The organism is Microbacterium sp. A84 (assembly GCF_051842815.1).
GTDB lineage: Bacteria > Actinomycetota > Actinomycetes > Actinomycetales > Microbacteriaceae > Microbacterium.
In genome coordinates this window covers 563,836-674,357 of sequence record NZ_JBPXMS010000001.1, presented here as the reverse complement: position 1 = coordinate 674,357, position 110,522 = coordinate 563,836, and the positions used below count along the sequence as shown (strand labels likewise).

The 110,522-nt window shown below is 63.7% G+C and carries 112 protein-coding genes and 2 tRNA genes (2 of these 114 only partly in view); 80 read left to right on the top strand and 34 right to left on the bottom strand.

Features of this window, described 5'->3' with window-relative positions; all coding sequences use genetic code 11:
- Together ACSU04_RS03430 and ACSU04_RS03425 are read right to left on the bottom strand one after the other, a co-directional pair.
- Positions 1–448 carry the 5' portion of a flavodoxin family protein gene (locus ACSU04_RS03430; RefSeq protein ID WP_439288441.1) on the bottom strand. The gene continues 167 nt to the left of window position 1, outside the view, so 448 of the gene's 615 nt are visible here — the first part of the coding sequence; it begins with the start codon at positions 446–448; its stop codon lies off the left edge, out of view.
- 15 nt (positions 449–463) lie between these two features.
- Positions 464–628, bottom strand: coding sequence for a hypothetical protein (locus ACSU04_RS03425; protein ID WP_439288440.1), 165 nt, complete (start codon positions 626–628; stop codon positions 464–466).
- A gap of 203 nt (positions 629–831) precedes the next feature.
- On the opposite strand from ACSU04_RS03425, the gene ACSU04_RS03420 reads away from it, so the two are divergent.
- Entirely contained in the window at positions 832–1,101 is a 270-nt protein-coding gene (locus ACSU04_RS03420) for a DUF7218 family protein (RefSeq protein WP_439288439.1), read from the top strand.
- Between the two features lie 13 nt (positions 1,102–1,114).
- Positions 1,115–2,113, top strand: coding sequence for a DNA topoisomerase IB (locus ACSU04_RS03415; protein ID WP_439288438.1), 999 nt, complete (start codon positions 1,115–1,117; stop codon positions 2,111–2,113).
- A gap of 80 nt (positions 2,114–2,193) precedes the next feature.
- On the opposite strand, the gene ACSU04_RS03410 is transcribed toward ACSU04_RS03415, so the two are convergent.
- On the bottom strand, positions 2,194–3,099 hold the full coding sequence (locus ACSU04_RS03410; protein ID WP_439288437.1) for a CorA family divalent cation transporter: 906 nt from the start codon (positions 3,097–3,099) through the stop codon (positions 2,194–2,196).
- 202 nt (positions 3,100–3,301) lie between these two features.
- A complete protein-coding gene (locus ACSU04_RS03405) occupies positions 3,302–3,550 on the bottom strand; it encodes a hypothetical protein (RefSeq protein WP_439288436.1) in 249 nt (82 codons plus the stop codon).
- A 1,069-nt stretch (positions 3,551–4,619) separates the two neighbouring features.
- Here ACSU04_RS03405 and ACSU04_RS03400 point away from each other — a divergent pair.
- Positions 4,620–4,937, top strand: a complete 318-nt coding sequence (locus ACSU04_RS03400) for a DUF7882 family protein (RefSeq protein ID WP_439288435.1) — start codon at positions 4,620–4,622, stop codon at positions 4,935–4,937.
- Positions 4,938–5,118: 181 nt separating this feature from the next.
- A complete protein-coding gene (locus ACSU04_RS03395) occupies positions 5,119–5,289 on the top strand; it encodes a hypothetical protein (RefSeq protein WP_439278418.1) in 171 nt (56 codons plus the stop codon).
- A gap of 135 nt (positions 5,290–5,424) precedes the next feature.
- Here ACSU04_RS03395 and ACSU04_RS03390 read toward each other — a convergent pair whose 3' ends face one another.
- On the bottom strand, positions 5,425–5,772 hold the full coding sequence (locus ACSU04_RS03390; protein ID WP_439278417.1) for a DUF7882 family protein: 348 nt from the start codon (positions 5,770–5,772) through the stop codon (positions 5,425–5,427).
- A gap of 206 nt (positions 5,773–5,978) precedes the next feature.
- On the opposite strand from ACSU04_RS03390, the gene ACSU04_RS03385 reads away from it, so the two are divergent.
- The 4 genes from ACSU04_RS03385 (at position 5,979) to ACSU04_RS03370 (ending at position 9,435) form a co-directional block, all read left to right on the top strand.
- Complete coding sequence (locus tag ACSU04_RS03385; protein ID WP_439288434.1) at positions 5,979–6,953, top strand: SDR family oxidoreductase; 975 nt, start codon at positions 5,979–5,981, stop codon at positions 6,951–6,953.
- Between the two features lie 180 nt (positions 6,954–7,133).
- Positions 7,134–7,808, top strand: coding sequence for a hypothetical protein (locus ACSU04_RS03380; protein WP_439288433.1), 675 nt, complete (start codon positions 7,134–7,136; stop codon positions 7,806–7,808).
- 63 nt (positions 7,809–7,871) lie between these two features.
- Positions 7,872–8,792, top strand: coding sequence for a lysostaphin resistance A-like protein (locus ACSU04_RS03375; RefSeq protein WP_439288432.1), 921 nt, complete (start codon positions 7,872–7,874; stop codon positions 8,790–8,792).
- A 31-nt stretch (positions 8,793–8,823) separates the two neighbouring features.
- Positions 8,824–9,435, top strand: coding sequence for a TetR/AcrR family transcriptional regulator (locus ACSU04_RS03370; RefSeq protein WP_439288431.1), 612 nt, complete (start codon positions 8,824–8,826; stop codon positions 9,433–9,435).
- On the opposite strand, the gene ACSU04_RS03365 is transcribed toward ACSU04_RS03370, so the two are convergent.
- Entirely contained in the window at positions 9,432–9,917 is a 486-nt protein-coding gene (locus ACSU04_RS03365) for a YbaK/EbsC family protein (RefSeq protein ID WP_439288430.1), read from the bottom strand. The genes ACSU04_RS03370 and ACSU04_RS03365 overlap by 4 nt on opposite strands.
- 129 nt (positions 9,918–10,046) lie before the next feature.
- Here ACSU04_RS03365 and ACSU04_RS03360 point away from each other — a divergent pair, with 129 nt between their 5' ends.
- The 9 genes from ACSU04_RS03360 to ACSU04_RS03320 are packed head-to-tail and all read left to right on the top strand — an operon-like array spanning position 10,047 to position 18,651.
- The gene (locus ACSU04_RS03360) at positions 10,047–11,249 is read left to right on the top strand and encodes a substrate-binding domain-containing protein (protein WP_439288429.1); all 1,203 of its coding nucleotides are present in this window, start codon (positions 10,047–10,049) and stop codon (positions 11,247–11,249) included.
- Positions 11,250–11,268: 19 nt separating this feature from the next.
- Complete coding sequence (locus tag ACSU04_RS03355; RefSeq protein WP_439288428.1) at positions 11,269–12,060, top strand: ABC transporter ATP-binding protein; 792 nt, start codon at positions 11,269–11,271, stop codon at positions 12,058–12,060.
- Positions 12,057–12,767: an ABC transporter ATP-binding protein gene (locus ACSU04_RS03350; protein WP_439278409.1), complete on the top strand. Its 711-nt coding sequence runs from the start codon at positions 12,057–12,059 to the stop codon at positions 12,765–12,767. Before ACSU04_RS03355 ends, ACSU04_RS03350 begins: the two co-directional genes overlap by 4 nt.
- Positions 12,764–13,639: a branched-chain amino acid ABC transporter permease gene (locus ACSU04_RS03345; RefSeq protein WP_439278408.1), complete on the top strand. Its 876-nt coding sequence runs from the start codon at positions 12,764–12,766 to the stop codon at positions 13,637–13,639. Before ACSU04_RS03350 ends, ACSU04_RS03345 begins: the two co-directional genes overlap by 4 nt.
- Positions 13,636–14,748: a branched-chain amino acid ABC transporter permease gene (locus ACSU04_RS03340; RefSeq protein ID WP_439278407.1), complete on the top strand. Its 1,113-nt coding sequence runs from the start codon at positions 13,636–13,638 to the stop codon at positions 14,746–14,748. The genes ACSU04_RS03345 and ACSU04_RS03340 overlap by 4 nt, the downstream gene beginning before the upstream one ends.
- Positions 14,745–16,310 (top strand): class I adenylate-forming enzyme family protein, encoded by a 1,566-nt coding sequence (locus ACSU04_RS03335; RefSeq protein WP_439288427.1) that lies wholly within the window; start codon positions 14,745–14,747, stop codon positions 16,308–16,310. The genes ACSU04_RS03340 and ACSU04_RS03335 overlap by 4 nt, the downstream gene beginning before the upstream one ends.
- The gene (locus ACSU04_RS03330) at positions 16,294–17,001 is read left to right on the top strand and encodes a TetR/AcrR family transcriptional regulator (RefSeq protein WP_439288426.1); all 708 of its coding nucleotides are present in this window, start codon (positions 16,294–16,296) and stop codon (positions 16,999–17,001) included. The genes ACSU04_RS03335 and ACSU04_RS03330 overlap by 17 nt, the downstream gene beginning before the upstream one ends.
- Positions 16,994–17,746: a 3-hydroxybutyrate dehydrogenase gene (locus ACSU04_RS03325; protein WP_439278404.1), complete on the top strand. Its 753-nt coding sequence runs from the start codon at positions 16,994–16,996 to the stop codon at positions 17,744–17,746. Before ACSU04_RS03330 ends, ACSU04_RS03325 begins: the two co-directional genes overlap by 8 nt.
- Positions 17,743–18,651 carry an alpha/beta fold hydrolase gene (locus ACSU04_RS03320; protein ID WP_439278403.1) on the top strand — a complete coding sequence of 303 codons (909 nt, stop codon included), beginning with the start codon at positions 17,743–17,745 and terminating at the stop codon, positions 18,649–18,651. The genes ACSU04_RS03325 and ACSU04_RS03320 overlap by 4 nt, the downstream gene beginning before the upstream one ends.
- 11 nt (positions 18,652–18,662) lie before the next feature.
- Here the strand turns inward: ACSU04_RS03320 and ACSU04_RS03315 are convergent, their stop codons facing one another.
- Positions 18,663–19,451, bottom strand: coding sequence for an IclR family transcriptional regulator (locus tag ACSU04_RS03315; RefSeq protein ID WP_439278402.1), 789 nt, complete (start codon positions 19,449–19,451; stop codon positions 18,663–18,665).
- A gap of 105 nt (positions 19,452–19,556) precedes the next feature.
- On the opposite strand from ACSU04_RS03315, the gene ACSU04_RS03310 reads away from it, so the two are divergent.
- The 3 genes from ACSU04_RS03310 to ACSU04_RS03300 are packed head-to-tail and all read left to right on the top strand — an operon-like array spanning position 19,557 to position 22,175.
- Positions 19,557–20,345, top strand: a complete 789-nt coding sequence (locus ACSU04_RS03310) for a CoA transferase subunit A (RefSeq protein ID WP_439278401.1) — start codon at positions 19,557–19,559, stop codon at positions 20,343–20,345.
- Position 20,346: 1 nt separating this feature from the next.
- Positions 20,347–21,000, top strand: a complete 654-nt coding sequence (locus ACSU04_RS03305) for a 3-oxoacid CoA-transferase subunit B (protein WP_439278400.1) — start codon at positions 20,347–20,349, stop codon at positions 20,998–21,000.
- Entirely contained in the window at positions 20,997–22,175 is a 1,179-nt protein-coding gene (locus ACSU04_RS03300; RefSeq protein ID WP_439278399.1) for an acetyl-CoA C-acetyltransferase, read from the top strand. The genes ACSU04_RS03305 and ACSU04_RS03300 overlap by 4 nt, the downstream gene beginning before the upstream one ends.
- A 26-nt stretch (positions 22,176–22,201) precedes the next feature.
- Here the strand turns inward: ACSU04_RS03300 and ACSU04_RS03295 are convergent, their stop codons facing one another.
- Complete coding sequence (locus ACSU04_RS03295) at positions 22,202–22,483, bottom strand: hypothetical protein (RefSeq protein WP_439278398.1); 282 nt, start codon at positions 22,481–22,483, stop codon at positions 22,202–22,204.
- Between the two features lie 143 nt (positions 22,484–22,626).
- Between ACSU04_RS03295 and ACSU04_RS03290 the strand changes: the two genes are divergently transcribed.
- The 7 genes from ACSU04_RS03290 to ilvC all read left to right on the top strand — a co-directional run bounded on the left by ACSU04_RS03290 (position 22,627) and on the right by ilvC (position 31,325).
- Complete coding sequence (locus ACSU04_RS03290; RefSeq protein ID WP_439288425.1) at positions 22,627–23,880, top strand: MFS transporter; 1,254 nt, start codon at positions 22,627–22,629, stop codon at positions 23,878–23,880.
- A 35-nt stretch (positions 23,881–23,915) separates the two neighbouring features.
- Entirely contained in the window at positions 23,916–25,328 is a 1,413-nt protein-coding gene (locus tag ACSU04_RS03285) for an alpha,alpha-trehalose-phosphate synthase (UDP-forming) (RefSeq protein ID WP_439288424.1), read from the top strand.
- A gap of 36 nt (positions 25,329–25,364) precedes the next feature.
- Positions 25,365–26,162 (top strand): trehalose-phosphatase, encoded by a 798-nt coding sequence (gene otsB, locus ACSU04_RS03280; protein WP_439288423.1) that lies wholly within the window; start codon positions 25,365–25,367, stop codon positions 26,160–26,162.
- 9 nt (positions 26,163–26,171) lie between these two features.
- Entirely contained in the window at positions 26,172–27,890 is a 1,719-nt protein-coding gene (gene ilvD / locus ACSU04_RS03275) for a dihydroxy-acid dehydratase (RefSeq protein WP_439288422.1), read from the top strand.
- Between the two features lie 111 nt (positions 27,891–28,001).
- Complete coding sequence (locus ACSU04_RS03270) at positions 28,002–29,741, top strand: acetolactate synthase large subunit (RefSeq protein ID WP_439278393.1); 1,740 nt, start codon at positions 28,002–28,004, stop codon at positions 29,739–29,741.
- A 3-nt stretch (positions 29,742–29,744) separates the two neighbouring features.
- Entirely contained in the window at positions 29,745–30,254 is a 510-nt protein-coding gene (gene ilvN / locus ACSU04_RS03265; RefSeq protein WP_439278392.1) for an acetolactate synthase small subunit, read from the top strand.
- Between the two features lie 42 nt (positions 30,255–30,296).
- A complete protein-coding gene (ilvC, locus tag ACSU04_RS03260; protein ID WP_439278391.1) occupies positions 30,297–31,325 on the top strand; it encodes a ketol-acid reductoisomerase in 1,029 nt (342 codons plus the stop codon).
- Positions 31,326–31,375: 50 nt separating this feature from the next.
- Here ilvC and ACSU04_RS03255 read toward each other — a convergent pair whose 3' ends face one another.
- On the bottom strand, positions 31,376–34,225 hold the full coding sequence (locus ACSU04_RS03255; protein ID WP_439288421.1) for an FAD-binding and (Fe-S)-binding domain-containing protein: 2,850 nt from the start codon (positions 34,223–34,225) through the stop codon (positions 31,376–31,378).
- A 67-nt stretch (positions 34,226–34,292) separates the two neighbouring features.
- Here ACSU04_RS03255 and ACSU04_RS03250 point away from each other — a divergent pair, with 67 nt between their 5' ends.
- Positions 34,293–34,949: a GntR family transcriptional regulator gene (locus ACSU04_RS03250; RefSeq protein WP_439288420.1), complete on the top strand. Its 657-nt coding sequence runs from the start codon at positions 34,293–34,295 to the stop codon at positions 34,947–34,949.
- 2 nt (positions 34,950–34,951) lie between these two features.
- Here ACSU04_RS03250 and ACSU04_RS03245 read toward each other — a convergent pair whose 3' ends face one another.
- Positions 34,952–35,902 (bottom strand): hypothetical protein, encoded by a 951-nt coding sequence (locus ACSU04_RS03245; protein ID WP_439278388.1) that lies wholly within the window; start codon positions 35,900–35,902, stop codon positions 34,952–34,954.
- 71 nt (positions 35,903–35,973) lie between these two features.
- Here ACSU04_RS03245 and ACSU04_RS03240 point away from each other — a divergent pair, with 71 nt between their 5' ends.
- The 3 genes from ACSU04_RS03240 to serA all read left to right on the top strand — a co-directional run bounded on the left by ACSU04_RS03240 (position 35,974) and on the right by serA (position 38,528).
- The gene (locus ACSU04_RS03240) at positions 35,974–36,468 is read left to right on the top strand and encodes a hypothetical protein (protein ID WP_439288419.1); all 495 of its coding nucleotides are present in this window, start codon (positions 35,974–35,976) and stop codon (positions 36,466–36,468) included.
- On the top strand, positions 36,465–36,800 hold the full coding sequence (locus ACSU04_RS03235) for a hypothetical protein (protein ID WP_439278386.1): 336 nt from the start codon (positions 36,465–36,467) through the stop codon (positions 36,798–36,800). The genes ACSU04_RS03240 and ACSU04_RS03235 overlap by 4 nt, the downstream gene beginning before the upstream one ends.
- A gap of 123 nt (positions 36,801–36,923) precedes the next feature.
- Positions 36,924–38,528, top strand: a complete 1,605-nt coding sequence (serA, locus tag ACSU04_RS03230) for a phosphoglycerate dehydrogenase (protein WP_439288418.1) — start codon at positions 36,924–36,926, stop codon at positions 38,526–38,528.
- 39 nt (positions 38,529–38,567) lie between these two features.
- Here the strand turns inward: serA and ACSU04_RS03225 are convergent, their stop codons facing one another.
- A complete protein-coding gene (locus ACSU04_RS03225) occupies positions 38,568–39,116 on the bottom strand; it encodes a TetR/AcrR family transcriptional regulator (protein ID WP_439278384.1) in 549 nt (182 codons plus the stop codon).
- A gap of 64 nt (positions 39,117–39,180) precedes the next feature.
- Between ACSU04_RS03225 and ACSU04_RS03220 the strand changes: the two genes are divergently transcribed.
- The 10 genes from ACSU04_RS03220 (at position 39,181) to ACSU04_RS03175 (ending at position 48,858) form a co-directional block, all read left to right on the top strand.
- The gene (locus ACSU04_RS03220; RefSeq protein ID WP_439288417.1) at positions 39,181–40,716 is read left to right on the top strand and encodes an MFS transporter; all 1,536 of its coding nucleotides are present in this window, start codon (positions 39,181–39,183) and stop codon (positions 40,714–40,716) included.
- A gap of 66 nt (positions 40,717–40,782) precedes the next feature.
- On the top strand, positions 40,783–41,832 hold the full coding sequence (locus ACSU04_RS03215) for a 3-isopropylmalate dehydrogenase (protein ID WP_439288416.1): 1,050 nt from the start codon (positions 40,783–40,785) through the stop codon (positions 41,830–41,832).
- Positions 41,833–41,877: 45 nt separating this feature from the next.
- Positions 41,878–42,972 (top strand): branched-chain amino acid aminotransferase, encoded by a 1,095-nt coding sequence (locus ACSU04_RS03210; protein ID WP_439288415.1) that lies wholly within the window; start codon positions 41,878–41,880, stop codon positions 42,970–42,972.
- A gap of 223 nt (positions 42,973–43,195) precedes the next feature.
- On the top strand, positions 43,196–43,558 hold the full coding sequence (locus tag ACSU04_RS03205; protein WP_439288414.1) for a hypothetical protein: 363 nt from the start codon (positions 43,196–43,198) through the stop codon (positions 43,556–43,558).
- 43 nt (positions 43,559–43,601) lie between these two features.
- On the top strand, positions 43,602–44,177 hold the full coding sequence (locus ACSU04_RS03200; RefSeq protein ID WP_439288413.1) for a hypothetical protein: 576 nt from the start codon (positions 43,602–43,604) through the stop codon (positions 44,175–44,177).
- Between the two features lie 165 nt (positions 44,178–44,342).
- The gene (locus tag ACSU04_RS03195) at positions 44,343–45,119 is read left to right on the top strand and encodes a fumarylacetoacetate hydrolase family protein (protein ID WP_439278379.1); all 777 of its coding nucleotides are present in this window, start codon (positions 44,343–44,345) and stop codon (positions 45,117–45,119) included.
- The gene (locus ACSU04_RS03190) at positions 45,116–46,372 is read left to right on the top strand and encodes an MFS transporter (RefSeq protein ID WP_439288412.1); all 1,257 of its coding nucleotides are present in this window, start codon (positions 45,116–45,118) and stop codon (positions 46,370–46,372) included. Before ACSU04_RS03195 ends, ACSU04_RS03190 begins: the two co-directional genes overlap by 4 nt.
- Complete coding sequence (locus ACSU04_RS03185) at positions 46,369–47,139, top strand: class I SAM-dependent methyltransferase (RefSeq protein WP_439288411.1); 771 nt, start codon at positions 46,369–46,371, stop codon at positions 47,137–47,139. Before ACSU04_RS03190 ends, ACSU04_RS03185 begins: the two co-directional genes overlap by 4 nt.
- A gap of 43 nt (positions 47,140–47,182) precedes the next feature.
- Positions 47,183–48,688 carry a glutamate--tRNA ligase gene (gene gltX / locus ACSU04_RS03180; protein WP_439288410.1) on the top strand — a complete coding sequence of 502 codons (1,506 nt, stop codon included), beginning with the start codon at positions 47,183–47,185 and terminating at the stop codon, positions 48,686–48,688.
- Positions 48,689–48,783: 95 nt separating this feature from the next.
- Positions 48,784–48,858: transfer RNA gene (locus ACSU04_RS03175), tRNA-Gln, on the top strand.
- 41 nt (positions 48,859–48,899) lie between these two features.
- Here ACSU04_RS03175 and ACSU04_RS03170 read toward each other — a convergent pair.
- Together ACSU04_RS03170 and ACSU04_RS03165 are read right to left on the bottom strand one after the other, a co-directional pair.
- Positions 48,900–49,289 carry an ABC transporter permease subunit gene (locus ACSU04_RS03170; RefSeq protein WP_439288409.1) on the bottom strand — a complete coding sequence of 130 codons (390 nt, stop codon included), beginning with the start codon at positions 49,287–49,289 and terminating at the stop codon, positions 48,900–48,902.
- Between the two features lie 93 nt (positions 49,290–49,382).
- The gene (locus ACSU04_RS03165; protein WP_036279545.1) at positions 49,383–49,586 is read right to left on the bottom strand and encodes a cold-shock protein; all 204 of its coding nucleotides are present in this window, start codon (positions 49,584–49,586) and stop codon (positions 49,383–49,385) included.
- Between the two features lie 294 nt (positions 49,587–49,880).
- On the opposite strand from ACSU04_RS03165, the gene pepN reads away from it, so the two are divergent.
- Positions 49,881–52,376, top strand: a complete 2,496-nt coding sequence (gene pepN, locus ACSU04_RS03160; protein ID WP_439288408.1) for an aminopeptidase N — start codon at positions 49,881–49,883, stop codon at positions 52,374–52,376.
- On the opposite strand, the gene ACSU04_RS03155 is transcribed toward pepN, so the two are convergent.
- Together ACSU04_RS03155 and ACSU04_RS03150 are read right to left on the bottom strand one after the other, a co-directional pair.
- On the bottom strand, positions 52,358–52,897 hold the full coding sequence (locus ACSU04_RS03155; RefSeq protein WP_439288407.1) for a GNAT family N-acetyltransferase: 540 nt from the start codon (positions 52,895–52,897) through the stop codon (positions 52,358–52,360). The two genes, pepN and ACSU04_RS03155, sit on opposite strands and share 19 nt — an antisense overlap.
- Complete coding sequence (locus tag ACSU04_RS03150) at positions 52,894–53,532, bottom strand: MBL fold metallo-hydrolase (RefSeq protein WP_439288406.1); 639 nt, start codon at positions 53,530–53,532, stop codon at positions 52,894–52,896. The genes ACSU04_RS03155 and ACSU04_RS03150 overlap by 4 nt, the downstream gene beginning before the upstream one ends.
- A gap of 153 nt (positions 53,533–53,685) precedes the next feature.
- Between ACSU04_RS03150 and ACSU04_RS03145 the strand changes: the two genes are divergently transcribed.
- Both ACSU04_RS03145 and arfB read left to right on the top strand, forming a co-directional pair.
- Positions 53,686–53,758 (top strand) — tRNA-Glu (locus tag ACSU04_RS03145).
- Positions 53,759–53,852: 94 nt separating this feature from the next.
- Positions 53,853–54,275 carry an alternative ribosome rescue aminoacyl-tRNA hydrolase ArfB gene (gene arfB / locus ACSU04_RS03140; protein ID WP_439278363.1) on the top strand — a complete coding sequence of 141 codons (423 nt, stop codon included), beginning with the start codon at positions 53,853–53,855 and terminating at the stop codon, positions 54,273–54,275.
- 23 nt (positions 54,276–54,298) lie between these two features.
- On the opposite strand, the gene ACSU04_RS03135 is transcribed toward arfB, so the two are convergent.
- Entirely contained in the window at positions 54,299–55,309 is a 1,011-nt protein-coding gene (locus ACSU04_RS03135) for a LacI family DNA-binding transcriptional regulator (RefSeq protein ID WP_439278362.1), read from the bottom strand.
- A 155-nt stretch (positions 55,310–55,464) separates the two neighbouring features.
- Here ACSU04_RS03135 and ACSU04_RS03130 point away from each other — a divergent pair, with 155 nt between their 5' ends.
- From ACSU04_RS03130 to ACSU04_RS03115, 4 genes are read left to right on the top strand one after another with little or no spacing between them, the layout of a single operon-like run.
- Positions 55,465–56,739 carry a sugar ABC transporter substrate-binding protein gene (locus ACSU04_RS03130; protein ID WP_439278361.1) on the top strand — a complete coding sequence of 425 codons (1,275 nt, stop codon included), beginning with the start codon at positions 55,465–55,467 and terminating at the stop codon, positions 56,737–56,739.
- 34 nt (positions 56,740–56,773) lie between these two features.
- Positions 56,774–57,733, top strand: coding sequence for a carbohydrate ABC transporter permease (locus ACSU04_RS03125; RefSeq protein WP_439278360.1), 960 nt, complete (start codon positions 56,774–56,776; stop codon positions 57,731–57,733).
- Positions 57,730–58,605, top strand: a complete 876-nt coding sequence (locus ACSU04_RS03120) for a carbohydrate ABC transporter permease (protein ID WP_439278359.1) — start codon at positions 57,730–57,732, stop codon at positions 58,603–58,605. The genes ACSU04_RS03125 and ACSU04_RS03120 overlap by 4 nt, the downstream gene beginning before the upstream one ends.
- Before the next feature lie 39 nt (positions 58,606–58,644).
- A complete protein-coding gene (locus ACSU04_RS03115) occupies positions 58,645–60,549 on the top strand; it encodes a glycoside hydrolase family 127 protein (RefSeq protein WP_439288405.1) in 1,905 nt (634 codons plus the stop codon).
- A gap of 40 nt (positions 60,550–60,589) precedes the next feature.
- Here the strand turns inward: ACSU04_RS03115 and ACSU04_RS03110 are convergent, their stop codons facing one another.
- On the bottom strand, positions 60,590–61,960 hold the full coding sequence (locus tag ACSU04_RS03110) for a PLP-dependent aminotransferase family protein (RefSeq protein ID WP_439288404.1): 1,371 nt from the start codon (positions 61,958–61,960) through the stop codon (positions 60,590–60,592).
- A 194-nt stretch (positions 61,961–62,154) separates the two neighbouring features.
- Here ACSU04_RS03110 and ACSU04_RS03105 point away from each other — a divergent pair, with 194 nt between their 5' ends.
- The 9 genes from ACSU04_RS03105 to ACSU04_RS03065 all read left to right on the top strand — a co-directional run bounded on the left by ACSU04_RS03105 (position 62,155) and on the right by ACSU04_RS03065 (position 72,165).
- Positions 62,155–63,003, top strand: a complete 849-nt coding sequence (locus tag ACSU04_RS03105; protein WP_439278356.1) for a nitrilase-related carbon-nitrogen hydrolase — start codon at positions 62,155–62,157, stop codon at positions 63,001–63,003.
- A gap of 5 nt (positions 63,004–63,008) precedes the next feature.
- A complete protein-coding gene (hydA, locus tag ACSU04_RS03100) occupies positions 63,009–64,430 on the top strand; it encodes a dihydropyrimidinase (protein WP_439289415.1) in 1,422 nt (473 codons plus the stop codon).
- A 28-nt stretch (positions 64,431–64,458) separates the two neighbouring features.
- Complete coding sequence (locus ACSU04_RS03095) at positions 64,459–65,475, top strand: TIGR03842 family LLM class F420-dependent oxidoreductase (RefSeq protein ID WP_439288403.1); 1,017 nt, start codon at positions 64,459–64,461, stop codon at positions 65,473–65,475.
- A gap of 13 nt (positions 65,476–65,488) precedes the next feature.
- On the top strand, positions 65,489–66,412 hold the full coding sequence (locus ACSU04_RS03090; RefSeq protein WP_439288402.1) for an ABC transporter permease: 924 nt from the start codon (positions 65,489–65,491) through the stop codon (positions 66,410–66,412).
- A complete protein-coding gene (locus ACSU04_RS03085; RefSeq protein ID WP_439288401.1) occupies positions 66,409–67,245 on the top strand; it encodes an ABC transporter ATP-binding protein in 837 nt (278 codons plus the stop codon). Before ACSU04_RS03090 ends, ACSU04_RS03085 begins: the two co-directional genes overlap by 4 nt.
- Positions 67,242–68,009 carry an ABC transporter permease gene (locus ACSU04_RS03080; protein WP_439288400.1) on the top strand — a complete coding sequence of 256 codons (768 nt, stop codon included), beginning with the start codon at positions 67,242–67,244 and terminating at the stop codon, positions 68,007–68,009. The genes ACSU04_RS03085 and ACSU04_RS03080 overlap by 4 nt, the downstream gene beginning before the upstream one ends.
- A 75-nt stretch (positions 68,010–68,084) precedes the next feature.
- On the top strand, positions 68,085–69,233 hold the full coding sequence (locus ACSU04_RS03075) for an ABC transporter substrate-binding protein (protein ID WP_439288399.1): 1,149 nt from the start codon (positions 68,085–68,087) through the stop codon (positions 69,231–69,233).
- A 63-nt stretch (positions 69,234–69,296) separates the two neighbouring features.
- A complete protein-coding gene (locus ACSU04_RS03070) occupies positions 69,297–70,631 on the top strand; it encodes an aspartate aminotransferase family protein (RefSeq protein ID WP_439278350.1) in 1,335 nt (444 codons plus the stop codon).
- 40 nt (positions 70,632–70,671) lie between these two features.
- Positions 70,672–72,165, top strand: a complete 1,494-nt coding sequence (locus ACSU04_RS03065) for a CoA-acylating methylmalonate-semialdehyde dehydrogenase (RefSeq protein ID WP_439288398.1) — start codon at positions 70,672–70,674, stop codon at positions 72,163–72,165.
- A 21-nt stretch (positions 72,166–72,186) separates the two neighbouring features.
- Here ACSU04_RS03065 and ACSU04_RS03060 read toward each other — a convergent pair whose 3' ends face one another.
- The 4 genes from ACSU04_RS03060 to ACSU04_RS03045 are packed head-to-tail and all read right to left on the bottom strand — an operon-like array spanning position 72,187 to position 75,672.
- Positions 72,187–73,419, bottom strand: coding sequence for an MFS transporter (locus ACSU04_RS03060; RefSeq protein WP_439288397.1), 1,233 nt, complete (start codon positions 73,417–73,419; stop codon positions 72,187–72,189).
- A complete protein-coding gene (locus ACSU04_RS03055) occupies positions 73,416–73,964 on the bottom strand; it encodes an ArsR/SmtB family transcription factor (protein ID WP_439288396.1) in 549 nt (182 codons plus the stop codon). Before ACSU04_RS03055 ends, ACSU04_RS03060 begins: the two co-directional genes overlap by 4 nt.
- Before the next feature lie 59 nt (positions 73,965–74,023).
- The gene (locus ACSU04_RS03050) at positions 74,024–75,118 is read right to left on the bottom strand and encodes a DUF4349 domain-containing protein (protein ID WP_439288395.1); all 1,095 of its coding nucleotides are present in this window, start codon (positions 75,116–75,118) and stop codon (positions 74,024–74,026) included.
- Entirely contained in the window at positions 75,115–75,672 is a 558-nt protein-coding gene (locus tag ACSU04_RS03045) for an RNA polymerase sigma factor (protein WP_439278345.1), read from the bottom strand. Before ACSU04_RS03045 ends, ACSU04_RS03050 begins: the two co-directional genes overlap by 4 nt.
- Positions 75,673–75,894: 222 nt before the next feature.
- On the opposite strand from ACSU04_RS03045, the gene ACSU04_RS03040 reads away from it, so the two are divergent.
- From ACSU04_RS03040 to ACSU04_RS03010, 7 genes are all read left to right on the top strand, one after another.
- Positions 75,895–76,911 carry a TerC family protein gene (locus tag ACSU04_RS03040; RefSeq protein WP_439278344.1) on the top strand — a complete coding sequence of 339 codons (1,017 nt, stop codon included), beginning with the start codon at positions 75,895–75,897 and terminating at the stop codon, positions 76,909–76,911.
- Between the two features lie 154 nt (positions 76,912–77,065).
- Positions 77,066–78,526 carry a 3-isopropylmalate dehydratase large subunit gene (gene leuC, locus ACSU04_RS03035; RefSeq protein ID WP_439278343.1) on the top strand — a complete coding sequence of 487 codons (1,461 nt, stop codon included), beginning with the start codon at positions 77,066–77,068 and terminating at the stop codon, positions 78,524–78,526.
- A 2-nt stretch (positions 78,527–78,528) separates the two neighbouring features.
- On the top strand, positions 78,529–79,125 hold the full coding sequence (leuD, locus tag ACSU04_RS03030) for a 3-isopropylmalate dehydratase small subunit (RefSeq protein WP_439288394.1): 597 nt from the start codon (positions 78,529–78,531) through the stop codon (positions 79,123–79,125).
- 79 nt (positions 79,126–79,204) lie between these two features.
- The gene (gene murA, locus ACSU04_RS03025; protein WP_439278341.1) at positions 79,205–80,572 is read left to right on the top strand and encodes a UDP-N-acetylglucosamine 1-carboxyvinyltransferase; all 1,368 of its coding nucleotides are present in this window, start codon (positions 79,205–79,207) and stop codon (positions 80,570–80,572) included.
- A gap of 5 nt (positions 80,573–80,577) precedes the next feature.
- Positions 80,578–81,333, top strand: a complete 756-nt coding sequence (locus ACSU04_RS03020) for a lysophospholipid acyltransferase family protein (protein ID WP_439278340.1) — start codon at positions 80,578–80,580, stop codon at positions 81,331–81,333.
- Complete coding sequence (locus ACSU04_RS03015; RefSeq protein ID WP_439278339.1) at positions 81,323–82,456, top strand: NAD(P)H-dependent glycerol-3-phosphate dehydrogenase; 1,134 nt, start codon at positions 81,323–81,325, stop codon at positions 82,454–82,456. Before ACSU04_RS03020 ends, ACSU04_RS03015 begins: the two co-directional genes overlap by 11 nt.
- Positions 82,362–83,450, top strand: a complete 1,089-nt coding sequence (locus ACSU04_RS03010; RefSeq protein WP_439288393.1) for a D-alanine--D-alanine ligase family protein — start codon at positions 82,362–82,364, stop codon at positions 83,448–83,450. The genes ACSU04_RS03015 and ACSU04_RS03010 overlap by 95 nt, the downstream gene beginning before the upstream one ends.
- 8 nt (positions 83,451–83,458) lie before the next feature.
- Here ACSU04_RS03010 and ACSU04_RS03005 read toward each other — a convergent pair whose 3' ends face one another.
- The gene (locus ACSU04_RS03005; protein ID WP_439278337.1) at positions 83,459–83,971 is read right to left on the bottom strand and encodes a DUF3515 family protein; all 513 of its coding nucleotides are present in this window, start codon (positions 83,969–83,971) and stop codon (positions 83,459–83,461) included.
- Between the two features lie 23 nt (positions 83,972–83,994).
- Here ACSU04_RS03005 and thiL point away from each other — a divergent pair, with 23 nt between their 5' ends.
- The gene (gene thiL / locus ACSU04_RS03000) at positions 83,995–84,990 is read left to right on the top strand and encodes a thiamine-phosphate kinase (RefSeq protein ID WP_439288392.1); all 996 of its coding nucleotides are present in this window, start codon (positions 83,995–83,997) and stop codon (positions 84,988–84,990) included.
- Here thiL and rsmD read toward each other — a convergent pair.
- A complete protein-coding gene (rsmD, locus tag ACSU04_RS02995; protein WP_439288391.1) occupies positions 84,960–85,538 on the bottom strand; it encodes a 16S rRNA (guanine(966)-N(2))-methyltransferase RsmD in 579 nt (192 codons plus the stop codon). The two genes, thiL and rsmD, sit on opposite strands and share 31 nt — an antisense overlap.
- A gap of 44 nt (positions 85,539–85,582) precedes the next feature.
- Between rsmD and ACSU04_RS02990 the strand changes: the two genes are divergently transcribed.
- The 6 genes from ACSU04_RS02990 (at position 85,583) to mutM (ending at position 90,702) form a co-directional block, all read left to right on the top strand.
- Positions 85,583–87,763 (top strand): ATP-dependent DNA helicase RecG, encoded by a 2,181-nt coding sequence (locus ACSU04_RS02990; RefSeq protein ID WP_439288390.1) that lies wholly within the window; start codon positions 85,583–85,585, stop codon positions 87,761–87,763.
- Positions 87,764–87,790: 27 nt separating this feature from the next.
- Entirely contained in the window at positions 87,791–88,291 is a 501-nt protein-coding gene (gene coaD / locus ACSU04_RS02985; protein WP_439278333.1) for a pantetheine-phosphate adenylyltransferase, read from the top strand.
- Between the two features lie 135 nt (positions 88,292–88,426).
- Positions 88,427–88,924 (top strand): YceD family protein, encoded by a 498-nt coding sequence (locus ACSU04_RS02980; RefSeq protein WP_439278332.1) that lies wholly within the window; start codon positions 88,427–88,429, stop codon positions 88,922–88,924.
- Between the two features lie 2 nt (positions 88,925–88,926).
- Entirely contained in the window at positions 88,927–89,136 is a 210-nt protein-coding gene (gene rpmF, locus ACSU04_RS02975) for a 50S ribosomal protein L32 (RefSeq protein WP_439278331.1), read from the top strand.
- A 17-nt stretch (positions 89,137–89,153) separates the two neighbouring features.
- Positions 89,154–89,846 carry a ribonuclease III gene (gene rnc, locus ACSU04_RS02970; RefSeq protein ID WP_439278330.1) on the top strand — a complete coding sequence of 231 codons (693 nt, stop codon included), beginning with the start codon at positions 89,154–89,156 and terminating at the stop codon, positions 89,844–89,846.
- Positions 89,839–90,702 (top strand): bifunctional DNA-formamidopyrimidine glycosylase/DNA-(apurinic or apyrimidinic site) lyase, encoded by an 864-nt coding sequence (gene mutM / locus ACSU04_RS02965; protein ID WP_439288389.1) that lies wholly within the window; start codon positions 89,839–89,841, stop codon positions 90,700–90,702. Before rnc ends, mutM begins: the two co-directional genes overlap by 8 nt.
- Positions 90,703–90,753: 51 nt before the next feature.
- Here mutM and ACSU04_RS02960 read toward each other — a convergent pair whose 3' ends face one another.
- The gene (locus ACSU04_RS02960) at positions 90,754–91,317 is read right to left on the bottom strand and encodes a DUF6434 domain-containing protein (protein WP_439288388.1); all 564 of its coding nucleotides are present in this window, start codon (positions 91,315–91,317) and stop codon (positions 90,754–90,756) included.
- A gap of 146 nt (positions 91,318–91,463) precedes the next feature.
- Here ACSU04_RS02960 and ACSU04_RS02955 point away from each other — a divergent pair, with 146 nt between their 5' ends.
- Together ACSU04_RS02955 and ACSU04_RS02950 are read left to right on the top strand one after the other, a co-directional pair.
- The gene (locus ACSU04_RS02955) at positions 91,464–92,291 is read left to right on the top strand and encodes a hypothetical protein (RefSeq protein ID WP_439288387.1); all 828 of its coding nucleotides are present in this window, start codon (positions 91,464–91,466) and stop codon (positions 92,289–92,291) included.
- Positions 92,292–92,418: 127 nt separating this feature from the next.
- Positions 92,419–93,552, top strand: coding sequence for a hypothetical protein (locus ACSU04_RS02950; RefSeq protein WP_439278326.1), 1,134 nt, complete (start codon positions 92,419–92,421; stop codon positions 93,550–93,552).
- A 20-nt stretch (positions 93,553–93,572) separates the two neighbouring features.
- Here the strand turns inward: ACSU04_RS02950 and ACSU04_RS02945 are convergent, their stop codons facing one another.
- From ACSU04_RS02945 to ACSU04_RS02925, 5 genes are all read right to left on the bottom strand, one after another.
- Entirely contained in the window at positions 93,573–94,892 is a 1,320-nt protein-coding gene (locus ACSU04_RS02945) for a permease (RefSeq protein WP_439288386.1), read from the bottom strand.
- Positions 94,889–95,584, bottom strand: a complete 696-nt coding sequence (locus tag ACSU04_RS02940) for an ABC transporter ATP-binding protein (protein WP_439278324.1) — start codon at positions 95,582–95,584, stop codon at positions 94,889–94,891. The genes ACSU04_RS02945 and ACSU04_RS02940 overlap by 4 nt, the downstream gene beginning before the upstream one ends.
- Before the next feature lie 86 nt (positions 95,585–95,670).
- Positions 95,671–96,747 carry a GNAT family N-acetyltransferase gene (locus tag ACSU04_RS02935; RefSeq protein WP_439278323.1) on the bottom strand — a complete coding sequence of 359 codons (1,077 nt, stop codon included), beginning with the start codon at positions 96,745–96,747 and terminating at the stop codon, positions 95,671–95,673.
- Positions 96,744–97,838 carry a GNAT family N-acetyltransferase gene (locus tag ACSU04_RS02930; RefSeq protein WP_439288385.1) on the bottom strand — a complete coding sequence of 365 codons (1,095 nt, stop codon included), beginning with the start codon at positions 97,836–97,838 and terminating at the stop codon, positions 96,744–96,746. Before ACSU04_RS02930 ends, ACSU04_RS02935 begins: the two co-directional genes overlap by 4 nt.
- Positions 97,839–97,853: 15 nt before the next feature.
- The gene (locus ACSU04_RS02925) at positions 97,854–98,138 is read right to left on the bottom strand and encodes a hypothetical protein (RefSeq protein WP_439288384.1); all 285 of its coding nucleotides are present in this window, start codon (positions 98,136–98,138) and stop codon (positions 97,854–97,856) included.
- A gap of 501 nt (positions 98,139–98,639) precedes the next feature.
- Here ACSU04_RS02925 and smc point away from each other — a divergent pair.
- Complete coding sequence (gene smc, locus ACSU04_RS02920) at positions 98,640–102,203, top strand: chromosome segregation protein SMC (RefSeq protein ID WP_439288383.1); 3,564 nt, start codon at positions 98,640–98,642, stop codon at positions 102,201–102,203.
- Between the two features lie 101 nt (positions 102,204–102,304).
- Here the strand turns inward: smc and ACSU04_RS02915 are convergent, their stop codons facing one another.
- Both ACSU04_RS02915 and ACSU04_RS02910 read right to left on the bottom strand, forming a co-directional pair.
- Positions 102,305–102,439 (bottom strand): hypothetical protein, encoded by a 135-nt coding sequence (locus ACSU04_RS02915; protein ID WP_439288382.1) that lies wholly within the window; start codon positions 102,437–102,439, stop codon positions 102,305–102,307.
- Positions 102,436–102,978 (bottom strand): hypothetical protein, encoded by a 543-nt coding sequence (locus ACSU04_RS02910; protein WP_439288381.1) that lies wholly within the window; start codon positions 102,976–102,978, stop codon positions 102,436–102,438. The genes ACSU04_RS02915 and ACSU04_RS02910 overlap by 4 nt, the downstream gene beginning before the upstream one ends.
- Positions 102,979–103,125: 147 nt before the next feature.
- Between ACSU04_RS02910 and ftsY the strand changes: the two genes are divergently transcribed.
- Positions 103,126–104,001, top strand: a complete 876-nt coding sequence (ftsY, locus tag ACSU04_RS02905; protein ID WP_439288380.1) for a signal recognition particle-docking protein FtsY — start codon at positions 103,126–103,128, stop codon at positions 103,999–104,001.
- Positions 104,002–104,022: 21 nt separating this feature from the next.
- Positions 104,023–104,523 (top strand): DUF2004 domain-containing protein, encoded by a 501-nt coding sequence (locus ACSU04_RS02900; protein WP_439288379.1) that lies wholly within the window; start codon positions 104,023–104,025, stop codon positions 104,521–104,523.
- Positions 104,524–104,533: 10 nt separating this feature from the next.
- Here ACSU04_RS02900 and lipA read toward each other — a convergent pair whose 3' ends face one another.
- Positions 104,534–105,526 (bottom strand): lipoyl synthase, encoded by a 993-nt coding sequence (lipA, locus tag ACSU04_RS02895; protein WP_439288378.1) that lies wholly within the window; start codon positions 105,524–105,526, stop codon positions 104,534–104,536.
- Positions 105,523–106,161, bottom strand: coding sequence for a lipoyl(octanoyl) transferase LipB (lipB, locus tag ACSU04_RS02890; protein WP_439289414.1), 639 nt, complete (start codon positions 106,159–106,161; stop codon positions 105,523–105,525). The genes lipA and lipB overlap by 4 nt, the downstream gene beginning before the upstream one ends.
- Positions 106,162–106,241: 80 nt before the next feature.
- Here lipB and ACSU04_RS02885 point away from each other — a divergent pair, with 80 nt between their 5' ends.
- From ACSU04_RS02885 to ffh, 4 genes are all read left to right on the top strand, one after another.
- A complete protein-coding gene (locus tag ACSU04_RS02885) occupies positions 106,242–106,829 on the top strand; it encodes a TetR/AcrR family transcriptional regulator (protein WP_439288377.1) in 588 nt (195 codons plus the stop codon).
- A 70-nt stretch (positions 106,830–106,899) separates the two neighbouring features.
- The gene (locus ACSU04_RS02880; RefSeq protein WP_439288376.1) at positions 106,900–107,529 is read left to right on the top strand and encodes a hypothetical protein; all 630 of its coding nucleotides are present in this window, start codon (positions 106,900–106,902) and stop codon (positions 107,527–107,529) included.
- Positions 107,526–108,026: an RNA polymerase sigma factor gene (locus ACSU04_RS02875; RefSeq protein ID WP_439288375.1), complete on the top strand. Its 501-nt coding sequence runs from the start codon at positions 107,526–107,528 to the stop codon at positions 108,024–108,026. Before ACSU04_RS02880 ends, ACSU04_RS02875 begins: the two co-directional genes overlap by 4 nt.
- A gap of 13 nt (positions 108,027–108,039) precedes the next feature.
- The gene (ffh, locus tag ACSU04_RS02870; protein WP_439278312.1) at positions 108,040–109,590 is read left to right on the top strand and encodes a signal recognition particle protein; all 1,551 of its coding nucleotides are present in this window, start codon (positions 108,040–108,042) and stop codon (positions 109,588–109,590) included.
- Between the two features lie 57 nt (positions 109,591–109,647).
- Here the strand turns inward: ffh and ACSU04_RS02865 are convergent, their stop codons facing one another.
- Positions 109,648–110,522, bottom strand: the 3' portion of a protein-coding gene (locus tag ACSU04_RS02865; RefSeq protein ID WP_439288374.1) for an FAD-dependent oxidoreductase. 838 nt of this gene lie beyond the right edge of the window; the window shows 875 of its 1,713 coding nt (coding positions 839–1,713); its start codon lies beyond the right edge, outside the window; it ends in the stop codon at positions 109,648–109,650.

The following is a 110,522-nucleotide window of genomic DNA, read 5'->3' as shown; positions in this document are numbered from 1 at the left end:
GCACGGTGAAGCCGACATCGTTCAGTGCCTGGTAGAACACTCCGACAATGTGGTGCGCGCCGTCCTCGTTTCCCACGACACCGGCGACTGCCACCTTGTCGAAAAGGACGGGACGGCCTTTATCGTCCGTTTCTCCCAACTCGGCGTCGAGACGCTCGAGAACCCGTTGAGCGACACTCGAATGCTGTCCCAGCCACGTGGGTGTCAGGAGGACGAAGATATCTGCACTCAGCACCTTCTCGCGCAAAGCCGGCCACGCATCGCCGTCTCCCATGTCCTTCTCCACACCGGGGAGAAGGACATGGTCGACTGCGCGGACGTTCACACATTCGACGTCCTGTTCCGCCAAGAATGTGGCGATCTGGTCGCCCATGACGTCCGTGCTCGACGCAGCCGGCGATGGCTTCAGCGTGCAGTTGATCGTGAGGGCAGACAGCTTCGTGTCCATGACCACGTCCTCGAGTCAGGTGCGGCTGCGTCCGCTGATGACACGGAAGAGGAATGCGATGAGCGCGATTACGGCGACGACTATGGCAACCCAGAGCAGCCAGTTGAGAGCGGTATTCAGTCCACCGACGATTGCTAAGACAACCGCGATGACGATGATGATGATGAGAGCGATATTCATGCTGTTCCTCCTTCTAAAAGCGGAGAGCGGCGATGGCCGCCTCGGTAAGCACTTTGAGCTTGGCAGGATTTGTGCAAGTAATCGCGGGGGTTGACGTCAGGGGCGGACGGTGCTATTTATGCGACTCGTCGCTGATACTGTCAACCCCCTCGCGACAGTGCGGGGGAGTGGTCAGTATCTTCCTAAACAAGAAGGAGAAACCCATGCCCGGAACACGTGGCGGTAACAGCCTCAAAGATCCGGAGCTCTATGAGGAGCTTCGCGAGGACGGCAATTCGAAAGAGAAGGCGGCACGGATATCGAATGCGGCAGCACGAGATGGCCGCGCTGCTGTCGGCAGACGCGGCGGGAAAGCAGGTGACTACGACGACTGGACCGTTGAGGAGCTTCGTAAGCGTGCGAAAGAACTCGGTATCACCGGCTATTCAGGCAAGCGCAAGGCGGAGCTGATTTCGATGCTCCGCGACCATTGATTGGCGATGTGCCGTGTCGAGGCTCGTTCGGGCGAGCCCTAGAGTTGACCCCGGGTTTCGGCGAGTGCATGCGGGGCGGGGCTTTCGCTACCTCGACGTAAACGGCAAGCTCGTCGCGGAATCGGTCCGACGACGCATCCGCGATCTGATGATTCCACCAGCGTGGCTGGACGTGTGGATAGCGGCCGACCCGATGGCGCACATCCAGGCGGTCGGAACGGATGCCGCGGGGCGTAGACAATACATTTACCACTCACGCTGGCGTCAACGTCAGGACCGTAACAAGTTCGCCCGAGCACTCGCGTTGGCGGCGGCACTACCGCACGCACGCGCTTACGCCACAATGGCACTGCGACGTGAAGGCTTCGACCGTGAACGGGCTTTGGCGGTGGCGTTCCGGCTGTTGGACGAAGTAGCGCCCCGCGTTGGCTCCAGCCGGTATCTCGCTCGTCATGGAAGCCGAGGCCTCACGACATTACAACGACGCGACGCATCCGTCACAGGCTCCGTGGTGACCCTCGTATTTCCAGGGAAGAGCGGCAAGCGAGCGCATCTGGAGATTGAGGACGAGGATCTTGCTGAGGTGATATCGGTTCTACACGCGGGCCGCCCCGGATCTGCTCTTCTTTGGTATTACCGGGGAAGACGGCAGATTGCGCTCACCGCGTCTGAGGTCAACGACCACATCCGGGTACTCACTGGCGGCACGTTCACGGCCAAAGATTTCCGGACCTTGCGCGGCACGACACTCGCAGCTGAGGCACTCGCGCGCATCGGGGCTGTCGACAAGGTGCGCGAGCGAGGGGCGGCGGAAAAGCTCGCCGTAGCTGCGACAGCCGATGCCCTTGGCAATACTCCGGCCGTCGCGCGCGGAAGCTATATAGATCCTCGTGTCTTCCGGCGATACGCAAAAGGAGAGCTTCTTGACCTCGCCGTGAGTCCAGAAAGCGCGATTCGACGTCTGCTCGAGCCGAGTCAGGCGAGCGAGCGACGCAAAAAGAGTAGGCGATGACGCCGCGGAGGGCCAGTTCGTATCCTCGTCGAACTCACCGTTCTAGACCTGCCAGGACACTGCCCATCACAGTTTCTCAGCTAATCGCCATCGTGGCGGGTCTGCTGAGGCCCGCCGAGCCACCCGCGGTGTCGAAACAGCATGTAGGCGAGCAGATCAGTTGCGACCACGACGACGGCAACGGCGACCCAGCCGTACTCCCAATCGATAAGGGGGAGATTCTTGAAGTTCATCCCATAGAGCCCCGCCAAGACGGTCGGGATTGCCAGCAGTGCTGCGAAAGCCGAGATCGTGCGCATGTCCTTGTTCTGGCGAGTGGCAACGTTGCTTTCGTGACTGCTAACGACCGCATCCAACGAGAGATGTTCGGCGGCAGCAAGTTCAGAGACGCCATTCGCATCGTGCTCAAGGTGCAGGAGATAAGGCTGCATGCTAGGTGCCGTCGCAGTTGCGGTCTGAATAGCATCCTGGCCCGATTGGAGAGCTTCGGCCAGACCCCTCGCCGCGCGGTCGATTCGACCTATCCGTTGTCTCAATCGATAGATACGTGAGTAATCCTCACGAACGCGGCTATTGAAGACTTCGGCCTCAAGATCTTCGAGGTCATGCTCGATCTCAGCACCCAACTCTACGAAGTCCATCACTACCGCGTTGAGAACGCGGTACACCGCAGCGATTGAGGCAGGTGCCGAAACCGGGCCTGACGCGCCAACCAGGGCATCGAGATCACGCAAGCCATGGTCGGGCCCGCGCTGAATTAGCAGAAGCTCTCGTGCGTTGAAAATCAGAGCAAGGTCGGTATCTACCCCTGACAGATCATCACCTTCGCGATTCAAATCCCACAGAGAGACGTAAAGATGTTCGTCGAAACGCTCGAACTTCGGTTGCTGGCGCCTCCCAAGTACGTCCCCGACTATCAGCGGATGCACATTGAAACGTCGCTGAGCCTGCATCACTTCGGCTTTGGATGGGTTCACGAGCACCACACATTCCACTCGCTCCTCGACTGCGTCGTGTGTCTTCAACATCGTCGTCCCTTCGGCCTCTGTCTGTCTCCGGAGTGAACTCTTGTGGGGCAGCTGGCGGAAAGCGGTGGCATCCAAGCACCGCCCGCAGGAACGACTTCGATCTGCTCAGACGACTTGGGTCGCTGCTCCGTCGGTTCCTCGTATTGGATCTCGATATCACTCATGTCGTACCGTCTTGCAGGTCAGAGGGCGCATCGCCGCTGATGATATCGGGCTCGTTGTCTTGAGACTCAGACTGGTGATTCTCAGATTCACTGCCAGCGGCGAGGCGGTCTGCGCTCGCGCTATCGACAAGGTCGGCGTTGACGTCGGGATCCAGCGTGGTTTCGCCATCGACCTCCGTTGTCACCAGATCATCCGGATCTTCTGCACTGGGTACGGGAATTGGGGCAATGTTCGGGTTTGACATGAGTACGTCCCTTTCGGTGTTGTGGGTTCACCGTAAGTCCGCAAGGGCGAGGTTGCGATTGGGTTGACCATCGCTCGTTCGTGCGCTATGCAGACGAGCTCGCAATTCTGCGTGCGCGGTATCGCTGGATGTCCCGAGGAGCGTCGGGCGATTGTCAAGGGACATGGCGGCTTTGCTCATTCGGCTCTAGTTCGAGGCGATGATCCACAGAGGCTGAGGCGCCGTCCCAGCTGCTTCGCGATCACAGGACCGATGCTGTTCGCCTTCATTCTGGGTGACGTCCTGGGGTGCCGGAATCTACGCGCTCCCAACTGGGGCGACGTCGAGCGAGGAAGACGAATTGTTCACTGGAAGCCTGAGCGAGGCAAACGTGCGGCTGTACGAGGAATGCGGGTATCGCCTCGCCGAACGGGTCGAGCAAGGGGACGGCACGCCACAGATACTCATGCGCAAACCACTCAACTCCTCACAACGCGGAGCGTAACTGCGGTTTCGAGGCGCTACGTGCGCTCAGCGTGTGGGCGGATAGTGCGGGATGTGTGGCCGTTGGACGGATCGGGAGAGACGGCCCTCCGCTATCGCTACGTCGAGGTCGGCCAAGAGTTCCTCAATGTCGCGGTAGCGCGATCGTGTTGGGCAGGGGCTCCGTAGCCAAAGTACATCAAGGCTTCCCGTCTCGCTGCGATCCAGATAAGCCACAAGGCGTGAGGGATCCATCGGCTCGCGGGCGCTGTCGCAGATTCTCCACGCCTTTTCTCCCAGAGGGAGCACCTCCCAAGCGGCCGCTGACTTCGGACGCTCCGGGGATGTGAGTGTCATCGTGGCATCTCCCTGGTGACGCTTCTCGTCTGGGTGTGGTTCATTGCCATTCTGATCGCCTCATTGAGTTCGGTGTGATTGACACTTTCCCCTATTCGCGTGTACCAACCAAGGGGATTGACACCGTGGATGAGCTGAGCGTGTTTGAGCACGACAGCGAAGCCAACCGTGTGGAGTTGCCACTAACGTCGACAGTAAAGCTCAGACCGGCGGGTCCCAGAGCCCTATGAAAGTCCGCTACATTTCAAGTATGGGCAGGATTCATTACGGTGGACTTGGCGAGCCGATCCATATCGAGGACCGTGCATTGTCGCATTTGAAGATTGTCATTGCGACGAAATTGCGCCGACAGGAGAGCTTCACGCTGTCCTGGGTGCACTCGGACGGAGACCCGGAAGGTCGCTCCACTATCTGGTTCCATCCTTCGATTCCGCTGCGGTTTGTGTTCGATGCAAAGGACGGTCCGCAGTTGAACTCGCAATGGATCGAGCGGCTGATGCATTCTGCCAACTCGACGGGCGGTATCACGCTTGTTGACGAGATGATTGACACTCCAGAACCTACGTGAGCGCGCACCTTTTTTAGCACAGCTGTCTCTGCTGAGTCTCGTCTCCGAGGAACAGAGGCTCTCGATTCTGCGGCATCATGCATTCCCGTCCCTACCCGCAGTTCGCGTACCGGTCAATGCCCTTTGCGTTGCTCCGTTCGTCTGTCATGGTGTGTTGACCGATCGATAGAAGGAGTCCAGAATGCCCGACGCTAAGGACCCGCGCGAGGAGCAACAGCGGGCAGATGTGCCGCTTGAAGAGACTCGCGAAGACGACAGCTTTGAGCCCATCACACCCGACGGTGTCGACAAGGGGAAGCCTGCGGTGCCAGACCCCAAGGATTCTCAGAATCCTCCTCCTCGACCGCTCTGATGCCGATGTGACGACCAGGCGGCTCGCATTGTGCGGTCCGCCATCCAATCCTGGAGTCGGTATGTATCGCCACGGATGGGGAAGCGTGACAGGAATCGACTCCATCACCGAGGTGGTTCGATACCTAAGCGCGGATCAGTCGGCCGACGGCACAGATACCTCGCCCGTGGCAGATCCATCCCCGGTATCAGCAGGTTCAGGAACAAGGTAAAGACCGGTTGGGGTGTTTGCCGTGAATGCCAAGGCATCGACCCACGCGCGGTTGATAGACGGCTGGCGACCGCCGTAGTACTTGTAGACGAGCGAGCTTCCGGGGTGGACCCAGACCGTGGTCCGCCCGCCCCCGACGCTCGCATCCTCGCGCCAGCTGAAAGCGAACGGCTCTCCCCGGCGCAACTTTGCACTGATGACGAGCTGCAAGTGAGTGAGCGCACGATCTTCGATCTCGACCTTGATGCCAACGTCGTAGATGAGCTTTCCCATTTGTGTACTACGTCCTTTGTGAAACGCTCGCTCAGCCGAGCGTGCTCCGTCGCGTGCTGTTCCCTTTCGCAAGAGTATCTGCGTTCCCTCTTCGAAGAGTTCACACTGAGAGAAATACGACAAGGGGAGTGCTGCACGGATAGCGTCGAGCCGTAGCCACGCAGCCAGTGTGGTTGGCGTGTCGCCCGCCTCGGTAGAGTACCTGCATGGTTGCGACGAAAGTTTTGTTCATAGGCGGGACGGGGATTATTTCCTCGGCAGCGAGTGAGCTCGCATCGATGCGTGGCATGGACGTGACGCTGCTGAATCGCGGTGAGTCTCGCCGCGCGCCCGCGGACGGGGTCGAGGTGCTGAGGGCAGACATCTCGGATGCTAATGCTGTCGATGCTGCGCTTGCAGGTCGCGAGTTCGACGTCGTCGTGGACATGATTGCCTTCACTCCTGACCAGGTTCAGCGCGATATCGATCGCTTCGAGGGGCGGACGGGACAGTACGTCTTCATCAGCTCCGCGTCGGCCTATCAGAAGCCGGTCGCGCGCCTGCCGATCACCGAATCGACGCCGTTGCGCAACCCGTACTGGCAGTATTCTCGCGACAAGATTGCGTGCGAGGATCTGCTCACCAGGGCGTACCGCGACCGGGCTTTTCCGGTGACGGTGCTGCGCCCATCACACACCTACGACAAGTGGACGATCCCCGCATTTGGAGGTTGGACGGCGATCGATCGAATCCGCCGAGGCGAGGAGATCATCGTTCACGGTGATGGCACATCTCTGTGGACCCTCACACACGCGAGCGACTTCGCGGTGGGATTCGTGGGACTCCTTGGCAACTCGCTCGCGTACGGAGACACGTTCCAGATCACGAGTGACTTCGTTTACACATGGAACGAGATCTATTCGATCCTCGGACGAGCGGCCGGGGCAGAACCGAAGCTCCGCTACGCCACCAGTGCCGCAATCGAGCGGGCCGCGCCGGAACGTGCGGGGCAACTCACCGGCGACATGGCACACTCGGTTGTCTTCGATAACACCAAGATCCGTCGAGTGGTGCCCGACTTCAACCCAACCGTCGCGCTCCACCACGCCGCGAACGAAATCATTGAGTGGCATGACGCGCACTCGGAACTGCAGCGCATTGACCCGGGTGTGAACGCGCTCTTTAACGAGCTCATCGGCTAGTCAACAACGAGCGACGGTGATCACTTCGCCGCCGGTGAGTTCTTGTAGCCCGCGCCGATGCTCCTCCTTCTGTATGTCGCGCGCAACCAGACCAATACACTGTATTGGCATTTGTGGTACTATCGATCGATTCGACCAATACAGCGTATTGGTTGCCTCTCGATCGAAGGAGTGTGCCGCATGCTGAGCGATCGTCAGCGCCGCGAGGTTGCGAACCGCACGGGTGCCGGTGACGGGCGCCCGCTCGAGCCGTTTCGCTGGTGGCACCTGCTCTCCGGGCGGAAGCTACTCCGGCTGCCGCTCACCTACGCAGATGGCAGCCGTATCGACTACGTCGTCGACGTCCGCACGTCCGGCAAGCAGGCCCGAGACGACGACACAGACCTGTACGACGGCATGGCGCACCTGTACCTCAATGGTTGGCATCATTCCGCGTCACCCCTGCCCGCTGTCATGCCCGTCGAAGGGGGTGTGGTCGAGGTGTCCCTGGGGTCGGCCGGACTACGACGTGCCCATTATCTGCCGGACGGCGGCGCCGCCCAGCGTCTGATTCCGCACCCTAAGACAGCGATCGGCCGCAGGCTTCGTTTCGATCGAGATCATCCCACGCTCAGCCACTTGCTGGGCGCGATCTCGATCATCGTGTTGGTCATCGGCGTGGGTGTGAACGGGGTGCAGCTGTTGGAGCAGCTCTCCCAGATTCCGCCGGTCGCCGAGCGCTTCGGGCATTTCGACTCGCCGCTAGACCTCCCGCTCTGGCTCAACATCGCACTGGGTTTCGGCGCTGGACTCGCCGCCACTGAACGTGCGCTCCGACTGAAGTTCCACTGGCTGCTCGACGCTTTCGGCGCCTGAGCACCTACGTCAACCCACCACATAACCGCTCAGTAATCATTCGATTCGAAAGGAACCAACATCATGAACCAGCGCACCAAAATCATTCCGCCCGACGTTGAGTACCACCGTGTGCTCGCAGGGGAGAAGCGACGGATCGGTCGAGGCATCCTCGCGATTGTGCTCCTGATCGGCGGGATGCTGTTCTTCAGCATCCTGTTCTCCGCCGTGGTAACGATGGTGCAGGGCTCTCGCGCCGACGGCACTGTGGCGTACACACCCCTGTTCCACGCGGCAGGCATGGCTTCAGTCGCGATACTCATCCCGTGGAGCATGCTCATCCAGCGCTGGCTCTACGGTGTGAAGGGCGCATCGTTGCATTCGGTGATCTCGCGTTTCCGGTTCGACATCTTCGGGCGGGCGCTGCTCTTCCTCGTCCCCGCGTGGACCGTCATCACGGCCATCCTGTATTGGGCGCCGCTGCCGGAGACCACCTGGAGCCAGACGGATGTGGTCTGGTTCCTTATTGCCACGCTGCTGCTCACACCACTCCAGGGTGCCGGCGAAGAGTACGGGTTCCGTGGACTGATTTTCCGGGTTGCCGGCGGATGGGCGCGCGGAGCACGGGCGGGCCTCGTAGTCGGCATCGTCGTTTCGAGTGTGCTGTTCGCTCTCGTTCACTTCTCGACTGATCTGTTGCTGAACGTTAACTACCTGATTTTCGCCCTCGGGACCGCGCTGGTCACCTGGCGCTCGGGCGGCATTGAGATCGCGGTGGTACTGCACGCAGGTTTCAACACCTTGGGCTTCCTTTTTGACGCGGCACTGCACGTCGATATCACCGCCGCGTACGATCGCACGGCCGGCGTCGGAACGATGACGACACTTCTCCCCGGAGTGGTCATCGCCATTACGGTTCTTATCGTGTGGATGCGCACCCACCGCACTGGTCCGGCGCGAACCCCGCACAAGATCAAGTCGAACGTTGGGGCAGGGGTAGCCTAGAAACACAATACGGCGTAACGGAAGGTACCAGATGGAAGCTCGTCCACCGGAAGGCCTGAGCAGCCGCGACAAGATCCTCTGGGCGGCGGCGACGATGCTGGGAGGGGAGTCCGCGACGACGCCGAGCGTTCGGGCAGTCGCCGCACGGGCCGGGGTAAGTGCGGGGTCGGTGCAGCACCACTTTCCCACCCAGCGCGAACTGATGGACGAGGTGCTCGTCCTGGTCTACGACACCGTGCTTCCCGACGACAGCGTGCACGACTCGTCCATACCAGCGAGAGATCGACTCGTCGCCTCCCTTCAGCGACTGCTCACACTCGGAGTGGAAGGCCGGGAACCGCGCGACACGTGGGGTGAGGCCTTCGACCGTTACGTGAGGCCTGCGCCGACAGACGCGGCGCGGGAGGAATACCTGGCGAGCGAGCGGGAACTGCGCCGTCGCATCGAGTATTGCCTCACGGTTCTCCAGGGTGAGGGTTCGCTCGTGCCGGGGGACAACGCACGCCGAGCCAGGTTTCTCCACACCGTGGTCAACGGGCTCTCAATCGCGCAGGCGTTCCCCGCTGAGGCTCCGCTCCTGCCGGTGGAGCTCGACGTGTTGCGGACGGCCGCCGACTACGTCCTGAACGAGCAGCTGCCTTAAACGCTGACGGTGATCACTTCGCCGCCGGTGAGTTCTTCGAGCAGGTCGAAGGTCAGTGGCATGACCGTGTGCGGGTGGCCGGCAGCGGCCCAGATCTCGTCGTGCTCGCGCAGCGCAATGTCGATGAAGGTGCGCAGCGGTGAGGGATGTCCGATCGGCGCGACGCCGCCGATCGCTTGGCCTGTCGACTCCCGGACGGCGGACGCGGGAGCCATCGCCACGTTCTTCGCACCGATGCTGTCTGCTAGGACAGCGAAATCAACGCGGTGTCCACCGCTGGTCATCACCAGTATCGGAGCGTGATCTGCGAGCAGAACCAAGCTGTTGGCGATCGCGGCCACTTCGCATCCGATGGCCGACGCCGCTTCGGCGGCAGTGCGTGCCGAAGCGGGGAGCACACGGATCTCTGCTGTGATGCCAGCACGGTCGAGATGCCGTTTGACAGCCAGACTGCGTTCAGGGAGGGGCAACGTTGCGCTCATCGCTCCAGCGTATCGAAAGCAGAAGCGAGCGCGGGCTTGACGAAAGCGCAAGCCGGATTTAGAGTTTAGAAAACCTGAATCAGCTTTCAGGTTCAGCGTCAAGACCTTCCAACGGCGAGAGGCATTCACATGCGATTTTCAAAGAAGTTGCTCCTGGGGTCCGTGGTTGCCACGGCTGCCCTCGTTCTGGCGGCGTGTGCGCCACAGACCGGCACAGGCAGCGACACCGGCGGCACCAGCGGCGATGAGGCCTCCGGCCCTGCCGAAATCATCGCGGGCGTCATCACCAGCGAGACCGGGCCCCTCGCCGGCTACGGCAAGCAGTACCTCGACGCGTTCAAGGCGGGCCTTGACTACGCCACCGACGGCACTGACGAGGTGGACGGCACGAAGATCATCATCGAGTATCGCGACGACGCTGGCGACCCTGACACCGCAGTGACCGCAGCCAAGGAACTCATCGGCGACGGCGTCAACATCCTCTTGGGCAGCGCATCCTCCGGTGTGGCATTGGCGATGGCCGAGCAGGCCGCCCAGAACCAAGTCCTCTTCATCTCTGGCCCCGCCGCCGCTGACGCGATCACCGGAGTCAACGAGTACACCTTCCGCTCCGGTCGGCAGTCGGCACAGGATGTCGCGACAGCGGGCAGCTTCCTGGACGACATCAACGGCAAGAACATCGCCGTGTTCGCTCAGAACAACGCGTTCGGGCAGGGCAACGTCGCGGCCGTAGAGGCGATTCTCGGTGCCGAGGGCGCAACGGTCACCCCGGTTCTGGTGGCAGAGGACGTCACGGAGTTCACGCCGTTCGCGCAGCAGGTGCTGAGCGCACAGCCTGACCTCGTGTTCGTGGCCTGGGCAGGTGCGACGTCGGGTGCCATGTGGCAGGCGATGAGCCAACAGGGCGTGCTCGATAACGTTCCCGTTGTCACCGGTCTCGGTGACGCCGCGACCTTCGGCGCCTATGGCGAGGCGAGCGAGCAGATCAACTTCTTGAACCACTACTTCCCGGGGGCTCCCTACAACGAGGTCAACGCCGCGATGGTGGACGCGATCGAGGCCGCGGGCGGCACTCCCGACCTGTTCAGCCCCGACGGATTCAACGCGGCCATCATGCTCGTGCAGGCCGTCAAAGAAGGCCAGGGCGACGTGGATGCCATGATCGCAGCGCTGGAAGGCTTCGAGTTCGAGGGTCCGAAGGGCACGAACACCGTCCGCGCGGAGGACCACGCACTCCTGCAGGACATGTACCAGGCGCGGCTCATTGCTGACGGTGACTCGTTCGTCGCGGAGCTCATCGACACGGCGGATGCCGCCGGCGTCGCTCCGTGACCGAAAGGCTGACCATCGTATGAGCACCCCAGTCCTGCCCGAGACCCCGTCCTTCGGCGCGGCCCTGCGCGTCGAAGGGCTCGGTCTTCAGATCGGCGGAGCGACGATCCTCAAGGACGTCGACCTCGATATCGCCCCGGGCTCCCTCGTCGGAGTCATCGGCCCCAACGGTGCCGGCAAGACCACGCTGTTCAACGCCATCTCGGGAGTGATCAAGCCCACATCGGGCCGAGTCCTCCTCGACGGTGAGGACATCACACGGCTGTCTGTTCCGCGACGTGCCAGGGCAGGACTGGGGCGCACCTTCCAGACTTCGAGCTTGTTCCCCAAGCTGAGCATCCTCGAGAACGTCCGCATCGCGGCGCAGGCCATCCACGGTGGCAGCTATTCACTGCTGAAGTTCCCCCGCCGCGACGACCCCGCGACTCAGCAAGCAATCGCCGTGCTGGAGGAGGTCGGACTCGGCCACCGGCTCGACACTCTCGCGGGTGACATCAGTCACGGCGACAAGCGCAAGCTCGAGATCGCGTCGCTGCTGGCCACGAACTCTCGCCTTGTGCTTCTCGATGAGCCGATGGCGGGAGTCGCTTCGGGTGATGTGTCCGGACTCGTCGAGAACATTCGCGTCATGCAGCGTGAGAAGGGCTGCACGGTGCTCATGGTCGAACACCACATTGACGTGCTGATGGGGCTGGTTGATCTTGTCGCCGTCATGTACTTCGGCACGATCATCGCTCTTGACACGCCCCAAAAGATCATGGAGAACCCGACCGTGCAGAGCGCCTATCTCGGAACGGGGACAGCAGCATGACCGATCCGATTCTTCAGGTGCGCTCCCTGCGAGCATCCATCGCCGGACAGCAGGTCGTCGAGGACGTTTCCTTTGACGTACCCGCCGTGGGTATCACTGCCATTCTCGGCCGAAACGGCGTCGGCAAGACCTCGACGCTGCGCGGCATCCTCGGACTCATCACGCGCCGCGGTGAAGTCCTGCTGGATGGGGAACGGATCGACAACCTGCCCACCCACAAGATCGTGCAACGTGGTGTTGGCTACGTTCCAGAGGACCGAGAGGTGTTCGCCGGTCTCACCGTCGCGGAGAATCTCGCTCTCGCAGAACGACAGCGCGATCCGCGTCACGAGTTCGTCGCCCACCTCTTCCCTGACCTTGTACAGCGCCGTGACCAGCGCGCGGGAACACTCTCCGGTGGGCAGCAGCAGATGGTCTCCGTTGCACGCGCCCTCCTGAACGACAACCGGATCATCCTCGTCGACGAGCCCACCAAAGGCCTCGCTCCGAAGATCGTCAAAGAAGTGTCGGATGCTCTCGCCGAAGCTGCCAAGACCACGCCGATTCTGCTCGTGGAGCAGAATCTCGAGGTCGTGCGGCAACTCGCCGACGGTGCCGTGGTGATCGCGGGTGGTCGTGTCGTGCACACGGGATCCGCACGCGCAATCCTCGACGACGCCGATCTCACTCGCCGGCTGCTCGGAGTCAGCGCCGAGGCCCACGCATGAGCGTACTCATCCTCACCCTCGTGATCGGCGTCGGCCTCGGCGCCCTGTACTTCCTGGTCGCGAGCGGCCTGAGCCTCATCTACGGACTCATGCACGTGCTGAACTTCGCACATGGTGCCTTCCTCACCCTCAGTGCCTTCGTTGGCTGGGCAGTCGCGCAGGCGATTGGCGCCACGACCTGGCTGGGGTTTCTGGTCTCGATTCTGGTCGGTGCGGTCGTCGGAGCGGTCTTCGCGACGCTCACGGAACTGGTGCTGATCCGGCCGCTCTACGAGAGGCACATCGAGCAGGTGCTCGTCACCGTTGGTCTTTCCTTCGCCGCGATTGCGCTGTTCGAAGGAATCTGGGGCACTGACGCCATCACGATCGCCGGGCCGCCCTGGCTCGGACAGACCACAGATGTGCTCGGCGCCAGCATCCCGAATAAGTACTGGGTGCTGATCATCGCGGCGGGCCTGGTTCTCGCGGGGCTGGTGCTCTTTCTGAAGAAGACTCGCTACGGCATGATCATCCGTGCTGGCGTCGAAAACCGGGCCATGGTCACCGCGCTCGGCATCGACGTGCGCCGATCTTTCACGCTCGTGTTCGCGATCGGCGGGGCCGCAGCGGGAATCGGGGGAGTGCTCGCCATGCACGCCATGACTTACGTCTCTGCGCACCTGGGCTCGACGCTGCTCATCTTCGCTTTCATCGTCACTGTGGTTGGCGGACTCGGATCTCTGACCGGTGCAGCCGTCGCCTCCGTGCTGGTCGCGGTGCTGCAGCAGGTCGCCAACACCTATCTCGGCGGAACCGGCGACTTCATCGTCGTCATCCTGCTCGCCGTGGTGCTGCTCGTGCGACCTGCGGGCCTGATGGGGAGGAAAGCATGATGTCGTCCCTCAAGCGCTTCGCGCCCGTGATCATCGGCGCCGTGATCGTCGTCGTGATGGCGGTGCTGCCGCTATTGAACCTGTCGCTGCCCGGCATCCTGCCCGGCCCCACCTACACGCCGGGCTCGCTCGCTTTGATGTCGCTGTGCATGGTGTTCGCCGCCCTCGCGCTGTCGTACAACCTGCTGCTCGGCACTGCGGGCATGCTTTCCTTCGGCCATGCGCTGTACTTCGGTGCGGGAGCTTACGGACTCGGCATCCTGCTGAAGGCGTTTGAGCTTCCGCTCGCCCAGGGTGTGTTCATCGCCCTCATCGGAGGCATGGTGATCGCTCTCGTCACTGGCGCGGTCGCCATGCGCGTCAATGGCATCCCGTTCGCGATGGTCACGCTCGCGTTCGCGCAGGCCGGCTCCGTACTCGTCCGTCGCAACCAGGCGATCACCGGCGGGGAGGAGGGTCTCGGACTCAACACCGCCAGCGTGCCGGACTGGCTGGTCGGGGTGATGAATACCCGCAACCTGTATTGGTTCGCGCTGATAGTCGTCGTCATCGTCTACCTCCTGGTGCTGTGGGTAGACAAGTCCCGCCTCGGCCACCTCGCCGCCGCATCGCGCGAGAATGAACTGCGCGTGCAAGTTCTCGGCCTCAAGCCCGCTCGCGCGAAGCTCATCGTCTTCGTGATCGCCGCCATGTGCGCGAGCCTTGCCGGTGTCGCCTATCTGCTGCTGCAGTCCGGCACCCAGCCCAGCGCGGTCGGGGCTGACCTCACCATCACCGTGCTCGTGATGGTGGTGCTCGGCGGCGTCGGATTCCGTTGGGGAGCCGTCGTCGGCGGCGTGCTTTACACGATCCTCGACCAACGACTGACAGTGCTGGCACGTGCCGACGGCATCCAGACGTTGCCCGACTTCCTGCGCATTCCGCTCTCCGAGCCGCTCTTCCTGCTCGGCGTGCTCTTCATCCTCGTGGTCATGTTCCTGCCTGGTGGCATCGCCGGTACCGTGGACTCCTGGCTGCGACGCCGTCGCGGGGCGGCAGTAGCCGCGGCCGGATCCCTCGGCGCCCTCGACGACAGCGATCTTCAGGGAGCGGAGGTGGGAGCGCGATGAACCTCGAGGTTGATGGACGTCACACAGTGGGCAGATGGCTGCGTGAACGCGCGGCATCCAACCCGCACAAGGTCGCGATCGATGACCGCGGAGTGTGCGTGGACTACGCGACGTTGACCGGTCGTGCAGAGCAGCTTGCGACTCGTCTTCAGGAGGCGGGGTACGGGGCAGGTCAGCGCATTGCCACCGTGTCGGGGAACTCGACCGACCACGTGGTCGCTTTCTTCGCCTGCGCGTTCCTCGGCATCGCGTTCATCCCGCTGTCGTGGCGGCTGACGCCGACGGAGCTGTCCGCTCTCATCCGACGAAGCGGCGCAGGACTGGTGCTCGTGGAAGATGAGCACATCGCGCTTGCGGGGACGGCGCTTCGGATGCTGGAGCACGAGGCGCCCGCGTATGTCTTCCTCGGCGCCACCGGGGTTGAGGCGCAGGTTCCCGTCCCGGCAATCACTGCTTTGAGGCGGCCGGTGCGTGACGATGACCCGCTACTGGTGATCTTCACCTCCGGCAGCGAGGCCGCGCCCAAGGGCGTAGTGCTCACCCACGAGAACTGCTTCTGGACGAACATGGCGCTGTCGCGGATCATGCCGATGATCTCCACCGATGTGGTGCTGGCCATGTTGCCGCAGTACCACGTCGCCGCGTGGAACGTGCAGCCGCTGCTGGCCTGGTGGATGGGCGCGACGGTTGTGCTCGAGCGATCCTTCCAACCAGGACGTGTCTTGCAGCTCATCTCCGAACGCCGGGTGACAACGATGATGGGTGTGCCGACGCAGTACCGCATGTTGCAGCAGGCTCCCGGCTGGCAAAGCACCGACCTGTCGAGTCTGCGCCACGTATTGGTGGGCGGGGCGACGATACCGGAGACGCTGGCTGAGGTCTGGGCAGACCGCGGTGTCGGCATGACCCAGGGGTACGGGCTCACCGAGGCCGGACCCAATGTGCTGGCTCTTCCCGCCGAGGAGCTCGCCGCACACCGCGGCACGGTAGGGCGTCCATACCCGTCCGTCGACGTCTGCCTCGTCGATGTCACGACAGAGCTGGAGCTCGAGGGCGAGGCGACCGGAGAGCTCTGGGTTCGCGGCCCGAGCACCTTCGCGGGTTACCTCGATGATGCGGATGCCACCGCCCGTGCGCGTTCGGGGCCGTGGCTGCGCACCGGTGACCTCGCGCATCGGGACGCCGAGGGCATTTACCGCATCGTCGACCGACTCAAGGAGATCTACGTCTCCGGGGGAGAGAACGTCGCCCCGGCTGAGGTCGAGAGTGTGCTCGCGCAGCATCCGCTCGTGGACTCCGTCGCTGTCGTCGGTGCACCCGATCACGTCTGGGGCGAGCGCGGCATCGCGTTTGTCGTCGCCCGCACGCCGTTCTCCGTCGACGAGCTGCTCGCCTTCGCGAGGGAGCGACTCGCCGCCTTCAAACTCCCGGCACGGATCGTCTTCGTGGACGAGCTGCCGAAGTCGACGATCGAGAAGATCGCTCGTGCGACGCTGCGCCGAAGGGCCGCCGAGCTCGTGTCGGCAGATCAGGAAGAGGATGCTGATGACCGAGTCCGTTGAGATCATCGCCGACGTCAACGTGTCGCAAGCGACCGGGCGTCCACTCACCAAACGCGGCGAAGCGACCAGGCGCAAGCTGCTGGAGGCGGCGGAGTCGGTCTTCGCCGAGCTCGGATACCACGAGGCGTCGATCGTGAAGATTACCGAGGCGGCAAGGGTCGCGCTCGGGACTTTTTACCTGTATTTCGACAGCAAGCAGACGATCTTCGAGGCGCTTGTCATCGACTTGAACCGTCGCGTTCGTCACTCGATGTCCGAGTCGATGGCGGAGGCCGAGAACCGTATCGAGGCAGAGCGGCTCGGGTTCGAGGGCTTCTTCCGTTTCACCGCGGCCCACCCCGCGCTGTACCGCGTCGTACGGGAGGCGGAGTTCGTGTCGCCGGCGACGTTGAAGCTGCACTACGAGCGCATCGTCGACGGCTACCGTGCAGGGCTACGCGATGCCCAGCAGAACGGTGATGTCGACCCGCAGCTTGACCCCGAAGTAGCAGCCTGGGCGCTGATGGGAGCTGGCGAGCTGATCGGTATGCGCTACCTGCTTTGGGAGCGCGATGCGGATGGCCACACACCTGCCGCAATCGACCCTGCGGTGATCGATGGGATGACCCGGTTCATCGGCAATGCGCTGCGCCCCACTGCGGTCGCACGAGCAGCGGCCGAGATGCCGGAGAAGGAGAACGAGAATGGCTGAGCAAGATCTGGCCGGACGCCGCGCCGTCATTACCGGGGGAGCGAGCGGAATTGGACTCGCGTGCGCGCAGGAGTTCGCCGCACGCGGGGCCCACGTGGTCATTGCCGATCTCAACAAGGATGCGGCGGAGGAACACGCTGCTGCCATCGGCGGCGAAGCCTGGGCAGTCGACCTGTCCGACACCGCGGCACTCGACACGCTGAAGTTGGATGCAGACATTCTCGTCAATAACGCCGGCATCCAGCGGGTCAACCCGATTCAGGATTTCGTCCCCGATGATTTCCGCACGATACAGCGCATCATGCTCGAAGCGCCCTTCCTTCTCATCCGTGCGGTGCTGCCGGGCATGTACGAGCGCGGGTGGGGGCGGATCATCAACATCTCCAGCGTGCACGGCCTGCGCGCCAGCGCCTTCAAATCCGCCTATGTCGCAGCCAAGCACGGCTTGGAGGGCCTGTCGAAGGTGACCGCACTTGAAGGCGGCCCGCACGGCGTGACCAGCAACTGCATCAACCCTGCCTATGTGCGCACCCCGCTGGTCGAGAAGCAGATCGCCGATCAGGCGAAGGTACACGGTATCCCGGAGAGCGAAGTCGTCGAGAAGATCATGCTCACGGAGAGCGCTGTGAAGCGACTCGTAGAGCCTGGCGAGGTCGCGTCGCTCGCCGGCTGGTTGGCGTCACCGCACGCGTCGATGGTCACCGGAGCGTCATACACGATGGATGGCGGATGGAGCGCTCGATGAACACGCACAGCTATCGGACGATCGACGTCCCCGTCAGCGGCGGCAATCTGCGCGTAGGGATCTGGGATCCGGTTGTGCCTGCCGACGGCGCACCATCGGTTCTCGCGATCCACGGTGTGACCGCATCACACCTGGCCTGGCCGTTCGTTGTCGCTGAGCTCGCCGGCGTGCGCGTGATCGCACCCGACCTGCGCGGGCGTGGAGCGAGCAACTCGATCGCGGGCGCCGCGGGGATGGCCGCGCACGCGGATGATCTGAGCGCCGTGCTGGATGCTCTGGCGATCGGGTCAGTGCCGGTGATCGGTCACTCCATGGGAGCCTTCGTCGCAGTGGTCCTCGCGCACCGTCACCCCGAGCGCGTGCAGCAGTTGATTCTCATCGACGGCGGGCTTCCATTGGACGTTCCGTCCGGTGTGGAACCCGAGCAGCTGGTGTCGCTGATCCTTGGACCGACAGCAGATCGCCTGTCGCGCCGTTGGACCAGCGTCGCCGATTACACCGACGGGTTCTGGCGGCACCATCCCGCATTCCAGGATGACTGGAGCGAAGAGCTCGAGCAGTACATCGCGTACGACCTTCATCCGGATGGAGATCAATATCGTCCGGCGACGAGTTATCAGACGACGGTCGAGGACACGATCGACCTGAACCTCGGCTCCGCGCTGACGGAGGCACTTGCGGTTCTCCGGCATCCGACGCTGTTCATCACCGCGTCCCACGGACTGCAGAACGAGGAACCAGGGCTGTACTCCGCCGCGCACCGCGCGAAGCTTCTCGCCGCGTATCCTGCGATCAGGCATCAGCACCTCGACGGGCTGAACCACTACACAGTGGTGATGAGCGCGCGAGGTGCGAAGGGTCTGTCGCCTCTTCTTCGGGTGGACCTCGGTACTGCGATCGTCTGATCGGAGCGAATTCAGCGCCTCGTGCTCGCGATCCGCGAGGACAGCTGGTGCGCGTGCGCGAGCAGGGTGCGTCCGAGTTCGGCGACGCGGTCTGGGCCGAAGCGGAATTCCACGCCGGTCAAACTGAGCGCCCATTCTGGCCGTCCCGTCCGGTCGAACACCGCTGCCCCCATTCCCCAGCTACCTTCGACGATCAGCCCAGGATTGATAGCGAAGCCACGCTCCTTCGTCTCAGCCACCCTCGTGCGCAGCGGTTTTGTGCTGTGGGTGCGTCCCCAACGTTCACTGAGTTCCGGATGCCGTTCGAGGTAGGCATCCACATCGTGGTCAGGCAGGAACGACAGGATCGCGAGGCCTGCGCTGGCCACGCCGAGTGGGAAGCGCACACCCTCGCTGAGGACGAAAGAGCGGATCGGGAACGAGCCTTCTTCGCGTAGCAGGCACACGGTCTCATCAGCGCGCCGTACCGAGAGGAATGCACTCTCCTCTGTCTTCACAGCGAGTGAGCGGACGATGTCGCGTGCCAACGCCGTCACGTCGTATCGCGCCGCGGCGACAGCGCCCATGAGGAACAGTTCGGGGCCGGGCATCCATCTGGCCGTCTGGTCATCGCGATCAACCAAGCCCTCTACGCGCAGGGCGCTGAGCAGCCGATGCGTCGTGGAGCGCGACAGATCTGCCTGACGCGCGAGGTCCTGCAGGCTCGCACCGTTCTCGCCTCCTGCAGTGACGAGGCGCAGCAGGCTCGCGGCGCGGGCCACTGCCTGCGTTCCGGGGACCGAAGGTGCTGAACTGTTCACAATGTGGACGTTACCGAGAAGAACACCCACATCGCAAGACCGGAGCTTCCGTCGGGCCGGAAAGAGGCGGATGCTGGAAGTAGACCTCACACGAAGGAGTGCTGCATGATCGACAAACAATGGGCCACTGCGGCAGAAGCAATCACTGACATTCCGAACGGCGCGTCCCTGGCAGTCGGAGGCTTCGGGCTCTCCGGAAACCCGATTGCCCTCATCGAAGCGCTGCTCGCACAGGGCACGACCGACCTGAGCATCGTCAGCAACAACTGCGGCGTCGATGACTGGGGCCTCGGCATCCTGCTGAATGCCCAGCGCATCCGCAAGATGACATCGTCGTACGTCGGTGAGAACAAGGAGTTCGAACGACAGTTCCTCTCCGGTGAACTCGAGTTGGAGCTGACTCCCCAGGGCACGCTGGCTGAGAAGCTGCGTGCCGGAGGATCCGGTATTGCCGCATTCTTCACTCAGACCGGCGTCGGCACACAGGTCGCCGAGGGTGGACTGCCACGGCGCTACAACCCGGACGGCACTATCGCCGTCGCCTCCCCGGTCAAGGACACCCGTACCTTCGATGTCAACGGAACGCCCAAGGAATTCGTGCTGGAAGAGGCGATCACGACAGACTTCTCGATCGTGCACGCGCTCATGGGCGACCGGCACGGCAACCTGGTCTTCAACAAGGCCGCCCGCAACTTCAACCCGATCGCAGCCATGGCGGGTCGCGTCTGCATCGCGCAGGTGGAGCAACTCGTTGAGCCGGGTGAGATCGACCCGGATCACGTGCATCTGCCTGGCGTGTTCGTGCACCGTGTCATCGAGGTGGGCACCGACATCGAGAAGCGCATCGAGCGCCGCACCATCACGAAATCCGAAACCGCAAAGGCAGGAGTCTGACATGGCACTCACCCGCGAACAGATGGCGGCCCGTGCGGCTCTCGAGCTCACCGATGGCTCCTATGCGAACCTCGGAATCGGTCTGCCGACCCTGGTTCCCAACTATGTCCCAGAGGGCATCACCGTGGTGTTGCAATCCGAGAACGGCATTCTGGGTGTCGGTCCGTATCCGACCGAGGACGCCGTCGATGCGGATCTCATCAACGCCGGAAAGGAGACCGTGACGACGCTGCCCGGCACGGCATTCTTCGACTCGGCCACCAGCTTCGGCATGATCCGCGGCGGGAAGATCGATGCGGCCATCCTCGGCGCGATGCAGGTTTCTGCAAAGGGAGATCTCGCCAACTGGATGATTCCAGGAAAGATGGTGAAGGGCCCAGGCGGCGCGATGGACCTCGTGCACGGCGCAGGCCGGCTCATCATTCTGATGGAGCACGTGGCCAGGGACGGCTCCGCGAAGATCGTGAACGAGTGCTCGCTGCCGCTGACCGGGCGGGCAGTGGCACACCGGATCATCACCGATCTCGCCGTCATCGACATCACAGACGCCGGCCTCGTCCTCGTAGAGACCGCACCAGGCGTAAGCGTTCAGGAAATCATCGACGCAACAGAGCCGCCGCTGATCATCTCACCAGAGCTGAAGGAACAGTCATGACCGACATCGTCATCGTCGCCGCCGCACGCACACCCCAGGGCCGCCTGAAGGGACAGCTTGCCTCGTTCACGGCTCCCCAACTCGGGTCCTTCGCGATCAAGGGTGCACTTGCGCAGGCATCCATCGATCCCTCGGCGATCGATGCCGTGATCGTCGGGCAAGTGCTCTCAGCGGGCTCTGGACAGAACGCCGCACGCCAGGCTGCGATCGGCGCTGGACTCGGTTGGGACGTCCCTGCGCATTCGGTCAACAAGGTCTGCCTGTCTGGCCTCACCGCCATCATTGATGCCGCCAGGATGATCCGCACCGGGGATGCCACGACCGTCGTGGCCGCCGGTATGGAGTCGATGACACGCGCACCGCACTTGCTGATGGGCTCGCGTGACGGCTGGACCTACGGCAGCGTCGAGGTTCTGGACCACATGGCCTTTGACGGGCTCACCGACGCCTACGACGAAGAGAGCATGGGCGCATCGACCGAGCGTCACAACGACCGCTTCGAGCTCACCCGCGAGGCGCAGGATACGGTGGCAGCGCTGTCGCATCAGCGTGCTGCCGCAGCATCCGAAGCGGGTATCTTCGACGCCGAGATCGTACCGGTCGAGGTACCTCAGCGACGGGGGGAGCCGGTCGTGGTGACCCGTGACGAAGGCGTTCGGCCTGAGACGACCGTCGAAACGCTCGGCAAGCTCCGCGCGGCGTTCGCCGAGGGCGGATCAATCACTGCCGGCAACTCCTCGCAGATCTCGGACGGGGCCTCTGCCGTCGTCGTGACCTCGCGAGAGAACGCCGAGGCGCAGGGATGGCCGGTGCTCGTCACAATAGGTGCCAGCGGCCAGACCGCAGGTCCGGACAACTCGCTGCAGGCGCAGCCGGCGCAGGCGATCCAGCGGGCGCTCGAAAAGCAGGGGATCACCGCCGCAGATCTCGATGTGCTGGAAATCAATGAGGCGTTCGGCGCTGTTGTCGCCCGCTCTCAGACTGAACTCGGCGTGTCCAGCGACATCGTGAACGTCCATGGAGGCGGGATCGCGATCGGGCATCCGATTGGCGTGTCCGGCAACCGACTGGTTGTGCACCTGGCTCACGAGCTCGTTCGCCGGGGGAGCGGCACTGCCGCTGTCGGGCTGTGCGGTGGTGGCGGTCAGGGAGAGGCACTCATCCTTACCCGCTGATCTCACCCGCTGACGGGAAGGAAGCCTCAGCGCTTCTGGGCGGCCTTGAGCTGCTTGTCGAGCTGTTTGGCTTCCTTCTTCATGCGCTTGGTCTGCTTTGCCGCAAGCGGAGAGTCCATGGCGACGGTGACGCCACGTTCGTTGCGGCGCATATCGACCGCGGCACCGATTGCGAGCGCGAGCGTGATGCCCCAGCTCAGCCACGCAAGCGCGGCGCGCCAGGTGATCGGCGCCTCACGCGTGCCGCGAAGCAGTGACACACCCGTGGTCAATGCTGCGATGAGCCCGGTGCTGAAGAGGTAGCGCATTCCTCCAATCTACCTTCGCTCAGGTGGCGCGGCTAGAATGGGCGGCGGCGCTTCGGCGTCTGAAGCTGTGTAACTACCGGCCGTCGGCACTCCGACGGACAGCGGCGGCACCAGATCCCCGCGTCCTTGGGCGCGCGAGAGTCATGACCCACACACACGCACCCACTCAGCCTCCCGAGCCGACGAAAACCAGCCTGCTTCACGTCGCAGGTTTCCCCTACTTCCTGGTCGCCTTCGTGGCCCGCCTCCCGTTCGCGATGATGGTGGTTGGCGTTCTCACCGTCGTCGTCTCCGCCCGCGGATCACTGTCTCTCGGCGGGCTGACCTCAGCTGCTGTCGGCCTCGGCACCGCCTGTTTCGGACCGCTGCTCGGTGCGGCTGCTGATCGATTCGGCCAGCGAGGCGTGCTCGTGCTTCTCGCCGTCTCCAACGCGACGATGCTCATCGTCTTCACGCTGGTCGTCTATAGCGGGTCTACGGATGCCTTCGTGCTGTTGGCCGCGTTCGGCATCGGCGCCACCGCACCGCAGGTTGCCCCGATGTCGCGCGCTCGACTCGTTGCGATGATCAACGAGCGGATGCCGGAACGCACGCGCGTGCGCACAGTGTCGCGCACCATGGCCTACGAATCGGCTGCAGACGAGACTGTTTTCGTTTTCGGCCCCTTCATCGTCGGTGTCGCCGCCTCAGTGATCGCCCCCTGGGCGCCGCTGGTGGGCGCCGCGGTGCTGACGGTGTTGTTTGTCGGTGCCTTCGCCCTGCATCCGAGTGGACGCCATGTCTCGCAGGAGCGCGATGCCGACGGCCGGGCGCCCTCGAAGGTCACCGAACTCTTCCGTCCGCAGCTGCTTGTCGTGGTTGTCGGAATTCTCGGCGTCGGCATTTTCTTTGGCACGATGCTCACCGCACTGACGTCGTTCATGGCCGATCGAGGCGCTCCCGAGCAGGCGGGTGTTCTGTACGGCGTGATGGGCGTCGGATCCGCGATTCTCGCTCTCGGAGTGGCGTGGCTGCCACCGCGATTCTCCTTGCGCGCGCGTTGGTTGGTCTTCTCCAGCATCCTGCTGCTCGGTTCGCTGTTTCTCGCCGTGGTCGACACACCCGGAGCCATGATGGTGGTCCTGGGCGTCATGGGAATCGGAATCGGACCGACATTGGTCACCCAGTACAGCTTCGGCGCGGCACGCAGTCCGCTGGGCCGCTCTGCCACCGTCATGACGATGCTCGGCTCCGGTGTGATCGTCGGCCAGTCGATCGGAGCAGCGGTCACCGGAGAGATCGCGGAAAAGCTGGGCACCACCCCTTCGCTGCTGCTGCCGATGATCGCGGCGGCGATCGCCTTCCTCGCCGGCGTCGTGAACTGGTTCCTGAGCAGGGTCCAAATAAGGACTCGCTAGCCTGGGGTAACTGATCCACTGTGTGAGGAGTCACCATGGCCACCGCAGATTTCGTCGTCGTTGCTAACAGGCTGCCGGTCGATCGCGTGGTGGGAGCGGACGGTATCGAGATCTGGCGCACCTCGCCGGGCGGTCTGGTCGCGGCGCTTGAGCCGGTGATGCAACAGGTGGATGGCGCCTGGGTCGGGTGGGCAGGTCAAGCCGACCTGGAGCTCAAGCCCTTCGAAGCCAATGGCATCCGGCTTATCCCGATCGCACTGTCCGCGCAAGAAGTCGCCGAATACTACGAGGGTTTCTCGAACGACACGATCTGGCCGTTGTACCACGACGTCATCGCCCCACCGCAGTTTCACCGCGAGTGGTGGGACTCATACGTCATCGTCAACAGGCGCTTCGCCGAAGCAGCGGCCGCTGCTGTTTCGGAGAACGGCACAGTCTGGGTGCACGACTACCAGCTGCAGCTCGTCCCAGAGATGGTGCGTGCACTGCGCCCAGACGTGACGATCGGGTACTTCCACCACATCCCGTTCCCGATGCACGGGCTGTACGCACAGCTGCCGTGGCGCGATCAGATGCTGCGAGGTCTGCTGGGCGCCGATGTCGTCGGGTTCCAGCGGGTGCAGGACGCCTCCTACTTCCTGGCTGCCGTTCGGCGTCGACTGAAGTATGAGGTGAAGTCCACGACCGTCGCGGTACCAGGCGAGGAAGGGCCCCGGACCGTCATCGCGAAGGCATTTCCGATTTCGATCGACACCACGCCATATCTCGAACTTGCGGCCCGGCCAGAGGTACAGGCCAGAGCCATCGAGATCCGCGAGAGCCTGGGCAATCCGAAGACGATCCTGCTGGGCGTCGACCGGCTCGACTACACCAAGGGCATCCGTCATCGGATCAAGGCCTACGGTGAGCTGCTCGCAGAGGGACGTCTCGAGGTCGAGGATGTCATCCTCATCCAGGTCGCGAGCCCGAGTCGTGAACGGGTGGAGGCCTACGTGCAGCTGCGCGACGAGATCGAACTCGCCGTCAGCCGCATCAACGGCGACACCGACACGATGGAGCATTCCGCGATCCGCTACCTGCACCAAGGATTCCCGCGTGAGGAGATGGTGGCGCTGTATCTGGCCGCCGATGTCATGCTCGTCACGGCGCTGCGCGACGGTATGAACCTTGTGGCAAAGGAGTACGTCGCGACACGCACCGACAACCGGGGCGTGCTCGTGCTCAGCGAGTTCACCGGCGCTGCCGACGAACTCCGTCAAGCGGTTCTCGTCAACCCGCATGACATCGAGTTCCTGAAAGACGCGATTATGACTGCGGTGGAGATGAGGCCCGCTGAGCAGGGCAAGCGGATGCGGTCGCTGCGGCGCCGTGTACTCGAGCACGATGTCCAGGCCTGGTCATCCTCGTTCTTGAACGCTCTCGCGACAGTCCGCTCCCAACGTGCGTGAGAGGCTGGTCGGGATCGAACCCGATGAGGAGACGCTGTGACCCGCACCTGGACCCCTGGATCCGTTGATGACGCGCTGACGAAGATCGCCAGCACACCGCGACTTGTTGTCGCGCTGGATTTCGATGGCACCGCGTCGCCGCTTGTGGCTGAGCCCATGGCAGCGCGCGCGCTCCCGGAGGTGAAGGCGCAGCTCGAGCGACTCGCAGCGCTACCCGACACGTTCGTCGCGTATGTCTCCGGCCGCAGCATGCACGACCTGCGGGAGATCACCGAACACACTCCAGACTCGATCATCGCTTTGGCCGGCTCGCATGGCGCCCAGTACTGGTTCCCCGGAATCGGCGATACCGACACGCCCGGGGACACAACGCAGGAGGGCGCTCGCGAGGAGCTCTGGGCGGCCGCTCAGCCGATCGTTGACCGCTACGAGAACGTGCGCCTCGAGCCGAAAACCTTTGGCATGGGCATCCACACTCGCCAGGCGACGCCCGAAGTTGAGGCCGCCGTGTTCGCGGAGATCGATGCTTTGGTTGCGGAGCGTTTCCCGCTGTGGCGGCGCCGGGCTGGTCACCGTGTGCTGGAGTTCTCGTCACGCGTCGAGGGCAAAGACGCCGCGATGACCGTGCTGCGCGAGCACTTCGGTGCCACCGGCATCCTGTTCGCTGGCGATGACGTGACCGACGAAGACGCGATGCGGGTGCTGCAGCCGGGTGATCTGGGCCTGCGTGTCGGCCCAGGGGAGTCTGCCGCGGCGCTCCGTGTGGACTCTCCACAAGAGATGGCCGCTCTTCTGGAGGCGCTCGCGACCGAGCGGGCCGCCGGACGGGAATAGACTGCCGTCATGTCCTCGCAAGATCCTGCTTCGAACGCGCCCATCGACATCAAACCCCGCAGCCGTGTCGTCACTGACGGCATCGAGGCTACGACCTCCCGCGGCATGCTTCGTGCCGTCGGTATGGGGGATGCCGACTGGGACAAGCCCCAGATCGGAATCGCGTCCAGCTGGAACGAGATCACGCCGTGCAACCTGAGCTTGGATCGTCTTGCTCAGGGCGCGAAGGAGGGCGTGCACTCCGGCGGCGGCTATCCGCTCCAGTTCGGCACCATCTCGGTCTCTGACGGCATTTCGATGGGCCATGAGGGCATGCACTTCTCGCTGGTCTCCCGCGAGGTCATCGCCGACTCGGTCGAGACGGTCATGATGGCAGAGCGGCTCGACGGCAGCGTGCTGCTGGCCGGCTGTGACAAGTCCATCCCCGGCATGCTCATGGCCAGTGCGCGTCTGGACCTGTCCAGCGTGTTCCTGTACGCCGGATCCATCGCACCCGGCTGGGTCAAGCTCTCGGACGGCACCGAGAAGGACGTCACGATCATCGACTCCTTCGAGGCCGTCGGTGCACACCGTGCCGGTCTCATGAGCGAAGAGGACCTCAAGCGCATCGAGTGCGCGATCGCCCCGGGTGAAGGCGCCTGTGGCGGCATGTACACGGCCAACACGATGGCGTCTGTCGCCGAAGCGCTCGGACTCAGCCTCCCCGGTTCTGCGGCGGCACCTGCGGCAGATCGCCGGCGTGATTACTACGCGCACCGCTCTGGCGAGGCCGTGGTCAACCTGCTTCGCCAGGGCATCACGACACGCGACATCCTCACTCCGGAGGCGTTCGAGAACGCGATCGCGCTCGCGATGGCGCTCGGCGGCTCGACGAACGTCGTCTTGCACCTGCTGGCGATCGCCCGTGAGGCTGAAGTCGAGCTGAACCTTCACGACTTCAACCGGATCGGCGACAAGGTTCCGCACATCGCGGACATGAAGCCGTTCGGCAAGTACGTCATGAACGACGTCGACCGTCAGGGCGGCATCCCCGTCATCATGAAGGCGATGCTCGATGAGGGTCTGTTGCACGGCGACGCGCTCACAGTGACGGGCAAGACCCTCGCGGAGAACCTCGCGGATCTCAACCCGGCGCCGATCGACGGCGAGGTCATCCACACGTTCGACAACCCGATCCACGCCACCGGAGGCCTCACCGTCCTGCACGGTTCGATGGCACCAGAAGGCGCAGTCGTGAAGACGGCTGGCTTCGACGCGACCGTGTTCGAGGGCCCGGCTCGCGTCTTCGAGCGCGAGCGTGCGGCGATGGATGCCGTCGCGAACGGCGAGGTCGAGGCGGGTAGCGTGGTCGTGATCCGCTACGAGGGCCCCAAGGGTGGGCCCGGTATGCGTGAGATGCTCGCGATCACCGCAGCCATCAAGGGCGCTGGCCTCGGAAAAGATGTACTACTGTTGACTGACGGACGATTCTCAGGCGGCACAACCGGCCTGTGCATCGGCCACATAGCACCCGAAGCAGTGGACGCAGGTCCAATTGCCTTCGTGCGCGATGGTGATCTGATACGGGTCGATATCGCAGCTCGCTCTCTTGACTTACTCGTCGATGATGCAGAGCTCGCATCCCGCCGTTCTGGCTGGGAACCACTGCCCCCGCGCTATACCCGTGGCGTTCTTGCCAAGTACGCAGCCCTCGTGCGCTCCGCCGCCGAAGGCGCGACGACCGGTTGATCCACGTCGGCGTACTGTCGACGACACTTCAGATCATCAAGGAAAGACATGACTGCTGATTCTGGTTCGGCCGTGCCTCGGCCGCCATCCTCAAAATCCACTGCTCCAGAGATGAGTGGCGCGGAAGCCGTCGTTCGCTCGCTGGAACTGCTCGGTGTCACCGACGTGTTCGGTCTGCCCGGGGGAGCAATCCTCCCGGTCTACGACCCGCTGATGGATTCCACCGCTCTTCGGCACATCCTTGTGCGCCATGAGCAGGGTGCCGGTCATGCCGCGGAAGGATATGCCTCGGCATCCGGTCGCATCGGCGTCTGCATCGCGACCTCCGGCCCCGGTGCAACGAACCTCGTCACCGCGATCGCGGACGCCTACATGGACTCGGTTCCGATCGTGGCGATTACCGGCCAGGTATTTTCCACCCTGATGGGGACGGATGCCTTCCAGGAGGCAGACATCATCGGCATCACGATGCCGGTGACCAAGCACTCCATCCTCGTGAAGAATGCCGCCGATATCCCCGGTGCGATCGCAGCGGCCTTCGAGATCGCTGGTACCGGGCGCCCCGGCCCCGTCCTCGTCGACATCACGAAGGATGCGCAGCAGGCCACCGCACCCTTCATCTGGCCGCCCAAGATCGACCTGCCTGGCTACCGTCCGGTGACCAAGGCGCACGGCAAGCAGATCCAGGCCGCGGCCGCGCTGCTGGTCGAAGCCAAAAAGCCGGTGCTGTACGTCGGTGGTGGCGTCATCCGTGGCAAGGCATCGGCCGAGCTGCTCGAGCTCGCTGAGTCGACCGGTGCGCCGGTGGTCACGACGTTGATGGCTCGCGGCGCGTTCCCCGACTCGCACCCGCAGCACCTGGGTATGCCCGGCATGCACGGCACGGTACCTGCGGTGCTTGCGCTGCAGGAGGCCGACCTGCTCATTTCTCTTGGCGCGCGGTTCGATGATCGTGTGACAGGCAAGGCCGCGTTGTTCGCTCCCAACGCGAAGGTCGTGCACGTCGACATCGACCCGGCGGAGATCTCCAAGATCCGCACGGCAGATGTGCCGATCGTCGGCGACGTGCGTGACGTCCTGATCGATCTGGATGCCGCGTTCCGTGGCGCGCTGGACGGCGCGAAGGTCGACACCGCTGAGTGGTGGTCGTACCTCGATGGTTTGCGCGATGAGTTCCCGCTCGGCTATTCCGAGCCCAGCGATGGCTTGCTCGCACCGCAGTACGTGATCAAGCGCATCGGCGAGTTGACCGGTCCTGAGGGCATCTACGCCGCGGGCGTCGGACAGCACCAGATGTGGGCTGCACAGTTCATCAAGTACGAGCGGCCGAACGCCTGGCTGAACTCGGGTGGCGCCGGCACCATGGGGTACTCGGTTCCTGCGGCCATGGGTGCCAAGGTCGCAGAACCTGACCGCGTGGTCTGGTCGATCGACGGGGACGGATGCTTCCAGATGACGAATCAGGAGCTTGCCACCTGCGTCATCAACAACATCCCGATCAAGGTCGCGATCATCAATAACTCCTCCCTCGGCATGGTGCGCCAGTGGCAGACGCTGTTCTACAACGGGCGTCACTCGAACACCGATCTGAACACCGGGCACGGCACAATTCGGATTCCAGACTTCGTCAAGCTCGCCGAGGCCTACGGGTGCCTCGCGATCCGCGTGGAGAAGGAAGAAGAGGTCGACGCCGCGATCAAGCTCGCGCTGGAGACCAACGACCGCCCCGTCGTGATCGACTTCGTCGTCTCCGCCGACGCGATGGTGTGGCCGATGGTGCCACAGGGCGTCAGCAACAACTACGTGCAGTACGCACGCGACCACGCGCCCGCATTCGACGAGGAGATCTGAGCCATGTCAACTCACGTGCTGAGTCTCCTTGTGGAGAACACCCCGGGTCTGCTGACCCGCGTCGCCGGGCTTTTCGCTCGTCGCGGGTTCAATATCGAATCTCTCGCCGTTGGCGTGACCGAGGTTCCTGGTATCTCCCGGATCACCGTCGTCGTCGATGTCGACGAGCTGCCGCTCGAGCAGGTGACAAAGCAGCTGAACAAGCTGATCAACGTCATCAAGATCGTCGAGCTTGATCCGGCATCCTCGGTGCAGCGACAGCACGTCCTCGTGAAGGTGCGCACCGATAATGCGACGCGCTCCAACGTGATCGAAGTCGTAAACCTGTTCCGCGCTTCGGTTGTTGACTACGCCTCAGATGCACTGGTGATCGAGGTCACCGGCGACAAGGGCAAGGTCGAGGCGCTGCTGCGTGCACTCGAGCCGTTCGGCATCAAGGAGCTCGCACAGTCTGGGCTGCTCGCCATCGGTCGCGGCGGCAAGAGCATCACCGAACGCGTTCTGCGCGGCTGAGCACTGACTAACACAAACCTCCAGAAGAAAGAGAAACACAACGTGAGTACTGAGATCTTCTACGACGCTGATGCCGACCTGTCCCTCGTTCAGGGCAAGAAGGTCGCGATCGTCGGTTATGGTTCGCAGGGCCACGCCCACGCGATGAACCTTCGCGACTCGGGTGTCGAGGTCACGATCGCGCTGAAGGACGGCTCGAAGTCGATCGCCAAGGCAGAAGAAGCCGGCTTCCCGGTCAAGAACGTGGCAGATGCCACCGTCTGGGCTGACCTCATCATGATCCTGGCGCCCGACCAGCACCAGCGCACGATCTACGCTGATTCGATCGCGCCGAACCTGACCGCGGGCAAGACCCTCGCCTTCGCACACGGCTTCAACATCCGCTTCGGCTACATCGACGCACCCGAGGGCGTTGACGTCATCCTCGTCGCGCCGAAGGCTCCGGGGCACACCGTGCGTCGCGAGTTCGTCGCGGGCCGTGGCATCCCGGACATCATCGCCGTCGAGCAGGACGCGTCGGGCCAGGCCTGGCAGGTCGCCCTCTCGTACGCGAAGGCCATCGGTGGCACCCGCGCCGGCGTCATCAAGACGACGTTCACCGAAGAGACCGAGACCGACCTGTTCGGCGAGCAGGCTGTGCTCTGCGGTGGCGTGAGCCACCTCGTGCAGGCCGGCTTCGAGACCCTCACCGAGGCGGGCTACCAGCCGCAGATCGCGTACTTCGAGGTGCTGCACGAGCTCAAGCTCATCGTCGACCTCATGTGGGAGGGCGGCATCGCCAAGCAGCGCTGGTCGATCTCCGACACCGCTGAGTTCGGTGACTACGTCTCCGGCCCGCGCGTCATCGACGCTCGTGTCAAGGAAAACATGCAGAGCGTGCTGGCCGACATCCAGTCGGGCGCATTCGCCAAGCGCTTCATCGAGGACCAGGACAACGGTGCCGAGGAGTTCCTCGCGCTGCGCGCCAAGGAAGAGCAGCACCCGATCGAGGTGACCGGCAAGGAGCTGCGTTCGCTCTTCGCCTGGAAGCAGGAGGACGAGGACTACGTCGACGGTTCGGCCGCGCGCTGATCCATCGCTTCACAGAACGGGCGTCCCTCGCGGGGCGCCCGTTCTTGCGTTCAGGGACGGGTGAGTTCCTCAAGAACCTCAACCACGTGGCGGTAGGGCTTGCCGGTCGCGCGGCTCATGCCGATTTCGCACGTGCGGTTCGCCGAGACGAACGCGTCGAACCCGTTCCGCTCAGCGTCTGCCGCGGCGACCTCGGCAGACTCGACAGCTGTGGCGCTCTCGGTGAGCTCAGGATGCAACATGCCACGGTCGCCGGCGAAGGCGCAGCAGCCCCAGCCCTCCGGCACGTACACCTCGTCGGCGACCGCGGAAGCGAGCGCAGTCAGCGCTCCGCTCGCGCCGAGCGCGGTCGTCGAGCACGTCGGGTGCACTGCAATCGAGTCGATCTTCTTCGTGACGCCTCTGTTCAGCGCCGTCAATCGGGGGAGCACCTCGCGTGCGACATAGGTCGTCGCATCCTCGATGCGCAACCCTGCGTACTCCGGGTATTCCTCCAGCGACTTCGCCAGCATCGTATGCAGGCCCTCCGTGCAGGATGCCGCATCGCACACCACCGGCAGTTCGCCATAGCGGCTGGCAACCCACAAGGATGCGAGAACGCGCTCGGTCATGCGGTCGTAGCCGGTCAGATGTCCCTTCGACTTCCACGGGGTGCCGCAGCAGAGGCCTCCGGTGTCGTCCGGAATGGCAAAGGGGATGCCCGCGCGATCGAGCAGAGCCTGCACAGCGTCACGGGATCCGATGCCGTGATCCTCCGGGCCGAACATCGTGCCGATGCACGCGCCGAAGAACACGGCCTGCGCATCTGCAGGCGATGACGTGGCCGGAGCCTTGGAACCGCCGCGGGGGAGCCCTGCGTCGTACAACGGCATGGTGTCGGCACCGAGTACGGCGCGGCCGAGCTGGGTGACACCCTTCACGAGCGGTACGGGCATCGCATCGGCGACGGTCAGCGCCACACCGCCAATCCTCGTCACCGCACCCCAGTTCTTCGCTGCGACGTCCCACAGGCCGTCCTCGACCTTCGACGCCTCCTCCGCGCGCAGACGTCGCACCAGATCGCCCGTGTTGATGTCGACGGGGCAGGCTACCGCGCACATGCCGTCGACTGCGCACGTCTGCACGCCGTCGTAGTCGTAATCGGCGCGCAGTTCCTTGAGCAGTTCGTGGTTGCCCTGCTCTTCTGCCCATGCCATGTCGCGTCGAAGCACGATGCGCTGGCGCGGTGTGAGCGTGATGTCCTTGCTAGGGCAGGTCGGCTCGCAGTAGCCGCATTCCACGCAGCGGTCGACTTCGCTTTCGACAGTCGGCACGCGTTTGAGGTCGTACAGGTAAGAGTCGGCGTCTTCGGAGAGAACAACACCAGGGTTCAGGATGCCAGCCGGGTCAAGCAGTCGCTTGATGTCCCACATCATGTCGGTGAGGAAATCGCCGTACTGACGCCTGACGAAAGGCGCCATGATGCGGCCTGTCCCGTGTTCGGCCTTCAGCGAGCCTCCCTGGCCCAGCACGAGGTCGACGAGGTCGGCGGTGAATCGACGGTAGCGCGCGACGCTGGCGTCATCATCGAAGCGCTCATTGAGCAAGAAATGCACATTGCCGTCCTTGGCATGACCGAAGATCACTGAGCCTTCGTAATCGTGCTTATCGAACAGTTCGATGAGCCGCTCGCACGTCGTCAGCAGACGATCCACCGGAACCACAATGTCTTCCAACAGCGCAGTCGTGCCGGACGGCCTGGCGCCGGCAACAGCCGTGTACAGCCCCTTGCGCACGCTCCACAGAGAGGCGCGCTCTGCAGCGTCGGTGGTGAGCGCTGCCGTGACAGCGAGAGGGAGTGCGTTGAAGTGCGCCAGCGCGCTGTCGCTCGCGCTGGTGAGCTCGTCGATGCTCGAGCTGTGCACCTCGACGAGGAGCGCCGCGTGATCAAGAACGTCAATGGCGGCGATGGATGCCGGAACATCGCTCAGCCCCTGTGCAACGCGAAGCGATGCGGCATCCATCAGCTCGATCGTGGCGAGACCCTGTTCGGCGAGCCCAGGAAGCGCAGCCATGGCATCGGCGAGGCCTGCGAACACGAGCAGACCGGTCGCGATCTGGGGGCGGATCTCGATCGTGCGCAACCGCGCCTCAGCGACGAACGCCAGGGTGCCTTCTGAGCCGATGACGAGATGTTCGAGAATGCGCACGGGATCATCGAAGTCGACAAGGGCATTGATTCCATAGCCCATGGTGTTCTTCATGGAGAACTGCTGGCGGATGAACGCTACGGAATCGGGTGCGGCCAGCAGTCGCTCGCGAATGGCGAGCAGCCCGGAGGCGATCTCAGGTTCTGCCGACTGAAGCTGTTCGAGAGCATCAGGTGCACCGGTGTCGAGAATCGTTCCGCTGGGCAGCACGAGGAGCAGCGATTCGACCGTCTGGTACGAGTTCTCGGTGATTCCGCATGCCATGCCGCTGGAATTGTTGGCGATGACACCGCCGATCGTGCAGGCGATCTCACTGGCCGGATCCGGACCGATCTTTCGCTTATAGCGGCCGAGGCGCGTGTTGACCTGCCGCACGGTGACGCCGGGGCCGACGCGGGCGATCCGACCGTCATCTTCGATCTGGATGCCGCGGAAGTGGCTACGCGTGTCCACAAGGATGTCTCCGGAGACGGCCTGCCCAGACAAGCTTGTCCCGCCGGAGCGGAAGGTGAGCGTGCGACCGGCAGCGCGAACTGCGTCGAACGCTCGAGCGACGCCGGCAGCATCTCGGGGTGTGAGTACGGCATCCGGGATCAGGAGGTAGTGCGATGCGTCATGAGCGCGCGCGAAGCGGTCGATGGAGCGAGAGGTGACTGTGGTATCCGGGCCGAGCATGTCGGTGTCCAGCGGATGCGCGAGTGTCGTCGACACGGCGGCTCCTTCGCTCAAATTGTCAGACAAGATTACCGAGCAGTCTAGTCTCCTCTACGCTGAGTACATGACCCTCTCAGATGCGTCGCTCGGTGTGGTCGGAATCGTCGATGCCGTCACGCGGCGGTTGCGCGTGCAGATCCTGGCAGGCGACATTGCTGCTGGCACGGCGCTGACCGAGGCGAAGGTGTCTGAGATGTTCGGTGTCGCACGCCCCAGCGCCAAAGCAGCGATTGAACAGCTGGTGGCGTCGGGACTTGTCGTGCGCACAGCGCATCGCTCGGCGCGCGTGGTCGCGATCGACGCGGCCATGGTGCGCGATGTCTATCGCACGCGCACGCGGCTGGAGAGTGCGGCGCTGCGCGAGCTTGCCGCGATGCAGCGTGTGCCAGTGGATGCGGCCGCGGCCAACGCCGAGATTCTCGCGATGCCGCAGGGCCCCGACCCCACGACGGTCGATCCCGACCTGCGCTTCCATACCGCGTTGATCGACGCCGTCGACAGTGAGCGCACTTCGCGGATGTATCGAAGCGTTCTCGACGAAGTACGTCTGTGCATGGCGCAGGTGCAGGGAAGGCGACTGCTCGATGCCCAGGCCATCTCCGCCCAGCACGCCGAGATTCTGGATGCTGTCGCGGCAGGCGATGGGGATCACGCCGCCGCCTTGCTCGCGGCGCACCTCGGCTCGGCCGAGGAACGGCTGGTCGAGGCGCTGGGGGAGTAGTCCTACTCGGCGTCCTCCGCCGGTGCATCCTCGATGACGATCGGGGGCACCGAACCGTCCGCCCACACTGGCTCCGGCAGGACGATGCTGGCGTCGCCGGCCTGAATCTCACGGAGTGCGTCGGTGATCTCCTCGGCGTTATCCGGCACCGGCAGACCGCACGCCCGCATCTCGGACGCGAACTTCAACGTCAGGCGGTACTTGCCCGCTTCGATGGCCTCGGCCGTGGTGCCGGTACGCTTCTCGCTGCCGGTCTGAATATCCGAGACCTCTTCGCAGACGTGATAGACCGCACCGCCGTCGACCCACACGACCTCGTCCTGTCCGAGCAACTGGATCACTGTGGACTGGTCGGCGGTGTACTGCTCCACGGACGGCGGGTTGAAGTCGACACCGATCACGGTGGCGAGGACGGCCAGCACGATGCCGATGACGCCGGCCGTGGCCTTCTGCCCCTTGTCCATGTCCTTGTTCAGGAAGATGAGGATGATCAGCGGCACGAACGCGATGATCGCGATGATCGCACCCAGTTGGTTCTGCACGAAGAAGCGCACGGTCTCCGACTTCTTTGCCGGGTCGAGTCGGTTCGCTTTCTTCCACAGCACGGAGCCGGTGATCGCCAACGCGGCGATGACGACGAGCGCCACGATGAGCGTGATGAATGCCCACTGCGGGAACTGCGCTGTAGCGTTCTGCGTCTCCAGCAGCCCGGTGTCCGCGTTGCGGACGAGTGTGCCGTCCTCGCCAACGAACTCGCGCTGTCGCAGCAGCCAGAAGATGGCGACAGCCTCCGCTGCGATAGCGAGAACCCATAGTGCGACGGCGATCCAGCGGAACGTCGTCGCCTTCTTCTTCGCCGTGGGCGTCGGAGTCCAGTCCGCTCCCGACGTCTCCTCGGCCTCATTCGCCGGGGTGGCGGTCGATGCGTCGACCTTCTTCTTACGCTCAGCCACAGTTGGTCCCCTCTAAATGATGATCGCCCCGATCATATCGGTCGGCGCGCGAGCATCGCTACGCTGTAGACATGACATCGGATGCTGACGACGCCCTCTCCTGGGATGGCGACGACGACGGGACCGTGCAGAAGCCGGTAGCGAAACCAGTAGAGAAACCGGTCCAGAAACCGGTGCTCCCACACGGCTGGAACGCGGTGGGGAAGGACAGCGAATCAGTCGGGCGTCCTGAGGACGACATTGCCGTCGCTGAGCCGGCAGAGCTCCGGCCGCTGAGCACTCCGATGCTTCTTATCGTCGGAATCATCGGCGGCGTCTACCTGCTCTACACGGTGGGGTGGATCGTCGGTGGTCTGAAGCTGCAGGGCAGCGCACTGTTCCTCATTCCCGGAGTCATGTACCAAGTCGCGCTCTGGGCGGCTGTGCTGGCGCCGGCACTGTGGTTCGTTGCCGTCTGGCTGCTGACGCGTCGGTCCGCCGGATGGATACGTGTGCTGGGCCTCCTCGCCGGTGCGGTGCTGCTGGTTCCGTGGCCGTTCGTCATGACAGGGGTGGTGGGATCATGAGCGATCAGAGCGCATCGACCACGCAGGCCCTTGGCCTGTGGAAGACGATCATCGTCGGGCTTGCCGGGCTGTTCTATGCGTACGGCGTCTGGAACGCAGTGGCATATCTTGTTACCGTCGCGGGCTACGGCATGAATGCGTACGGGTGGTTCGTCCTCATCTTCTCGGTGATCTTCCCCATCCTGGTATTCGCGGCCGCCTATGCGCTCGGTCGGCGCCGCAATGCGGGAGAACTGTCCGTCACCATGATCGCCGGCCTGGCCTTGGTCGCGGTGTTCTGGATGAACGTCGTCGCACTGAGCACATTGAACTTCGCCTCGTTGACGACCTGACGCGCGGCGTCACACGTCACGGAGCAGTGTTCACCCTCCGGTAAGGTGGAATCGATCGCGCCCCCACGGTGTGCGGCGCATCGATCCCATCCGCGCTGTGTCGCTAACCTCGAAGGATCCGCTGTGCCGAAGCCAGTCGTGCTCATTGCCGAAGTTCTCTCGCCCGCCACGATCGAGGCCCTTGGCCCCGACTTCGACGTCCGCCAGGTTGATGGCACCGATCGCGAGGCGCTCTTCTCATCACTCGCTGACGCGCATGCCGTGCTCATCCGTTCTGCGACGAAGATCGATGAGGAGGCGCTGAGCCACGCGCCGAAGCTCAAAGTCGTCGCCCGTGCCGGTGTCGGACTCGACAACGTCGACATTCAGGCATCCACCAGGGCCGGCGTCATGGTCGTCAATGCGCCCACCTCGAACATCATCTCTGCGGCAGAGCTCACCTGCACGCACATTCTCAGCCTTGCCCGCCACGTACCGGCAGCTCACGCATCGCTGGCAAGCGGGCAGTGGAAGCGCAGCTCGTACACCGGTACCGAGTTGTTCGAGAAGACTCTTGGCATCGTCGGACTCGGCCGTATTGGTGCGCTCGTCGCAGCCCGCATGCAGGGCTTCGGCATGAAGGTCATCGCTTTCGACCCCTACGTTACGAGCGCACGCGCGCAGCAGCTGGGCGTCGAGCTTCGCACGCTCGACGAGCTTGTCGCGGAGACTGACTTCCTGACGATCCACATGCCGAAGACTCCCGAGACGACCGGCATGATCGGCGCGGAACAGTTCGCAGCGATGAAGAAGTCGGCCTACGTCGTCAACGTCGCACGTGGCGGACTCATTGACGAGGTTGCGCTGCGCGAAGCTCTCATCGCTGGGGAAATCGCGGGCGCTGGCCTCGACGTCTTCACTTCGGAGCCGCCCGTGGAAGGTGGTTCCGCACGCGAACTGCTGGAGTTGCCGAACATCATCGTGACGCCGCACCTGGGTGCATCGACCGACGAGGCGCAGGAGAAGGCCGGCGTCTCGGTCGCTCGTTCCGTCAAGCTCGCCCTCGAAGGTGATCTCGTACCGGATGCTGTCAACGTCGCCGGCGGCATCATCGATCCGTTCGTGCGTCCTGGTATCGCCCTGGTCGAGAAGCTCGGCCAGATCTTCAGTGGTCTGACCACCTCTGCGCTCACCAGCCTCGACATCGAGGTGCGCGGTGAACTGGCCGACTACGACGTCAGCGTCTACCGTCTGGCTGCGCTCAAAGGCATCCTTTCCAACATCGTCAGCGAGAATGTGTCCTATGTGAACGCCCCGCTGTTCGCTGAGCAGCGCGGAATCGAAGCCCGCCTGATCGTCGACAAGGAAAGCCCCGAGTACCGCAACCTCACCACTCTGCGCGGCGCGCTTGCCGACGGCACAGTGCTCACCGTTGCAGGAACACTTGCTGGCACTCGCATGGTTCAGAAGATCGTCGGAATCAACGGTCACGACATTGAAGTGCCGATCGAGACGCACCACATTGTCATGCAGTACACCGATCGCCCAGGCATCGTCGCGGTCTACGGCCAGAAGTTCGGCGAGGCTGGTATCAACATCGCCGGGATGCAGGTCGCCCGCCGCGAGGCCGGTGGCCCGGCGCTCACCGTGCTGACTGTCGACTCGCGCGTGCCCGAAGAGCTCCTCGCCGAGGTCGGCGAAGCCATCGACGCCAAGGTGATCCGATCGATCGAGATCGCCGAGGTCTGATCGGGGTTCTGCCCGGAACGATCAGGTTGATGCGCGCGGTCAGGTTGATGCGCGCAGTGCGAGAGCGATGAGCTTCTCAAGCTGCGCGCCAGTCGGCACGGGGGTGGCGAGCCCGGTGCCTGCGGCATCCAGTGCGTTGTTGTAGTAGAGCCCGTCACTGAGAAGCATCACGAGGTCGAGCGCGGTCTCGTCGCGCACATGCGGGCGCAGCGCATCAGACCACGACTCCCGAATGCGCCGCAGCGCATCGGCTGCCACAGTGGATCCCCCCTGTGCAACGCGCGCTGCGGCGACGAGCGCGCGGTCGAGGTCAGCGTCTTCCATGACGGATGTGCGCAGGAAATAGGAGATCGGCCCGTCGGGAGCTGCCGCCATTCGCGTCAGATCCGCTGCGGCGAGCCGTTCCAGCCGTTCTAGAAGCCCGGCGACGAGCTCTTCCTTGGACGCGAAGTGGTAGAGCAGTCCGCCTTTGGAGACCCCAGCGGACTTCGCCGTGGCATCCAGCGTCGCCGTGCGTTCACCGTCTTCGATGAGGATTGTCTGGAAGGCATCGAGAACTCTTTCGCGTGCCAGGGGAGGTCGAGCCATGGCGCTTACTGTACCAGCCGGACGGTATAGTAAGGAAGTTCATTGATGCGAGGGAAGATACGTGATGGCTGATACTGCGCCGCTCGAGACGGGCGGCATCCACGCGCCTCGCGCCGGCGCTCGCGCATGGTTCGCGTTGGTCGTGCTGATGCTGCCAGTGCTCCTGGTATCGGTGGACAACACCGTGCTGAGCTTCGCGTTGCCCAAAATTGCCATCGATCTCGCACCGTCCGGCGCTGAGCAGCTGTGGATCATCGATATCTATCCGCTCGTGCTCGCTGGTCTCCTGGTCACGATGGGTACCTTGGGTGACCGGTTCGGGCGCCGGAGGATGCTGCTCATCGGCTCCACCGGATTCGCTGCCGTCTCTGTTCTCGCCGCGTTTGCTCCGACCGCAGCGCTCCTCATTGCCGCGCGGGCGCTGCTGGGACTGTTCGGCGCGATGCTCATGCCCTCGACGCTGTCGCTGCTGCGCTCGATCTTCCGGAACCGTGACCAGCGCCGCCTTGCGATTGCCGTCTGGGCGTCGGCGTTCTCGGCGGGCTCAGCGCTCGGTCCGATCGTCGGCGGTTTCCTGCTTGAGCACTTCGCGTGGGGCTCGGTGTTCCTCATCGCGGTGCCCGTGCTGATCCCACTGTTGATCGCGGCACCGCTTCTCGTGCCGGAGAGTCGTGACCCGAATCCGGGCAAGATCGATCCGATCAGCATCCTGCTCTCAATGGCCACGATGATCCCCGTCGTCTATGCGATCAAGTCTCTTGCCGTTGACGGGCCGACGCCCGGCGCAGCCGTGTGGGCCGTTCTCGGCCTGGGGATGGGCGCGCTGTTCGTGCGCCGTCAATTGCGTGCAAAGAATCCGATGCTGGATATGGCACTGTTCCGTCGTGGCACGTTCTCCGGCGCGATCCTGGTGAACTTGCTCAGCGTCGTCGCCTTGGTCGGATTCCTGTATTTTGTCCCGCAACATCTGCAGCTTGTTCTCGGTATGTCACCGATGGAGGCGGGGCTTGCACTTGTTCCCGGCATGCTTGCCATCATCGTCGCGGGGCTCACTGTCGTGCCGATCTCGCGTCGGGTACAGCCGCACCTGGTCGTGCCGATAGCGCTTGTCTTTTCCTTCATCGGCTACCTGCTGGTCGCCTTTACAACGGCTGGTCACGGTGCGCTGCCGTTGGTTATCGCCTTCGTGGTGCTGGGCATCGGGATCGGTGCCGCGGAGACGATTTCCAATGAGCTGATCCTCTCCAGCGCGCCTTCGGCAAAGGCCGGAGCCGCGAGCGCCGTTTCTGAAACGGCCTACGAACTCGGCGCAGTGCTGGGCACCACGATCCTCGGTGGAATCATCACCGCGATGTACCGGGGCGCGCTCGTCATTCCTGACGGGGTGTCGACGGAGGCAGCGCATACCGCCCGTGAGACTCTCGCCGGGGCCTACACGACTTCTCAGACACTGCCGCAGCCGCTCGGATCGGCGCTGTGGGATGCTGCGGCATCCGCCTTCGAATCCGGGGTGATGGTCACCGCACTGATCGGCGCAGCGCTGGTCGCATTGGCGGGAGTGATCGCAGCCGTCACCCTGCGCACGAAGCGTTCGCGCTGACCAGTACGCTGGTGGGTACATGCCCGAGCGATGTCGCGCAACGGGCCATCCGGTGCAAGGAGTGTCATGTCGCGTGTCGTCAAGCTTGCCGTCATCCCCGGTGACGGTATCGGTCCCGAGGTCGTCGCTGAAGCGGAGAAAGTGCTGGACGCTGTCACCGCAGACAGTGACGTGACGTTCGAGAAGACACACTTCTCGCTGGGAGCGGCGCGCTTCCTCGAGACAGGGGACACGCTCACCGATGAGGACCTCGCCGCGATCAGCGCGAATGACGCCATTATGCTGGGCGCGGTCGGCGGCACGCCGGGCGACCCGCGTCTGAAGGATGCGAACATCGAGCGTGGGCTGCTGCTGAAACTGCGCTTCACGCTCGATCACTACGTGAACCTGCGCCCGTCGAAGCTGTACCCCGGCGCCCCTGGCCCGCTCGCCGACCCTGGCGAGGTCGACTTCGTCGTCGTCCGCGAGGGCACTGAGGGGCCGTACGTCGGCAACGGCGGCGCAATCCGCACCGGAACGCCGCATGAGATCGCAAACGAGACGAGTGTGAACACTGCGTATGGCGTCGAGCGGGTGGTCCGCTACGCTTTCGAGCTCGCCGAGCGTCGGAGGAACACGCTCACGCTGGTGCACAAGACCAACGTTCTCGTGCACTCGGGCGGTCTGTGGCAGCGCATCGTCAACGAGGTGGCGCAGGAGCACCCCGGAGTGGTCGTAGACTATCTGCACGTCGATGCGGCCACAATCTTCCTGGTCACAAACCCTTCCCGCTTCGACGTGATCGTCACCGACAACCTCTTCGGTGACATCCTCACGGATCTGGCAGGCGCCGTCACCGGTGGCATCGGCCTCGCTGCTTCAGGAAATATCAACCCTGACGGCGCGTTCCCCTCGATGTTCGAACCCGTTCATGGTTCGGCGCCGGACATCGCAGGCCAGCAGAAAGCCGACCCAACGGCGGCGATCCTGTCTGTCGCACTCCTGCTCGATCACCTCGGGCTTCGGGAGGAAGCAGACCGCGTAACTCACGCGGTCGAAGCAGACATCGTCGATCGAGCCGGTTCTCGGACCACCAGCCAGACGGGTGACGCTATCATCGCAAGGCTCCAGGCGTAGTCTGGACGCACGCGAGCGCCGCCCGCATCAACCGCAGGATGTGACATGACAACCACTGAAACCGAACTCGCCCCGCTCGAGTTCGCCGTGACCAAGAACCTTGCCGCGAAGTCGGCTGCCGCGCGTGAAGAAATCTTCAAGGACCCTGGCTTCGGCACGGTCTTCACCGACCACATGGTCGATGTGTGCTGGTCAGCGCGCGGCGGCTGGCACCGCCCGAGAGTGCAGCCCTACGGACCGATTTCGCTCGACCCGGCGGCTGCCGTCCTGCACTACGGGCAGGAGATCTTCGAGGGCATCAAGGCCTACCGTCACGCTGACGGGTCGATCTACACGTTCCGTCCAGAGCAGAATGGTGCACGTCTGCAGCGCAGCGCGCGCCGAATGGCGCTGCCGGAACTGCCCGTGGAGTACTTCATCCAGTCGATTCGTGAGCTCATCGCTGTCGATGGCGCGTGGGTTCCGTCGGGTGCGGACCAGAGCCTTTACCTGCGTCCCTTCATGTTCGCGAAGGAAGCATTCCTCGGCGTGCGTCCGGCCGAGAAGGTTGCGTACTATCTGATCGCGAGCCCGGCGGGTTCGTACTTCAAGGGCGGCGTGAAGCCGGTGCGGATCTGGCTCTCGGAGCAGTATGCACGCGCGGGCAAGGGCGGCACTGGTACTGCCAAGACCGGCGGCAACTACGCGTCCAGCTTGCTGCCGCAGGCGGAGGCCTATGACAAGGGCTGCGACCAGGTCGTGTTTCTCGATCAGGACGGCAACGTCGAAGAGCTCGGTGGCATGAATGTTGTGTTCGTCTTCAAGGACGGACGCGTCGTCACACCTCATTCGGACAGCATCCTCGAGGGAATCACTCGAGACTCGCTGCTGCAGCTTGCCGAAGACCGCGGCCACAAGGTCGAGCGGCGCGCAGTTTCGCTGCAGGAATGGCGCGATGGTGTTGCCTCCGGCGACATCGTCGAGGTGTTCGCCTGTGGCACGGCTGCGGTGGTGACCCCGATCGGCGCGCTCGTGACGGCGGACTTCGAAGACGAGCAGCCGATCGGTGACCTGGCGCTGTCGCTGCGCGAGGAACTCACTGACATCCAGTACGGCCGTCGCGAAGACAAGCACGGCTGGTTGCTGCGCCTCGACGCCTGACGTTTCTCTCGCGGAGACGGGGCGTCGGCGCCTTCCTCACTCTTTCTTTCGCCGACCCCCCCCGTCTTCTCGTCGAGCCCCCGTCGTATTGACGTCAATACGACGGGGGCTCGACAGTAAGACGGGGGCTCAGCGGGTGTTGACTCGTTCTGCACGGACGAGGTTCAGAGCCGGAAGCTGTGGATAGCGGTTGTGAGGCGCTGCAGGCCGCCACGATGGCGGGATGCGTAAGAGAATTTCCTTCGCCCAGGCCGATGAAATGCTGCTGTCCCGCGATGCCCTGTTGAGCACAGGCTGCACAGAACGTGAATTGCGTGACCGTGTGATCAGCCAGACGATCGTGCGCGTCCATCGCGGATTTTACGTCGATGGGACGGAGTGGGAACGCCTGTGGCCGGAGGGTAAACATCTGCTGCGCGTGATCGCGGTGAAACGAGCAAGCCCAGGCGCGGGGCCCGTCTTCACCCATCTGTCTGCCGCCGTGCTCTGGGGCCTCCCGCTCTACCGCATCGCGGACGTGCTGGTCCCATGTGCTCATCGCAGGGGCGCGACACAGCCGTGTTGCCGCCGGGGTTGCCAGACATGAGTCCGACGTCGCGGAGGATGAGATCAGCGAACGTTACGGCATCATGTGCACCTCGCTGCACCGCACCGTGTTCGATCTGGCGCGCACGACTCGTCTCGAAGCTGCAGTATCCGCCGGCGATGCCGCGCTGAGGTCGATCGCCGTGCACGGGCAGGAGTACGACGCGGATGCGGCAGCCCAGTGGCGCGAAGAACTCGAAAGGTTTGCGGGGCCAGGTCTGCGTGGAGTGAGACAAGCACGCTGGGTCACGGCTTTCGTGGACGGACGCGCTCAGTTGCCGGGGGAGAGCGTGAGCAGATTGCAGTTGTTCCGGCTAGGTTTTCATGCCCCGGATCTCCAGGTCCCCGTCGTCGGTGCCGAGGGCGATCGATACTTCCTGGACTTCGGGTTTCGGCGCTCGCGGACATTCGGCGAGTTCGACGGCGAGGGCAAGTACCTCGAGCCGGAACTTCGTACTGAACCAACACCCGTCGACGCGATGCTCGCGGAGAAGCGCCGCGAGGATGATGTCCGCGGAGTCACAGGCTGGTCGTTCGCACGCTGGGGAAGTATGCACATCGGTTCACCGGACACGCTGGGCGATCGCCTCGCTCACTTCGGCGTCACACCTCCAGGTTGACCCCGGCGTTCCGTCGACCCCGTGTCCCGACCCGTTTGTTCCGCCGAGCCCCCGTTTTCCCAGCGAGCCCCCATCGTGAAGACGTCAATACGACGGGGCCTCGGCGCCAAGACGGGGGCTCGGCGGAGGTAGATAGGGGAGGAGTCGGGTCGCTAGGCTGGTCGAGTGAAGATCGCTCGGTTCAGCCACAATGACGCAATCCGCTACGGCATCGTCGATGAGCGGGAGCTCGTCGTCCTCGCTGGTGACCCGATGTTCGCCGGATATGAGACCACGGGTGAGCGCGTGCCGCTGGCGGATGCCGCGCTGCTCGCGCCGGTGATCCCGCGCTCCAAGGTCGTCTGTGTCGGCAAGAACTATCACGATCACGCCGCAGAGATGGGGGGAGTGGCACCCGAGGAGCCACTGCTCTTCCTCAAGCCGAACACCTCGGTGATCGGTCCCGGCGACACCATCGTGCGTCCGACACTGTCAGAGCGTACTGAGCATGAAGGCGAGTTGGCCGTCGTCATCGGTCGGATCGCGAAGAACGTCAAGGCGGAGAATGCCCTGGACTACGTCTTCGGATACACGATCGGCAACGATGTCACCGCGCGCGACCTGCAGAAGAAGGACGGTCAGTGGACCAGGGGCAAGGGCTTCGATACTTTCTGCCCGCTCGGGCCGGTCATCGAGACAGAATTCGATGCCAAGGACGCCACGCTCGAGACCCGCGTGAACGGTGAGGTGCGTCAGCACGCTCCTCTGAGCGACATGATTCACTCCGTCCAGGCGATCATCGAGTATGCCTCCGCAGTTTTCACGCTGCTTCCCGGTGACGTGATCCTGACGGGCACTCCGGCTGGAGTCGGCCCCTTCGCTGCCGGCGACACTGTCGAAGTCGAGATCAGCGGTCTCGGCATCCTGCGTAACTCTGTGCGCGACGCACTTCCGGTCGCATGATCGAGGTCGCGGCCGTCAACCAGGCGGCCGTGCAGCGGCGCACGGTGCTCGTGCTATCGCTCGGACAGGTGCTCGGCGGTATTGCGTTCGGGGCCACTGTTTCGCTCGGGGCGCTGCTCGCGGCCGACCTCTCCGGCGACGATGCGCTGTCGGGGTTGGCGACCGCATCTGTGACCCTGGGCGCCGCTCTGTGCGCGATCCCGCTGGCACGGCTGGCGAGCCGCGTCGGACGCCGTCGCGCGTTGACCCTCGGCAATCTGTTCGCGCTGGTGGGCATCGGCGTCGTCATTCTGGCCGCAGCGCTGCGGAACTTTCCGATGCTGCTGGCTGGCATCCTCATGATCGGTGCCGGCAACGCAGGTAATCTGCAGTCCAGGTTCGCCGCGACCGACCTTGCCTCACCTCAGCACCGCGGGCGTGACCTCTCCGTGGTCGTCTGGGCGACCACGGTCGGCGGCGTCTCGGGGCCGCTGCTGCTCGGGCCGGGCGAGATCGTCGGTCAGGCGATCGGAATGCCGCCTCAGACCGGTTCCTATCTGTTCTCGCTGGTTGCCCAGGCCGCCGCCTTCCTCCTATACATCGTCGCGCTGCGCCCAGACCCGCTGCTGACCGCGCAACGGATCGCTCGGGATGCCGCCGCATCACTCTCAGGGTCGCTGTCGCAGTTAGACCGGCCGACGGTCGCGCGCTACGCGATCTTCGTGATCGCCGGCTCGCACGTTGTGATGGCCTCGGTGATGGCGATGACGCCGATTCACCTCTCCCATATGGCGCACAGCGCTCATGGCGGCCATGCCTCGAGTACAGATATCTCGGCGTTGGTGGGTGTGACGATCGCGCTGCATGTGGCGGGGATGTACGGGCTGTCGCCGGTATTCGGCATCCTCGCTGACCGACTCGGACGCCTGCGCGTGGTATTGCTCGGACAGGTGCTGCTGGCGGGGGCTCTCGGATTCGCGATCTTCGCGAACGATTCCGCCAGTGGGGTGATGACTGCGCTTGTGCTGCTCGGCCTCGGTTGGAGCGCCGCGACTGTCGCGGGTGCTGCCCTGTTGACCGAGGCGAGCGCCCCGGAACTCCGCACCCGACGTCAGGGCCGCAGCGACTCGCTCATGAGCCTGTGTGCGGCGGCGGGTGCAGTGCTCGCCGGCGTGATCCTGGCAAACTTCCAGTACGCGGGGGTAGGCATCGCGGCATCCGTTCTCTTGATCGTCATGGTGGTACTCGCGCCGCTGGGGCGAACCCAGAAATGAGAGAGTGGGCGGGTAAGGGCGAGGCGTATGCCGCCTCGTATGCCGCGCTGTGTGCTGGCACTCATGACGCTCTTGTCGCCAGGCTCGGACCAGCACGTGAACGTCGACTGCTCGACGTAGGCTCCGGCACTGGAGCTCTGGCAGCGCATCTGTCAGCCGCAGGGTGGAACGTCACCGGGTGCGAACCCGAGGAGACGATGCGCGTGGTGGCCGGCCGACAGCATCCGACGCTCGCCCTGGTCGAAGGCGCATTGCCCGCGCTGCCGTTTGCAAACGCTGAATTCGATGCGGTGACGGCGAACTTCGTACTCAACCACGTAGACGATCCCCGAGTGGCTGCACGGGAAATGGCGCGCGTGGCGGCTCCGGACGCAGTGTTGGCGACGACGATCTGGATCGTCTCGCCTTCGTGGTTCTGGTTGTCTGTATGCGAGCGCGCAGGGCTTACACCCGCCGCGGGCAATCGACTGCCGCCAGAAAGGGACTTTGAGCGAACGGCATCCGGATTCGGGCGGATGCTGTCGGAAGGCGGCTGGCACAGGATCAAGGTCGCAGAGCTCACCTGGAGCTGGCGTGCCACTATTGATCAGCTGTGGGCCTCCGCTGAAGGTGGAGTCGCCTCTGCCGGGGCGTTCTATCAGTCGCTCATCGTCGCCGATCGCGTGCAGTTTCGTCGCGCGTTCGATCAGCTCTGCGCTGAGCACGTTGTCGACGAAGCGGTCGCGCTTGAGCACACGGCTGCAGTGGCAGTCGGTCGACCCGGTTGAACAGACCAGCGGGCATCGTTCACACGCGTAGGATTGAGGAGATATGGCTACTCCTCACGCTCTGACCACAACCGCCAGCGGTGCCGACGTCCGCGTCCGGTTCTGCCCTTCGCCGACCGGCACACCGCACGTCGGCATGGTCCGCACCGCGCTGTACAACTGGGCGTATGCCCGGCACAACGGCGGCAAGATGATCTTCCGCATCGAAGACACCGATGCTTCCCGCGACAGCGAGGAGAGCTTCCGACAGCTCGTTGACGCGCTCACCTGGTTGAAGATCGATTGGGATGAGGGCGTCGAGGTCGGTGGACCGCACGCGCCGTACCGTCAGTCTGAGCGCCACGATATCTACCGTGGCATCATCGAGAAGCTGACAGCCACTGGTGCGCTCTACGAGAGCTACTCGAACGCCGAGGAGATCGACGCCCGCAATGAGGCGAACGGTCGGGCGAAGCAGCTCGGTTATGACAATTTCGATCGGGATCTGACCGACGAGCAAAAGGCCGCCTTCCGTGCAGGGGGCCGTCAGCCGGCCTTGCGTCTTCGCGTGCCGGATGAAGACCTCACATACGTCGACCTGATTCGCGATGAGGTGACGTTCCCGGCTGGTTCCTTCCCCGACTTCGTCGTCGTCAGGCCGAACGGCGTCCCGCTGTACACCTTCGTGAACCCGGTCGACGACGCGCTCATGGGTATCACTCACGTGCTGCGCGGCGAAGACCTGATGCCGTCGACCGCGCGTCAGCTGGCGTTGTACGCCGCATTGATCGACGCGGGCGTCACGACTTTCGTGCCGCGATTCGCGCACATGCCGCTCGTGCTGGGGGAGACCGGCAACAAGAAGCTCTCCAAGCGTGACCCTCAGGCCGATCTGTTCCTGCACCGGGACCGTGGCTTCATTCCCGAGGGTCTGCTGAACTACCTCGCGCTCCTCGGCTGGTCGATCGGTCCAGACCGCGATGTTTTCTCGCTGGAGGAGTTCATCGCCGCGTTCGATATCGAGAACGTGAACCCGAACCCGGCACGCTTCGATCAGAAGAAGGCCGAGTCGATCAACGGCGATCACATCCGGATGCTGGATGTGAAGGACTTCGCGGAGCGGACGATCCCGTATCTTGCCGCTGCGGGACTGTTCGAGGAGCCGACTCATGAGCAGCTCGTGCTCGCGTTCCGCGCCGCACCGCTCGTGCAGGAGCGTGTGCAGCTGCTCGGCGATGTGCCTGGCATGCTCGGTTTCCTGTTCGGCGATGAGGTGTCGTATGACGCCGACGCACTCAAGGGGCTGCCGGCGAACGCCGCCGAGGTTCTCGATGCGTGTGTGACTGCACTCGAGCCCGTCTCCGAGTTCACCCCGGAGAAGATCCAGGATGCTCTCGCCACGGCGCTCGTCGAGAAGCTAGAGCTCAAGCCGCGCGTCGCCTACGGGCCTCCGCGCGTTGCCATCACTGGTCGCCGCGTGTCTCCGCCGCTCTTCGAATCGATGGAGCTCATTGGCAAGGACGCGACGCTGACGCGTCTGCGGGCGCTTTCTGCCCAACTGGGATCCTGACGGCGCGCCCGGGCGACGTCGCATGCGCGTCACTTTGGCATTATGGCCAAGCTCGGGTAAGCTTAACTCTCGGTGCGAGGCTCACGTTTTGCCCTTGGGGTATGGTGTAATTGGCAACACGGCGGTTTCTGGTACCGTTGTTCTTGGTTCGAGTCCAGGTACCCCAGCCAAAGAAAAACCCCCGCTCACGCGGGGGTTTTCTTTTTTGGATTCAGGCCCGGCCGTGCATTGTCCGGCTACGGCGGGACGCGGCATCCAGCATCACGGCGATGAGGAGCACCGCACCCGTAGTCATGTATCGGAACGATGAATCGAGATTCACATCTCCTGTTCCGCTGCTCTGAGCGGCTGCCGCAAGCCGTCCTGCGGCGAGCATTCCGCCGACTGCGGCCAGTGACGAGTAGAGCATGAAGACGGACATGTAGGTCCAGCCGACGTTGATGCCCGCGCGACGTGCTGCTTCACGATTGCCACCGACGGCGAAAACCGAGCGGCCCCACTTCGTGCGGGTCAGCGCATACTGCATGACGACGACGAGTACGACGAAGAAGACGAACATCCAGCCGATGCCGCGGACACGGCGAGCGTAGTGAAGGATCACGTGCGAGCGGAGTCCGCGCTCATAGGAGCGGACTGTGCAACAACGAAAAAAGGCCCAGCCCCACAAAGTGGGACTGGGCCTTAGAAGCTCTAATTAGAGAGCGTTGATGTTCGTCGCCTGGGGGCCCTTGGGACCCTGCTCCGTGTCGAACTCGACCTTCTGTGCTTCCTCGAGGTTGCGGTGTCCGCTACCCTGAATCGCGCTGAAGTGCGCGAAGACATCGGCAGATCCGTCATCGGGAGCAATGAAGCCGTAGCCCTTGTCGGAGTTGAACCATTTGACAGTACCAGTGGCCATGCTGTGTTTCCTTTGTGTTGTTGGGCCGAGCTTCGACCCGTAATGCCTCGACGATATTCGGCTCGGCAGCTTATGGGGCTCTCAGAGTAACGGCGAAAACTCGCGGCGTTACGCGGCTGGGAGCGTGAGGTAGGTGAAGGAAAATGATCGAGTGGCCACCATGCATGTTACGCATTCGGGCCGATGAACAGCCGGAGATTCCGAAGGTCATCGTGAATGTTATCGCCCCAGCTTAGCCCATTCTTGTGCGATCTTGCTGACAGTTACCGTGTTGACACATGAAAAGATGGAGCAATGAGCTCTGCCAACCTAACCAGGCAGGAGACGGCCGCGCGTTCTGCGGGCGTCACCGTGCACACCATTCGCGTCGAGCTTGACCTTTTTGATGCGCAGAATCAGGAGCGGCCGGGCTTCGGCGTCACCACGACACTGATGTTCGATGCCACCGCATCTGAGACGTGGATCGACTTCATCGGCGAGTCCGTGAATAGAGTCACGATCAATGGAGCCGAACAGCCCGTCGCCTACGACGGCGCCCGGATCGCAGTGACCGGACTCGCGGCATCCAACACCGTCGTGGTCGAGGGGGTCGGGCTCTACAGTCGATCCGGCGAGGGTCTGCACCGATTCGTTGACCCTGTAGACGGTGAGACCTACCTCTATACGCAGTACGAGCCGGCGGACTCGCGGCGAGTCATGGCGTGCTTCGAACAGCCCGATATGAAGGCAGCGTTCACATTCGTCGTGCGTGCGCCGCTCGGCTGGCACGTGCTGTCGAACCAGAGCGCGGTGTCGGTAGACGAGCACGACGGCGCCCAGACGGTCGAGTTCGCGCCGACGCTGCCGCTGTCCAGCTACATCACCTCAGTGGCGGCAGGGCCCTATCACCGAGTGGATGCCACCTGGACCCGGGGTGAGCAGAGCGTTGCACTCGGTGTGCTGTGCCGTCCCTCACTGGCTAGGTTCCTCGAAGAAGACGAGATCATCGAGGTCACGCGTCAGGGGCTGGACTTCTTCACCGACTCGTTCGATTTCCCCTACCCATGGGGCAAGTACGACCAAATCTTCGTGCCGGAGTACAACTTGGGCGCGATGGAGAACCCCGGCCTGGTGACTTTCACTGAGGCATACCTGTCGCGCGGTGCAGCGACCGACGCGCAGCGTGGAGGCCGCGCCAACACGATCCTGCATGAGATGGCTCATATGTGGTTCGGAGACCTCGTCACCATGCGCTGGTGGGACGATCTCTGGCTCAAGGAGTCCTTCGCCGACTACATGGGCGCCCACGCCTCGGTGGCTGCCACCCGCTTCACCGATGCTTGGGTGCGCTTCGCCGCGAACCGTAAGGCCTGGGCGTATCAGCAGGATCAGTTGCCGACGACGCATCCGATCGTTGCCGACATCACCGACCTGGAAGCAGCGAAGTTGAACTTCGACGGCATCACCTACGCAAAGGGTGCGTCGGTGCTCAAGCAGCTGGTCGCCTTCGTCGGCGAGGAGCAGTTCTTCGAGGGTGCACGGCGCTACTTCGCAGCGCACGCCTACGGCAACACCACGCTGGATGACCTACTGGTGCAGCTCGAGGAGGCCTCTGGCAGAGACCTGCGCGCGTGGTCGACGGCCTGGTTGGAGACGAGCGGTGTGTCAGCCCTCTCGCTCGAGGAAAGTGCGGACGGCGAGCGGATGCTGGTGCAGACCGACCCGCGCCCGCACCGCCTGCGCGTTGGACTGTACAACCTCACGGACGGGTGCTTGTCGCTGCGTGAAAAGGTTGATCTGGACATTGCCGACGAGCGCACACCGGTGGCTTTCGAGGAGGCCGACTTGGTGCTGATCAACGATGACGATCTGACCTACGCCAAGGCACGCATCGACGAGCGCTCGTTGGCGTCCGTGGAGAAGGCCCTGTCGACGCTCGAGCCCTTGCCGCGCGCGCTGGTGTGGTCGTCGCTGTGGAACTCCACACGTGACGGCGAGCTGGCTGCCGCGCGCTATCTGGCGATCGTGGGCGCGCACGCACCTGCAGAAGAGAACATCGGCCTTCTGAGTGGGGTGCTAGCGAATGCCGCCTACGCGGTGGGTCATTTCGTCTCGGATGCTGCGCGGACCGCGGAGCGCACCGCATGGCTGGAGACGACCTGGACGGCTCTCAGTGCGGCAGATGCCGGAAGCGACGCGCAGCTGTCCTGGGCGCGTGCCTTCGCCGCAGCGTCCGCCTACGACGACGCACGCGCCGAGCATGTGCGGGCGATCCTTGACGGCGATGCGCCGGAGGGCCTGACCGTCGACCCCGATCTGCGCTGGGCGCTGCTCACCGCGCTCCGTACGACCGAGCACGCGACGGGCGACGACGTATCCGACGAGCTCGAGCGCGACGGTACGGCGAGCGGACGAACGGCGTCGCTTACTGCGCTGTGGTCGAAGCCGAGCATTGCCAATCGAACTGTGGCCTGGCACGCCGCGTGGGAAGATCTGTCGCTCAGCAACGATCACCTCAGCGCCACGATCAACGGTGTCCGTGCGGGCGGGCGCCGTGATCTGATTGCTGATCTCGACGAAGGGTACTTCGAGCGGATTCTCGGCGCTTGGCAGGACCGCAGCATCGAGCTCGCCAGACGCCTAGTGGTCGGGCTGTTCCCGGCATCCGATGATCTCGAACAGGTCGACGCATGGCTCGCCGCCAACGGGAGCGCGCCGGCGGCACTGCGGCGCCTTGTGATCGAGCAGCGTGACCACCTGGCGCGCGACCTGCGGGTGCGTGCGGCGCAGTCTCAGCTCGGCGAGGGCTGAGCCGCCGGCTCGACTGCCATTCCCATGACTGTGCGCACGATCCACGGGTGCGCACGGTCATCCGCGATGTGGGTCATTCCGAGATGCTCGGCCACTCGTCGGGAAGCGACGTTTTCGGGATGGATGATCGCAGTGAGCAGCGTGGGGGCGTATTCGCGTCGCACCAGCTCGAGGCACGCGCGCGCCGCTTCGGTAGCGTAGCCGTTTCCCTGAACGTCGCGTCGCACGTGGTAACCCACCTCGCGCACCGGTGTGTCGTTGTACGACTGCCAGGTGATGCCGCAGTCGCCGACGAACTCGCCAGTGAGAGTTTCGATCAGCCAAAGGCCGTGACCGTCCGCGGCATAGCGGCCCTGCATCCGACTGATCCATTCGGCGCTCTCCGCACGCGTCTTAGGCGCGGGATAGAAGGCCATCGTTTCCGGATCGCCGAGCATCCGCGCCATGTCGTCGAGATCGGTGTCGACCATCTCTCTGAACCGCAGTCGTTCGGTGGGATCTGGCAGTAGGCGTCGGGTCACAGGTCGATGGTGTCGCCGGGATCGAGCTCGAAGAACTCCCCGCCGTTCTGTTCGGTCGCCCACTTCAGTCGGGCGCGGTGCATGTTGCGTCCGATCACCGAGAGCGTCATATCGTGCACGCCGAAGGCGCGGCGAGGCTTCACCGCGAGTACGAAGTCCATGGCCTCGCCGATCTTCAGCCAGGGGCCGCCGAGGGGAGCGGCCAGCGTGTCGACGTTGATTCCGTCCGGCACCGAGTAGGAATCACCCGGGTAGTAGAGCTCGTCGTTGATGAGTACGCCGACGTTCTGGATTGCCGGCAGCGACGAGTGGATGACGGCGTGGTCGCCGCCGAAGAAACGCAGGGTGAATCGCCCAGCGATGACGGTATCGCCGGGGGAGACGACGCTGATCTCGTAGTCAGTGGCCGCTGCTGCGACGCCGGCCGGCGCGTAGATCGGGATGCCGGGGGCAGCGCGCAGGATGCGGTCGAGATGCTCCGGGGTCCAGTGGTCCGGGTGCTCGTGAGTGATGACAAGGCCCACTACGTTCGAGAGCTCATCGAGCGGCGTGGTGAATGACCCGGGATCGATGATCAGTGCGTCTCCGCTCTCATCGATTCGGAGGGCGGCATGTTCGTGCTTCGTTACGCGCATAGTGAGAGTCAACTCCTTCGAGAGCTGTCCGGCAAACCTGCTTCTCGGATGACGCGCCCGGGATCCGACTTCTGACCGCCTCGATTTGGCGGAGCAGAAAACCTCGTGGCATACTTGAACAGTTGTCGCGGGACGGAAACGTTCCGCAAGCCTGGCCCCATCGTATAGCGGCCTAGTACGCTGCCCTCTCACGGCGGTAACACGGGTTCGAATCCCGTTGGGGTCACAACACTGAAAAGCCCTCGATTTCTGAACTCTCAGAAATCGAGGGCTTCTTCGTTTCTCAGCGCGACCAGCGCCGCGTCCGGCATGCTTGATACATGGATCTGGAGATTTCACCCGCCCTCACGATTCCGGCGTCGGAACTCGAGTGGCGATTCTCCCGGTCGTCCGGCCCCGGCGGTCAACATGTCAACACCTCAGACAGTCGCGCCGAGCTGCGCTGGAGCGTTACGGATTCAGTCGTGCTCTCTGACGACCAGCGGATGCTGCTGCTCAGCCGGCTCGGGAGACGCCTGATATCCGGGGCGATCGCCGTGACGGCATCCGAGCAACGCTCTCAGTTGCGCAATCGCGAGATCGCTCTGGACAAGCTCGCCGAGCTCGTCAGGGCGGGGCTCGCTCCGGCGCCTGCCCGCCGTCGTGCGACGAAGCCGACCAAGGGCTCGGATCGGCGTCGCTTGGCAGCCAAAGAACAGCGTTCGGCCACGAAGCGGCAACGGCAGCGCCCGAACGCTGAGTGATACAGCCCGCGGGGCGGACAGGCTCAGGTGGTCTCGCGCGGAACGACCCGGCACGACAGTGACTCGATGCCGGAACGGGAATCGCCGTTGATCGCTTCGAACAGGCGACGGGCGGCGAGGGCACCGAGGGCTTCAAGATTCATATCGACGCTGGTCAGGTGCGGTCGTGCCCCGGTCGTGAATACCTCCCAGTTGTCGTACCCCATGACGGAGACCCGTTCGGGTACTGCCCAACCGGCCTCACGCAGGGTATCGAGAACACCGCGCGCGATCTGATCGTTGCCGCACAGAATTCCGTCGATATCGGGGTGGTGCTCGATCAGTTGTGCCGCGGCATTACGACCCCATTGCTCGGTCCAGGAGCCGAACTGCGCGTGCCCGATCAGCGACAGGCCATGCTTGTGCAGGGCTGACTCGATCCCGCTGACGCGATCGTGCGATGCCGCGTAGCCATGCTCCCCGGTGATGTGCGCGATCCGGCGGCGACCACGGGCGACGAGGAAGTCCACGGAATCGGCGCCTCCCTGCACATTGTCCGGGACGAGCGAGAGGTCATTGCTGTCAGTGGAGGGGGCGTAGGCATATACAACCGGAACAGGCAGATCGCCTCCCAGCGATGGGCGGGGGTCTGTGCGCGGGCCAACCACGATCAGGCCATCGACTCTGCGGCTCAGCAGTGCGTCCAGGTGGTGCTGCTCGCGGATAGCATCGCCTCGGGCATCGCAGAGGAAGACCGAGGTCTTGCCCTTGCCGAACGCATCTTCGGCGCCCATCAGGATCGGCAGCGAGAAACGTCCGTCGAGGTCTCCGGTGATGAGGCCAACGGTTCCGGTCTGGCCAGCGAGCAAACCGCGAGCAAGCGCGTTTGGAGTGAACGAAATCTTCTCGGCAGCGACGAGCACGCGTGCTCTGGTGTCGGGATGTACCTGATCGCGGCCATTCAGTGCCTTCGAGGCAGTGGCGACCGAGACTCCGGCAAGGGCTGCGACATCGCGGAGGGTGGCGCGGGGTGCTCGTTTGTCACCAGGACTCACTACGCCACTCCTTCGTTTCGGTGTAGTCGACAATACACGGATTGACCAGAATAGAAGACGGTGATATGTTCGCCGAAAACCTTTTCGGTAAGTTTCGTGAAGGTTGCTCTCTTGAGTACTCATCGATCAATGACGATTCCAGACAAGGAAGTCACATGCCAGTGAAATTCCCGCGCATCAGCGGTGTCCGCTCACGATCCGTCGCTACCGGAGCGATCGCCGTCTCGGCAATGCTCGTGCTCGCCGGCTGCACGCCGAGCGCATCGGGCGGAGCATCCGGAGATGGCGAAACCATCACCGTTTGGCACTACTTCAGCGATGAGAACCAGGTCAAGGTTCTCACCGATTACAAAGAACTCTTCGAGTCGAGCAACGACACGGTCACCGTGGAGAACGTCTTCGTTCCTTACGATCAGCTGAACTCGAAGTTGATCACCTCCGTCGGTTCGCAGACCGGCCCTGACGTCGTCGTGTTCAACGGTGCCGACGCCTCGACGCTGGCACTTGCCGGTGCGCTCGCGCCGATGACCGAGCAGTGGGATTCCTTCTCCGACAAGGCCGAGTTCCCCGAGTCGGTCGTGCATTCTCTTGAGGATGACGTGTACGCCGTTCAGGGCTACGTCAACCTGCTCGGGCTCTGGTACAACCAGGACGTCCTCGACGAGCTCGGCGTGACGCCGCCGACGACCTTGGATGAGCTCAACGCAGCCCTCACTACCGCGACCGCTGCTGGCAAGGGCGGGATCACGCTGTCCGGGCTTCCGCAGTCGCAGGGTGAATGGCAGGCCTACCCGTGGTTGTCGAGCTTCGGCTTCAGCTATGACGATCCGCAGGCAGCTCCTTTGGAAGAGGCCTTCACGATGGTGCAGTCCTGGACCGAATCCGGCGCGCTCACCCGTGAGTCTGTGACGTGGGACCAGACGGTCCCGTTCCAGACCTGGGCAGCAGGAGATATCGCCTTCGCGCAGAACGGCAACTGGCAGCTGGGAACGGCCCGCAGCGATGCGGACTTCGAGTTCGGCGTCGTCCCGCTCCCGGTCGGTTCCGACGGCCAGGTGTACCTCGGCGGCGAAGGCGAAGCGATCGGTGCGTTCAGCAAAAACCCCGACCTGGCATGGAAGTACCTCGAGGAGACGTACTTCAGTGCAGAGGGCCAGGCCATCGCGCTGGACGGTGTCGGCAGCATTCCGGCACGTCTGGATGCGGCATCCGCACCCGAGGTGACCGAAGACCCGATCCTTGCAGCCTTCGCGCAGTCGCTCGAGAAGAACGGCGCGAACTACCCGGCACCCGCCGTTCCCGCAGAGGCCGTGGCCGACCAGCAACTCGTCGTCGGACAAATCTGGAGCGCCGTCATCGGTGGCCAGCTGACTCCAGCAGAAGCGGCGAAGAAGCTCGTTGCCGATCTCGAGCCACTGCTCGCCAAGTAATCCAGTAGTCCAACGAGAACGAGGCAGGAAGCCCATGTCAGCACAACTGACGGCCGCAGAGCCGTCCGCGCGCACTACGGCGTCGCGGAGTCGGCCACCCCGATCCGCATGGCACCGCAGCGCGGCGCGCCGGAAGAAGCTCGGCTTCGCCGTACCGGCAGGGGTCTTCCTCCTCGTTTTCTCGTTCTTCCCTCTCGCCCAGCTGGGGCGTATGAGTCTCAGCGATGTGAACTCACGTACCCTCAACCAGCCATGGAAGTTCGTCGGCACCGACAACTTCGCAGGAAGTGCTGCACAGGGCTCGCTCCTGCCAGCGCTCGGCAACACGGTCGTGTTCGTCCTCATCGTCACGCTGATCGGATTGATCGGCGGTCTTGCCGCGGCAATCCTGCTGAGCACGAGCACCTGGCTGAGCGCCTTCGTGCTCGGACTGATGGTCTTCATCTGGGCACTGCCACCGGTTGTCAACGGCAGCGTCTGGAAGTTCCTTTTGGGGGATGCGGGCCTCATCAACTCGGTCATCACCGGGATCGGGCTGTCCGCCGATGCGGTTCCGTTCCTGTACGACGAGCGATTCGCCTTGCTCTCGGTCGCGATCGTGAACTCCTGGGCTGTCGTGCCCTTCAACGCTCTCGTGTACCGCGCGAGCATCCTCGGCATCTCCGCTGAGACGTTCGAGGCCGCACGAATCGATGGCGCGAACCGCTGGCAGGAGATCTGGCACATGATCGTCCCCGCGGTGAAGCCAGCAACGCTCGTGCTTACGGTGCTCACGATCGTGTACGCATTCCGTTCCTTCGACTTCATCTTCGTGATGACGTATGGGGGACCGGGAATCTCGACCAACACCCTGCCGTTCCTGAGCTACCTGCAGGCGTTCGTCCGGTTTGACTTCGGAATGGGAGCGGCCACCGCCGTCATCTCTGTCCTGCTCGTCCTTGTCCTCGCCGTCATCTATGCACGCAACGTTCGCAAAGAGGAGGCCAGCTCGTGAGCACTCTGACACCCACCGTGCTGCTCGTTACCGGGGGCAAGACTCCGCGTCGGCCTCGCCGCAAGTTCGAGCCCGTCGCAGGTCCCCTGCGAATCGTGTTGCTGCTGATCTACGCGGTGCCGATCCTCTTCATCGTGCTGACCTCGTTGAAGAGCTCGAGCGATGTGATCTCTTCGCAGTCATCGTTCCTCTTCACCCCGACCTTGGATGCGTACACCTCGGTGTTGCAGAACCAGGGCCTGTTCGTGGCAATGCAGCAATCAATCGTGATTGCTGCCGGAACCACCGCACTCACCCTGCTGATCGCGATTCCGGCCGGCTACGGGCTTGCCCGCGTTGATTCGCGAATCACGACCATCGGTCTCGGACTTCTGATCGTGCTGCAGATGGTGCCACAGACAGCTAACGTCATCCCGCTCTACCAGATCTTCGGTTCTTGGGGCCTGCTGGATCAAAACATCGGTGTGATCGTGGCGGACACAGCCATGCTCGTTCCTTTCGCGATCTTGCTGCTGCGCCCGTTCTTCCGGGCTGTGCCGGAAGCGCTGGAGGAAGCCGCATCCATCGATGGCGCGAGCACGATCCGCACTTTCTGGTCGGTGATGTTGCCAATCGCGCGTAACGGTGTCGCCACGACCGGAACCCTCGTCTTCCTGATGTCGTGGGGCGAGTTCCTCTACGCAGTCAACTTCTTCCTCTCGCCTGGCAACTACCCACTGAGCGCCTTGCTCGCCCAGCAGGTCTCTGCCTTCGGCATCAACTGGCCGGGGCTGATGGCACTCGCCGTCATCACCTCGATCCCGATTCTCATCCTCTTTGTCTTCACCTATCGGCTGCTGCGTGAAGGACTTACGCTCGGCGCCGTCAAGTAGACGCCCTTCTTCTTCAATCATCTTCAGCTGGAGACCACTATGCCCATCAGTACCGCACACGCTGCCGCTGCCCTCCCCGTCGCCCCCTCCCACGGCGCACTTCGCCCGCTCGCGCTTTCACAGGTGCGCATTGACAGCGGATTCTGGGCCGACAGGCAGGAGCTGAATGCATCCGCCATCATCGAACACTGCGAGAACTGGATGGAGAAGGTCGGCTGGATCGGCAACTTCGACGCAGCTGTTGAAGGCCGTCTTCCGGCGGACCGGAGAGGACGCGAGTTCTCGGACTCCGATGTCTACAAACTGATCGAGGCGATGGCATGGGAGTTCGGCCGCACGCAGAACGATCGTCTGGATGCGCGCCTGCGCGCTCTGGTCGCTCGTATTGAGCCGGCCCAGGAGTCTGATGGCTACCTCAACACCCGGTTCGGTCGGGTCGGTCAGGAGCCGCGCTACTCCGATCTGCAGTGGGGCCACGAGCTGTACTGCTACGGACACCTCCTGCAGGCAGCTGTCGCACGCGGCCGTACGGTGGGTGAAGATGCGCTGGTACAGATCGCTCGCCGCGCCGCAGACCACCTCTGTGAGGTGTTCGGCGTCGGCGGTATCGAATCGGTCTGTGGACACCCCGAGGTCGAAATGGCCCTCGTCGAATTCGGTCGTTACACGGGAGAGACCCGCTACATCGATCAGGCCCGTCTTTTCGTGAACCGACGTGGGCACGGGGTGTTGGGTGACATTGAGCTCGGGCGCAGTTACTACCAGGACGACACGCCGCTGCGTGACGCAGAGGTGCTGCGTGGCCACGCAGTGCGGGCCGTTTACCTCGCAGCCGGCGCCGTCGACCTCGGCATCGAAGACGAAGAACCCGGGCTGATCGACGCCGTCGCAGCCCAGCTCGATCGCACCGTCGCCCGGCGCACGTACCTGACCGGGGGCATGGGCGCGCATCACGAGGGCGAATCGTTCGGAGCGGACTTCGAACTTCCCAGTGACCGCGCGTATTCCGAGACCTGCGCAGGCATCGGTTCGATCATGCTCAACTACCGGCTTCTGTTGGCGACCGGTGAAGAACGTTACGCCGATCTGATTGAGCGCACACTGTTCAACGTCGTCGCCACATCGCCGGCCGCCGATGGCCGGGCCTTCTATTACACGAACACGCTGCATCAGCGAGAGCCCGGATCAACCCCGGCACTCGACGAGGCGAGTCCGCGTGCCTCCTCGAGCCTTCGTGCGCCATGGTTCGATGTCTCCTGCTGTCCCACGAACGTTGCGCGCACCCTCGCATCCCTCGGCTCATACTTCGCCACCTCCACGGACCAGGGCGTGCGGATTCATCAGTATGCGAGTGGTGTCGTCGAAGCATCCCTTGAAGGCGGCACCGTTGCAGTAACGGTGGAGACCAACTACCCCCACGACGGTGAGATTAAAGTCGTCGTGACCCAGTCGATCGATGCGGAATGGGAACTCTCGCTGCGCGTACCAGGGTGGGCACATGCAGGCGCAGTGCTGAGAGACGGCGTTCAGGACAAGCCCGTCCGCCCAGGCTCGGCGAAGATTCGACGCGCGTTCGCCATCGGCGACGAGATCGTACTCAGCCTCCCGATGACCGCACGCTGGACCACACCCGATCCTCGCATCGACGCGCTTCGTGGCCAGCAGGCGGTCGAGCGGGGTCCCGTGGTGATGTGCCTTGAATCGACGGATGCCGCCTTCGCCGCCAGCGTCGACGAAGTGCGTGTGACCGGAGAACTGACCGAGGTCGGCGGTGTGGTGAGCGTCGGCGTGCGACACATGATCCCGGCGGAGCACGCCTGGCCCTACGAGGTCGCCTCCGTGGAGATCTCGGCGGAGACACACAGCGTGCCGCTGGTGCCCTACTACTCCTGGGCCAACCGGGGACCCTCATCGATGCGTGTGTGGCTGCCGACCGTCGCCTGATCGACCGGCACGTGAGTGAAGTCCGGGGGAGCGTGCCGGGTCACGCCCAGCGCGCGGTGAGCGTGTGCACGCCGTTCGCACTCGATCTCATCGCCGACCCGATGGCATCGGCGATCGGGGAGACATCCTCACGAATCGCACCGGCCGTGACACGGATGTGAGCGGGCTGAAACTCGTTGCGCGGCAGGAATGGCGTACCCCCAGCGACGCGGATGCCGGATGCGGCGAGCTGCAAGATGGCATTTTGTTCGTCGTCGACCGCCAGCCAGGTGTTGATGCCGTCGGCTGCGGGGGATGTGACGCCGACAGCGGCGAGGGCGCTGGACAGCTCGCGCTGGCGTCGTGCGTACTCGGCTCGGGCGGCGTCGACCTGGGCGATGCTGGTCTCGTCGACGAGCAGCTCGTGGAGGATGGTCTGCAGCATGCGGCTCGTCCAGCCGGGGCCGAGCATCCGGCGCGCCACGATCCGGTCGATGATCTTCGTAGGCCCTCCGAGAGCCGCAATGCGCAGATCGGGACCGTGCGACTTGGAGTAGCTGCGCACATGCAGCACCTGATCGGGGATCCATCGGCCCAGGCTGACGTCATCGGCCAGGCTGATCTCACCCGAATGGTCGTCTTCGATGACGATCATTCCGCTCGCCGTCGGACTGTCTCGCAGCAGTAGGGCGAGTTCCCGGGCCCGATCCTCGGTCATCGATGCGCCGGTCGGGTTGTGCGCTCGAGGCTGCAGTACGGCGGCGACCGGCGACTGAAGGAGAGCGGCCGCGAAGGAGCTGGGCACGGGCCCGTGAGCGTCGACGGCGACGGGAACAACGGCCAGGCCGAGCTGATCGAGGAGGTCGAGAAACGGCGGAAATGTGGGACTCTCCACGATAATCTTGTCGCTGAAACGAGCGATCTGCTCGAGACTGCGGGAGATCGCATCGAGGGCACCGTTGACCACGGTGAGCGACTCAGCGCGATACGGCCATGAATTCTCGAGAACAGCGAGCAGTTCCGGGATGACCGGAAGATCCTGATAGCTGGAGGTCACTGCACGTTCCGATACCCGTGCGAGTGCGGGACCGAGCGCGGGGAGAAGATCGGGGTCGGGGGTACCCCGGGATAGGTCGATGCGCGTCGGTAGGTCACGACCCGCCATCACTTGACTGCGCGCGGGTAGCCAGTCGTGCCTCGGGCCGAGCACGAACGTACCGCCGCGGCCGCGCGAGACGATCAGGCCTGCGGCGCCCGCGGCTCGCCAAGCATGACTGACAGTGGCCGGGCTCACGCCCAGTGCTCCGGCAATCTCGCGCACCGTCGGGAGACGCTCTCCCGGGGTCAGGCGTCCCGTCGTGACCAACCGGCCGAGGGCTGCGGCGATGCCCGCGGGGTTGCGCTGTTCGATCTCATCGATCAAAGGATGCATGGGGCAAAGCTCGCATATCTCTTGCTTGGAAGCTGCTTGCACGACAGGATCATTAATACTTGCGTCACGCGAAGTAACAGAACAGAAATGTTCAGGTCTAAGAATAACAAAACCGGACGACGTCGTCTGGGTTTCGACTTAACCGCATCGGTGCCGGCTGGAATGGCCGTCCCGAGCTGAACGTGGAGGTCACGATGACCGTTGTACGAGCAGCCATTACACAGACGACATGGACGGGCGACAAGCCGTCCATGCTTGACAAACACGAGAAATTCGCGCGGGATGCCGCGGCCGACGGAGCGCAGGTCATCTGCTTCCAGGAACTTTTCTACGGTCCGTACTTCGGCATCACGGAGGACATCAAATATTACGACTACGCCGAACCGGCGGACGGACCCATCGTGCAGCGATTCGCCGCGCTCGCGAAGGAGCTGAAGCTGGTCATGGTTCTTCCCATCTACGAGGAAGACCAGCCGGGGGTCTACTACAACACCGCAGTCGTCGTGGATAACGACGGAACAATCCTCGGCAAGTACCGCAAACACCACATCCCGCACCTGGAGAAGTTCTACGAGAAGTTCTATTTCCGCCCGGGAAATCTCGGCTATCCGGTGTTCGACACAGCGGTCGGACCCATCGGGGTCTACATCTGCTACGACCGGCACTTCCCCGAGGGATGGCGTGAACTCGGCCTGGGAGGAGCCCAGATTGTGTTCAACCCGAATGCGACCAAGCCGGGTCTCTCGAACCGGCTGTGGGACCTGGAACAGGCGACTGCGGCCGCCGCGAACGGCTACTTCGTTGCGGCCGCCAATCGTGTCGGGCGTGAGGACAACGAGTACGGCGACGAAGCTGTCACCTTCTACGGCACCAGCCAGTTCGCCAATCCGCAGGGGAACTTCGTCGGAGAGCGCGGCAGCAGCGAGCACGAAGAGATCGTCATCCGCGACCTTGACCTGGACATGATCCGCGAAGTGCGCAACAACTGGCAGTTCTATCGCGATCGTCGCCCAGACAGCTACACCCGGATCACGGCACCGTAGGGAGAATCATGAAGACACTCATCAAGAACGGAACCGTGGTCAATGCCACGGGAATATCGATCGCCGACGTGCTTATCGACGGTGAGACGATCGCCGCCGTGCTCGCGCCGGGGTCCACACTGCTCGGCTTCGATATCGAGCGCAATGTGGACACCGTCATTGATGCGACCGGCAAGTACGTCATCCCGGGCGGCATCGATGCGCACACCCACATGGAGATGCCCTTCGGCGGAACGTTCGCGAGCGACACCTTCGAGACCGGGACTCGAGCTGCGGCCTGGGGCGGTACGACGAGCATCGTCGACTTCGTTGTGCAATACCCCGACGAGAACGTGATCGATCGCTACCAGGCCTGGCAGGAGAAGGCCGGAGGCAACTGCGCGATCGACTATGGCTTTCATCAGATCCTCTCGGATGTTCAGGACAGCTCGCTCACGGCGATGGATGAACTCATCGAAGAAGGTGTCACGAGTTTCAAGCTCTTCATGGCGTACAAAGGTGTGTTCCTCTCGGACGACGGACAGATCTTGCGCGCGTTTCAACGCGGGGCCTCCAACGGCGCGATGATGATGATGCACGCCGAGAACGGTGCCATGATCGACGTTCTCGTCAAGCAGGCTCTCGAAGCAGGAAACACCTCGCCGTACTTTCACGGCGTCACGCGCCCGTGGCAGGCCGAGGAGGAAGCCACGCATCGTGCGATCATGATCGCCGATCTCACCGGCGCACCCCTCTACGTCGTGCACGTCTCCGCGAAGCAGGCCGTCGAACAGATCGCCGCTGCGCGCGACCGCGGGCTCAACATCTTCGGCGAGACCTGCCCGCAGTATCTCTATCTCTCGCTGGAGGATCAGCTGGGTGCCGAGGGCTTCGAAGGAGCGAAGTGGGTGTGCTCGACGCCACTGCGCTCGAAGCATGAGGGTCACCAGCATCACATGTGGCAGAGTCTGCGCACGAACGACATCCAGATGGTCTCCACCGATCACTGTCCGTTCTGCATGAAGGATCAGAAGGACATGGGCATCGGAGATTTCTCCAAGATCCCCAACGGCATCGGCTCCGTCGAGCATCGCATGGACCTGATGTACCAGGGCGTGGTGACCGGGCAGATCTCGCTGCCGCGCTGGGTGGAGCTGACGTCAACGACTCCTGCGCGCATGTTCGGCATGTACGGCAAGAAGGGTGTGATCCAGCCGGGTGCCGATGGTGACGTCGTGATCTACGACCCGAACGGGCATACCTCGATCGGGCTGAACAAAACCCATCACATGAACATGGACTATTCCGCATGGGAGGGCTTCGAGATCGACGGCCACGTCGACACTGTCCTCTCGCGGGGCCGGGTCATCGTCGACGACAAGCAGTACATCGGATCGAAGGGCGACGGCAGGTACATCAAACGCGGACTCTCGCAGTACCTGATCTGACCTTCACTCCCTTACCCGAAGGATTCGCATGGATTTCGGAGCAGTACTCCAGACCAACCCGCCGTCCGCACGTACTGTGCAGCTAGCGAAGCTCGCCGAGGCGCACGGATTTAGCCACGTCTGGACCTTCGACTCGCATCTGCTGTGGCAGGAGCCGTACGTGCTTTATAGCCGCATCCTGGCGGAGACGGACAAGATCATCGTTGGTCCGATGGTTACCAACCCGGCGACGCGCGACTGGACGGTCACCGCATCGACATACGCAACCCTCAACGAGATGTACGGCAATCGCACCATCTGCGGCATCGGCCGCGGGGACTCCGCTGTGCGGGTGATCAACGGTGCTCCGACGACGCTCAAGACGCTGCGGGAATCGATACATGTGATCCGCGAACTCGCGAACAGCAGGGCAGTCGAGTACAACGGCGTCACTCTGCAATTTCCGTGGAGTAAGGGCTCAACACTCGATATGTGGGTTGCCGCCTATGGTCCGCTCGCGCTCAAGCTCGCCGGCGAAGTCGGTGACGGGTTCATCCTGCAGATGGCCGATCTCGATGTGGCCGAGTGGATGATCAAGACGGTACGCGCTGCCGCGGAGAAGGCCGGTCGGGATCCGCTGGCGGTGAAGTTCTGCGTCGCAGCTCCGATGTACATCGGTGAGGACTGGTCGCATATGCGCGACCAGTGCCGCTGGTTCGGCGGTATGGTCGGCAACCACGTCGCGGACATTGTCGCCAAATACGGCGAGGGCTCACCCGTGCCGAAAGCGCTCACCGACTACATCAAGGGTCGGGAAGGATACGACTACAACGAGCACGGACGCGCGGGCAACACGCACGCCGACTTCGTGCCGGACGAGATCGTCGAACGATTCTGCTTGCTGGGCACGGCCTCCGATCATGTGGAGAAGCTCAAGGCACTCGCCGAACTCGGTGTCGACCAGTTCGCCGGCTATCTGCAGCACGACAGCAAAGAGGAGACGCTTCGCGTCTACGGCGAGACGGTCATCCCCGCGCTCTCCGAGCACATCGTGGCGACGGCATGAGGCAGACGCGGCAATGACTGACGTTCGTACCCTGACACCGGCGCTGCGCCGGACCCGAGGCCGACCAGCGCGCGAACTCTCGCGCTGGGGAGCAGGAGTGCTCGGGATCGTCGCCGTCGCAATCATCTGGGAGCTCATCAAGCTGCTCGGTCCGCCCGATGGGCTCGTGCTGTTCGGGGTTCGGGTGCTTCCTCGAACGAGCGACCTGGCGATGCCGCACATCTGGGACATGCTCACCCGGCTCTTCGAACCCGTCACGGCAGCAGCCGGTGCGCGTCCGCTCTGGCTCGAGGTCGTTGTCGCGGCGACTCTGACCCTGGGCATCGCGGCTGCCGGCTGGCTCGTCGGGCTGGTTGTCGGCGTCGCGCTCGCGCTCGTCATGTCGCGTTGGCGGCTGGCGGAGTGGGGCTTACTGCCGTGGATCGTCCTCAGCCAAACGATTCCGCTCATCGCCTTCGCTCCCGTGGTACGAAGCTGGGGATCGCGTATCGAGATCGGTGCGTTCGAGTGGCAGGACTGGATGTCTGTGGCACTCATCGCCTCCTATCTCGCGTTCTTTCCCATCGCCGTCGGCGCGCTCAAGGGCTTGCAATCACCGGACACTATTCATGTCGAGCTCATGCAAAGCTATGCCGCAGGGTGGTGGGCGACGCTCTTTCACCTCCGCCTCCCGGCGGCTGTCCCATATCTACTGCCAGCCCTGCGGCTTGGCGCCGCGAACGCCGTCATTGGTGCCGTCGTCGCCGAAGTATCGACCGGCCTTCAGGGTGGCATCGGCCGCATTCTCATCCAGTACGCAGGACAGGCCAGCGGCGATCCTGCCAAGGCATGGGGGCCGATCTTTGGGGCCGTCGTGCTCGGGCTCGTCGCGGCCGGATCGATCGCCATTCTCGGTGCGTTGCTGGGTCGCTACACAAGAGTCGAGGTCAACGCATGATAAAAACCGAGCACGCAGCGAAGGGCACCAGCGTGACGGATGCGGTCCGCATCACCAGCGTCGACAAGGTCTTCGAGACCCGTAGCGGTCAGGTGAAGGCCCTCGACGGGATCGACCTGACTGTGGCGGCGGGGGAGTTCGTCTCGCTCATCGGGCCGTCCGGATGCGGAAAATCAACGCTCATGCGCCTGATCGCCGACCTCGACCAGCCCACGAACGGCAGCGTGTCCGTCTTCGGTAAATCCGCGCGGGACGCCCGTATCGCCCAGGACTACGGCATCGCCTTCCAACAGGCAGGTCTGCTGCCGTGGCGCACCGTCGCGGAGAACATCGAACTGCCGTTGTCCCTGCACGGCAAGGGGAAGGCCGAGCGCTCAGCACGGGTGATGGAACTCATCGAACTCGTCGGCCTCGGCGACTTCACCGATCGCTATCCAGACCAGCTCTCAGGAGGAATGCAGCAGCGCGTCGCGATCGCTCGCGCACTCGCGGAGAAGCCGAGCCTTCTGCTCATGGACGAGCCATTCGGCGCGCTCGATGAGATGACACGGGAACGGATGCAGTCAGAGCTCGTACGGATCTGCGGCGAGACAGGCGCGGCAGTCGTCTTCGTCACGCACTCGATCCCCGAGGCTGTGTTCCTGTCGGATCGGGTCGTCGTGATGTCGCCGCGCCCTGGACGCATTCAGCAAGTGCTCTCGATGACACTGGCCGACGACCGGTCAGAGGATCTGCGCGAGCAGCACGAGTTCTTCGACATGATCACCGCCGTCAGAGAAGCACTGCACGACGGCTCACCCGTGGCGACCGTCCGCGGCGTGGAGAATCGATGAAGAGCCAGCGGGCCGAGCTCGCCGCCCGCACAATTGCGCCGATTGTCGTCGGACTCCTCGTATTGGGGGCGTGGCAGTTCGCCGTGACGTTCGGCGGCGTTGACGACTATCTGCTGCCGAGTCCCGCCTCGATTCTCGACCAGTTCGTCGAGTTCGCGCCATCCATGCTTTCGGCAGGTCTCGTGACAGGTACGAACGCGCTCGTCGGGCTCATCGCGGGCTCGATCCTCGGCATCCTGGTCGCACTGCTCGCGGCCGCGGCCCGTGTCACGGACTGGATGGTCGCGCCGATCGTCGCAGCTCTTGCCGTCGTCCCCATCGTGGCATTGGCACCCGTCCTCAATACGATGTTCGGCGCTGACTCGCAGTTCGGCCGCCAGGTGATCGCCGGACTCGCCTCCTTCGTGCCCGTCTTCATCAACTCGCTGCGAGGCCTACGCCAGACGCTGCCAGTGCACCGTGACCTCATGACGGTGTACGCAGCACGACCGGGCCAGGTCATGCGCACCGTCACGCTGCCGACGGCGACGCCGTTCGTGTTCACTGGCATCCGCATCGCTTCTTCTCTCGCCGTGATCTCTGCTCTCGTCGCCGAGTACTTCGGCGGACCGCGTGGCGGCCTCGGCGGGCTCATCTCGACCTCCGCAGCGTCCAGTGCATACCCGAGAGCCTGGGCATATGTTCTCGTCTCGATTGTGCTTGGTCTGGTGTTCTACCTCGTGACACTCGGTGCTGAGCGGATCGCAGTGAGAAAGCGCGGCTGAATCCACCCCACGTCCTCACGTCCGCCGGACGAGATGGCAATCACAGCAATATCAGCACTTCAGAAAGGGACCGACATGAAACACAGCACACGTCGCGGCGTCACCTTCGCGGCAGCGACAATTGCGACTGCGCTCGTCCTCTCGGCTTGCTCATCGACACCGAGCGATGAAGGCGCTGGGGCCGACGGTGAGTCGCTCACCGAGGTGAAGCTGCAGTTGCAATGGTTGCCGCAGGGCCAGTTCGCCGGGTACTTCGCCGCCGCAGAGCAGGGCTATTTCGAAGAGGCGGGCCTTGACGTCGAGATCATCCCCAGCGGTGGCGACATCGTGCCGCAGGATGCTCTGGCCAACGGCGATGTCGACTACGCCATCGCCTGGGTGCCCAAGGTACTCGGCTCGATCGAGGCCGGCGCGAACGTCACGAACATCGCGCAGATCTTCCAGCGCTCGGGAACGCTGCAGGTGTCATGGGCCGACTCCGGAATCGACTCCGTCGCCGACTTCGAAGGCAAGAAGATCGGCAGCTGGGGGTTCGGAAACGAATGGGAGATCTTCGCCGCGATGGCAGCGGAGGGCCTTGATTCTTCGACCGTGGAGATCATCACACAAGACTTCAACATGAACGCGTTCCTGTCGGGAGATATCGACGCGGCCCAGGCGATGACCTACAACGAGTATGCGCAGCTGCTCGAGACGGTGAACCCCGAAACCGGCGAGCAGTACACGCCGGAGGACTTCACTGTCATCAGCTATGAAGACACGGTCGGTGCGATGCTGCAGGACGCGATCTGGGCCGATACCGAACGACTGGACAGCGACGCTGAGTACCAGGAGACGACCGTCGCATTCCTTAAGGCGGTCATCAAAGGTTGGATCTACGCCGCTGAGAACCCCGAGGAGTCCGCACAGGCGATTATCGACGCCGGATCGGGCTGGGGTCTGAGCCACGAGCTCTGGATGGTCAATGAGACCAACAAGCTCATCTGGCCCGCCGAGAACGGCATCGGACACATCGATGAAGCGGCTTTCTCCGCGACGGTTGATGGCGCACTGAGCGCCGTCAACGAGACCGGTGCCACCCTCATCACCGAGCAGCCGCCAGCATCCGCCTGGACGAACGAGTACATCGAGCAGGCCCTTGCCGAGCTCGAGGAGGAAGGCGTCGATGTGAAGGGCGAGAGCTTCACTCCGATCGAAGTTGATCTGCTCGAGGGCGGAGCTTGAGCATCTGTGGTCGGGCGAGGCGAGTCGTCCGACCACACCACCACTTCAGCCACACCACACCCTATGAAAGGACGCGTGATCGCAGTGAATGACCGCACCACCACGTCGAATGAGCGCGTGACCGCGCTCGATCGTGCCCATGTGTTCCACTCCTGGTCGGCCCAGGCTGGCCTCGCACCGCTCGTGCTCACCGGTGGTTCCGGCTGTCGAGCCTGGGACGATGAAGGGGCCACCTACCTTGACTTCTCGAGTCAGCTGATCAATCTCAACATCGGGCATCAGCACCCGGCAGTCACCGCGGCGATCGCCGAGCAGGCCGCGGTGCTCACGACGGTCGCGCCGGCGGCCGCGAACCTGGCGCGTGGCGAAGCAGCCCAGCGCATCGTGTCGCGCGCGCCTGAAGGCTTCGAGAAGGTGTTCTTCACGAACGGTGGTGCGGACGCCAACGAGAATGCCATCCGTCTGGCGCGACTGCACACTGGACGCGACAAGGTGCTGTCGACCTACCGCTCGTATCACGGGAACACCGGCGCGGCCATCGTGGCGACTGGCGACTGGCGCCGGATGCCCAACGAGTACGCGCGCGGACACGTGCACTTCTGGGGACCCTACCTGTATCGCTCCGAATTCTGGGCGACGACGCCAGAGGAGGAATCGGCGCGCGCGCTGCGGCACCTGGAGCGGCTGATTCAGGGCGAGGGGCCCACCACGATCGCCGCAGTGCTCCTCGAAACAGTGCCAGGCACCGCCGGGATCCTGCCGCCGCCGCCTGGCTATCTGGCCGGTGTCCGTGAACTGTGCGACCGCTACGGCATCGTGCTCATCCTCGATGAGGTCATGGCGGGATTCGGGCGCACCGGACGCTGGTTCGCGTTCGACGGCTACGACGTCCGTCCCGACCTGATCACCTTCGCCAAGGGCGTCAACTCGGGCTACGTGCCCGTCGGCGGGGTCATCATCTCTGACGACATCGCCGCAGAGTTCGACGATGTCGTCTTCCCAGGTGGGCTCACCTACAGCGGACATCCGCTCGCGATGGCATCCATCATCGCCGCGCAGGACGCCATGGCGAGCGAGGGCATCGTCGACAATGCCGCACGCATCGGCACCGATGTGCTCGGGCCGGCGCTGGACGAGCTCGCGCAGAAGCATCCGATCATCGGAGAGGTACGAGGCGAAGGAGTCTTCTGGGCCCTCGAACTCGTGGTGGATCGCCAGACGCGCGAGCCGCTACCGGCCGAGCAGATGGCGCGGATCAAGTCCGAGCTGTTGGCGCGCCGACTGCTCGCCATCACGCAGGACAATCGCATCCACGTCGTGCCGCCGTGCATTGTCACGGATGACGAGGTCGCCGAGGCCGTCGCCGTATACGACGAGGTTCTCAGCCTGCTCGCCTGATCCCGCGCACCTCACTTGTTTTCTCAACAAAGGAATGATCATGACCACGACCCTCAACCACTGGATCAACGGCGTCGAGAGCGAGGGCGCGTCGACCCGCACGTCCCCGGTCTACAACCCCGCTCGCGGCGAAGTCAGCAAGCAGGTGCGACTGGCAAGCACTGCGGATGTCGACACCGCCGTCGCATCCGCAGCCGCGGCCTTCCCCGCCTGGCGCGACGCCTCACTCGCGAAGCGTCAAGGCGTCATGTTTACCTTCCGTGAGCTGCTCAATCAGCGAAAGGGCGAGCTGGCTGACATCCTCACCGCAGAGCACGGCAAGGTCACCTCGGATGCTCTCGGCGAGATCGCCCGCGGGCTCGAGGTGGTCGAGTTCGCGCTCGGCATGCCGCATCTACTTAAGGGCGATTACAGCGAAAACGTCTCCACCGACGTCGACGTCTACACGATCCGGCAGCCACTCGGTGTCGTCGGCATCATCAGCCCATTCAACTTTCCGGCCATGGTGCCGCTGTGGTACTTTCCGATCGCGATCGCCGCGGGCAATACGGTCATTCTCAAGCCGAGCGAGAAGGACCCCACAGCAGCGAACTGGATGGCGGCGCTCATGACCGAGGCGGGACTCCCCGACGGAGTCTTCAACGTCGTGCACGGCGACAAGGAAGCAGTCGATGCCCTGTTGGAGCATCCCACCGTCCAGGCGATCTCGTTCGTCGGATCCACTCCGATCGCCAAATACATCTACGAGACAGCTGCAGCGCACGGAAAGCGAGTGCAGGCGCTCGGCGGCGCGAAGAACCACATGCTGGTGCTGCCGGATGCCGACCTGAACCTGGCCGCGGATGCCGCCGTGAATGCCGGTTTCGGATCCGCAGGTGAACGGTGCATGGCGATCAGTGTCATCGTCGCGGTCGAACCCGTCGCCGACGAACTCATCGAACGCATCACTTCCCGTATGGCCGGGCTCCGGGTCGGCGATGGAATGCGCGGGTGCGACATGGGACCACTCATCACCGAGGCGCACCGCGACAAGGTCGCGTCGTACATCGACATCGCTGCATCCGATGGCGCCACGGTGGTGGTGGACGGGCGTGGAGTAGACGTTGACGGCGAGGCATCCGGATTCTGGCTCGGCCCCACCCTGTTCGACCGGGTATCAACCGACTCGGCCGTGTATCAGGATGAGATCTTCGGGCCGGTGCTGTCGATTGTGCGGGTGGACAGCTACGAGGAGGGCCTCGAGATGATCAACGCCTCGCGCTACGGCAACGGCACTGCGATCTTCACCAACGACGGTGGCGCCGCGAGACGATTCCAGAACGAGGTTCAGGTGGGCATGGTCGGCATCAATGTGCCGATCCCTGTGCCCGTCGCTTATCACTCGTTCGGTGGATGGAAAGACTCTCTCTTCGGCGATGCGAAGGCCTACGGTCCGGCGGGAATCGCGTTCTTCACGCGTGAGAAGGCCGTCACTTCACGTTGGCTCGATCCCTCCCACGGCGGGATCAACCTCGGGTTCCCGCAGCACGATTGAGCAGGTGCCCGGGCATCGGGATCACGCCCGCAGGGTCATGGTGCGGAACTGCTGGTTGCGCAGCGGGAACGTCATCATGACCATGAGCGCACCGCCGAACACGACGAACGGCACCCAGGTCGCAGTGAAGGATGCCAGCGCACCGAACGCGGCCATCGCGAGTGGCATCAGGACGTCGTCCCCAAGACGGGTGATCGAGCTCATCCGGCCCAGGTATGCGGTGTCGATCGTCGCGGCGAACGTCGCGCCCAGCAGTACGGATGCGAAGCCAGCGGTCAGCCCGACCACGAAACAGCCCGCGCCGGCGAGCCACGCGGGCCCGACGCCGATCAGTACGATTCCCACGCCCTGCACCACGAGCGCCCAGAACCCTCCGAGCGCTTCGTGTTTTGGACGCCATCGCGCAACGGAGATCGCGCCGAGTGCGGCACCCAAGCCGATCAGGGCTTCAAAGAGTCCGACGGCGCTCGCACCCCAGCCCTCGTCGAATGCGCGCAGGGCGATGCCGATTCCGACGGCGGGACCGACCGCAAGGTTCAGCCCTGAAAGCGCGATCACGAGTGTGCGTGTGGTCGGGGCATCCTTCATATGAGTGAATCCGTGCAGGATGCCACGAAGCGCCGACTCCCGCTCGGCTCGGGGGAGTGCGAATCGCGGGCGCAACCAGATTGCGATGAACGCGATGACGAAGGTGAACGTCAGCGCGTTGATCGACGCGCTTCCGCTGAGCCCCGCGTAGGCGACGAGGAACCCGCCGAACGCTGCTCCGCCCATCGTGCCCAACCGGGTTGCCGTCTGCATCACGGCGCTGTACGAAGGCAGGTCTGAGGTGCGCACCAATTGCCGGCCGATCGTGGCAGCCGACGGTTCATAGAATGCGTCGCATGCGCCGAATGCGATCGCCGCGAGCATGAGTACCAGCACCGACGGTGGGGATGCCAGTACCCACAGTGCGACGAAAATCAGCACGCCGACGCGCAGGGCGTTGAACAGCATCATCACGTGGCGGGCATTCGCGCGGTCAGCGAGCACGCCGCCGAACAACAGGATGACGGCGCGGGGGAGCGTTCCGGCGGCGACGATGAGCCCGGCGAGCGCGGGGGACGTGATCTGCACGGCAGTCCAGGCGAGCGCGATCGACCAGATCGCGTCACCGGCATCCGAGAGCGCCTTGACGGCGATCCAGGCGTGCACGGCCGTGTCGCGCGAGAACCGCGGTGGCTCGCGCAGCAGCGTGGGTTCGAGAGCACTCATGGTTTCGTGGGGAATCCGTGGGTGAACACGAAGACCGGTTGGCGCGCGGTGCCGTCTGAGGCGTCGATCTCGTCGCGCCAGAGATCCAGCGTTTCGCCCAGCTTCTCTGACAGCCTGGCGAGCTCTTCGGGTGTCGCCCAGGTGAGTGTGTCGGTACTGAACGCAGCACGACTCCACTCTTTCGCAGGAGCAGCATTACGGCGCCAAGCCTGCAGCCGTGCCAGCTGAGTATTGATGTTGACGCGTTCCGCACCGCGGGCGAGCATCGCGTCGGCGGGTGAGTCGGCGAAGTCGTCGACCGACCAGCTGAAGCCGCGTCGCGTCGGCTGCCACCAGCTCGTACGTCGATCTCCCGTCGGGTCGTCCGCTCGCTCGATGATGCCGGCGCGTTCCAGCATCCGCAGATGATGGCTGATACTGCCTACCTGCTGATCGAGGGCGCGAGCCAGCGTCGTGACCTGGCTCGCGCCGTACAGCCCGAGATAGTCGACGATCCTCCTGCGCACCGGATGGTGGACAGCGGTGATCGCTTCGATCTCTTCCATGCCATCCACGCTAAATCCGGATGGTCAGTTACACAAGACTTCTTGTATACCCCGGAAAATCAGGAAAACTCAGGCTGTGAAGAGCGCCGGCGGTGGCGGCGGCGGATCAGCCAAACGATGATCACAACGGCGCCGGCGATCACGATCCAGGGGAGGAGGAACCCGACAGAGATCACCAGCGCGTTCAGCGACACGATGAACCCGTTCCATCCCGCGAGCAAACCGTCGAGGAAAGCATTTGGTTCGGGTGCGCTTGCCGAAGTCTGCTTCGTGAGTTCGACCTGCAGCGACGACATCGCGACCTGGTCCTCGAGAGATGCCAGCTGCTGCGTGTACGACTCCAGCTGTCCCTGGCGATCGGTCAGGGCGACCTCCGCCTCAATGAGCTCGGAGACGCTGCCTGTTTGCGACATCAGCTCTGTGAGCCGGTTCACCGATGCCTGCGTGGCCGCCAGGCGGGCTCGCAGATCGATCGCGGTCGATGTGACGTCCTGCTGAGAGACCGACGACGACAGCACATCGCCGAGGTCACCCAACGAATCGATCACGGTTGTCAGATCTGCGGATGGTACTCGGATGCCGATCCACCCGTATCCCGATCGCGGCTGTTCCGGCATGCTCGTGTCGGAGCTCAGGGGATCGGCGCTGATGTCAGTGCTCTCGACATAGCCGCCTTTCTCTTCTGCAATCGCGGTCACCGCATCTACGGCCGTGTCGATATCGTCGACCCGAACCGTTGCCTGCGCATTGGCAATGATCTCGCGGGCGATGCTGTCGGAAGTGGCACCGGTGATGGCGTCCGTGACGACGTTGGAGGTAGCAGACTCGGCAGAGCTCAACGCGCTTTCCTGCGTGATCTCGGCGACCTGCGTGGACGGCGCACGATCGGCGACCGAGGAGTCGCCGCGACCCGAACCCGCGGTCGTGCTGATGTCCAGCAGCGGTGGTGTGATGAGCACGCCAGTGACGAAGGCGGCTGCAACTCCTATACCTGTCAGCCAACCACGACGGCGTTTCTTGCGCCGGGCTGATGCGCTTGTTGTCGCGGTCGCTGTGCGGTCTTGGCCGATCTCTGCGAACACTGCGTGCTCGATGCGATCGATGCTCTGCTGCGAAAACTCGGGCAACGTGTCTGTGGGTGTCTGATCGTTCATGCGTCTCTCACTTCCTCCATAGCGCCTCGCAATTGCGTGCGCACCCGCGAGAGACGATTGCGAACCACAGCATGACTGACTGCGAGCTCTTCGGCCGCGGCCTGATACGCGTACCCTTCGGTGGCGCAGAGCCGGAAGATCTCCTGATCCAACTCGCTCAGCGTGCCGATCTCCTCAGCGATCCTGTCGGCAAGCGCGGCCGTGATCACCTGGTCCTCGACGTTCACCGTGTCGGCGAGCATCTCGTCTGCCGCATCGGTCGTGTGGGCTTGATCGCGCCGACGCGCACGAAACCGATTCGCCGCTTGGAAGCGGCAGATGGTCGCCAGCCACGGCAGGATTGATTCGCCGACCAGGTCAAGGCCCGGAAGTTTGCGCCAGGCGACGACGAACGTCTCCTGAACCACGTCCTCGGCATCCGCGGGCGAGTTCAGGATGCCGTGCGCGATCCAATAGACCGGACGAACGTACGCGCGGTATAGAGCGCGGAAAGCGCTCTCATCGCCTGCCGCTGCGCGCGCCGCCAGATTCTGGTCTTCAGATCGTTCAGGCATCCAGTTCCCTTCACTGTCTCTCATCTTGGAGTGTCAGAGGATGTCCCATCGTCTCAGATCAATTTCATCCGGTAATATCGATCCAGCGAGAGGGAGTATCCCACTTCTCCGCGTTCGTCATCACGAGCACCAACACTGTTGCTCCGGACGCGGGCCGCGCGTATTGTGCGGGGGAGAGACTTTCGGCCCTTTTTCCGACCTCTCGAAAGGTGCTGAGCACCCTTGAATATCCCTGTCTGGTTTGAGATCACCGCATTGGCGATCTTGGTCGCCATTCTCATCGGCGACCTATTGCTGGTTCGTATGCGACCCCACATCCCCTCGACGAAAGAATCCAGTCTCTGGGTCGCCTTCTACGTCGGGCTCGCTCTGATCTTCGCCGTTCTGCTCTATTTCATCGCGGGTGGTCAGTTCGCTGGCGAGTTCCTCACCGGCTGGGCGCTCGAGTACAGCCTGTCGATCGACAACCTCTTCGTATTCGTACTGATCATGGCCCAGTTCTCGGTCCCGAGGCGTCTGCAACAGCAGGTGCTGATGGTCGGCATCCTCATCGCAATTGTCCTGCGCGGTATCTTCATCGTCGCGGGCGTCGCGATCATCGAGAACTTCTCGCCGATCTTCTATCTGTTCGGTGCCTTCCTCATCTGGACTGCGATCCGCCAGGCCATGCCAGAGGGCGACCACGAGGGCGAAGCCAAGCGTGAGAACTTCATCGTTCGTCTGCTGCGACGCCGCATCGACATCAGCGATGAGTATGACGATGGCAAGCTCCGCACGGTCGTGGGAGGCAAGCGCATGTGGACCCCGATGATCATCGTGTTCGTGGCTATCGGCGTGACCGACCTGATGTTCGCGATCGACTCGATCCCCGCGATCTTCAGCATCACGCAGAACACCTTCCTCGTGTTCACGGCGAACATCTTCGCTCTGATGGGTCTGCGCCAGCTTTACTTCCTGCTCGGGGATCTGCTCGATCGCCTGCGCTACCTGCACTACGGCATCGCGGTCATCCTCGGCTTCATCGGCGTCAAGCTGATCCTGCACGCAATGCATGTGAACGAGCTGCCCTTCGTCAACGGTGGACAGAGCATCGAATGGGCACCAGACATCCCGATCTGGCTGTCGCTGACGGTCATCGTCGCCGCGATGGGTATTGCCACCATCGCCAGCCTGATCGCATCGTCCAGAGATCGACGTCGGGCACCTGAGCAGCTGCATCCTGGGCCGCCCACACACTGAGCGTCATGGGCTGACCACCCGCCGCGCCGGTGTAAACTGACCGACATGCGGCGGGTGGTTCTTCTTCTTAGCGGCCGCGACGAGACCTCGATCTAGGCCTTCTCGTCGCGGCGTTCAGTGTGTGGCCGAACCACCGACATCTGGAGATATCGACATGACCTCAGCTGACACTTCTGTTTCTTCGAACAGTCCCCGCACGCTCGCCGAGAAGGTCTGGGATGACCACCTCGTCGTCAAGGGCGAAAACGGTGAGCCGGACCTCATCTACATCGACCTGCACCTGGTGCACGAGGTGACGAGCCCGCAGGCCTTCGACGGTCTGCGATCAGAGGGACGACCGCTGCGCCGCGTCGACCTCACGATTGCCACTGAGGATCACAACACCCCGACACTCGAGATCGACAAGCCCATCGCCGATCTCACCAGCCGCACACAGATCGAGACACTGCGTCGCAACGCCGCAGAGTTCGGGGTGCGCATCCACTCACTTGGTGACGCCGAGCAGGGAATCGTTCACGTGGTCGGCCCGCAGCTGGGCCTCACGATGCCGGGCATCACCGTCGTGTGCGGTGATTCGCACACCTCCACCCACGGCGCTTTCGGTGCCATGGCGTTCGGTATCGGCACCAGCGAGGTCGAGCACGTGATGGCGACCCAGACGTTGCCGTTGACTCCGTTCAAGACGATGGCAATCACCGTCGATGGTGATCTCAAGCCCGGGGTCAGTGCGAAGGACATCATCCTCGCCGTGATCGCGAAGATCGGAACCGGTGGCGGTCAGGGCTACGTGCTCGAATTCCGCGGCAGCGCCATCCGCGCTCTCTCCATGGAGGGACGCATGACGATCTGCAACATGTCGATCGAGGCCGGCGCGCGCGCCGGCATGGTGGCGCCCGACGAGACTACTTTCGCGTACCTCAAGGGTCGTGCGCACGCCCCTGAAGGGCAGGACTGGGACGATGCGGTCGCTTACTGGCAGACGCTCCCCACTGACGATGGCGCGAGTTTCGATGCCGAGGTGTTCCTCGATGCGAATGAGCTCGAGCCGTTCGTGACCTGGGGCACCAACCCCGGTCAGGGCAGCTCGCTTTCCGCGTCTGTACCCAACCCCGCCGATATCGCCGACGCCAACGAGCGCGCGGCAGCGGAGCGCGCGCTGGAGTACATGGATCTCACACCGGGTACGCCGCTGAAGGAAGTACCAGTGGATGCCGTATTCATGGGCTCCTGCACGAACAGCCGTATCGAGGACCTGCGGGCATTCGCATCGGTCATCAAGGGTCGGAAAAAGGCCGAAGGCGTGCGGGTCATGGTCGTACCAGGCTCGGCTCGCGTGCGCTTGGAAGCCGAGGCTGAAGGCATCGACCAGGTCGTCAAAGACTTCGGCGCCGAGTGGCGATTTGCCGGATGCTCGATGTGTCTGGGTATGAACCCAGATCAACTGGCACCGGGCGAGCGTTGCGCCTCCACATCGAACCGCAACTTCGAAGGACGTCAGGGTAAGGGCGGACGCACTCACCTCGTCTCCCCGCTGGTCGCAGCTGCCACAGCAGTGCGTGGCACGCTGTCCAGCCCGAGCGATCTCGACGCCGCACTCGAACTGGTAGGAGCCTGACCATGGAGAAGTTCGCCACCCACACGGGTATCGCCGCTCCGATGAAGCGCTCGAACGTTGACACCGACCAGATCATCCCCGCGGTGTTCCTCAAGCGCGTCACCAAAACCGGATTTGAGGATGCGCTCTTCTACTCCTGGCGCCAAGACCCGGAATTCGTGCTCAATCAGGAGCCATTCCAGGGCGCGTCAGTGCTAGTCGCCGGCGCCGATTTCGGCACCGGGTCGAGCCGTGAGCACGCCGTCTGGGCGCTGCGCGATTTCGGCTTCCACGTCGTGCTCTGCACTCGTTTCGGAGACATCTTCCGAGGAAATGCGGGCAAGCAGGGACTGCTTGCTGCGACTATTTCTGAAGAAGACCTTGAGCGCATTTGGGCCGAGATCGACGCCAATCCCGGTACTTCCATCACGGTCGACCTCGAGGCACGCACCGCCACGATTGGCGACTTCCAGGCCGAGATCGGCATCGACGATTACACTAGATGGCGGCTCCTCGAAGGGCTCGATGACATCGGGCTCACACTTCGCAACGAAGACAAGATCGCGCAGTTCGAGGCCCGTCGCGAATCGTGGCGGCCACGTACGCTGCCAGTCCGCTGAGACTGAGCAGACCGTGAGCCTGGGGCAACCGCCCCAGCGGCTGATGCCGCAACCGTGAATTTGAAGTGAGGCCCATCGAATGACGACAACCGTGCGCGCTGAACTTCAGAATGGAGCTGCTGCTTTGACCGGAGATGTACTGGCGATTCGAGGCGGCCGAGCGCTGCGCGGCCGTGTGGATGTGACCGGTGCGAAGAACCTCGCTACCAAAGCGATGGTTGCTGCTCTCCTCGGTGAAGACGCGAGCATCCTGCGCGATGTTCCGAAGCTCAGTGATGTTGCCGTGGTGCGTTCTCTGCTCGAGGTTCACGGCGTGCGCGTGAGCGAGGGTGACGAACCTGGCTCACTGCACCTCGATCCCAGCGACGTCGAGTCGGCACACATTGAAGAGATCGACGCACACGCCGGCGCATCTCGCATCCCGATCCTTTTCTGCGGCCCGCTCCTGCACCGGTTGGGTCAGGCGTTCATCCCCGACCTCGGCGGATGCCGCATCGGCGACCGCCCGATCGACTTCCACCTCGATGCACTCCGCAAGTTCGGTGCCGTCGTGGAGAAGCTGCCCAGCGGCATCCGTCTTTCGACCCAGGGCGGACGACTGCACGGTGCGAACATTCACCTCCCGTACCCGAGCGTCGGTGCCACAGAGCAGGTATTGCTGACGGCTGTGCGGGCAGAGGGCATCACGGAGTTGCGCAACGCGGCCATCGAGCCGGAGATCATGGATCTCATCGCCTTGCTGCAGAAGATGGGCGCGATCATCTCCTACGAACCCAACCGCGTCATCCTCATCGAGGGCGTGGAGAAGCTGCGCGGTTACGATCACCGTTCGATCTTCGATCGCAATGAGGCAGCGTCATGGGCGTCTGCGGCACTTGCCACCGACGGAGAGATCTTCGTCGGCGGTGCGAAGCAGCCAGAGATGCTGACCTTCCTCAACGTTTTCCGTAAGGCCGGCGGCTGGTTCGACATTCAGGAAGACGGCATCCTATTCCGACGCGATGGTGAGATCCGTCCTGTCGTGGTGGAGACCGACGTGCACCCCGGATTCATGACCGACTGGCAGCAGCCGCTGGTGGTCGCGCTTACCCAGGCGCACGGCCGTTCCATCGTGCACGAGACCGTGTACGAGAACCGGATGGGCTTCACGCAGGCGCTCGTGAAGATGGGCGCCGACATCGTCGTTCACCCGCACGGACTGCAGGATGGACCGCGACGCGTGCCGCGCCGCGAACTCGAGCAGGCTGCGGTCATCACCGGCCCGACACCGTTGCATGGAGCGGACATCGTGGTGCCTGACCTTCGCGGCGGCTACAGCCACGTCATCGCGGCTCTCACCGCACAGGGCGAGTCGCAGGTCTCCGGCGTCGACATCCTCAGCCGTGGCTACGAGAACTTCCTCGCCAAGCTGGATTCTCTCGGCGCCGACTTCGACGTCGTTCGGTGAGCCAGATGGGCTCCCGCTCATCTGAGAAGACCCGCCCGACACTGTTCTGGCCGCTCGCGGTGCTCGTGGTGCCAGTGGTCGGCTTCCTCGCAAAGATCGAAATTCAGGGCAAAGAGAAACTTCCGGCGAACGGCGCCTTTGTTCTGGCGCCGAACCACTACTCGGAGCTCGATCCTCTGATCGTCGCGGTGGCCGTATGGCGACTCGGGCGCGCCCCGCGGTTCATGGCCAAGGAGAGTCTGTTTCGTATTCCGGTCCTCGGTTGGCTCTTGAAGAAGACCGGGATGGTGCCGGTGGCGCGTGCGACGTCAGCGGCCGCCGCTAAGCAGACCATTGCGCAGTCGCGAGCGCTCGTGGAGAACAACCGCGGCGTTATCGTCTACCCCGAAGGAACACTGACCAGGGATCCGGAATTGTGGCCGATGCGTGGGAAGTCCGGTGCCGTGCGCCTGGCCTTCTCTGGTGACATTCCGCTGATCCCGATGGCGCAGTGGGGGACGCAAAAGATCATGGGTCGATACCAGAAGGGTCTGAGCCTGTGGCCGCCGCGCAAGCGCGTGCAGATTGTCATCGGTGACCCCGTCAATCTGGATGATTTGAGGGCACGTGCCGGTGAATCTGCGGCGCTGACCGAGGCAACGCATCGGACAATGAGCGCGATCACCGAATTGCTCGAGGGCCTGCGTGGCGAGAAGGCTCCCGCGACGCGCTGGAACCCCAACGATCACGGACAGAAGGAGACCGGACGCCTTGACTCGTAAGATTCCCGTGTCGGGCGGACCCCGTGTCACCGTCATCGGTGCGGGCAGTTGGGGAACCACCTTCGGCAAGATCCTCGCTGACGGCGGGGCACAGGTGACCATGTGGGCGCGTCGCCCAGAGCAGGCGCTGGAGATCGCGGAAGGTAAACGCAACTCCAAGTATCTGCCAGGCATCAACCTCCCGCGATCGATCACCGCCACACACGAACTCTCGACCGCTGTCGAAGGCGCCGAACAGATTTACCTGTCGGTGCCCAGCCAGTCGCTGCGGGAGAACCTCAAAGCGCTGCGCCCGCTGCTCGCTGACAGCGAGGCGCCACTCATCAGCCTGATGAAGGGCGTGGAGCGCTCCACTGGTTTGCGGATGAGCCAGGTCATCGAGCAGGAGATCGCCTGCGACCCGATGCGCATCGCTGTGGCATCGGGCCCGAACCTGGCGCTGGAGATCGCACGGGAGCAGCCGACTGCCGCAGTGATCGCGTCGCTCAGCCAGGAGACCGCGGAGATCGTCGCGCGAGCCGCCCGCAACTCCTACTTCCGCACTTTTGTGAACACCGATGTGATCGGCACCGAGTTCGGCGGAGTTCTCAAGAACCTCATCGCCGTGGCCATCGGCATCGTCGATGGTGTCGGCTACGGCGAGAACACCAAGGCGTCGATCATCACGAGGGGTCTGGTCGAGATGACCGACTTCGCCGTTGCCAACGGGGCGCAGCGCGAGACGTTGCAGGGACTTGCCGGTCTCGGTGACTTGATCGCCACCTGCCAGTCTCCACTCAGCCGAAACAACACGGCGGGACGCCTTCTCGGTCAGGGATACAGCTACCAGGACGTCGTGAAGCAGATGAACCAGACCGCTGAGGGTCTGGCATCCGTCGCTCCGATTCTCAAACTCGCGCACGAATCCGATGTGTATATGCCCATCGTTGAGCAGGTGAAGATGGTGCTCGACGGGAAGATGAACCCGCGCGACATCGCACCACACCTGACGACAGCAGACGACACTCCTCAGGAGGAGAGAACCAATCATGGACAAGCAGACGGTGGTGGTGCTCTTCGGAGGGCGTTCCAGCGAACATTCCATCAGTTCCGCAACGGCGGGCGGAGTGCTGCGGGCAATTGATCGCGATCGCTATGAGGTGATCCCCGTGGGGATCACCCGTACGGGTGCCTTCGTCTTGGAAGAAGACAACCCGGCGAAGTTCGCACTGGATGCCGCGAGACTGCCCGAGGTCGTCGACAACGGCACGCGCGTACTCTGGCCACAGCCTGACGGCGATCGCACGTTACGGGTGACTCAATCCGATGGATCAGTGGCCGAATACGGTGAGATCGACACCGTGCTGCCGCTGCTGCACGGGCTGCACGGTGAGGACGGCGCGATCCAGGGTTTCTTCGATGTCCTCGAGATTCCCTATGCCGGATGCGGCATTCTCGATTCGGCTATCTGTCTCGACAAACACTTCACGAAGCTGGCACTGTCTGCTGCCGGTATCGCCGTCGCGCCAGGTGTCACGATCCGCCGCGGTCAGTGGGAGTCAGATCCCGCCGGTGTTCGTGCTCAGATCGCATCGCTGGGTTCGGTGGTATTCGTCAAGCCTGCCAGTGCTGGATCGAGCGTCGGTGTGTCACGCGTCGTCGACGGCGAAGGCCTGGAAGAAGCGATGCGTATCGCCTTCGCAGAGGATGTGAAGGTCCTCGTCGAGTCGAAGATTGACGGCCGCGAGATCGAGGTCGGTGTGCTTGCCGGGCGTGATGGGGCACCGGCGCGTGCCTCGCTGCCGGGCGAGGTCGTGCTCACCTCACGCAGCTTCTATGACTTCGAGGGCAAGTACCTCGGCGGCGATGGTGTCGAGATCGTCTGCCCGGCAGAGGTGGACGACGAACTCATCGCGCGGCTGCGTGAGACGGCGCTTCGTGCGTTCGAAGCCGTCGACGCCAAGGGGCTCGCACGTGTTGACTTCTTCGTCACCCCTGGCGGCGATCTCATCGTCAACGAACTCAATACGATGCCGGGCTTCACACCGATTTCGATGTTCCCGAAGTGCTGGATCGCGTCGGGGATGAGTTACAGCGACCTGATCACCGAGCTGGTCGAGATTGGGCTCGGCCGCTGAGCGAACGCTCACTCCAGAAGAATTTGCGCATCCTCGTCGAGCTCATCAGGAGCTGTGCACTTACCGTCGGCGGGGATCGCGGTGATCGCGCCGACGAGAGCGCGAGAGCTGATCACATCATTCGAGCTGACCACGCCGGTGTCGATGCCTAACTGCACGGCCGGGTCGCGTCCGTAGGTCGTCAGACGCAGGAACGGCGTCTCGGATGCATCGACGAGCCAGTCGACGCCCTCCAGGGTCACGCACTGCAGTTCGCTTGTGGGAGCGGGCACCGTGACCCCGCAGCGCAGCAGAATCGCGGAGTCCTCACCCGGCACACCCCAGGCAGCGGTGGCCTGGGCATCGGTCCATCGTCGGTCCATGTCAGCCACGCTGCCTGCGTTGTTCAGCCCCACCGACACCTCGGCGCACAGCGGGTTGTTTGCATCGGCGGCCGGCTCAAGATGCACGGTGGTCGAGCATCCGCTGAGCAGAGCCGTGCCGAGCAGAATAGCGGCGACTGTGGCAACGCGACGAGACATGATTCCAGGCTACCTTTGACAGCATGCCTTCCCGTTCAGCTGACGACGACCCGCGCCTGGGTGACGTCTCCGAAGGCACGATTCTGCGTGCCATCCTCGCCCGCACCGCGCCGGCTACCCACACGATCATCGGACCCGGTGACGATGCAGCGGTAATTGCCACACCGTCCGGCTCCGTTGTTGCGACCACCGACACTCTCGTGCACGGGCCGGACTTCCGCTTGGCCTGGTCGAGTGGATACGACCTGGGCTGGAAGTCCGCTGCGGTGAACCTCGCAGACGTGGCAGCGATGGGCGCGCGTCCGACGGCGTTGCTGGTGGCACTTGCCGTACCTCGTGATCTCCGGCTCTCGTTCGTCGAGCAGATGACCGACGGCCTGCGCGCCGCGTGTGAGGCTCTCGCTCCCGGCTGCGCAGTGGTCGGTGGTGACCTGACGGTCTCCGACGTGCTCACGGTCGCTGTCACCGCGCTGGGTGACCTGGAGGGGCGGGATGCTGTCACTCGATCAGGGGCGAGGCTGGGAGATGTCGTCGCGATCGCTGGCGAACTTGGCCATGCCGCTCACGGGCTCGCCGTCCTGTTCGGTCGCTTCCGCGACGGCGACACACCCGTCCCGATCGACTCGTCCGCGCTGGAGTCGGGGGAGCGCGCTGCGCTGGACGCGCAGTTGCGGCCCGCGCCGCCGATCGGACTCGGGGTGATGGCGGCAGTGGCGGGTGCCACGGCCATGATGGACGTGTCCGATGGGCTGGCTCTCGATGCCGGACGACTCGCCGCGGCATCCGGGGTCACGCTCGATCTGGCCCGCGCTGCGCTCGGTGCGAATTCCGAGCGTGCTCTGGCAGGCGGTGAAGATCACGCGTTGCTGGCGACGTTCCCGCCCAGCGTGCTGCCGCCCGGCTTCCGCATCATCGGTGAAGTACTGGAGCAGGGCGCTGAAAGCGTGCTGTGCGACGGTGAGCCGGTGGACGCTGCTGGCTGGGATCCCTACCGCGACTGGGACTCGACGACGGGCTGAGCCCACCACACTGCCGTGTCGCCGTACGTCTTCTCACGGAAGACTTCGAGTCCGGCGGCCGCGACATCTGGCGGAGTCGAGCGGCTCGCGCGCTCGATCACGACGACGGCGTCCTCGGAAAGCAAGGGCGCGAGCGCGACCAGATCGGCCGTCATCGCCGCATCGTCCAGATCGTAGGGTGGATCAGTGAAGACCAGATCGTAGGTTCCGGTGTCGCGCTTCAGGAACGTGAGCACGGCGCTCTCATGCACGCCGGCGGAGGCGACGTTGAGGGCCTTTGCGACGGTGGCCGCATTGCGACGCACGATCGCAGCCGCGGGGCGTGAACGCTCCACGAGATCCACACTGGACGCGCCACGGCTGAGGGCTTCGAGTCCCAGCGCGCCGGATCCGGCGTACAGGTCGAGAACCCGAGCATCGACGATGGCATCCGCAGACTCCAACGCGCCGAAGAGCGATTCACGTACCCGATCGCTGGTGGGGCGGGTGCCGCTTGCCGGTACCTCAAGGCGGAGCCCTCGTGCCTCTCCGGCAATGATTCTCGTCATCCGTTCAGCCTAGGACTGTCTGCGACATTCTCTAGACTTCAGGCATGGTCTTCTCCCTCGACACGAGCTTGCCCGATGCCATCGGCCCGGCAGCGGCGAAGAAGGTTGAGCGTGCGTTCGGCATGACGACCGTCGGGGAGATGCTCGCCCACTATCCACGGCGTTACGCGGATCCCGCAGAGTTGACCCCCATCCGCGATCTTCCGGTCGGAGAGACCGTGACCATCGTCGCCGAGGTGCTTTCGTCTTCGGCGCGCACCATGCGCAACCGAACGGGTGCCATGACCGACGTGATCATCGGTGACGAGCACGGGCGTGTCTCGTTGACGTTTTTTGCGAAGAACCTCGCCCAGGCCCAGTGGCGGGCGAACGAGATGCGTCCTGGTCGTCGAGGTGTCTTCTCCGGCAAAGTCGGGATGTACAACGACACGACACAGTTCGCCCATCCACAGGTCGAGCTCTTCGATGATGAAGAGAGCGCACAGGCCCGTGCCGACGATCGTGCACACCGACCGATCCCGATCTATCCGGCCACCTCTGCCGTATCCAGCCAGCAGTTTCGCGAACTCGCGGAGAAGGTGCTGTCGCAGTTGGGCGAAGTGCCAGACCCGCTGCCGGAGGAGATCCGGGTGCGGGAGGGGCTTTTGGGTGCTCGCACCGGACTCATCCAGCTTCATCGACCGCAGACGCTCAACGAGGTTGATCCTGCGGTGCGCACTCTTCGGATGCACGAGGCGCTGGTGCTGCAGACAGCCCTGCTGCAGCAGCGTGCCGCAGTACGCGCCCTGAGCGCCACAGAGCGGCCCGCGAGCGCTGGTGGCCTGCTGGAGCGCTTCGACGCCGCGATGCCGTACACGCTCACCCCGGACCAGCAGACAGTCGGTGATCAGATCGCCGCCGATCTCACCGGTGCGTGGCCGATGAACCGCCTCGTACAGGGCGAGGTCGGCTCGGGAAAGACCCTTGTCGCGCTCCGTGCGATGCTGCAGGTCGCAGAATCCGGAGGACAGGCCGCGTTGATTGCGCCGACCGAGGTGCTCGCCTCGCAGCATCTGCGCTCCATTACGCGGATGCTGGGCCCTGATCTGGCACCGTTGGTGATGCCGACGCTGCTCACGGGGCAGATGTCGGCACCTGAGCGACGCAAGGCGGCCCTGCGAGTCGCCTCCGGCCAGTCGTTGATCGTCGTCGGCACGCACGCGCTGCTGGGGGAGAAGACGACGTTCGCCGATCTCGGACTCGTCGTCGTCGATGAGCAGCATCGCTTCGGTGTCGAACAGCGCGAAGCACTCAGGGCAAGGGGGTCAAGCCCACACGCGCTTGTGCTTACGGCCACGCCGATCCCGCGCACCGTGGCGATGACGGTGTTTGGCGATCTAGACACCTCGGTGATCCGCACGATGCCGGCAGGACGCGCGGGTATCGAGACGTTCGTCGCGCCACTCGCGGAGCGTCCGGACTGGTTCCGGCGGGTCTGGGACCGCGCTGCGGAAGAGGTCGCGCTGGGCAGGCAGGTATTTGCCGTGTGTGCCGCGATCGATACGACCAAGAAGAGCTCTGGGGAAGAAGACGCGACTGCTCTGATGCCTTCAGAAGAAGGCGCTACCGGACCTCATTGGGGTGTCGTGCAGCTCGACGCTGTTCTGGCTACGCATCCGACGGTCGGCGCGCTCCGACGCGCAGTGCTGCACGGCAAGATGCCGGCAGACCAGAAGGATTCGGTGATGCAGGCCTTCGCACGCGGGGAAATCGATGTGCTGATCGCCACGACCGTGATCGAGGTCGGCGTCGATGTGCCGAACGCCTCGACCATGATCGTGCTCGATGCCGACCGGTTCGGCGTCTCCCAGCTGCATCAGTTGCGCGGCCGAGTCGGACGCGGCGAGGTTCCGGGCCTCTGCCTCCTCGTGACCGAGGCAGAAGAAGGATCATTGGCGCGTGAGCGTGTGGAAGCGGTTGCCTCGACTCTGGACGGGTTCGCTCTGGCCGAAGTCGATCTAGAACTGCGCGGCGAGGGTGACGTGCTGGGCTCGACACAGTCTGGTGTGCGCTCGTCGTTGAAGCTCCTGCGTGTCGTGAAAGACTCCAAGCTCATCGCCAGGGCTCGCGAGCTTGCGGAGGACATCCTGGTCACCGATCCGCAGCTCACCTCGCACGAGGGGCTGCGGGAGGTCATCGAACGTCGCGTAAGCGAAGACGATCGGGCCGCGCTCGCGAAAAACTAGCGTCCCGACGTGCAATAGGCTGAAGCCATGAGCAGCCGGATCGCCGTTGTCCCGGGTTCTTTTGACCCACCCACCCTTGGTCACCTCGACGTGATTCGTCGAGCTGCGAAGCTTTACGATGAACTGCACGTGCTGGTGGTGCACAACCCCGGCAAACAAGCGATGCTCCCGATCGCTCAGCGGCTGTCGCTACTGGAGCAGTCCATCGCCGAGGACGGTATGGGCGGGGCAAACATCGTCGTTGGCTCGTGGAGCATGGGCCTGCTGGTGGACTACGCCCGCGATGTCGACGCCGGCGTTCTGATCAAGGGCATCCGTTCTCAGATTGATGTCGCGTACGAATCGCCGATGGCGATTGTGAACCGACACCTTGCGGATATCGAGACGGTCTTCCTTCTGCCGGACCCCTCGCACGCGATGGTGTCGAGTTCGCTCGTGCGCCAGGTCGCCGCCCTCGGAGGTGACGTGACACCGTTCGTGCCGCGCGCCGTTGCCGCGTTCCTCGATACTGGAGCGCGGGGGCTCTGAGCGAAGCCTGGCTGTGCGCTGGCTGAGCAAATTTGACCCGCACTCAGCATCCGCCGGTAGCATGAAGTGGTGAAGACCCGACTAAACGGCCCATTTGTGGTGCCGGTACGTGACATCGTCCGACGCCCGGGAGAGATGCGCGAGCATCAGTTCTCCGTAGCTTTGAAAGAGCAGTGGGGTGAGGGCATCGTCTCGGTCGAAGCCAGTGCTGAGATCGACGTCGAAGTGCGACTCGAGTCGGTCCACGAGGGCATCCTCGTCTCCGGAACCGCGGACGCAGAGTACAAAGGCGTGTGCGGAAGATGCCTGATTGACATCGCCGAGCCTGTCGAAGTCGAGTTCCAGGAGCTTTTCGCGTATCCTGGTGAGGAAGAAACTGACTTTGAGGTTCAAGACGACCACGTGGATCTTGAAACTCTAGTTAGGGAAGCGGTTGTACTGTCGCTTCCATTTCAGCCGGTGTGTCAGCCGGATTGCCCCGGGCTTGACCCGACATCGGGTGTGAAGCTGACCGAAAGCACCGGAGTGGAGTCAGACGCTCCCATCGATCCGCGATGGAGTGCGCTCCAACAGATCACAGACCAGGGGAGTGCGGCAGAGAGCCGTGTTCCTGAGAATACAGAAGAGAGTTAGCCATGGCTGGTAACCCCCCGAAGCGCAAGGTTTCCCGTTCCAACACCCGCTCGCGTCGCGCGCAGTGGAAGGCGGCGCCCGTTGCGCTCGTCAAGACCATTGAGAACGGCAAGACCGTTTACAGCCGCCCGCACCAGGCGAAGGTCGTCACCGACTCGCAGGGCACCGAGCTGTTCATGGAGTACAAGGGCCGCAAGGTCGCCGACGTCTGAACCACGGTCTCACGATCGTGACAGAAGTCCCCGGCGGGGCTGCATCTCTCGCAAGTAAGCTCAGGGTCGATATCGACCCTGAGCTGCTTGCGTTGGCGCTGACCCACCGCTCATACGCATACGAGCACGGCGGTAGCCCGCACAACGAGCGCCTGGAGTTTCTCGGCGACTCGGTGCTGGGGCAGGCCGTGACAGTGATGCTGTTCACGACCCACCCCGACATCGATGAGGGGCAGCTCGCCAAGAGGCGTGCCAGCGTGGTCTCCACGGTCGCCCTCGCAGAGGTCGCGAGGACCATCGGGCTGGGAGAGCACCTTCTGCTCGGGCGTGGTGAGGAACAGACCGGCGGGCGGGACAAGGATTCGATTCTCGCCGACACCATGGAGGCCGTTTTTGGTGCCACATACCTGTCGGCGGGACCCGAGGCTGCCACCGAACTCGTACTCCGCCTGACCGAACCACTGCTCGACGATCCCGAGCGATACGGTGCGGCCATGGATCCCAAAACCAGCCTGCAGGAACTGGCAGCTCGTCTTGGCTCCACACCCCCGCAGTACTCGGTGTCATCCAGCGGCCCAGATCACGACCGTCGCTTCAGTGCGACGGTGATGGTCGGCGATGTGAGCATGACCGGTGCCGGCACCAGCAAGAAGACCGCTGAGATGGCCGCGGCGCTCAGCGCATGGCGCACACTCGGCGAGAGTGCCTGAGCTTCCCGAGGTCGAGGTCGTGCGCGCTGGCCTCGCACCTGCTGTCATCGGCGCGACGATCACGAGTGTCTCGGTTATCGATGAGCGTGCACTCACGCGGCATCCCGCCGGTGCCGCTGATTTCGTCGGGCGCCTCGAGGGTGCTTCCGTCGTCGGCGCGTCTCGGCGAGGAAAGTTTCTCTGGCTTCCGCTGGGAGGCGGTGTCGATGCGATGGTCGCCCATCTGGGTATGAGCGGTCAGATGCTCCTGCGCGCGCCCAATGCACCGGCCGAGCGGCATGAGCGCATCCGCCTCGGCATCGAGCATCCGCAGCACGGTGAGCTCGCGATCGTGTTCTCTGATCAGCGCACGTTCGGCTCTCTCGCCGTTGACGCGCTCGTGTCTGACGGTCCTGATCTGATTCCCACACAGGTGCAGCACATTGCCCGTGATCCCTTGGATACCGGGTTCGATGATGCGGCGTTCGTCGCCGGAGTGCGCCGACGTTCCAGTGCGATCAAACGTATTCTTCTCGATCAGACCGTCGTCAGCGGAATCGGCAACATCTATGCCGATGAGTCGCTGTGGGCTGCGCGCATCCACCCGGAGATACAGGGCAGTGCGCTGTCAGCGCAGGCTGTGCGTCGGCTGCTCGGCGAAGTGCGCCTCGTGCTGGAGAAGGCTCTCGCTGAAGGCGGCACGAGTTTCGACGCGCAGTATGTGAACGTGAACGGGCAGGCGGGGTACTTCGCACATTCACTGAACGTTTACGGACAGCAAGGGACGCCGTGCCGACGCTGCGGGTCGCCGATCAAACGGGCTCCGTTCATGGGACGCTCGTCGCATTTTTGCCTTGTCTGCCAGCGGTTACGGTGATTTGAAGGATCAATCCGTTATCTCCAGCGCCCCACCTAGTTCTGGCTAGAGCTAGATTCGGCCCCGCTCGTCTACGGGACGACGACGGTAGTCACGCCATGCCTCTATAAGATCCTCGCGCGAACCTTCCGGGTGTGCCTGATACCAGGCCCGTGTGAAACGGTTGTACTCGAACTGTGAGCCGATGGCCTTCTGGCCCTGATCACGACTTGCATAGTAATGTTCAAGGGCGTCTTGGAGAGTCTGGGTGCCGTCAGCGTCCGCGAAGAATGCGCGCAACTCGCCGTCAAAGCCGAAAGACTCGCCCACCTGTTCGATGAACCACGCACGCACGGTCTGACTGCACGGCTGGCCTCTTGGGATCACGGTCGAGGCAGAGAGTGGGCCGGAGAGTTGCGCCTTGTTTCCTGAGCGCTGCGTCACCGGCTCTGTAAAAGACACACCGTTGAGAGCCGCGGCTAGACGCTGCGTCAACACTTCCTTGCTGCCGGTGGCTCGGATACCGAGTGAGCGCGCGAAGTCGGCCAACTCATCCTTGAGCCAGTACCAGCGCAATAGTTCATTTCCGGTCAGGTCGCCAGTCAGGTCAGGGCGCTGCGGATTCGTGGAAGTCACTGTATGTACTCTACGGAAGGGAATGCCGCGGACGAGGCTCGTGCCATGACAGGTGAGCGGGAGAACCAGAGGTTGCTAAATTGATGCATGTGTTTAGACCGATTACTATCGATGTCGACCGAGACAGCGTTGCGATGGGTGACGACATGCAATCCCATGCTCACCAGGTCACGGTTGCGTCCGGCACGCGGCTGAGCGCTCTCTTAGGTCGAGCCTCGCCTGGCATTCGGCAGCATGGCTGGTCTTGGGTCGCTGTCGCGGATGGTCGCGTTGCTGCCGTCTGGTCAGTGGATCACGGCGTACAGCTGCTCGTCCCCGACAGCCGGGTGACATCCAAGGGTGGGCCACACAGCGTACATTTTCGCTACTTTCTCCAGATCGACCCCGCCTGGCTGCATCGCCGTCTTATTGAAGGCGCCGTCCCGAATCTGAAGTCCCTCGAACGTGAGTACCAACCGCTTGCGCGGGTTGCGTGGGAGCAGGAACAGCGTCGACGCGAAAACGAGCTTCCCGATCGACTGCTGACAGCAGAATGCACCTCAGCGCTGCAGTCATTTGGCGCCCAGATCGACCTGCACAACGACCGCACAATCCGGTTTAACCTGTTCGGCACACAGTGGACAGCGAGCGGCTCTGACACCATGATTCAGATCCACAGCGGAGAGGGTGGGCCGGCCGCCTCAATTCGACCGTCGACGTTCGCAGAATGTTGGTTGGTGGCCGCGGTCGGCGCGGAGATGAGGATCTCCCGTGACATCCCTCGCCTGCCTCACTTTCAGCCGCTCCCGGCACCACGGTTAAAGCCGATGACAAGCTGGCCTCCGGGTGTGCAGCGTTGGACGACCAACGGAAACTTGATTGCCCAGCTCTCTGGCGCCGATGCCGTCTCCTACTTTCGGATCGCCGTCGGGCGTTCTATCGCCGAGATTGCTGAGCTCCTCACGGAGGACCTGCCTCTGAGCCACCGTCGCTGATCTCGGAGAACTTGGCCGGGTCATCGCCACAGATTAGGGTTCACGGCTAGACACCGTTTCAGCCTTGGACACGGCATGCTCTCAAAACCGAATTTTGCTCACATATACCGGATGCTGAGGAGCGATCGTGGATTTGCGATGGTTGGGTGCTGCTGAGCACGAAGTCGCCGAGGCAATGGCGCGGGTGCGCCGCACGGCACGGCCGAGTTGGGTGCCGACCAAGCGCCAGGTGCTCGTGCATGTGAATCACTGCCTCATGTTGTGGTACCTGTGCATCGTGTTGATGACACTCGGAATTCGTATCGATACGCTTCAGCAGAATCGCATCGACGCCGTCGATATCCGAGACATGGCGATTTGCACCGCGGTGTTCGTCGCCTGGCTGTATGGGGCTTTCTGGCTGTATCGATGGGCGGCGTTGCCGCCCTCACGCCGATCACGGATGAGCGAGTGGCGGCAGACGCTCACCGCTCTTGCGAACGGGTTCGAGGTCGAGCCGACACAGAGAACAGCGTTTGTGTCGATGATCACCGCGGGTGTGGGCCAGCCCTCCTTCTATCCTCGATTTGCCGCGCCTGGCGTCGAGTTCGGAAACCTGAAGTACCGAAGCCGTCGCTCGGGATCATGGCACTATCTCGCAGTGCAATTGCCGGTTCTGCTCCCGCATCTGCTCTTTGCGACGACGGCGACAGGTGGTCTTTTCGACGAACTTCCGGTTGCCCTCAAGCGAGACCAGCGGCTGTCGCTGGAAGGCGACTTCGATCGTTGGTTCCACCTCTACACTCCGGCCACCTACGAGCGGGACGCCCTCTTTGTGGTCACACCGGACGTGATGGCCGAGTTGATCGACAATGCTCACCAGTTCAACATCGAAATCGTCGATGACCATCTCGTCTTCTTCGCACCTTCGCCTGCAGACTTCACTGCCGCCGAGTCATGGCGAACTGTGGAATCGCTGTTGCAAGCGGCGATACCGGTGATCGCGAACGCGAGCCGCTACCGCGATGAGCGAGTGCCACAGCAGCAACGCTCAGCGGCGATTGCTTCGATCCGCGCATCGACCAAAACACCCGGAGCCACATGGGTCGAACCCGTGCCTCGGATCGACCCCACCGGACACCGACTCGATATGCGCGACCGCCGCACGGGAGCCTGGTCGGTTCTCGGCGCCATCGGCTGGTTCGCGACGCTCGTGTTCCTTTATGCGGTGCCCGGCATCTTCGCCTTCGCTGGCTTCATGTCCATCGTCGACGGCCGTTAGAACATCTGATTCAGAAGCGGTCAGGCTGGCAGAAACGCTCGCCCTAGTAGTGGACGGGTCATGCGTACTCCTGCCCAGACCAGCGCGATTCCGAGTCCGACTACGGCAGCGATCGTCACCAGCGACAGCGGCGCAATGATCATTGCGATTCCGAGCAGGGGAAAGACCAGCGCGGCTGCGCACAGCGCCGACCCGATCGCGGTCACCAGAAGCGGTGCCATGACCGCACGAACGCGTGCGGCTTCGACCGTCGCCATCGGCACGCCGAGGAAGTGCAGACTGCGATGCAACTCCCGTTGGTCGAGAATGCCGGATGCTTGATTCACTCCGACTGAGACGGCGACCATAAGGAAGGACGCGATCAATGTGATGATCAGCCCGGTGCGGATGTCTGTGGCCAGCATCGCATTTTCTGCCGCTTCAGACCCGCTCATCGTATCGATCAACGCCACACCGGTTCCCGCGAACACTGCCATGAAGCTTGCCATCGCGATACCACTGACCTGCCGCCAGGCGGCCTTCGGTGAATCGAGCACGAAGCGCGCGGCGAGCAAACGGGCTGGCCTCTCGGCACGCTTGAGCCCACCCTTCGCATGCACCTTCAGCGCCCACGGTCCGATCAGGTTCAGCACTGCGAGCGCTGCAGCGAACATGCCTGCGATCACGACGATCGTGACGACGAGTCCGGCCATCCCAGGGAATACCTGCATGATCCCGAACGCGGCAACGAGCACAGCCACCGCGAGCACCGCACGAATCCAGTGCACCCGTGGCACCTCAGAGCGCGTGCGCACTCCGAGCGGAGAGATGACGACCTGGCGCAAACCCACCGCAGCGCTGACCGCGGCGAGCAGGAGAGCACTGGACACGACGGCGACGACGCTCAGCGGTGCGAGCAAGATCGCGTCGAGGCCGAGGGCTTCACCGCGGAATGGAATCATCCCGACCAACGGTGCACACGCGAGATACCCGAGCACCCCTGCGATGGCCCCGGCTCCCGCGACCAGGGTCGACTCAAGCACGGTCGCCCCGACGACGCCGGCGGGCGACACCCCGAGCAGACGCAGCGTCGACAGGCGCTCATCACGACGTCTGGCAGACAAGCGAGCGGCGGCGCCACCAAGATTGGTGAGCGGCACGACGAGAAGGACTAGAGCGATGGCGGCGAGAGCCTGGTAGATCCCGGCATCTGGATCGGTCCACGTCCAAAACGCCTGAGCACCGCCGACCACTGTCAGCACCAGCGCCGTCACTAATGCGAAGGCGATGGCGGGCAACGCCAGGACACCACCCTGACCCGGCGCAGGTCGTAGCAACAATGCGAACACGTGCGCGTTCATGCGGATACTCCTGCGGTGACGATCAGCCCATCGCGGACGTGCACGGTTCGCGAACAGCGCGCGGCGACATCCCCGTCGTGCGTCACCAGCACGAGAGTGCGCCCCTGGCCAGTGGTCGACCAGAGGAGTGCATCCATCACCTCGCCGGAGGTCTGCGAATCCAGCGCGCCGGTCGGTTCGTCGGCGAAGACGAGCTCGGCGCCGGTCACCTGTGCGCGGGCGATCGCAACGCGCTGCGCCTGACCGCCGGATAGTTCACCGATGCGGCGCTCCTCGAGTCCCGCCAGACCGAGGGATGCCATCCACCCCGAGGCATGCTCCAGCGCAGTTCTACGCGGTGACCCGTTGATCATCAGCGCAAGCGCGATGTTCTCGATCGCGGTGAGCTCAGGAATGAGCAACCCCTGCTGAAACACGAAGCCGAACGATTCCCTGCGCAGTCGCGAGCGCTCCCGCTCGTTCTTCGTCGTGATCTCGACCGCGGCGCCGTTCACGGGCGAGAACACCACGCTTCCGGTGTCGGGGGAGGTGATTCCTGCGAGGGCATGAAGAAGCGTCGTCTTGCCTGATCCGGACGCGCCCATGATCGCGACGGACTCCCCACGCTGCACGGCCAGAGAGACGCCAGCGAGTGCATGAGTCGTCCCGAAGGTCTTGTGCAGGGCATGGGCGTGGATGGCGGTGTCGTTCATGATTCCAGCCTCGCCGGTTCCGTGTCACGGGTCGTCCCTCTCGAGGTGCAGATCCGTGACACGGGGTCATCCCCGAGGATGATCCTTCAATCGAGCTTCTTTTGCCAGCCCGCCGCGTAGGAAGCGGGTACAAAACCGATGGCCTCGTTGATGTCGAGCATCGGCCGGTTTTCCTCGGCGTTGAACGTCGACACCTTCGGAGATTTGGGAGCAATGCCCTGCCATCGCAGCAGGTTCGCGCACTTCACTATCGTGCCCAGACGGTGTCCACGATGCGCCTCGACCACGAGGGTGCCGAACTGATGAGTGACTCCCGTCGGATCCGCTCCGATGAGGAGCTCGTTGAATGCGACCATGTCTCCGGATGCATCATGAATCACTGCGGCAACAGATACCGTCTGCCCGCCCGCGGCGAACAGTCCATCGCGACGGATGACCTTGTCCTCATCCCATGCTTCCTCTTCCATGACGAGCTCTCCGCTGGGCACGTCCGTTGCCATTCGTGCGATCATGCTGCCGTATCCGATGCGCAGATGAGCAGGCGTCGGCAGCGTCCAGGTTTCGACGCGGTACCCGGGGCCGGCGAACGCGGATGCCTTCTGAAGGCGCTTCTCGACGTCGTCGAGCGGGTCTTCGAGCGACAGCACACTGTTACGTTCGACCTGCTCCAGAGCGAAGCCGTTTGCGTGCAGCACGTCGCTGAGCGGGGTGGTGGTCACCGTGCCCCACCCGGTCGCCGGAGTGAGGGTGCTCTCGCCGAGCGCGACCGGATGCAGCGACCAGGTCTGCAGCACGCTGCGCCCGAGCGCATGCGCCTCCTGAACAAGACGGTCGAGCAGGGCCTGACCGACACCGCTACCCATCTCTGCCGGAAGCACCATAAATCCGATCTCCGCAGAGTTTGTACCCGCGGCGTTGGATGTGGTGAGCTCGGCCGCGCCGACGACCTCACGTTCGCGGCGTGCGATGAAACCGCGACGCGTACGGTCAGTCTGATCCAGCCACGACGGCAGCAGTTGTTCTGCGGTGTCCCTGAGATCATTGATGCCGGCGTCAATCTCAGCCATCCGGTTGCCGAGATCAACCATCGCGTGAAACTCTGCCGCGTCCGGCGCATCCACGCCCGTGGGGATCACCAGCTCGGTGATCGTGAGTGCTTTCATGTCAGTACCTTCTTCCATGCGCCTTCATAGGCGATGGCTGCGAAGCCAATCGCCTCGTTGATGGAGAGCATCGGCCGGTTCTCCTCGGCGTTGTAAGTGATCACCCGGTCGGATGCAGGGTGTTGTTCCCGCCACGTCAGGAGACCGGCTGTCTTGACCAGCATCCCGAGGCGGTGACCGCGGTGTGATGCGAGCACGAGAGTGTCCTCCTGATGCGTTGCCGAGGAGGAATCGGGTCCGATCGACAGCTCGTTGTATGCGCACAGCTCGCCGGAATCGATGTGCTGCGCAGCGGTGACCAGCACAGTGTTGCCAGCCTGCAGGTGACGCTCGTCGTGGCGTGCGATCCGCTCGGCATCCCACTTCTCCGCGGGCATGTCGAGGTCGGCATCGGGCACGTCTGTCGACATGTGCTCTTTCATCCAGGCGTAGCCGGCGATGTACTCGGCCGGTGTGGGGAGCGTCCACTGCACGACGCGATACCCGGATGCATGGCTCTCCGCGTCGGCGAGCAGATCGCGTGCGCGTTGCTGGCTCGCATCCGTCCACGTGAAGGTGCTCACTCGTTCGACCTGTTCCAGTGTGAAGCCGTGCCGCAGTAGGAAGCGTGCGCCATGACCGTTCGGGATCTCCCCGAAACCGGTAGGTGACGGCAGCGGAGTTTCCGAAGGCGTGGCGGGATGCTCGACCCACACCAGCAGACGCTGGACGCCTGCTTCGCGTGCGGCTGCTTCGATGTGGGGGAGTGCTGCGGAGCCGATGCCGGCTCCCCAGTGCGCGCGGATCAGGCTGATGATCGTGAACCCGGTGCGCCCACCGTCATCAGCCAGGATGTTCAGCGTGCCCACGCCGACCAGCTGATCGTCTACGGACACGTACCACTGTCGTCTGGTGAACTCCGGGCTGTCATACAGCAGCGGCAACAACGATTCGGCTGTCATGTCTTCTTCGTCGCGCCCCGTGAGGTCGCTGATCGAGGTGTTTCGTATATTCGCGTACTCGCGAACAAGCGCGGACGGCGCCGCATCCGCCTGTGCAGGAAGCACAAGCGGATGCAGCGTCGCGTTGTCGGTCAAGCGGATGCTGTTCATCGCAGTAACTCCAGGTCAGAACAGCTGGCGCTGCGCGTGATAGGCGAGCAGCGCCAGAGACTCGCGCTCGGTGGCGTGTCTGGTTTCAAACAGCCGCATCACTTCTTCACTAGACATGGTCCGCGCAGGTGACCGGCGCGGACGCTGGGCCCGCAGTAGCAGCCATACGCCGATACGGAGCGAGAGCCGATCTGCGAGTGGCAGCGCGGCCCGGTCGGTGGGGACGGTGATCTCGAGAACTTCCTGTTCCTCGGGACACGGTGGGTGGGTGGTGCTGCGAAGCAGCGTGTTCGTTTGCACGAGAGTGCTCGTTTCTTGTCGATCTTTTGTGAAGGGGGGGCGTTGCGCTGAGAGTCCGGCGTCACCGGATGCGCGGGCGAGAGGTCTCAGAGAATGGAGACGTTGCCCAGAGAAGTGCAGAGGGTCGGAGTCAAAACATCGACCGATGCGGACAGCAGGAAGAACCGGAAGAGATGGCCCGCAAGGAGCCAGAAATCTCAGGTGGTTCTATGACAGCGTGCTGTGACGGATGCCGAAGTACGAGGACGCCTGATCTACACGAGCCGTGGCAGTGCCTGCGGTGTGAGCAAAGTTATTTGAAATAATCATGAGCGTCCTCCTTTCGTGAGCGATCCGATTTGCAAAGTTAGTGCCCCAATAGGTGTGACGTCAAGCATCCTGGTGTTTTCTCGGCGTGTCGCGCGCATGCCGGATCACGTTCTGTACCGCGCGGGATGCCGGAAACTGTGCGGATTTCCGGTAGCGTGGCGGCGTGATTCTCCCTGGACGAACGGTGCCCGCATGCATCTGAAAAGCCTGACGCTTAAGGGCTTCAAATCGTTCGCCCAGCCCACAAGCTTTGTCTTCGAACCTGGCGTGACCTGCATCGTTGGGCCGAACGGCTCGGGAAAATCGAACGTCGTCGACGCTCTCGCCTGGGTCATGGGCGAGCAGGGAGCGAAAACGCTTCGTGGCGGGAAGATGGAAGACGTCATTTTTGCCGGTACGTCGACTCGCGGTCCGCTCGGGCGTGCTGAAGTGCAGCTGAGCATCGACAACAGCGACGGTGCCCTACCGATTGAATTTGCCGAGGTGACGATCAGTCGCACGCTGTTCCGCAATGGATCCAGCGAGTATGCGATCAACGGGTCCAGCTGCCGGCTCCTTGATGTGCAAGAGCTGCTGAGCGACTCCGGCCTGGGCCGCGAGATGCACGTGATCGTGGGCCAGGGGCGCCTCGACACGGTGCTGCAGGCATCGCCGGAGGACCGTCGAGGATTCATCGAGGAAGCTGCCGGCATCCTCAAACACCGTCGCCGCAAGGAGAAGACTCTTCGCAAGCTCGACGCGATGGAGGCCAACCTCACGCGTCTCAGCGATCTCGCCGGTGAGATTCGCCGCCAGCTCAAGCCGCTGGGCCGTCAGGCCGAGATCGCTCGCGAAGCGCAGACCATCGCGGCGGTTCTCCGGGACGCGAAGGCCCGGATCTTCGCCGACGATGTCGTCGCGCTGCGCACGGCTTTGGCCGACCACACTCGCACCGAGCGGGAGCGGCACACCGAGCGTCTCGTGCTGACCGACCAGGCCGACACGGTGCGCGCCGGCATCGCGAAGCTCGAAGCCGATCAGAACTCTGCCGCAGTCGATGAGGCGCGGCGGGTCACCTTCGGTCTTGAACAGGTTCAGGAACGGATGCGTTCGCTGTACACGCTCGCGAACCAGCGGCTCGCGTTGCTGGGTTCTGAACAATACGACGCCGCTGTGACGTCGGTGACGGTCACACAGTCGACGATCGATGAGGCCAAGGACAACATCACCGAGATCTCTGCCGGGCTCGGAGATGCGCAGGATAACGCGGTTTCCGCCAGCCGTGAGGTGGTGAACGCGCGGGCAGAGCTCGACACTTTGGACGTCGATATCGCTGAGCAGAGTGCGCTGGTCTCAGAGCACGACATGCGGCTGACGGCGCTACGGGGGACGGCAGAGGCCGCGGCATCCGCTCTCGCCGCGGTGCGCGGCGCAGTGCTGCGGCAGGAGAACGCTCTCGAGGCGGCGAACGAGCGGCGCCGCGAGGCCGCTGAGGCGTTGGAGTTGCTCGACGAAGCGGAGGCGCCGGAAGGCAGCGCAGCCGAGCACGCGGCGGCCTACGAGACCGCGCAACGAGAGGCCACGGCAGCGGATGCCGAGCGGGAGAGCCTGCGCGAGCGCCTGCACACGGTTGAACGTGAAGCCGAATCACTGACGGCGAAAGCATCCGCGCTGAGCAGTGCGCTCTCGTTATCTGGTGGCGCAGCGGAAGTTGTGAAGTCAGGCGCGCCCGGGGTACGTGGACTTGTCGGTGACGCGGTGCAAGTCAAGGCAGGTTTCGAGGCTGCCATCGCCGCAGTTCTCGGTTCTCTCGCCGAAGGTGTGCTGGTCGACGATGCCGACGCGGCCTTCGCCCTTGCCGCTGATTCGACAGCGCAGAAGCGTGGAGTCGTCGATTTCGTGATGGCCGATGCCCTGCGCGACCTCACGGCGCTGCCCGAGATCGCGGGTGTCACAGTGGCGTCCTCGGTCGTCACCGCGCCGGACGGTGTACTCGGGGTGCTCTCGCACGTGCTAATCGCTGATGATCTTCCCGCTGCGCGCGGTGCCCGTGCCACACTCGATGCGCTCGGTGATACAGCGGTGACGATCGTGACGACAGGCGGTGACGTTGTTACCGCGCAGACGTTGCGCACCGGATCTGGTGGCGAACGCTCTCGCCTGGAACTCGCGGCGGAACGCGATGCTGCGCAGGATCGTCTCGCCGAGGTGAGGGTGATTGTCGATACGCTGCGCGAGGAGCGCGAGCACGCCTCGGAGCGCCTTGAGCAGACCAGACGCCGGGCCAAGGACGCGCTGAGCGCACTGCGCGAGCACGACGCCGCGCTGGCGACATACGCGGAACAAGCCAACCGGGTCACCGTTCGGCACGAGTCGGCTGCCGCCGAGTGCGAGCGACTCGAGGCAGGACTTGTCCAGGCGCAGGCAACAGTGGCGGATGCACAGGCCTCTGCGACCGCGGCGAGGACCGCACTCGAAGACGCAGAAGCAACGCCGCGACCGGTTCTCGATGCGTCGGCACGTGATGGCTTGCTTGAGGCGCTCGACGCGGCGCGCGAGACAGAAGTACGTGCGCGTCTGGAGATCGAGACACTGCGCGAGCGGGTGCGGGCAGCCCAGTCGCGAGTCGCGAGTCTGGAGCGTCAGCGTGAACAGGAACGCGATGCCGCGACTGAGGCCGCGCGTCGTGCCGTGATCCGTCGCGCACAGCGCGAAGCGGCTGCCGGCGTCGCGGGGGAGTTGCCCCGCATCCTTGACTCGATCGACCGATCGGTGACGGAAGCGCGCGTGGCCCTGAACGAGGCCGAGAACGCACGCTCGGCGCAGAACGAGGAACTCACGGCCTTTCGCGTCCAGGAGACGTCGCTTCGCGAGAGGCTGGCTGGCCTCACTGAAAGTGTGCACGGCCTTGAACTGCAGATCCACGAGAAGAAGCTGCATCTGACGAGCCTGCTGGAGCGCGTCGCATCCGAGCTAGCTCTCGATGAAGATATTCTCGTTGCGGAATATGGTCCGGATCAGGCGGTGCCGCGCGACCCGCTGGCAGCGGGCGAGTCGGAGTCGGAGCCGGACGACATCGATGGCGTCGATTCGACCGCGATCCCGTATGACCGGCGCATGCAGCAGCGCCGATTGGCTGAGGCAGAGCGCAAGCTCAACCAGCTCGGGCGCGTGAACCCGCTGGCTCTGGAGGAATTCGCAGCCCTCGAGCAGCGTCATGCGTTCCTCACTGAACAGCTCGCCGATCTCACTCAGACGCGTCAGGATCTGCTCACGATCATCGGCGAGCTTGACGAGCGTATGCAGACGATCTTCGCGAGCGCGTTCGAAGACACCAGGCAGGCGTTCCTTGAAGTGTTCCCGCTCTTGTTCCCCGGTGGGGCCGGCAGCATTTCGCTGACCGATCCGGACAACATGCTCACGACGGGCATCGAGGTGTCGGTACGGCCAGTCGGCAAGAAAATCGAGCGGCTGTCCTTGCTGTCGGGTGGTGAGCGGTCGCTGGCGGCCGTCGCGCTGCTGGTCGCGATCTTCAAGGCGCGCCCCAGCCCGTTCTACATCCTGGACGAAGTTGAGGCCGCACTCGATGACGCGAACCTCGGGCGCCTGCTGACGGTCTTCGAACAACTGCGTGAGAGCTCACAACTGCTGGTGATCACTCACCAGAAGCGCACGATGGAGATCGCCGACGCGCTCTACGGCGTCTCAATGCGCCAGGACGGTGTCTCTGCGGTGGTCGGTCAGCGCGTCGGGGACAGGGCTGCTGCCGCCGGCTGAGCCGGATTGGGCTGTGCACAACTTCGGATCATCGGGCCGCCGTACGGCGTGTCGTCGTCGTGAAGCGGCGTGTCTTCTCTGCGCTCCGAAGTTGTGCACGGTCACAGGTGCGAATGGAGGGTGCGCTCGAACTCCTCGACTGCCGGGGCAAAGCCTGGGAGATCCTGTGGGCGATGTGCCGCACCCTCCAAGACGACCTGCCGTGCGCCGTTCTCGGTCAGGATGCGAGCGATCATTCGGCCTCTTCGTTCCATCCGCCTGTGACGACGAGCGTCGGGATGCCAGCGAGCATGTGATCACGGATGCCGTGTCCCCACGGGACATTTGTGTCCGCCCAGTGCTCGGCGACCGGTCGTTCGGCCTCCCACACGTCGGCGTCGAATGGTCCGCCGAACATCAGCGGACGCATGATCGCCCAGAACCCGCGCAGGTTCCCGGCATCCGCCTGTGCACGCGCTTCGGTGACGGACGAGATGTGGCGCTCCACCTCAGCCTCACCGCGCGCGATGTCGTAGAGGGCGGGCTCCACCAGCACGAGTCCGGCGATACCGAGGTCGCCGGATGCGGCGGCGAGGACGGCGGGCACTGCGCCGATGGAGTGCGCGAAGAGGACAGTGCGTTGCTTCGAACAGCTGCGAACGAGCCATTCGACCTGCTCCGGGATCATCGATCCTGGCTCAAAACTGAGGAACTCACCGAGCGCGTGGTCGGCGGCCGGCCATGCTGCCGTCCCACGACGGCCCGCACCGTGGATGTACAGCCTGGTGAACGTCATGCACCCGAGCCTATGCAGTGCCGAATCCCAGACGGACACAGGTCCGTGCGGCGTGTCAGACCTCGCGGAGCCTCTGACACGCCGTGCGTGAGGTCCGGCGTCCGGGAATCGGGACGGCGCCCAGCCTCGGCACCGTAGGCTGGAGACATGGCGGAGAAGTCCTGGTCCCTCGGTCGCGCACTGCGCGGCATGTTCGTCAAGCCCACGATCGATGAGATGACGTGGGAAGAGCTCGAGACCGCGCTGATCACGGCTGACTTCGGCCCTGACATCTCCGAGCGCATCGTCGAAGAACTCCGTGAGAAGGTCGCCCGGTTCCGCACCACCGACCCGAAGGATCTGCAGCGGATGCTGCGGGAGACGCTCGAGGAGCACTTCGCGAAGTTCGATACGACGCTGAAGCTCACTGAGCGTCCGGCCGTTGTGCTTGTCGTCGGCGTCAACGGCGTCGGCAAGACCACCACGATCGGCAAGTTCACGAAGTTCCTGCGCGGATTCCAGCGCAGCGTCGTCGTGGGTGCGGCAGACACCTTCCGTGCTGCCGCCGTCGACCAGCTGGCAACCTGGGCCCAGCGAGGGGGAGCGGCAATCGTTCGCCCGCAGCAGGAGGGCCAGGATCCAGCATCCGTCGCATATCAGACTGTTGAATTCGCGCAGCGCGAGGGCATCGAGATCGTGATCATCGACACCGCTGGACGCCTGCACACCAAGGGCGGGCTCATGGATGAGCTGGGCAAGATCCGTCGTGTGATCGAGAAACAGGCGCCGATCAGCGAGGTGCTGTTGGTCTTGGATGCCACCACCGGGCAGAACGGCGTCATGCAGGCCGAGGCCTTCCTCAAGCATGCCGGAGTTACCGGTCTCGTGCTCACCAAGCTCGACGGCTCAGCAAAGGGTGGCTTCGTGCTGGCGGTGCAGGAGCGCACTGGCATCCCGGTCAAACTCCTTGGACAGGGCGAGGGAATCGATGATCTCACCGGATTCACACCCCACGTCTTCGTAGCATCCCTTGTCGGTCAGTGATGGGACTGGTTTTATAGCGTTATGGCGATCGAACACGATTACTTCGGGCTCCTGTCCTCCGGGCCAGACGGGTCGATATTCTGGAGCGAGACGGTGGAGCTCGGCGACCAGGCGGTGACGGTTGATCTCACCGCGCCCGACCAGGACGACGTCTCGCAGGATGCGCTCGACATCGCCGCATCGCTCATCTCCGGCCTGGAAGACGTGGATGACACGGCCAGGCGCGGCATGCTCGCCGAGGTCGACGACCGCACAAGCGAGGTGACCGAGTACATCCTGCAGCAGCAACTCGCCTACGGCGACGAGCTGGAGAACGTGCTCGTCGACGTCAGCGGTGACGCTGCAGTCGACATCATCCGCTCGATGCGCCTGATGAGCATGACGATCCTCGCCGACGAACACGGTGGCTCTGAACCCTTCGCGGTGCTGGAGTACGCGCTCGACCCCGATGACGCCGATGAGGTGCTGCTGGTGAATCTGGCATCCGATGGCAGCGTGCAGTCGGTGATGAGCGCGGACTAGCCTCTGGCGACTACACCGCCTGGGCGAAGCCGAGGTCGGCGCTTGCGGCGATGTGTGAGAGGTGCGGCGGAATCTCGCGGCCCTTCGACATCATCGACTGTGCCCAGAGGCGTCCGGCGCGATACGAGGAACGCACAAGAGGCCCGGCGAGCACGCCGAGGAACCCGATGCGCTCTGCCTCTTCCTTGAACTCGACGAATTCGGCCGGCTTGACCCAGCGAGCAACGGGTAGGTGCCGGGGCGACGGGCGCAGATACTGCGTGATCGTGATGATGTCGCATCCGGCGTCGTGGAGATCTTGCAAAGCCTCGATCACTTCGGATGGCTCCTCGCCCATGCCGAGGATGAGGTTCGACTTCGTGATGAGGCCAGCACTGCGCGCTTGAGTGAGTACATCGAGCGAGCGCTCGTAACGGAACGCCGGCCGGATGCGCTTGAAGATGCGCGGCACGGTCTCGACGTTGTGCGCGAACACTTCAGGCCGTGCATCGAAGATCTGGCCGAGGAATGCGGGATCGCCGCTGTGATCGTTCGCCAGCAGTTCGACCCCGGTGTTCGGGTTCTGCGCATGGATCTGTCTGACGGTCTCGGCGTTCAGCCACGCTCCGGTGTCGGGCAGGTCATCACGGGCGACGCTGGTGACGGTCGCGTAGCGAAGCCCCATGCGCGTGACACTCTCGGCCACGCGTCGCGGCTCATCCGTGTCGTAGTCAGCCGGCTTGCCGGTGTCGATCTGGCAGAAGTCGCAGCGCCGAGTGCACTGGGAGCCGCCAATGAGGAATGTTGCCTCCTTGTCCTCCCAGCATTCGAAGATGTTCGGGCAGCCGGCCTCCTGGCAGACGGTGTGCAGCCCTTCTTCCTTCACCAGCGAATGCAGCGCGGTGTACTCCGGCCCCATCTTCGCCTTGGTCTTGATCCACGCAGGCTTGCGCTCGATCGGCGTCTCGGCGTTGCGGATCTCGAGGCGAAGAAGCTTTCGTCCATCGGGGGCGGCGGTGCTCATGCGAGGACTCCCTCATACTCGGCAGCGAACGCGGACTTCACGCGGTCGAGGATGTCGCTGGGGGAGACGTCTGCGGCCACCACCTCGCTCACCGTCGTGACTCCGGCGTCTGTGATGCCGCAGGCGATGATCCCCTGGAACCCGACGAGTGAGTTGTTGCAGTTGATCGCGAAGCCGTGCATCGTCACGCCATTCTGCACGCGTACGCCGATCGCGGCGACCTTATCTTCGGACAGTGGCCTGCGCACCCAGACGCCACTGCGACCGTCGACCTGGTATCCATCGACCCCCAGTGGCTTCAGCACGTCGATCAGCACTCGTTCAAGACGCCGCACGTGTGCCACGACATCCATCGGCTCGGGCAGACGCACGATCGGGTACCCGACGAGTTGGCCAGGTCCGTGCCAGGTGATCTTGCCACCACGGTCGACGTCGATCACCGGCGTGCCATCCTGCGGACGCTCCTGAGGCTCGGTGCGCTTACCGGCCGTGTAGACGGCTTCGTGTTCGAGGAGAAGCAGCGTGTCCGGGCGAGTGCCGTCGACGACGTCGGCATGAACCTGTCGCTGCAGTTCCCAGCCCTCGAGATAGGGGACGAGGTCTGGCGCGAGACCCGGTGTGAGGATGTCGAGCATGATCACCTTTCGTGCATTGTTGGATTGGGTCTAACAATAGTCAATCAGAAGAAGAATGTCGCACGCGGTACGGTGAAACTATGAAGATGGAACCCCGCGCCGGACGACCTCGCGCTTCCTCGCGTGAGACGCTCGCCGAGGCCGCGTGCGAGTTGTTCCTCGAACAGGGGTACGAAGCGACATCCGTCGCGGATATCACCCAGCGCGCAGGCGTCAGCCGTTCCAGCTTCTTCAACTACTTCTCGTCGAAGTCGGATGTTCTGTGGACGGGGCTCGACGAGCGCATCGAGCAGGCAGTCGCCGCGCTGAGCGGCATGGGCACGGATGCCACGGGCGAAGCCGTCCGCGACACCCTGCTGCATATCGTGCGGGACTTCGCTCCTGATCCGTTGGCTCTTGCGCTGCGCAACGCCGTCGCGATGGGGCTGCAGGAAGAACTCGTCACCGATACCGGCATCCGCCATGCGCGCCTCGCTGCAGCGATCGCTGCGGCCGCGACGTCCTCCGGTATCGACGTGATCAGGGCAGACATCCTTGGGGCCGCGCAGGCTGCGGCCGTGCTCTCATCGCTGCGGGTGTGGGCCGAGCACGGCGCAGGCCAGGGCTCGCCTGAGGCAGTGCTGCGTGAGTCGTATGCCGCGATTCACGATCTTCCCTGGGGAACTTGAGGCCGACGCGGACGAAATCGCGACGGCCGGACAGGTCATGAGTAGAAGCACCCCGAACGAGGAGGAACTCATGGCTACGGATCCGATTGACGCGCTGCTGGATACTTCGGCGCCCGCGCGGCACGACATCACCACCACGGACATTCGCGGAATGATCATGGATGCTCGCGCCGACGTGCCTGCGGCGCCGAAGCGCACGCGTCGTACTGCAGTGCTCAGTGGGGTGCTGACGTTACTGCTAGTGGGAGGTGCCGGCGTCGCGACTGCGTCATCAGACTGGGTCTGGGGTGAAGGGTTGGCTAACCCCGAGCGCAGCTACACGTATACGGCGCCGATGTGGGGACATTGTGAGCTTCGCTTTAGCGGGATCGACACACACAACGTGTTCAATCAGGCGCAGGTGAATCAGATCGTCGATGACTGGTTCGCCACGGCAGATGTCGAGGCCGAGGCCGCCCCGTTCGTGGATGAGTATCGCGCGTTCTTAGAGGAGATATACAAACGAGATCAGGTCACAGATCCTCGGGCCGCTGATCTGATCGAGTGGGGCGCGCACGAGCAGGCACTGCGCATGGCGCTGCACAACGAGCTGGTCGCGAACGGCTACGACAGCGGAAACGGCGATCTCCAAGGCGCGGATTCCCACAGCCAACTGCACTGCGAAGGCGAAGACTGGAGCGGAGAGGGTAGCGAGCAGTGAAACGCGCCGACGACCCGCTTACGCGTGCGCTGGAGCGCAGCAGCACCGACATCCTCACGTACCTCGCGCGACGCGTCGGCCCGGACGACGCTCCCGATCTCCTCGGCGAAACGATGGTTATCGCCTGGCGTCGGGTGCGTGATCTGCCCGCCGATGACGAGCAGGCGCGTATGTGGCTGTTCGGCATCGCCCGCGGCACGCTGCAGAACCACGCGCGGGGTGAGCGTCGACGATGGGCCTTGGCCGATCGCATCCGCTTACAGGCTAGGGACGACGCGACAGCGCCACCATCGGATACCGGATCTGAGGTCCGCGACGCCATCGCGCGCCTCGACCCAGACCTCGCAGAAATCGTGCGCCTGGTGCACTGGGATGGCTTCACCCTCACGGATGCGGCCGGACTCCTCGGCATCCCGGCATCCACCGCGCGAGGCCGCTACCAACGTGCACGCGAGCAGCTCCGAGCCGCGCTGAGCGTCCAGGCTTCGCTCGCGTAGAATCGAGAGCACCATGGCTACCTTTGGCACGCTCTCCGATCGGCTTACCGATACCTTCCGCAACCTTCGCACGAAGGGAAAGCTCACCGCTGCCGATGTCGACGGCACCGTGCGCGAGATTCGCCGTGCACTCCTGGATGCCGACGTCGCGCTCGTCGTCGTCAAGGAGTTCACCGCGAAGGTGCGCGAACGTGCACTGGGTGACGAGGTCAGCAAGGCGCTGAACCCGGCCCAGCAGGTCGTGCAGATCGTCAACGAGGAGCTCGTGCAGATCCTCGGCGGCGCACAGCGCCGTTTGGAGTTCGCGAAGACCCCGCCGACGGTGATCATGCTTGCGGGGCTCCAGGGTTCGGGTAAGACGACGTTTGCCGGAAAGCTGGCCAAGCAGCTCCAGAAGGACGGCCACACGCCCCTCCTGGTCGCTGCCGACCTGCAGCGTCCGAACGCCGTGAACCAGCTCCAGGTCGTCGCAGAGCAGGCGGGCGCCACTATCTACGCCCCGGAGCCCGGCAACGGCGTCGGTGACCCCGTCAAGGTCTCCAAAAACGGTGTCGAGCACGCACGTCGTCATCAGCACGACGTCGTCATCATCGACACCGCCGGCCGACTCGGTGTCGATGCTGAGCTCATGAAGCAGGCCTCCGACATTCGCAAGGCCGTTGACCCCGATGAGGTCCTGTTCGTCATCGACGCGATGATCGGTCAGGATGCCGTCAACACGGCCAAGGCGTTCCAGGAGGGCGTCGACTTCACCGGCGTCGTGCTCTCCAAGCTTGACGGTGACGCCCGTGGTGGCGCCGCGCTTTCCGTGGCCTCTATCACCGGCCGCCCGATCATCTACGCGTCCACAGGTGAGGGCCTCGATGACCTCGAGCCCTTCTATCCCGATCGCATGGCGAGCCGCATCCTCGACCTCGGTGACATCCTCACCCTCATCGAGCAGGCACAGGAAGCGTTCGACGAGGATGAGGCGCAGAAGGTCGCCGAGAAGCTTGCGACTGAGACCTTTACCCTCGAGGACTTCCTCGACCAGCTTCAGCAGATGAAGAAGATGGGTTCGATGAAGAAGATGCTCGGGATGCTCCCGGGCATGGGGCAGATGAAGCAGCAGCTCGAGGACTTCGACGAGAAGGAGATCGACCGCACCGAGGCGATCATCCGCTCGATGACCCCGGGCGAGCGCCACAACCCCAAGGTCTTGAACGGCTCGCGTCGCATGCGCATCGCTCGGGGCTCAGGAATGACCGTCACCGACGTCAACCAGCTCGTCCAGCGCTTCGAGCAGGCCGCGAAGATGATGAAGACCGTCGCACGCGGAGGCACTCCGAACATCCCAGGAATGGGAGCAATGCCAGGCATGGGCCGCCCAGGAGCGTCGGCTAAGCGCGGCAAGAAGGGCAAGTCCAAGGCGGTGTCGCGCTCGGGTAACCCCGCGAAGCGGGCAGCCGAGGATGCGGGGCTTCCCACTGCGCAGTCCACCGGCGCTGGTTTCGGTCTGGGCGGCCAGAAGGCTCCCACGGAGGCGGACATGGCCGAGATTCAGAAGCTCTTCGGCAAGAACTGACGCTGAAACGAAGAAAGGCTCCCACCACGTGATGGGAGCCTTTCTTCGTATGATCGTTCAGCCTGCGGGTACCTCTGCGGCAATATTCACGCCGTGGGCGTCTCGCAGCTGCGCGGACGTGTCGTCGATCTCGGCCGCAACGCGCGTGGCATCCCACTCGAGAAGCGGTGCGAGCGCTCCGGCGATCGTACGAACGACCCCGGCATCGACATTGCCGGTGAAGGCGAGGCTGGTGCGGCGGAAGACGACGTCAGCAACGTGGCAGACCTGTTCGTTCTCGACCATCCAGAGCAGCTCCCGAGTCGACAGAGCATCACCGACCAGCTGCTCATCGTCGCCCTCCGCAAGGAACGTGGCGACATCAGCCGCGCGTGTGCCGTAACGGGTGAAAAGCACTCGACCGCGCTCGGTGTCGCCGACATTGTCGCGCAGCCACTCGAGCTTGCGGCGCGGTGTCTTCGGGTAACCGTTGCCGCCGCCGATGCGCACACCGACGGTGCTGGCGACACGCTCGCGGCCGAGCTCCGCCAGCACGTGGTCGGCGAGATTCTCGCCCAGCGCGCGGAACGTCGTCCACTTGCCGCCAACGAGGCTGAAGACGGCGGGGGAGGAGGCGTCCTTGCGGCGCTCGATGCGGTAGTCGCGCGAGACGAAGCCAGGTGCCGTGTCGTCGTGGTGCGGCAGCGGGCGGATTCCGGAATAGCGATAGACGATCTGTGACCGGTCGACCTTGATCGTCGGGAACACGTGAGCGATCAGGTCGAAGAAATACTGCACTTCCTCGTCCGTGCACCGGGCAGGTTGGCGTGGGTCTGCCTCGAGATCAGTGGTGCCGACGAGGACGCGGCCCTTCAGCGGGTAGATGAGAACGATGCGTCCATCGGAGTGCTCAAAGAAAATCTCGCGACCAGCGGTGGCGTCGAGCAACTCGG

What these genes read in the sequence shown, in the direction of transcription:
- ACSU04_RS03425 (WP_439288440.1), bottom strand. Translation starts at nt 628, where the DNA reads ATGAATATCGCTCTCATCATCATCATCGTCATCGCGGTTGTCTTAGCA.
- ACSU04_RS03420 (WP_439288439.1), top strand. Translation starts at nt 832, where the DNA reads ATGCCCGGAACACGTGGCGGTAACAGCCTCAAAGATCCGGAGCTCTAT.
- ACSU04_RS03405 (WP_439288436.1), bottom strand. Translation starts at nt 3,550, where the DNA reads ATGTCAAACCCGAACATTGCCCCAATTCCCGTACCCAGTGCAGAAGAT.
- ACSU04_RS03400 (WP_439288435.1), top strand. Translation starts at nt 4,620, where the DNA reads ATGGGCAGGATTCATTACGGTGGACTTGGCGAGCCGATCCATATCGAG.
- ACSU04_RS03395 (WP_439278418.1), top strand. Translation starts at nt 5,119, where the DNA reads ATGCCCGACGCTAAGGACCCGCGCGAGGAGCAACAGCGGGCAGATGTG.
- ACSU04_RS03390 (WP_439278417.1), bottom strand. Translation starts at nt 5,772, where the DNA reads ATGGGAAAGCTCATCTACGACGTTGGCATCAAGGTCGAGATCGAAGAT.
- ACSU04_RS03385 (WP_439288434.1), top strand. Translation starts at nt 5,979, where the DNA reads ATGGTTGCGACGAAAGTTTTGTTCATAGGCGGGACGGGGATTATTTCC.
- ACSU04_RS03380 (WP_439288433.1), top strand. Translation starts at nt 7,134, where the DNA reads ATGCTGAGCGATCGTCAGCGCCGCGAGGTTGCGAACCGCACGGGTGCC.
- ACSU04_RS03375 (WP_439288432.1), top strand. Translation starts at nt 7,872, where the DNA reads ATGAACCAGCGCACCAAAATCATTCCGCCCGACGTTGAGTACCACCGT.
- ACSU04_RS03370 (WP_439288431.1), top strand. Translation starts at nt 8,824, where the DNA reads ATGGAAGCTCGTCCACCGGAAGGCCTGAGCAGCCGCGACAAGATCCTC.
- ACSU04_RS03365 (WP_439288430.1), bottom strand. Translation starts at nt 9,917, where the DNA reads ATGAGCGCAACGTTGCCCCTCCCTGAACGCAGTCTGGCTGTCAAACGG.
- ACSU04_RS03360 (WP_439288429.1), top strand. Translation starts at nt 10,047, where the DNA reads ATGCGATTTTCAAAGAAGTTGCTCCTGGGGTCCGTGGTTGCCACGGCT.
- ACSU04_RS03355 (WP_439288428.1), top strand. Translation starts at nt 11,269, where the DNA reads ATGAGCACCCCAGTCCTGCCCGAGACCCCGTCCTTCGGCGCGGCCCTG.
- ACSU04_RS03350 (WP_439278409.1), top strand. Translation starts at nt 12,057, where the DNA reads ATGACCGATCCGATTCTTCAGGTGCGCTCCCTGCGAGCATCCATCGCC.
- ACSU04_RS03345 (WP_439278408.1), top strand. Translation starts at nt 12,764, where the DNA reads ATGAGCGTACTCATCCTCACCCTCGTGATCGGCGTCGGCCTCGGCGCC.
- ACSU04_RS03340 (WP_439278407.1), top strand. Translation starts at nt 13,636, where the DNA reads ATGATGTCGTCCCTCAAGCGCTTCGCGCCCGTGATCATCGGCGCCGTG.
- ACSU04_RS03335 (WP_439288427.1), top strand. Translation starts at nt 14,745, where the DNA reads ATGAACCTCGAGGTTGATGGACGTCACACAGTGGGCAGATGGCTGCGT.
- ACSU04_RS03330 (WP_439288426.1), top strand. Translation starts at nt 16,294, where the DNA reads ATGACCGAGTCCGTTGAGATCATCGCCGACGTCAACGTGTCGCAAGCG.
- ACSU04_RS03325 (WP_439278404.1), top strand. Translation starts at nt 16,994, where the DNA reads ATGGCTGAGCAAGATCTGGCCGGACGCCGCGCCGTCATTACCGGGGGA.
- ACSU04_RS03320 (WP_439278403.1), top strand. Translation starts at nt 17,743, where the DNA reads ATGAACACGCACAGCTATCGGACGATCGACGTCCCCGTCAGCGGCGGC.
- ACSU04_RS03310 (WP_439278401.1), top strand. Translation starts at nt 19,557, where the DNA reads ATGATCGACAAACAATGGGCCACTGCGGCAGAAGCAATCACTGACATT.
- ACSU04_RS03305 (WP_439278400.1), top strand. Translation starts at nt 20,347, where the DNA reads ATGGCACTCACCCGCGAACAGATGGCGGCCCGTGCGGCTCTCGAGCTC.
- ACSU04_RS03300 (WP_439278399.1), top strand. Translation starts at nt 20,997, where the DNA reads ATGACCGACATCGTCATCGTCGCCGCCGCACGCACACCCCAGGGCCGC.
- ACSU04_RS03295 (WP_439278398.1), bottom strand. Translation starts at nt 22,483, where the DNA reads ATGCGCTACCTCTTCAGCACCGGGCTCATCGCAGCATTGACCACGGGT.
- ACSU04_RS03290 (WP_439288425.1), top strand. Translation starts at nt 22,627, where the DNA reads ATGACCCACACACACGCACCCACTCAGCCTCCCGAGCCGACGAAAACC.
- ACSU04_RS03285 (WP_439288424.1), top strand. Translation starts at nt 23,916, where the DNA reads ATGGCCACCGCAGATTTCGTCGTCGTTGCTAACAGGCTGCCGGTCGAT.
- ilvD (WP_439288422.1), top strand. Translation starts at nt 26,172, where the DNA reads ATGTCCTCGCAAGATCCTGCTTCGAACGCGCCCATCGACATCAAACCC.
- ACSU04_RS03270 (WP_439278393.1), top strand. Translation starts at nt 28,002, where the DNA reads ATGAGTGGCGCGGAAGCCGTCGTTCGCTCGCTGGAACTGCTCGGTGTC.
- ilvN (WP_439278392.1), top strand. Translation starts at nt 29,745, where the DNA reads ATGTCAACTCACGTGCTGAGTCTCCTTGTGGAGAACACCCCGGGTCTG.
- ACSU04_RS03250 (WP_439288420.1), top strand. Translation starts at nt 34,293, where the DNA reads ATGACCCTCTCAGATGCGTCGCTCGGTGTGGTCGGAATCGTCGATGCC.
- ACSU04_RS03240 (WP_439288419.1), top strand. Translation starts at nt 35,974, where the DNA reads ATGACATCGGATGCTGACGACGCCCTCTCCTGGGATGGCGACGACGAC.
- ACSU04_RS03235 (WP_439278386.1), top strand. Translation starts at nt 36,465, where the DNA reads ATGAGCGATCAGAGCGCATCGACCACGCAGGCCCTTGGCCTGTGGAAG.
- ACSU04_RS03225 (WP_439278384.1), bottom strand. Translation starts at nt 39,116, where the DNA reads ATGGCTCGACCTCCCCTGGCACGCGAAAGAGTTCTCGATGCCTTCCAG.
- ACSU04_RS03220 (WP_439288417.1), top strand. Translation starts at nt 39,181, where the DNA reads ATGGCTGATACTGCGCCGCTCGAGACGGGCGGCATCCACGCGCCTCGC.
- ACSU04_RS03215 (WP_439288416.1), top strand. Translation starts at nt 40,783, where the DNA reads ATGTCGCGTGTCGTCAAGCTTGCCGTCATCCCCGGTGACGGTATCGGT.
- ACSU04_RS03210 (WP_439288415.1), top strand. Translation starts at nt 41,878, where the DNA reads ATGACAACCACTGAAACCGAACTCGCCCCGCTCGAGTTCGCCGTGACC.
- ACSU04_RS03205 (WP_439288414.1), top strand. Translation starts at nt 43,196, where the DNA reads ATGCGTAAGAGAATTTCCTTCGCCCAGGCCGATGAAATGCTGCTGTCC.
- ACSU04_RS03200 (WP_439288413.1), top strand. Translation starts at nt 43,602, where the DNA reads ATGTGCACCTCGCTGCACCGCACCGTGTTCGATCTGGCGCGCACGACT.
- ACSU04_RS03190 (WP_439288412.1), top strand. Translation starts at nt 45,116, where the DNA reads ATGATCGAGGTCGCGGCCGTCAACCAGGCGGCCGTGCAGCGGCGCACG.
- ACSU04_RS03185 (WP_439288411.1), top strand. Translation starts at nt 46,369, where the DNA reads ATGAGAGAGTGGGCGGGTAAGGGCGAGGCGTATGCCGCCTCGTATGCC.
- gltX (WP_439288410.1), top strand. Translation starts at nt 47,183, where the DNA reads ATGGCTACTCCTCACGCTCTGACCACAACCGCCAGCGGTGCCGACGTC.
- ACSU04_RS03165 (WP_036279545.1), bottom strand. Translation starts at nt 49,586, where the DNA reads ATGGCCACTGGTACTGTCAAATGGTTCAACTCCGACAAGGGCTACGGC.
- pepN (WP_439288408.1), top strand. Translation starts at nt 49,881, where the DNA reads ATGAGCTCTGCCAACCTAACCAGGCAGGAGACGGCCGCGCGTTCTGCG.
- ACSU04_RS03150 (WP_439288406.1), bottom strand. Translation starts at nt 53,532, where the DNA reads ATGCGCGTAACGAAGCACGAACATGCCGCCCTCCGAATCGATGAGAGC.
- arfB (WP_439278363.1), top strand. Translation starts at nt 53,853, where the DNA reads ATGGATCTGGAGATTTCACCCGCCCTCACGATTCCGGCGTCGGAACTC.
- ACSU04_RS03130 (WP_439278361.1), top strand. Translation starts at nt 55,465, where the DNA reads ATGCCAGTGAAATTCCCGCGCATCAGCGGTGTCCGCTCACGATCCGTC.
- ACSU04_RS03125 (WP_439278360.1), top strand. Translation starts at nt 56,774, where the DNA reads ATGTCAGCACAACTGACGGCCGCAGAGCCGTCCGCGCGCACTACGGCG.
- ACSU04_RS03115 (WP_439288405.1), top strand. Translation starts at nt 58,645, where the DNA reads ATGCCCATCAGTACCGCACACGCTGCCGCTGCCCTCCCCGTCGCCCCC.
- ACSU04_RS03110 (WP_439288404.1), bottom strand. Translation starts at nt 61,960, where the DNA reads ATGCATCCTTTGATCGATGAGATCGAACAGCGCAACCCCGCGGGCATC.
- ACSU04_RS03105 (WP_439278356.1), top strand. Translation starts at nt 62,155, where the DNA reads ATGACCGTTGTACGAGCAGCCATTACACAGACGACATGGACGGGCGAC.
- ACSU04_RS03095 (WP_439288403.1), top strand. Translation starts at nt 64,459, where the DNA reads ATGGATTTCGGAGCAGTACTCCAGACCAACCCGCCGTCCGCACGTACT.
- ACSU04_RS03090 (WP_439288402.1), top strand. Translation starts at nt 65,489, where the DNA reads ATGACTGACGTTCGTACCCTGACACCGGCGCTGCGCCGGACCCGAGGC.
- ACSU04_RS03085 (WP_439288401.1), top strand. Translation starts at nt 66,409, where the DNA reads ATGATAAAAACCGAGCACGCAGCGAAGGGCACCAGCGTGACGGATGCG.
- ACSU04_RS03080 (WP_439288400.1), top strand. Translation starts at nt 67,242, where the DNA reads ATGAAGAGCCAGCGGGCCGAGCTCGCCGCCCGCACAATTGCGCCGATT.
- ACSU04_RS03075 (WP_439288399.1), top strand. Translation starts at nt 68,085, where the DNA reads ATGAAACACAGCACACGTCGCGGCGTCACCTTCGCGGCAGCGACAATT.
- ACSU04_RS03070 (WP_439278350.1), top strand. Translation starts at nt 69,297, where the DNA reads ATGAAAGGACGCGTGATCGCAGTGAATGACCGCACCACCACGTCGAAT.
- ACSU04_RS03065 (WP_439288398.1), top strand. Translation starts at nt 70,672, where the DNA reads ATGACCACGACCCTCAACCACTGGATCAACGGCGTCGAGAGCGAGGGC.
- ACSU04_RS03060 (WP_439288397.1), bottom strand. Translation starts at nt 73,419, where the DNA reads ATGAGTGCTCTCGAACCCACGCTGCTGCGCGAGCCACCGCGGTTCTCG.
- ACSU04_RS03055 (WP_439288396.1), bottom strand. Translation starts at nt 73,964, where the DNA reads ATGGAAGAGATCGAAGCGATCACCGCTGTCCACCATCCGGTGCGCAGG.
- ACSU04_RS03050 (WP_439288395.1), bottom strand. Translation starts at nt 75,118, where the DNA reads ATGAACGATCAGACACCCACAGACACGTTGCCCGAGTTTTCGCAGCAG.
- ACSU04_RS03045 (WP_439278345.1), bottom strand. Translation starts at nt 75,672, where the DNA reads ATGCCTGAACGATCTGAAGACCAGAATCTGGCGGCGCGCGCAGCGGCA.
- leuC (WP_439278343.1), top strand. Translation starts at nt 77,066, where the DNA reads ATGACCTCAGCTGACACTTCTGTTTCTTCGAACAGTCCCCGCACGCTC.
- leuD (WP_439288394.1), top strand. Translation starts at nt 78,529, where the DNA reads ATGGAGAAGTTCGCCACCCACACGGGTATCGCCGCTCCGATGAAGCGC.
- murA (WP_439278341.1), top strand. Translation starts at nt 79,205, where the DNA reads ATGACGACAACCGTGCGCGCTGAACTTCAGAATGGAGCTGCTGCTTTG.
- ACSU04_RS03020 (WP_439278340.1), top strand. Translation starts at nt 80,578, where the DNA reads ATGGGCTCCCGCTCATCTGAGAAGACCCGCCCGACACTGTTCTGGCCG.
- ACSU04_RS03010 (WP_439288393.1), top strand. Translation starts at nt 82,362, where the DNA reads ATGGACAAGCAGACGGTGGTGGTGCTCTTCGGAGGGCGTTCCAGCGAA.
- ACSU04_RS03005 (WP_439278337.1), bottom strand. Translation starts at nt 83,971, where the DNA reads ATGTCTCGTCGCGTTGCCACAGTCGCCGCTATTCTGCTCGGCACGGCT.
- thiL (WP_439288392.1), top strand. Translation starts at nt 83,995, where the DNA reads ATGCCTTCCCGTTCAGCTGACGACGACCCGCGCCTGGGTGACGTCTCC.
- rsmD (WP_439288391.1), bottom strand. Translation starts at nt 85,538, where the DNA reads ATGACGAGAATCATTGCCGGAGAGGCACGAGGGCTCCGCCTTGAGGTA.
- ACSU04_RS02990 (WP_439288390.1), top strand. Translation starts at nt 85,583, where the DNA reads ATGGTCTTCTCCCTCGACACGAGCTTGCCCGATGCCATCGGCCCGGCA.
- coaD (WP_439278333.1), top strand. Translation starts at nt 87,791, where the DNA reads ATGAGCAGCCGGATCGCCGTTGTCCCGGGTTCTTTTGACCCACCCACC.
- ACSU04_RS02980 (WP_439278332.1), top strand. Translation starts at nt 88,427, where the DNA reads ATGCGCGAGCATCAGTTCTCCGTAGCTTTGAAAGAGCAGTGGGGTGAG.
- rpmF (WP_439278331.1), top strand. Translation starts at nt 88,927, where the DNA reads ATGGCTGGTAACCCCCCGAAGCGCAAGGTTTCCCGTTCCAACACCCGC.
- ACSU04_RS02955 (WP_439288387.1), top strand. Translation starts at nt 91,464, where the DNA reads ATGCAATCCCATGCTCACCAGGTCACGGTTGCGTCCGGCACGCGGCTG.
- ACSU04_RS02945 (WP_439288386.1), bottom strand. Translation starts at nt 94,892, where the DNA reads ATGAACGCGCACGTGTTCGCATTGTTGCTACGACCTGCGCCGGGTCAG.
- ACSU04_RS02940 (WP_439278324.1), bottom strand. Translation starts at nt 95,584, where the DNA reads ATGAACGACACCGCCATCCACGCCCATGCCCTGCACAAGACCTTCGGG.
- ACSU04_RS02935 (WP_439278323.1), bottom strand. Translation starts at nt 96,747, where the DNA reads ATGAAAGCACTCACGATCACCGAGCTGGTGATCCCCACGGGCGTGGAT.
- ACSU04_RS02930 (WP_439288385.1), bottom strand. Translation starts at nt 97,838, where the DNA reads ATGAACAGCATCCGCTTGACCGACAACGCGACGCTGCATCCGCTTGTG.
- smc (WP_439288383.1), top strand. Translation starts at nt 98,640, where the DNA reads ATGCATCTGAAAAGCCTGACGCTTAAGGGCTTCAAATCGTTCGCCCAG.
- ACSU04_RS02915 (WP_439288382.1), bottom strand. Translation starts at nt 102,439, where the DNA reads ATGATCGCTCGCATCCTGACCGAGAACGGCGCACGGCAGGTCGTCTTG.
- ACSU04_RS02910 (WP_439288381.1), bottom strand. Translation starts at nt 102,978, where the DNA reads ATGACGTTCACCAGGCTGTACATCCACGGTGCGGGCCGTCGTGGGACG.
- ftsY (WP_439288380.1), top strand. Translation starts at nt 103,126, where the DNA reads ATGGCGGAGAAGTCCTGGTCCCTCGGTCGCGCACTGCGCGGCATGTTC.
- ACSU04_RS02900 (WP_439288379.1), top strand. Translation starts at nt 104,023, where the DNA reads ATGGCGATCGAACACGATTACTTCGGGCTCCTGTCCTCCGGGCCAGAC.
- lipA (WP_439288378.1), bottom strand. Translation starts at nt 105,526, where the DNA reads ATGAGCACCGCCGCCCCCGATGGACGAAAGCTTCTTCGCCTCGAGATC.
- lipB (WP_439289414.1), bottom strand. Translation starts at nt 106,161, where the DNA reads ATGCTCGACATCCTCACACCGGGTCTCGCGCCAGACCTCGTCCCCTAT.
- ACSU04_RS02885 (WP_439288377.1), top strand. Translation starts at nt 106,242, where the DNA reads ATGAAGATGGAACCCCGCGCCGGACGACCTCGCGCTTCCTCGCGTGAG.
- ACSU04_RS02880 (WP_439288376.1), top strand. Translation starts at nt 106,900, where the DNA reads ATGGCTACGGATCCGATTGACGCGCTGCTGGATACTTCGGCGCCCGCG.
- ffh (WP_439278312.1), top strand. Translation starts at nt 108,040, where the DNA reads ATGGCTACCTTTGGCACGCTCTCCGATCGGCTTACCGATACCTTCCGC.